The organism is Pseudomonas sp. CIP-10 (assembly GCF_020911845.1).
In the GTDB taxonomy this organism is placed as follows: Bacteria; Pseudomonadota; Gammaproteobacteria; order Pseudomonadales; family Pseudomonadaceae; genus Aquipseudomonas; species Aquipseudomonas alloputida.
In genome coordinates, this window is the sequence record NZ_CP087160.1 from 5,732,066 (window position 1) to 5,844,732 (window position 112,667).

The 112,667-nt window shown below is 62.7% G+C and carries 102 protein-coding genes, 1 other RNA gene and 1 pseudogene (2 of these 104 running past the window's edge); 37 read left to right on the forward strand and 67 right to left on the reverse strand.

Annotation, left to right across the window (positions count from 1 at the left end; all coding sequences use genetic code 11):
- Window positions 1-50 carry the 5' portion of a prolipoprotein diacylglyceryl transferase gene (gene lgt, locus LMH93_RS25785; protein WP_003249027.1) on the reverse strand. 757 nt of this gene lie to the left of the window's left edge, so only the first 50 of its 807 coding nucleotides appear in the window; its start codon is at window positions 48-50; its stop codon lies off the left edge, out of view.
- Between the two features lie 16 nt (window positions 51-66).
- Entirely contained in the window at window positions 67-849 is a 783-nt protein-coding gene (locus LMH93_RS25790; protein ID WP_003249024.1) for a sulfite exporter TauE/SafE family protein, read from the reverse strand.
- A gap of 130 nt (window positions 850-979) precedes the next feature.
- On the opposite strand from LMH93_RS25790, the gene LMH93_RS25795 reads away from it, so the two are divergent.
- Window positions 980-1,726: an NRDE family protein gene (locus LMH93_RS25795; RefSeq protein WP_003249022.1), complete on the forward strand. Its 747-nt coding sequence runs from the start codon at window positions 980-982 to the stop codon at window positions 1,724-1,726.
- Between the two features lie 281 nt (window positions 1,727-2,007).
- On the opposite strand, the gene ptsP is transcribed toward LMH93_RS25795, so the two are convergent.
- Window positions 2,008-4,287: a phosphoenolpyruvate--protein phosphotransferase gene (gene ptsP, locus LMH93_RS25800; RefSeq protein ID WP_003249020.1), complete on the reverse strand. Its 2,280-nt coding sequence runs from the start codon at window positions 4,285-4,287 to the stop codon at window positions 2,008-2,010.
- Window positions 4,288-4,309: 22 nt separating this feature from the next.
- Complete coding sequence (locus LMH93_RS25805; protein ID WP_003249017.1) at window positions 4,310-4,789, reverse strand: RNA pyrophosphohydrolase; 480 nt, start codon at window positions 4,787-4,789, stop codon at window positions 4,310-4,312.
- Between the two features lie 141 nt (window positions 4,790-4,930).
- Here LMH93_RS25805 and LMH93_RS25810 point away from each other — a divergent pair, with 141 nt between their 5' ends.
- Window positions 4,931-5,587 (forward strand): HAD family hydrolase, encoded by a 657-nt coding sequence (locus LMH93_RS25810; RefSeq protein WP_003249010.1) that lies wholly within the window; start codon window positions 4,931-4,933, stop codon window positions 5,585-5,587.
- A 129-nt stretch (window positions 5,588-5,716) separates the two neighbouring features.
- Here the strand turns inward: LMH93_RS25810 and LMH93_RS25815 are convergent, their stop codons facing one another.
- Window positions 5,717-6,142, reverse strand: coding sequence for a DUF2269 domain-containing protein (locus LMH93_RS25815; RefSeq protein ID WP_003249008.1), 426 nt, complete (start codon window positions 6,140-6,142; stop codon window positions 5,717-5,719).
- A gap of 69 nt (window positions 6,143-6,211) precedes the next feature.
- A complete protein-coding gene (gene ilvA, locus LMH93_RS25820; protein ID WP_003249006.1) occupies window positions 6,212-7,726 on the reverse strand; it encodes a threonine ammonia-lyase, biosynthetic in 1,515 nt (504 codons plus the stop codon).
- Between the two features lie 133 nt (window positions 7,727-7,859).
- On the opposite strand from ilvA, the gene rpiA reads away from it, so the two are divergent.
- Window positions 7,860-8,534 carry a ribose-5-phosphate isomerase RpiA gene (rpiA, locus tag LMH93_RS25825; RefSeq protein WP_003249004.1) on the forward strand — a complete coding sequence of 225 codons (675 nt, stop codon included), beginning with the start codon at window positions 7,860-7,862 and terminating at the stop codon, window positions 8,532-8,534.
- 104 nt (window positions 8,535-8,638) lie between these two features.
- On the opposite strand, the gene LMH93_RS25830 is transcribed toward rpiA, so the two are convergent.
- From LMH93_RS25830 to LMH93_RS25845, 4 genes are all read right to left on the reverse strand, one after another.
- The gene (locus tag LMH93_RS25830; RefSeq protein ID WP_003249003.1) at window positions 8,639-9,541 is read right to left on the reverse strand and encodes an SdiA-regulated domain-containing protein; all 903 of its coding nucleotides are present in this window, start codon (window positions 9,539-9,541) and stop codon (window positions 8,639-8,641) included.
- A gap of 90 nt (window positions 9,542-9,631) precedes the next feature.
- Entirely contained in the window at window positions 9,632-10,552 is a 921-nt protein-coding gene (locus LMH93_RS25835; protein WP_004575852.1) for an SdiA-regulated domain-containing protein, read from the reverse strand.
- A 181-nt stretch (window positions 10,553-10,733) separates the two neighbouring features.
- Complete coding sequence (locus LMH93_RS25840) at window positions 10,734-11,399, reverse strand: fumarylacetoacetate hydrolase family protein (RefSeq protein ID WP_014861374.1); 666 nt, start codon at window positions 11,397-11,399, stop codon at window positions 10,734-10,736.
- A gap of 26 nt (window positions 11,400-11,425) precedes the next feature.
- Window positions 11,426-12,823 carry an FAD-binding oxidoreductase gene (locus tag LMH93_RS25845; RefSeq protein WP_060546526.1) on the reverse strand — a complete coding sequence of 466 codons (1,398 nt, stop codon included), beginning with the start codon at window positions 12,821-12,823 and terminating at the stop codon, window positions 11,426-11,428.
- Window positions 12,824-12,994: 171 nt separating this feature from the next.
- Between LMH93_RS25845 and serA the strand changes: the two genes are divergently transcribed.
- On the forward strand, window positions 12,995-14,224 hold the full coding sequence (gene serA, locus LMH93_RS25850; protein ID WP_003248995.1) for a phosphoglycerate dehydrogenase: 1,230 nt from the start codon (window positions 12,995-12,997) through the stop codon (window positions 14,222-14,224).
- A 47-nt stretch (window positions 14,225-14,271) separates the two neighbouring features.
- On the opposite strand, the gene LMH93_RS25855 is transcribed toward serA, so the two are convergent.
- Window positions 14,272-14,748: a DUF4399 domain-containing protein gene (locus LMH93_RS25855; RefSeq protein WP_230064730.1), complete on the reverse strand. Its 477-nt coding sequence runs from the start codon at window positions 14,746-14,748 to the stop codon at window positions 14,272-14,274.
- Window positions 14,749-14,971: 223 nt separating this feature from the next.
- Here LMH93_RS25855 and LMH93_RS25860 point away from each other — a divergent pair, with 223 nt between their 5' ends.
- Entirely contained in the window at window positions 14,972-15,460 is a 489-nt protein-coding gene (locus LMH93_RS25860) for a substrate-binding periplasmic protein (RefSeq protein ID WP_003248991.1), read from the forward strand.
- 190 nt (window positions 15,461-15,650) lie between these two features.
- Here the strand turns inward: LMH93_RS25860 and LMH93_RS25865 are convergent, their stop codons facing one another.
- Window positions 15,651-16,154 (reverse strand): DUF523 domain-containing protein, encoded by a 504-nt coding sequence (locus LMH93_RS25865; protein ID WP_012054026.1) that lies wholly within the window; start codon window positions 16,152-16,154, stop codon window positions 15,651-15,653.
- Window positions 16,141-16,773 carry a 2OG-Fe(II) oxygenase gene (locus LMH93_RS25870; protein ID WP_014861370.1) on the reverse strand — a complete coding sequence of 211 codons (633 nt, stop codon included), beginning with the start codon at window positions 16,771-16,773 and terminating at the stop codon, window positions 16,141-16,143. The genes LMH93_RS25865 and LMH93_RS25870 overlap by 14 nt, the downstream gene beginning before the upstream one ends.
- 113 nt (window positions 16,774-16,886) lie before the next feature.
- On the opposite strand from LMH93_RS25870, the gene LMH93_RS25875 reads away from it, so the two are divergent.
- On the forward strand, window positions 16,887-17,639 hold the full coding sequence (locus tag LMH93_RS25875) for a DUF2059 domain-containing protein (protein ID WP_047603666.1): 753 nt from the start codon (window positions 16,887-16,889) through the stop codon (window positions 17,637-17,639).
- On the opposite strand, the gene LMH93_RS25880 is transcribed toward LMH93_RS25875, so the two are convergent.
- Window positions 17,640-18,566 (reverse strand): alpha/beta hydrolase, encoded by a 927-nt coding sequence (locus tag LMH93_RS25880; protein ID WP_003248982.1) that lies wholly within the window; start codon window positions 18,564-18,566, stop codon window positions 17,640-17,642.
- 280 nt (window positions 18,567-18,846) lie between these two features.
- Between LMH93_RS25880 and LMH93_RS25885 the strand changes: the two genes are divergently transcribed.
- Window positions 18,847-19,416 (forward strand): DUF6436 domain-containing protein, encoded by a 570-nt coding sequence (locus LMH93_RS25885; RefSeq protein WP_102886172.1) that lies wholly within the window; start codon window positions 18,847-18,849, stop codon window positions 19,414-19,416.
- On the opposite strand, the gene LMH93_RS25890 is transcribed toward LMH93_RS25885, so the two are convergent.
- Window positions 19,395-19,961, reverse strand: coding sequence for a sugar O-acetyltransferase (locus LMH93_RS25890; RefSeq protein ID WP_230064731.1), 567 nt, complete (start codon window positions 19,959-19,961; stop codon window positions 19,395-19,397). The two genes, LMH93_RS25885 and LMH93_RS25890, sit on opposite strands and share 22 nt — an antisense overlap.
- Window positions 19,962-20,047: 86 nt before the next feature.
- Here LMH93_RS25890 and LMH93_RS25895 point away from each other — a divergent pair, with 86 nt between their 5' ends.
- Complete coding sequence (locus tag LMH93_RS25895) at window positions 20,048-22,414, forward strand: penicillin acylase family protein (RefSeq protein WP_230064732.1); 2,367 nt, start codon at window positions 20,048-20,050, stop codon at window positions 22,412-22,414.
- 133 nt (window positions 22,415-22,547) lie between these two features.
- Here the strand turns inward: LMH93_RS25895 and LMH93_RS25900 are convergent, their stop codons facing one another.
- From LMH93_RS25900 to LMH93_RS25950, 11 genes are all read right to left on the reverse strand, one after another.
- Window positions 22,548-23,333, reverse strand: a complete 786-nt coding sequence (locus LMH93_RS25900; protein ID WP_003248974.1) for a MetQ/NlpA family ABC transporter substrate-binding protein — start codon at window positions 23,331-23,333, stop codon at window positions 22,548-22,550.
- Window positions 23,334-23,508: 175 nt separating this feature from the next.
- Entirely contained in the window at window positions 23,509-24,339 is an 831-nt protein-coding gene (locus LMH93_RS25905; protein ID WP_004575844.1) for a sigma 54-interacting transcriptional regulator, read from the reverse strand.
- A gap of 64 nt (window positions 24,340-24,403) precedes the next feature.
- Window positions 24,404-24,985, reverse strand: a complete 582-nt coding sequence (locus LMH93_RS25910) for an alpha/beta hydrolase (RefSeq protein WP_185279818.1) — start codon at window positions 24,983-24,985, stop codon at window positions 24,404-24,406.
- Between the two features lie 210 nt (window positions 24,986-25,195).
- The gene (locus LMH93_RS25915) at window positions 25,196-26,185 is read right to left on the reverse strand and encodes a sulfate/molybdate ABC transporter ATP-binding protein (protein ID WP_003248965.1); all 990 of its coding nucleotides are present in this window, start codon (window positions 26,183-26,185) and stop codon (window positions 25,196-25,198) included.
- Between the two features lie 3 nt (window positions 26,186-26,188).
- Window positions 26,189-27,061: a sulfate ABC transporter permease subunit CysW gene (cysW, locus tag LMH93_RS25920; RefSeq protein WP_004575843.1), complete on the reverse strand. Its 873-nt coding sequence runs from the start codon at window positions 27,059-27,061 to the stop codon at window positions 26,189-26,191.
- Window positions 27,062-27,072: 11 nt separating this feature from the next.
- Window positions 27,073-27,891 carry a sulfate ABC transporter permease subunit CysT gene (cysT, locus tag LMH93_RS25925; RefSeq protein WP_003248961.1) on the reverse strand — a complete coding sequence of 273 codons (819 nt, stop codon included), beginning with the start codon at window positions 27,889-27,891 and terminating at the stop codon, window positions 27,073-27,075.
- 185 nt (window positions 27,892-28,076) lie between these two features.
- Window positions 28,077-29,084 (reverse strand): sulfate ABC transporter substrate-binding protein, encoded by a 1,008-nt coding sequence (locus LMH93_RS25930; protein WP_003248959.1) that lies wholly within the window; start codon window positions 29,082-29,084, stop codon window positions 28,077-28,079.
- Between the two features lie 50 nt (window positions 29,085-29,134).
- Entirely contained in the window at window positions 29,135-29,317 is a 183-nt protein-coding gene (gene oscA, locus LMH93_RS25935; RefSeq protein ID WP_003248957.1) for a sulfur starvation response protein OscA, read from the reverse strand.
- Between the two features lie 233 nt (window positions 29,318-29,550).
- Entirely contained in the window at window positions 29,551-32,604 is a 3,054-nt protein-coding gene (locus LMH93_RS25940) for an efflux RND transporter permease subunit (protein WP_003248945.1), read from the reverse strand.
- On the reverse strand, window positions 32,601-33,668 hold the full coding sequence (locus LMH93_RS25945) for an efflux RND transporter periplasmic adaptor subunit (protein WP_230064733.1): 1,068 nt from the start codon (window positions 33,666-33,668) through the stop codon (window positions 32,601-32,603). The genes LMH93_RS25940 and LMH93_RS25945 overlap by 4 nt, the downstream gene beginning before the upstream one ends.
- Window positions 33,665-34,753 (reverse strand): efflux RND transporter periplasmic adaptor subunit, encoded by a 1,089-nt coding sequence (locus LMH93_RS25950; RefSeq protein ID WP_004575841.1) that lies wholly within the window; start codon window positions 34,751-34,753, stop codon window positions 33,665-33,667. The genes LMH93_RS25945 and LMH93_RS25950 overlap by 4 nt, the downstream gene beginning before the upstream one ends.
- A gap of 344 nt (window positions 34,754-35,097) precedes the next feature.
- On the opposite strand from LMH93_RS25950, the gene LMH93_RS25955 reads away from it, so the two are divergent.
- Window positions 35,098-36,045 carry an RHS repeat-associated core domain-containing protein gene (locus LMH93_RS25955; RefSeq protein WP_230064734.1) on the forward strand — a complete coding sequence of 316 codons (948 nt, stop codon included), beginning with the start codon at window positions 35,098-35,100 and terminating at the stop codon, window positions 36,043-36,045.
- Between the two features lie 102 nt (window positions 36,046-36,147).
- Here the strand turns inward: LMH93_RS25955 and LMH93_RS25960 are convergent, their stop codons facing one another.
- From LMH93_RS25960 to LMH93_RS25990, 7 genes are all read right to left on the reverse strand, one after another.
- Window positions 36,148-37,041: an ABC transporter permease subunit gene (locus LMH93_RS25960; protein ID WP_003253739.1), complete on the reverse strand. Its 894-nt coding sequence runs from the start codon at window positions 37,039-37,041 to the stop codon at window positions 36,148-36,150.
- Entirely contained in the window at window positions 37,038-37,958 is a 921-nt protein-coding gene (locus LMH93_RS25965) for an ABC transporter permease subunit (protein ID WP_003253736.1), read from the reverse strand. The genes LMH93_RS25960 and LMH93_RS25965 overlap by 4 nt, the downstream gene beginning before the upstream one ends.
- Window positions 37,955-39,097, reverse strand: a complete 1,143-nt coding sequence (potA, locus tag LMH93_RS25970) for a polyamine ABC transporter ATP-binding protein (RefSeq protein ID WP_003253733.1) — start codon at window positions 39,095-39,097, stop codon at window positions 37,955-37,957. Before potA ends, LMH93_RS25965 begins: the two co-directional genes overlap by 4 nt.
- 70 nt (window positions 39,098-39,167) lie before the next feature.
- Window positions 39,168-40,262, reverse strand: a complete 1,095-nt coding sequence (locus LMH93_RS25975; RefSeq protein WP_185279820.1) for a polyamine ABC transporter substrate-binding protein — start codon at window positions 40,260-40,262, stop codon at window positions 39,168-39,170.
- A gap of 156 nt (window positions 40,263-40,418) precedes the next feature.
- Complete coding sequence (locus LMH93_RS25980) at window positions 40,419-41,516, reverse strand: polyamine ABC transporter substrate-binding protein (RefSeq protein ID WP_003253730.1); 1,098 nt, start codon at window positions 41,514-41,516, stop codon at window positions 40,419-40,421.
- Window positions 41,517-41,684: 168 nt separating this feature from the next.
- Window positions 41,685-43,046: an aspartate aminotransferase family protein gene (locus tag LMH93_RS25985; protein WP_014861359.1), complete on the reverse strand. Its 1,362-nt coding sequence runs from the start codon at window positions 43,044-43,046 to the stop codon at window positions 41,685-41,687.
- A gap of 48 nt (window positions 43,047-43,094) precedes the next feature.
- Window positions 43,095-44,453, reverse strand: a complete 1,359-nt coding sequence (locus tag LMH93_RS25990) for a glutamine synthetase family protein (protein ID WP_003253727.1) — start codon at window positions 44,451-44,453, stop codon at window positions 43,095-43,097.
- 574 nt (window positions 44,454-45,027) lie between these two features.
- Here LMH93_RS25990 and LMH93_RS25995 point away from each other — a divergent pair.
- A complete protein-coding gene (locus LMH93_RS25995; RefSeq protein ID WP_003253725.1) occupies window positions 45,028-46,404 on the forward strand; it encodes a glutamine synthetase family protein in 1,377 nt (458 codons plus the stop codon).
- Window positions 46,405-46,550: 146 nt separating this feature from the next.
- Here LMH93_RS25995 and argA read toward each other — a convergent pair whose 3' ends face one another.
- Together argA and argE are read right to left on the reverse strand one after the other, a co-directional pair.
- Window positions 46,551-47,849 (reverse strand): amino-acid N-acetyltransferase, encoded by a 1,299-nt coding sequence (gene argA, locus LMH93_RS26000; RefSeq protein ID WP_003253723.1) that lies wholly within the window; start codon window positions 47,847-47,849, stop codon window positions 46,551-46,553.
- 123 nt (window positions 47,850-47,972) lie between these two features.
- Window positions 47,973-49,115, reverse strand: coding sequence for an acetylornithine deacetylase (gene argE, locus LMH93_RS26005; protein ID WP_230064735.1), 1,143 nt, complete (start codon window positions 49,113-49,115; stop codon window positions 47,973-47,975).
- A 116-nt stretch (window positions 49,116-49,231) separates the two neighbouring features.
- Here argE and LMH93_RS26010 point away from each other — a divergent pair, with 116 nt between their 5' ends.
- Window positions 49,232-50,599: a CYTH domain-containing protein gene (locus LMH93_RS26010; RefSeq protein ID WP_003253720.1), complete on the forward strand. Its 1,368-nt coding sequence runs from the start codon at window positions 49,232-49,234 to the stop codon at window positions 50,597-50,599.
- A 95-nt stretch (window positions 50,600-50,694) separates the two neighbouring features.
- Here LMH93_RS26010 and LMH93_RS26015 read toward each other — a convergent pair whose 3' ends face one another.
- Entirely contained in the window at window positions 50,695-51,165 is a 471-nt protein-coding gene (locus LMH93_RS26015; protein ID WP_003253717.1) for an Lrp/AsnC family transcriptional regulator, read from the reverse strand.
- Window positions 51,166-51,291: 126 nt separating this feature from the next.
- Between LMH93_RS26015 and LMH93_RS26020 the strand changes: the two genes are divergently transcribed.
- The 3 genes from LMH93_RS26020 (at window position 51,292) to LMH93_RS26030 (ending at window position 53,859) form a co-directional block, all read left to right on the forward strand.
- Window positions 51,292-51,597 (forward strand): hypothetical protein, encoded by a 306-nt coding sequence (locus LMH93_RS26020; protein WP_003253715.1) that lies wholly within the window; start codon window positions 51,292-51,294, stop codon window positions 51,595-51,597.
- 185 nt (window positions 51,598-51,782) lie between these two features.
- The gene (locus tag LMH93_RS26025) at window positions 51,783-53,456 is read left to right on the forward strand and encodes a GspE/PulE family protein (protein ID WP_004575835.1); all 1,674 of its coding nucleotides are present in this window, start codon (window positions 51,783-51,785) and stop codon (window positions 53,454-53,456) included.
- 88 nt (window positions 53,457-53,544) lie between these two features.
- A complete protein-coding gene (locus LMH93_RS26030) occupies window positions 53,545-53,859 on the forward strand; it encodes a DUF2388 domain-containing protein (protein ID WP_004575834.1) in 315 nt (104 codons plus the stop codon).
- Window positions 53,860-53,924: 65 nt separating this feature from the next.
- Here the strand turns inward: LMH93_RS26030 and gcvP are convergent, their stop codons facing one another.
- From gcvP to LMH93_RS26080, 10 genes are all read right to left on the reverse strand, one after another.
- Window positions 53,925-56,798: an aminomethyl-transferring glycine dehydrogenase gene (gene gcvP, locus LMH93_RS26035; RefSeq protein WP_087535564.1), complete on the reverse strand. Its 2,874-nt coding sequence runs from the start codon at window positions 56,796-56,798 to the stop codon at window positions 53,925-53,927.
- Window positions 56,799-56,994: 196 nt separating this feature from the next.
- A complete protein-coding gene (gcvH, locus tag LMH93_RS26040) occupies window positions 56,995-57,378 on the reverse strand; it encodes a glycine cleavage system protein GcvH (RefSeq protein WP_003253706.1) in 384 nt (127 codons plus the stop codon).
- A 51-nt stretch (window positions 57,379-57,429) separates the two neighbouring features.
- Window positions 57,430-58,512, reverse strand: a complete 1,083-nt coding sequence (gene gcvT, locus LMH93_RS26045) for a glycine cleavage system aminomethyltransferase GcvT (protein WP_003253703.1) — start codon at window positions 58,510-58,512, stop codon at window positions 57,430-57,432.
- Window positions 58,513-58,639: 127 nt separating this feature from the next.
- Window positions 58,640-60,262 carry an ABC transporter permease gene (locus LMH93_RS26050; RefSeq protein ID WP_019752724.1) on the reverse strand — a complete coding sequence of 541 codons (1,623 nt, stop codon included), beginning with the start codon at window positions 60,260-60,262 and terminating at the stop codon, window positions 58,640-58,642.
- Window positions 60,263-60,414: 152 nt separating this feature from the next.
- Window positions 60,415-61,416 carry an extracellular solute-binding protein gene (locus LMH93_RS26055; RefSeq protein ID WP_012054051.1) on the reverse strand — a complete coding sequence of 334 codons (1,002 nt, stop codon included), beginning with the start codon at window positions 61,414-61,416 and terminating at the stop codon, window positions 60,415-60,417.
- A gap of 168 nt (window positions 61,417-61,584) precedes the next feature.
- The gene (locus tag LMH93_RS26060) at window positions 61,585-62,802 is read right to left on the reverse strand and encodes a 2-octaprenyl-3-methyl-6-methoxy-1,4-benzoquinol hydroxylase (protein WP_230064736.1); all 1,218 of its coding nucleotides are present in this window, start codon (window positions 62,800-62,802) and stop codon (window positions 61,585-61,587) included.
- Between the two features lie 9 nt (window positions 62,803-62,811).
- Window positions 62,812-63,294, reverse strand: coding sequence for a DUF4442 domain-containing protein (locus tag LMH93_RS26065; RefSeq protein WP_003253696.1), 483 nt, complete (start codon window positions 63,292-63,294; stop codon window positions 62,812-62,814).
- A complete protein-coding gene (gene ubiH, locus LMH93_RS26070) occupies window positions 63,291-64,490 on the reverse strand; it encodes a 2-octaprenyl-6-methoxyphenyl hydroxylase (RefSeq protein ID WP_003253694.1) in 1,200 nt (399 codons plus the stop codon). Before ubiH ends, LMH93_RS26065 begins: the two co-directional genes overlap by 4 nt.
- On the reverse strand, window positions 64,487-65,821 hold the full coding sequence (gene pepP, locus LMH93_RS26075) for a Xaa-Pro aminopeptidase (RefSeq protein WP_003253692.1): 1,335 nt from the start codon (window positions 65,819-65,821) through the stop codon (window positions 64,487-64,489). Before pepP ends, ubiH begins: the two co-directional genes overlap by 4 nt.
- 21 nt (window positions 65,822-65,842) lie before the next feature.
- Complete coding sequence (locus LMH93_RS26080; protein WP_003253690.1) at window positions 65,843-66,397, reverse strand: YecA/YgfB family protein; 555 nt, start codon at window positions 66,395-66,397, stop codon at window positions 65,843-65,845.
- Window positions 66,398-66,578: 181 nt separating this feature from the next.
- On the opposite strand from LMH93_RS26080, the gene LMH93_RS26085 reads away from it, so the two are divergent.
- The 4 genes from LMH93_RS26085 (at window position 66,579) to LMH93_RS26100 (ending at window position 68,009) form a co-directional block, all read left to right on the forward strand.
- A complete protein-coding gene (locus LMH93_RS26085; protein WP_029886233.1) occupies window positions 66,579-66,761 on the forward strand; it encodes a TIGR02449 family protein in 183 nt (60 codons plus the stop codon).
- Window positions 66,758-67,078, forward strand: coding sequence for a cell division protein ZapA (locus tag LMH93_RS26090; protein ID WP_003253687.1), 321 nt, complete (start codon window positions 66,758-66,760; stop codon window positions 67,076-67,078). The genes LMH93_RS26085 and LMH93_RS26090 overlap by 4 nt, the downstream gene beginning before the upstream one ends.
- Before the next feature lie 17 nt (window positions 67,079-67,095).
- Window positions 67,096-67,275: non-coding RNA, 6S RNA (gene ssrS / locus LMH93_RS26095), on the forward strand.
- Window positions 67,276-67,400: 125 nt separating this feature from the next.
- A complete protein-coding gene (locus LMH93_RS26100) occupies window positions 67,401-68,009 on the forward strand; it encodes a 5-formyltetrahydrofolate cyclo-ligase (protein WP_003253685.1) in 609 nt (202 codons plus the stop codon).
- Window positions 68,010-68,028: 19 nt separating this feature from the next.
- Here the strand turns inward: LMH93_RS26100 and LMH93_RS26105 are convergent, their stop codons facing one another.
- Window positions 68,029-68,181, reverse strand: coding sequence for a hypothetical protein (locus tag LMH93_RS26105; RefSeq protein ID WP_003253683.1), 153 nt, complete (start codon window positions 68,179-68,181; stop codon window positions 68,029-68,031).
- 178 nt (window positions 68,182-68,359) lie between these two features.
- On the opposite strand from LMH93_RS26105, the gene LMH93_RS26110 reads away from it, so the two are divergent.
- The 4 genes from LMH93_RS26110 to LMH93_RS26125 all read left to right on the forward strand — a co-directional run bounded on the left by LMH93_RS26110 (window position 68,360) and on the right by LMH93_RS26125 (window position 73,695).
- A complete protein-coding gene (locus LMH93_RS26110) occupies window positions 68,360-68,809 on the forward strand; it encodes an EVE domain-containing protein (RefSeq protein ID WP_003253680.1) in 450 nt (149 codons plus the stop codon).
- A 95-nt stretch (window positions 68,810-68,904) separates the two neighbouring features.
- The gene (locus LMH93_RS26115; protein WP_003253678.1) at window positions 68,905-69,864 is read left to right on the forward strand and encodes an HlyD family secretion protein; all 960 of its coding nucleotides are present in this window, start codon (window positions 68,905-68,907) and stop codon (window positions 69,862-69,864) included.
- Window positions 69,861-72,581: a ribosome-associated ATPase/putative transporter RbbA gene (gene rbbA, locus LMH93_RS26120; protein WP_014754796.1), complete on the forward strand. Its 2,721-nt coding sequence runs from the start codon at window positions 69,861-69,863 to the stop codon at window positions 72,579-72,581. The genes LMH93_RS26115 and rbbA overlap by 4 nt, the downstream gene beginning before the upstream one ends.
- A 1-nt stretch (window position 72,582) precedes the next feature.
- Window positions 72,583-73,695 carry an ABC transporter permease gene (locus tag LMH93_RS26125; protein ID WP_014754797.1) on the forward strand — a complete coding sequence of 371 codons (1,113 nt, stop codon included), beginning with the start codon at window positions 72,583-72,585 and terminating at the stop codon, window positions 73,693-73,695.
- A gap of 55 nt (window positions 73,696-73,750) precedes the next feature.
- Here LMH93_RS26125 and LMH93_RS26130 read toward each other — a convergent pair whose 3' ends face one another.
- A complete protein-coding gene (locus LMH93_RS26130) occupies window positions 73,751-74,155 on the reverse strand; it encodes a flagellar basal body-associated protein FliL (protein WP_003253671.1) in 405 nt (134 codons plus the stop codon).
- 157 nt (window positions 74,156-74,312) lie between these two features.
- Here LMH93_RS26130 and LMH93_RS26135 point away from each other — a divergent pair, with 157 nt between their 5' ends.
- A complete protein-coding gene (locus LMH93_RS26135; RefSeq protein ID WP_230064737.1) occupies window positions 74,313-75,290 on the forward strand; it encodes an NADPH:quinone oxidoreductase family protein in 978 nt (325 codons plus the stop codon).
- Between the two features lie 165 nt (window positions 75,291-75,455).
- On the opposite strand, the gene LMH93_RS26140 is transcribed toward LMH93_RS26135, so the two are convergent.
- The 5 genes from LMH93_RS26140 to trxA form a co-directional block, all read right to left on the reverse strand.
- Window positions 75,456-76,106 (reverse strand): gamma-glutamylcyclotransferase, encoded by a 651-nt coding sequence (locus LMH93_RS26140; RefSeq protein WP_012054059.1) that lies wholly within the window; start codon window positions 76,104-76,106, stop codon window positions 75,456-75,458.
- A gap of 246 nt (window positions 76,107-76,352) precedes the next feature.
- Window positions 76,353-77,321, reverse strand: coding sequence for a CDP-6-deoxy-delta-3,4-glucoseen reductase (locus LMH93_RS26145; protein WP_230064738.1), 969 nt, complete (start codon window positions 77,319-77,321; stop codon window positions 76,353-76,355).
- Window positions 77,321-78,787, reverse strand: a complete 1,467-nt coding sequence (ubiD, locus tag LMH93_RS26150; protein WP_020192776.1) for a 4-hydroxy-3-polyprenylbenzoate decarboxylase — start codon at window positions 78,785-78,787, stop codon at window positions 77,321-77,323. Before ubiD ends, LMH93_RS26145 begins: the two co-directional genes overlap by 1 nt.
- Before the next feature lie 207 nt (window positions 78,788-78,994).
- On the reverse strand, window positions 78,995-80,254 hold the full coding sequence (rho, locus tag LMH93_RS26155; RefSeq protein ID WP_003253661.1) for a transcription termination factor Rho: 1,260 nt from the start codon (window positions 80,252-80,254) through the stop codon (window positions 78,995-78,997).
- Window positions 80,255-80,481: 227 nt separating this feature from the next.
- Complete coding sequence (gene trxA / locus LMH93_RS26160) at window positions 80,482-80,811, reverse strand: thioredoxin TrxA (protein WP_003253660.1); 330 nt, start codon at window positions 80,809-80,811, stop codon at window positions 80,482-80,484.
- A gap of 253 nt (window positions 80,812-81,064) precedes the next feature.
- Here trxA and ppx point away from each other — a divergent pair, with 253 nt between their 5' ends.
- Window positions 81,065-82,567: an exopolyphosphatase gene (gene ppx / locus LMH93_RS26165; RefSeq protein ID WP_003253659.1), complete on the forward strand. Its 1,503-nt coding sequence runs from the start codon at window positions 81,065-81,067 to the stop codon at window positions 82,565-82,567.
- Here the strand turns inward: ppx and ppk1 are convergent.
- The gene (gene ppk1 / locus LMH93_RS26170) at window positions 82,554-84,797 is read right to left on the reverse strand and encodes a polyphosphate kinase 1 (protein ID WP_003253658.1); all 2,244 of its coding nucleotides are present in this window, start codon (window positions 84,795-84,797) and stop codon (window positions 82,554-82,556) included. The two genes, ppx and ppk1, sit on opposite strands and share 14 nt — an antisense overlap.
- Before the next feature lie 213 nt (window positions 84,798-85,010).
- Between ppk1 and LMH93_RS26175 the strand changes: the two genes are divergently transcribed.
- On the forward strand, window positions 85,011-85,655 hold the full coding sequence (locus tag LMH93_RS26175) for a DedA family protein (RefSeq protein WP_017148020.1): 645 nt from the start codon (window positions 85,011-85,013) through the stop codon (window positions 85,653-85,655).
- A gap of 501 nt (window positions 85,656-86,156) precedes the next feature.
- Here the strand turns inward: LMH93_RS26175 and LMH93_RS26180 are convergent.
- Window positions 86,157-86,783 (reverse strand): annotated as a pseudogene (locus LMH93_RS26180) (sterol desaturase family protein); the annotation flags it as partial.
- Between the two features lie 112 nt (window positions 86,784-86,895).
- On the opposite strand from LMH93_RS26180, the gene elbB reads away from it, so the two are divergent.
- Window positions 86,896-87,555, forward strand: a complete 660-nt coding sequence (gene elbB / locus LMH93_RS26185) for an isoprenoid biosynthesis glyoxalase ElbB (RefSeq protein WP_003253655.1) — start codon at window positions 86,896-86,898, stop codon at window positions 87,553-87,555.
- Between the two features lie 201 nt (window positions 87,556-87,756).
- On the opposite strand, the gene LMH93_RS26190 is transcribed toward elbB, so the two are convergent.
- Entirely contained in the window at window positions 87,757-88,209 is a 453-nt protein-coding gene (locus tag LMH93_RS26190) for a YaiI/YqxD family protein (protein ID WP_003253654.1), read from the reverse strand.
- Window positions 88,210-88,375: 166 nt separating this feature from the next.
- On the opposite strand from LMH93_RS26190, the gene LMH93_RS26195 reads away from it, so the two are divergent.
- Window positions 88,376-91,231 (forward strand): class I adenylate cyclase, encoded by a 2,856-nt coding sequence (locus LMH93_RS26195; protein WP_070096551.1) that lies wholly within the window; start codon window positions 88,376-88,378, stop codon window positions 91,229-91,231.
- Between the two features lie 90 nt (window positions 91,232-91,321).
- Here the strand turns inward: LMH93_RS26195 and rnk are convergent, their stop codons facing one another.
- The 3 genes from rnk to cyaY all read right to left on the reverse strand — a co-directional run bounded on the left by rnk (window position 91,322) and on the right by cyaY (window position 92,437).
- Entirely contained in the window at window positions 91,322-91,732 is a 411-nt protein-coding gene (gene rnk / locus LMH93_RS26200) for a nucleoside diphosphate kinase regulator (RefSeq protein WP_003253652.1), read from the reverse strand.
- Between the two features lie 146 nt (window positions 91,733-91,878).
- On the reverse strand, window positions 91,879-92,103 hold the full coding sequence (locus LMH93_RS26205) for a DUF1289 domain-containing protein (protein ID WP_230064739.1): 225 nt from the start codon (window positions 92,101-92,103) through the stop codon (window positions 91,879-91,881).
- A gap of 1 nt (window position 92,104) precedes the next feature.
- Complete coding sequence (cyaY, locus tag LMH93_RS26210; RefSeq protein ID WP_004575827.1) at window positions 92,105-92,437, reverse strand: iron donor protein CyaY; 333 nt, start codon at window positions 92,435-92,437, stop codon at window positions 92,105-92,107.
- A gap of 239 nt (window positions 92,438-92,676) precedes the next feature.
- Between cyaY and lptM the strand changes: the two genes are divergently transcribed.
- Genes lptM through LMH93_RS26240 form a run of 6 tightly spaced genes read left to right on the forward strand, consistent with a single transcriptional unit; the run spans window position 92,677 to window position 97,302 of the window.
- The gene (gene lptM / locus LMH93_RS26215; protein ID WP_003253649.1) at window positions 92,677-92,895 is read left to right on the forward strand and encodes an LPS translocon maturation chaperone LptM; all 219 of its coding nucleotides are present in this window, start codon (window positions 92,677-92,679) and stop codon (window positions 92,893-92,895) included.
- A 9-nt stretch (window positions 92,896-92,904) separates the two neighbouring features.
- Complete coding sequence (gene lysA, locus LMH93_RS26220) at window positions 92,905-94,152, forward strand: diaminopimelate decarboxylase (RefSeq protein WP_003253648.1); 1,248 nt, start codon at window positions 92,905-92,907, stop codon at window positions 94,150-94,152.
- Window positions 94,153-94,156: 4 nt separating this feature from the next.
- Window positions 94,157-94,987: a diaminopimelate epimerase gene (gene dapF / locus LMH93_RS26225; RefSeq protein WP_003253647.1), complete on the forward strand. Its 831-nt coding sequence runs from the start codon at window positions 94,157-94,159 to the stop codon at window positions 94,985-94,987.
- Window positions 94,988-95,000: 13 nt separating this feature from the next.
- Window positions 95,001-95,711, forward strand: a complete 711-nt coding sequence (locus LMH93_RS26230; RefSeq protein WP_003253646.1) for a DUF484 family protein — start codon at window positions 95,001-95,003, stop codon at window positions 95,709-95,711.
- The gene (xerC, locus tag LMH93_RS26235; RefSeq protein ID WP_003253645.1) at window positions 95,711-96,610 is read left to right on the forward strand and encodes a tyrosine recombinase XerC; all 900 of its coding nucleotides are present in this window, start codon (window positions 95,711-95,713) and stop codon (window positions 96,608-96,610) included. Before LMH93_RS26230 ends, xerC begins: the two co-directional genes overlap by 1 nt.
- Complete coding sequence (locus tag LMH93_RS26240) at window positions 96,607-97,302, forward strand: HAD family hydrolase (protein ID WP_230064740.1); 696 nt, start codon at window positions 96,607-96,609, stop codon at window positions 97,300-97,302. Before xerC ends, LMH93_RS26240 begins: the two co-directional genes overlap by 4 nt.
- A 180-nt stretch (window positions 97,303-97,482) precedes the next feature.
- Here LMH93_RS26240 and sutA read toward each other — a convergent pair whose 3' ends face one another.
- The 3 genes from sutA to glnK all read right to left on the reverse strand — a co-directional run bounded on the left by sutA (window position 97,483) and on the right by glnK (window position 99,958).
- The gene (gene sutA / locus LMH93_RS26245) at window positions 97,483-97,812 is read right to left on the reverse strand and encodes a transcriptional regulator SutA (protein WP_003253643.1); all 330 of its coding nucleotides are present in this window, start codon (window positions 97,810-97,812) and stop codon (window positions 97,483-97,485) included.
- Between the two features lie 429 nt (window positions 97,813-98,241).
- Window positions 98,242-99,573, reverse strand: a complete 1,332-nt coding sequence (locus LMH93_RS26250) for an ammonium transporter (RefSeq protein ID WP_003253642.1) — start codon at window positions 99,571-99,573, stop codon at window positions 98,242-98,244.
- Between the two features lie 46 nt (window positions 99,574-99,619).
- The gene (gene glnK / locus LMH93_RS26255) at window positions 99,620-99,958 is read right to left on the reverse strand and encodes a P-II family nitrogen regulator (RefSeq protein WP_002555808.1); all 339 of its coding nucleotides are present in this window, start codon (window positions 99,956-99,958) and stop codon (window positions 99,620-99,622) included.
- 519 nt (window positions 99,959-100,477) lie between these two features.
- On the opposite strand from glnK, the gene LMH93_RS26260 reads away from it, so the two are divergent.
- The gene (locus tag LMH93_RS26260) at window positions 100,478-100,744 is read left to right on the forward strand and encodes an accessory factor UbiK family protein (RefSeq protein ID WP_003253640.1); all 267 of its coding nucleotides are present in this window, start codon (window positions 100,478-100,480) and stop codon (window positions 100,742-100,744) included.
- Window positions 100,745-101,098, forward strand: coding sequence for a gamma-glutamylcyclotransferase family protein (locus tag LMH93_RS26265; RefSeq protein ID WP_004575824.1), 354 nt, complete (start codon window positions 100,745-100,747; stop codon window positions 101,096-101,098).
- Here the strand turns inward: LMH93_RS26265 and LMH93_RS26270 are convergent.
- Window positions 101,052-103,121, reverse strand: coding sequence for a DUF4034 domain-containing protein (locus tag LMH93_RS26270; RefSeq protein WP_230065386.1), 2,070 nt, complete (start codon window positions 103,119-103,121; stop codon window positions 101,052-101,054). The genes LMH93_RS26265 and LMH93_RS26270 overlap by 47 nt on opposite strands.
- A gap of 262 nt (window positions 103,122-103,383) precedes the next feature.
- Here LMH93_RS26270 and LMH93_RS26275 point away from each other — a divergent pair, with 262 nt between their 5' ends.
- Entirely contained in the window at window positions 103,384-104,874 is a 1,491-nt protein-coding gene (locus LMH93_RS26275; protein ID WP_108079038.1) for a YifB family Mg chelatase-like AAA ATPase, read from the forward strand.
- A gap of 68 nt (window positions 104,875-104,942) precedes the next feature.
- On the opposite strand, the gene LMH93_RS26280 is transcribed toward LMH93_RS26275, so the two are convergent.
- Both LMH93_RS26280 and LMH93_RS26285 read right to left on the reverse strand, forming a co-directional pair.
- On the reverse strand, window positions 104,943-105,311 hold the full coding sequence (locus LMH93_RS26280; RefSeq protein ID WP_230064741.1) for a response regulator transcription factor: 369 nt from the start codon (window positions 105,309-105,311) through the stop codon (window positions 104,943-104,945).
- Complete coding sequence (locus LMH93_RS26285; RefSeq protein ID WP_230064742.1) at window positions 105,308-106,300, reverse strand: response regulator; 993 nt, start codon at window positions 106,298-106,300, stop codon at window positions 105,308-105,310. Before LMH93_RS26285 ends, LMH93_RS26280 begins: the two co-directional genes overlap by 4 nt.
- A gap of 239 nt (window positions 106,301-106,539) precedes the next feature.
- On the opposite strand from LMH93_RS26285, the gene LMH93_RS26290 reads away from it, so the two are divergent.
- Entirely contained in the window at window positions 106,540-111,588 is a 5,049-nt protein-coding gene (locus tag LMH93_RS26290) for a trifunctional serine/threonine-protein kinase/ATP-binding protein/sensor histidine kinase (RefSeq protein ID WP_230064743.1), read from the forward strand.
- Between the two features lie 96 nt (window positions 111,589-111,684).
- Here the strand turns inward: LMH93_RS26290 and ycaC are convergent, their stop codons facing one another.
- Both ycaC and LMH93_RS26300 read right to left on the reverse strand, forming a co-directional pair.
- The gene (ycaC, locus tag LMH93_RS26295; RefSeq protein WP_003253573.1) at window positions 111,685-112,311 is read right to left on the reverse strand and encodes an isochorismate family cysteine hydrolase YcaC; all 627 of its coding nucleotides are present in this window, start codon (window positions 112,309-112,311) and stop codon (window positions 111,685-111,687) included.
- 73 nt (window positions 112,312-112,384) lie between these two features.
- Window positions 112,385-112,667, reverse strand: partial view of a helix-turn-helix domain-containing protein gene (locus tag LMH93_RS26300; RefSeq protein WP_033726508.1) — the 3' portion only. Its footprint extends 80 nt past the window's final position; only the last 283 of its 363 coding nucleotides appear in the window; its start codon lies beyond the right edge, outside the window — the gene reads right to left on this strand; its stop codon occupies window positions 112,385-112,387.

Below are 112,667 nucleotides of genomic sequence, written 5' to 3' on the forward strand. Positions count from 1 at the left end.
AGCGGCCCGATGGCCAAGGCCACGGGGTCTATCTGCGGGTAAGGCAGCATGGAACTTCCTCTCGATTCAAATCAAAAAGCTGAGGCCAACACAGAACAGCAGGGCTGCGAACAGGCGTTTCAACAAACGGGGCGACAGCTTGTGCGCCAGACGCGCGCCGAAGCGGGCGAAGAACATGCTGGTCACGGCAATGCCGACCAGCGCCGGCAGGTACACGTAACCCAGGCTGTGGGGCGGCAGGTGCTCCTCGTGCCAACCCAGCAGCATGAAGCTCAGGGCACTGGCCACAGCAATCGGCAGGCCACAGGCCGATGACGTGGCCACTGCCTGCTGCATGGGCAGGCTACGCCAGGTGAGGAACGGCACCGTCAGCGAACCACCGCCAATGCCGAAAATGGCCGAAGCCCAGCCAATCACCCCACCTGCACCGATCAGCCCAGGTTTGCCGGGAACGCCACGGCTGGCCTTGGGTTTGAGGTCAAGGGCCATCTGCGCGGCGATGACCAAGGCGAACACACCGATGATCTTTTGCAGCAGTGGGCCCTGGATCAGCGAAGCGGTCTTGGCACCGACACCGGCCCCCAGGAGGATGCCGATGGTCATCCAGATGAAGATCGGCCATTGCACCGCGCGCTTGCGGTGGTGCTCCCGCACAGCGTTGATCGAAGTGAAGACGATGGTGGCCAATGACGTGCCGACGGCCAGGTGGGTCAGCACCGAAGCGTCGAAACCCTGCAGGGTAAAGCTGAACACCAGCACCGGCACGATGATGATGCCGCCGCCCACGCCGAACAGCCCGGCCAGCACACCGGCACAGGCGCCCAACAACAGATAGAGCACGAATTCCATTCGGCGTCCCCTAGAAATCAATCCGGCATGGTAACGGAAGCCGGGCTCGGGGCTCTAGTGAACTCTGTGTCAGGATGGATCCGCATCGTTCCTGTGGGTACAGTGACAAAAAAACACAGAGGCCCAACCTATGTGCCTGATCGTATTTGCCTGGCGGCCGGGGCACGCCCTGCCGCTGATCGTGGCGGCCAACCGCGACGAATTCTATGCCCGCCCCACTCAGCCCCTGGCGGCCTGGGAGGATGCACCTGGGGTGCATGCCGGGCGCGACCTGGAGGCAGGCGGTACCTGGCTGGGCGTAGGCCCACAGGGGCGCTTTGCCGCGCTGACCAACATCCGCGACCCGGGCCAGGCGCAGGGGCCCCGCTCGCGGGGTGAGCTGGTGGCGGCGTTTCTGCAGGGCGAGCTAGGGGTCGAGGCTTACCTGGACCAGGTGGCCAGCCGTAGCGGGCAGTACTCGGGGTTCAACCTGCTGGTGGGTGATGGGCAGCAACTGGGCTATCTGCATGCCCGTGAGGCCACGCCGCGCCTGCTGAAGGCTGGGGTTTATGGGCTTTCGAACGCCGGGCTGGATACACCGTGGCCGAAGCTGGTGAAGGCACGTGACGGGCTGGAAAACCTGCTGGACACGCCGGAGCCGCACAGGCTGCTGGCTTTACTCGCGGATAACGAGCCCGCGGCTGATGGCGACCTACCCGAGACAGGCGTGGGGTTGGCAACCGAGAAGTTGCTGTCGAGCGTCTTCATCGCCAGCCAGAATTACGGGACCCGGGCGAGCACAGTGCTCATTGTGGATGATCAGGGGCAAAGACGGCTGGTTGAGCGCAGTTTCGGGCCTTTTGGCGGGCATTTGGGGGAAATTGAGTTGTTGGCCTGAACATTTGATGTTGTCTGTTCGGGCCTCTTCGCGGGTAAACCCGCTCCTACCACGTACACACATCTGGGGTTGGACCCAGGCCGTTGTAGGAGCGGGTTTACCCGCGAAGAGGCCGGACCTGCTGGCCAATCTCCACCACCCGTTCACCGTTGCCGCCGCCATCGTATTCGCGGGTAAACCCGCTCCTACAATAATCGGGTGACACACATCGGGGGTTTAGGCGCAGGCCGGTTGTAGGAGCGGGTTCACCCGCGAAGAGGCCGGGACAGACCACATCACCCTCACAAGGTTTTGTTAGCCCCAGGCCCAATCATCCGCGCCAACCCAAGGTTCTTCAGGGCCAGCTGCAACGAGCTGTGGATAACCTGCGGGTTGTCATGGCTCAAGGCCTCGGCCAGCAGTTCCTTGGCCTTGCCCATATTGATCTGGCGCAGCATCCACTTGACCTTCGGCAGGTTGGTGGCGTTCATCGACAGGCTGTCGAAACCCATGGCCATCAACAGGACCGCTGCCGCCGGGTCACCGGCCATCTCGCCGCAGATGCTCACCGGCTTGCCTTCGCCATGGGCGTCGCGCACCACCGTGTTCAGCGCCTGCAGTACCGCCGGGTGCAGGTAATCGTACAGGTCGGCGACCCGCGGGTTGTTGCGGTCCACCGCCAACAGGTACTGGGTCAGGTCGTTGGAGCCTACCGACAGGAAGTCCACCTGCCGCGCCAGCTCCTTGGTCTGGTACACCGCCGCCGGAATTTCCACCATCACACCCACGGGCGGCATCGGTACATCGGTACCTTCGTCACGCACTTCACCCCAGGCACGGTGGATCAGGTGCAGCGCCTCTTCCAGCTCGTGAATGCCGGAAATCATCGGCAGCAGGATGCGCAGGTTGTTCAGGCCCTCGCTGGCCTTGAGCATGGCGCGGGTCTGTACCAGGAAGATTTCCGGGTGGTCGAGGGTGACGCGAATGCCGCGCCAGCCGAGGAACGGGTTTTCTTCCTTGATGGGGAAGTACGACAGAGCCTTGTCGCCACCGATGTCGAGGGTACGCATGGTCACCGGCAGCGGGTGGAAGGCCGCCAGCTGCTCACGGTAGATGGCCAGCTGCTCTTTCTCACTGGGGAAACGCTGGTTGATCATGAACGGCACTTCGGTGCGGTACAGGCCTACCCCTTCGGCGCCGCGCTGCTGGGCACGGGCCACGTCAGCGAGCAGGCCAGTGTTGACCCACAGGGGCATGCGGTGGCCGTCGGGGGTGACGCACGGAAGTTCGCGCAGTGCATCCAGCCCTTGGGCCAGCTGGCGTTCCTCCTCGACCACTTCGCTGTACTGCTTGCGCAGCACTTCGCTGGGGTTGGTGAACACCTCGCCCTTGTAGCCGTCGACGATCAGTTCAATACCGTCGACTTTGGAGTATGGCAGGTCGACCAGGCCCATCACCGTGGGGATGCCCATGGCCCGCGCGAGGATGGCGACGTGGGAGTTGCCCGAGCCGAGTACCGAGACCAGGCCGACCAGCTTGCCTTCCGGCACTTCACCGAGCATGGCCGGTGTCAGTTCCTCACTGACCAGGATGGTGTTGTCGGCATACACCAACGACTGCGAGCGCGCTTCCTGCAGGTAGGCCAAAAGGCGGCGCCCCAGGTCCTTGACGTCGGAGGCACGCTCACGCAGGTAGTCGTCGTCCATCAGCTCGAAGCGGTTGACGTGCTCACCAACCACCTGGCGCAGGGCGCCCTGGGCCCACTGGCCGGTCTTGATGACCTCGGTCACCTCACCGCCCAGGGCTGCGTCTTCTAGCATCATCAGATAGACGTCGAACAGCGCACGCTCTTCCGGGCGCAGCTGGGTGGCCAGTTTGGCCGACAGCTTGCGCATGTCGTCGCGCACACCTTCCAGGGCGTTCTGGAACAGCTTGAGTTCGGCGTCGATGTCATCGACGGTCTTGTCCGGGACCACTTCCAGGTCGGCCGGCGGCAACATCACCACCGCACGCCCCACCGCGGCACCAGGCGAACCCGGCACACCCACGAAGCGCGCTTCCTGAATACCTTTGCCCTGACGGCCCAGGCCACGGATCGAGCCGGTAGCCTCGGCGTGGGCGATAACCCCGGCAAGCTGGGCGCTCATGGTGACCAGGAAGGCTTCCTCGCCCTCGTCGAACTGGCGGCGCTCCTTTTGCTGGATGACCAGTACCCCGACCACACGGCGGTGGTGGATGATCGGCGCACCCAGGAAGGAGGCGAATTTCTCTTCGCCGGTTTCGGCAAAGTAGCGGTAACGCGGGTGGTCGGCGGCGTTTTCCAGGTTCAGCGGCTCTTCCCGGGTACCGACCAGGCCAACCAGGCCTTCGTTGGGGGCCATGCTGACCTTGCCGATGGAGCGCTTGTTCAGGCCTTCGGTCGCCATCAGCACGAAGCGGTTGGTTTCCGGGTCGAGCAGGTAGACCGAGCAGACCTGGCTGCCCATGGCTTCCTTGACGCGCAAGACAATGATCCCCAACGCCGACTTGAGATCTTTGGCGGAGTTTACTTCCTGGACGATCTTGCGCAGCGTATTGAGCATGGCTCGGGGTCGAACTCCGTCGTCAGTCGCGCGTCAACAGACGCGGTGCTAGCTCTTTCAGGGCGCGCCGGTACACCTCGCGCTTGAATGTCACAACCTGGCCCAGCGGATACCAATAGCTCACCCAGCGCCAGCCGTCGAATTCCGGCTTGCCGGTCAGGTCCATCCGCACCCGTTGTTCGTTGCTCACCAGGCGCAGCAGGAACCACTTCTGCTTCTGGCCGATGCACAGCGGCTGGCTGTGGGTACGTACCAATCGCTGGGGTAAACGATAACGCAACCAGCCACGGGTGCAGGCAAGAATTTCTACATCGTCGCGTTCAAGGCCAACTTCTTCGTTCAGCTCGCGGTACAGGGCGTCTTCCGGCGTCTCGTCAGGGTTGATACCACCCTGGGGAAATTGCCAGGCATCCTGGTTGATCCGTCGAGCCCATAGCACCTGCCCGGCATCATTCGTGAGAATGATCCCGACATTGGGGCGAAAACCATCCGGGTCGATCACGGCAGCAACCTCGCAAACGCATGTCAACGCATTGTTCCACAAAGCTTGCGAGCGCAGCAACGCGCCCGCCAAGCTTATGTGCAGCTGCGTGAAAACTCCGTATTCTGCGGGCCTACCCTGTGGCTGATGCGAGTGACCGCGATGCGCCTGGCTTTATTCGACCTGGACAATACCCTCCTCGGTGGCGACAGCGACCATGCCTGGGGTGACTATCTTTGCGAGCGCGGCATTCTCGACCCGGTCGCCTACAAGCAACGCAACGACAGCTTCTACCAGGATTACCTCAATGGCACCCTGGACCTGCAGGCCTACCTGGCCTTTTCAATGGAAATCCTGGCGGCAACACCCATGCCCCGGCTCGACGAATGGCACCGCGACTTCATGCGCGACTGCATCGAGCCCATCGTCCTGCCCAAGGCCCTGGCCTTGCTGCAGCAGCACCGCGAGGCGGGTGACCAGCTGGTGATCATCACCGCTACCAACCGCTTCGTCACCGCACCGATCGCCCGGCGCCTGGGGGTGCGGGTGTTGCTGGCAACCGAATGCGAGGTGCGCGACGGCCGCTACACCGGGCGTAGTACCGATATACCGTGTTTCCGTGAAGGCAAAGTGACGCGGCTGGAACGCTGGATGCTGGAGAACGGCTTTGATCTTGAGGACAGCTACTTCTATAGCGACTCGATGAATGACCTGCCGTTGTTGCAGCGGGTGACGCATGCAGTGGCAGTGGACCCGGCCCCGGACCTGCGGGCCGAGGCGGATAAGCGTGGGTGGCCGGTGATCTCGCTGCGGGATTGAGGTTTTCCGTGCCGGTCTTTTCGCGGGCACGCCCGCTCCCACAGGAATCACCACAGGCCTTGAGGGCTGCGCTGTACCTGTAGGAGCGGGTTCACCCGCGAATAGGCCGGCACAATCAGCACAAGGCTGTCAGACCGGCTTGGCCCCCATCAGCCCGGCAATGGACAGGAAGCAAACCCCACTGAATACCGCCAGCGCCAGGGTAAACCGCAACCCTACCACCTCGGCCTTGCGCAGCCGGTTCAGCCGCACCAGCAGCCACCACACGGCAAACGCGCCAAATGTATAGATGACACTGGATGCCAACACCCAGGTCTGCCCCAGTGGCCAGCCCACCAGGTGTACCAGCCACCAGCCGGTGAACGGCATGCTCACCAGGCTCAGGCCCATCACCAACCAGACGAACACCAATGGCCGGCGCAGCAGCTTGGCGTAGGCCTCGGCATCGCCCTGGCGGCGGGCACGCCAGGTCCAGATCGCCAGGCCCAGGGCGCCCAGAAGCAGCAGCGCGGTGGCGATGATGTGCAGGGTCTTGAGCGTGGTCAGGTGTTCCATGTCTCGGTCGTCCTTAAACGGGCATTTTGCGGTCGCTTCTTCGCGGGCCATCAGCCCTAGCTTAGCCGCTCAGCCCAGGAACAGTTTGTAGGCCGGGTTTTCGGTCTCGTCCCAGTACGGGTAACCAATCTTGGCCAACGCTGCCGGCACCAGGTGACGTTCGTCCTCCGGCACCTGCAGCCCCGCCACCACGCGCCCATCAGCCGCGCCATGGTTGCGGTAGTGGAACATCGAGATGTTCCAGCGCCCGCCCAGCTTGTTGAGGAAGTTGAACAGCGCCCCCGGCCGCTCAGGGAATTCGAAGCGCAGCACCATTTCGTCGCTGGCACCGGCGGAGTGGCCGCCGACCATATGACGAATATGCAGCTTGGCCAGTTCATTGTCGGTCAGATCGGTAACCGGGAAGCCCTGCTCGGTCAGTTGCTGCACCAGCGCTGCGCGGGGGTCGTTTTCCGGGTGGGTCTGCACCCCAACGAAGATATGCGCTTCGTCAGAGGTGTGCTTGCGGTAGTTGAACTCGGTGATCTGACGCTTGCCGATAGCCTCGCAGAAGGCCTTGAAGCTACCCGGGCGCTCAGGGATGGTCACGGCGATGATCGCCTCGCGCTTCTCACCCAGCTCGGCACGCTCGGCCACATGGCGCAGGCGATCGAAATTGACGTTGGCACCGGAGTCGATGGCCACCAGGGTCTGGCCGCTGACGCCGTATAGCTCGACGTACTTCTTGATGCCCGCCACACCCAACGCGCCAGCAGGCTCGGTGATCGAGCGGGTATCGTCGTAGATATCCTTGATTGCTGCACAGATCTCATCGGTACTGACAGTGACGACTTCGTCCACATGGTGGCGGCAGATATCGAACGTGTGCTGGCCAATCTGCGCCACCGCCACGCCATCGGCGAACAGCCCGACCTGCGGCAGCACCACGCGCTCACCGGCAGCCATGGCCGCCTGCAGGCAATTGGAATCGTCCGGCTCGACACCGATTACCTTGATTTCCGGGCGCAGGTACTTCACGTAGGCAGCAATGCCAGCGATCAGGCCGCCACCGCCCACCGGCACGAAGATCGCATCCAGCTGGCCAGGGTGTTGGCGCAGGATTTCCATGGCGACGGTGCCCTGCCCGGCGATGGTGTGCGGATCGTCGTAAGGGTGAACGTAGACGAAGCCCTTTTCATCGACCAGTTTCAGCGAGTAGGCCAGCGCTTCAGGGAACGAATCGCCATGCAGCACCACCTTGCCACCGCGCGAGCGCACGCCTTCAACCTTGATCTCCGGAGTAGTCTTGGGCATCACGATGGTGGCCTTGATGCCCATTTCGCGCGCGGCCAGGGCCAGGCCTTGGGCGTGGTTGCCGGCCGAGGCGGTGACCACGCCACGGGCCAGTTCTTCCGGGCTCAGCTGGGCCAGCTTGTTATACGCGCCGCGGATCTTGAACGAGAACACTGGCTGCAGGTCTTCGCGCTTGAGCAAAATCTGGTTGCCCAGGCGCTTGCTCAGCTGCCCGGCGCTCTGCAACGGGGTTTCGACGGCAACGTCATAGACGCGCGAGGTGAGGATCTTCTTGACGTACTGTTCGAGCATCGGGAAAGCATCACTGGGCCGCGGGACGAGGGCTGGGAGTCTACCCTAGCGCTACGTCGGGCGACCACAGCAAAGCCGTGCGAGCCGTTATACTAGGTGACTTTGAAACCGCCCTGCCCCTTCCGGAGCCCGCATGACCCAGGACCAACTCAAACAGGCCGTCGCCCAGGCCGCTGTCGACTTCATTCTGCCCAAGCTGGATGAAAAGAGCGTCGTAGGCGTCGGTACCGGTTCGACAGCCAACTTCTTCATCGATGCCCTGGCTCAGCACAAGACCGCGTTCGACGGTGCAGTCGCCAGCTCCGAAGCCACTGCCCAGCGCCTGAAGGGCCATGGCATCCCGGTCTACGAACTGAACAGCGTCAGCGAGCTTGAGTTTTACGTGGACGGTGCTGACGAGAGCGACGCACACCTGCACCTGATCAAGGGCGGCGGCGCAGCCCTGACCCGCGAAAAGATCGTCGCGGCCGTGGCCAAGACCTTCATCTGCATCGCCGACGGCAGCAAGCTGGTGCCGGTACTGGGGGCCTTCCCGCTGCCGGTCGAAGTGATCCCCATGGCCCGCAGCCACGTGGCACGTCAGCTGGTGAAGCTGGGTGGCGATCCGGTGTACCGTGAAGGCGTGGTCACCGACAACGGCAACGTGATCCTGGATGTGTACAACCTGCAGATCACCAACCCGGTGGAACTGGAAGCGCAGATCAACGCCATCGTCGGCGTGGTGACCAACGGCCTGTTCGCGGCGCGGCCGGCGGATCTACTGTTATTGGGCACTGCTGAGGGCGTTAAGAGCCTCAAAGCCGAGTAACAATCTTCGCGGGTAAACCCGCTCCTACAAGGTACCCCACCGGCCTGGAACCGTGGCGATCCCTGTAGGAGCGGGTTTACCCGCGAACAGGCCCTGACAGGCGATCAGTCAGTCGGCTGCTTGAACACATAGAACAGGTTCGGCTCACTGACCAGGTAAATGGTCCCCGCTTCATCCATCGCAATGCCCTCCGCCTGCGGCACCGTCGCCTGCAACCCTTGGAAGCCCTTGCGCAACGACAAGGTACTCAGCGGCAGGCCCTGTACATCCAGCTCCAGCACCAACCGCGACTCGTCCGACAATGCCAGCAAATGCCCGCTGCGTTCATCGAACTGCAAACTCGACAAATCCCGCACAAACAACCGTGAATCGCGCTTGCGGTCCTGCACCACATGCACGGCATAGGGCTTTTCCGGATTGTCATGCGGGAAGCCATGCACCTCATAGATCAGCATCGGGTCACGCTCTTTCGCCACGAACAGGCGCTTGCCCGCCGAATCGTAGGCCAGGCCCTCGAAGCCTTTGTTGCCATTGAGGCCAATACCCAATGTCAGCTGTTCGGCATCACCGGCATCGAGAAACATCGTGTCGTCTTCCAGCCGTACGCGAATCAGCCGTTGCTGACGCTCGTCGGTGATCACATAGCTGTTAGGCCCAACGTACTCCACAGCCTCCGGGTCGCCGAAGCCAGTCAGCGGCACACGCCGCAGGATACGGCCATCCAGCGACAGCTCGATCAGCTCCGAACGGGCGTTGGTGACCGTGAAGAGGGTTTTGCGGTCGGGGTCGTAGGTCAGCGCCGAAATGTCATCATCCAGCCCTTCGATCGGCTGCGCCTCCAGCACCACCCGGTAGCGATCCAGACCAATGCTGCGCTCCACAGGCTGCCACCAGGTCTTCAGATTGAACCAGCCACGCTCGAACAGGCGAAACTCCTGCCCTGCCCAGCCAAGCAGGAGCAGACCAAGGGCAGCCAGAACAAGAAACAGGCGAACAAAACGACGCATAGGGACAGACTCGACACAGGGGTGGCGAATCTAATCATGAATGGCTGAAGCAAAGCTTAATGCAAGCGTCAGGCAATTCTGATGATGTTGTCAGTTCTTTTTGAATCGATAGAAAAGCGCCGGCTCGCTGACCATGTACAAGGTGCCCTTGTCGTCCATGGCCACCCCTTCAGCCCGCGGAATGGTGCCTTCAAGCCCGTTGAAGCCGCCCAGCAGCGTCATGAAGCTGACTTGCTGGCCCTGCTCGTCCAGCTCCAGCAGCATGTTGGAGTCGGCCGAAAGCACCAGCAGGTGGCCAGTACGCGGGTCGACACCCAGCGCAGACAGGTTGCGCAAGTCGAGCTCATCGCTAGGCAACGGCTGCTTCTCACCCTTGAGCGGGCTGCGGCCATCGGTGTTCCAGGTGTACAGCTTGGGCGGGCGCTCCTCACCAATGATCAGGCGCTGGCGCAGCGGGTCCCAGGCGATGGCCTCGAAGCCCTTGTTGCTCTTGGCCGAAGGGCCCAGGTCATGGCTCGGGAAGTCATCGTGGTTCAGCGCGGTGGTCTGCGCGTTCACCTTGACCACGGTCAGGTCATGCAGGCGCTCGTCGGTGATGGCCAGGTTACCGTCTTCCAGCACCGCGATGCCTTCGGGGTTGTTCCAGCCGTTGAGCGGGATCTTGCGCAGTACATCGCCCTCCAGGCTCAGCTCGACCAGGATCGGGTTCTTGCCCATGACCGCGAACAGGGTGCGGGTTTGCGGGTTGAAGGCAACGTCCGAGGCTTCGTCATCCTCCATGCCTGGCAACGGCTTGGCGTCGATGTCCACCTGGTAATCCGGCAGCCACACGCTTTCGCTGCGCTCGGCGGTGCTTTCGAAGCTTTCTTTTACCCACAGTGCACCGCGGTCATCCCAGTGCATGGCCACGGCCACGCCATAGCCGATCACCGCCGCCACGGCCAGGCCGAAGGGCCAGCGCAGGTAGAAACGACGCTTGGGGGTTACCGGGGCGCTGGAGGAAGACGGCATGCGGTGATCCTGGGGAAATGGGCGTAGGTACGCGCATTATCCGGATTGGGTGTGAAAAATCGGTAAACAGTGCCTGCCTCTTCGCGGGCATGCCCGCTCTCCAGGGGTTGCGCAGTATTCAAGGCCTGTGCAATCCCTGTAGGAGCGGGTTTACCCGCGAAGAAGGCGACGCGGTTTCGAGTTAAAGCACCCGGCTTTCGAAGCGGCTCACACCCGGCAGTTCCAGCACCAGCTCGTCACCGACATTGAACGGCCCAACACCCGCCGGGGTACCGGTGAGGATTACATCCCCCGCTTGTAGCGAGAAATGCGCTGCCATGTACTGGATCATCGGCACGATCGGGTTCAGCATCATCGCGCTGCTACCCTCCTGGCGCACTTCGCCGTTCACGGTCAGGCGCACCGGGATGTCTGCCACGTCCTCAAAGCTGGCGGCCGAGACGAACGGTGGCAGCACGCAAGCGCCGTCAAAGCACTTGGCCAGCTCCCAAGGCAGGCCCTTTTCCTTCAGTTTGGCCTGCACGTCGCGCAGGGTCAGGTCCAGTGCCGGTGCGTAACCGGAAATGGCGTCCAGCACCTCTTCCTCGCTCGGGTGGGTCGACAGCGGCTTGCCCAGCAGCACGGCAATTTCAACTTCATAGTGCACCGACCCACGCTCGGCCGGGATCTTGAAGCCACCTTCGGCCGGCACCACGCAGCTGCCTGGCTTGATGAACAGCAGCGGCTCGGTGGGGATCGGGTTGTCCAGTTCCTTGGCGTGCTCGGCATAGTTACGGCCGATGCACACCACCTTGCCCAGCGGGAAGTGAATGCGCGTGCCGTCTACGTACTGGTGCTGGTAACTCATGGCCGACTCCTTCTGGATACTGCTTTTTATTCAGGTGCGAAGATCTTACCCGGATTCATGATGCCGTTAGGGTCGAACACGGCCTTTATTGCCTTCATGCAGGCGATTTCTTCGGGGGAGCGGCTGTAGCCCAGGTAGTCACGCTTGGTCATGCCCACGCCATGCTCGGCAGAAATCGACCCGTTGTAACGCTCGACGATCTCGAACACCCACTTGTTGACCTTGGCACACGAAGCGAAGAAGTCGTCCTTGCTCATATGCTCAGGCTTGAGGATGTTCAGGTGCAGGTTGCCGTCACCAATATGGCCGTACCACACCACTTCATAGTCCGGGTAATGCGCTGAGACGATGGCGTCGATATCGCGCAGGAACGCAGGCACTTTCGAGACGGTGACGGAAATGTCGTTCTTGTACGGTGTCCAGTGCGAGATGGTTTCCGACAGGTACTCGCGCAGCTTCCACAGGTTTCTCAGCTGGCTTTCGCTCTGGCTCATCACCCCATCCAGCACCCAACCCTGCTCGACGCAGTGCTCGAAGGTAGCCAATGCTTCATTGGCAACCTCTTCAGTGCTGGCCTCGAACTCCAGCAGCGCATAGAACGGGCAATCCGTCGCGAATGGCGCAGGCACATCGCCGCGGGCGAGGATCTTGGCCAACCCCTTGTCGGAGAAGAACTCGAAAGCGGTCAGGTCCAGCTTGCCCTGGAAGGCGTGCAGTACCGGCATGATAGCGTCGAAGTCCGGTGTGCCCAGCACCATGGCGGTGAGGTTGCGCGGTGCGCGGTCCAGGCGCATGGTGGCCTCGACCACAAAGCCCAGCGTACCCTCGGCACCAATGAACAGCTGGCGCAGGTCGTAGCCGGTGGCGTTCTTGATCAGGTCTTTGTTCAGCTCCAGCAACTCGCCCTTGCCGGTGACCACTTTCAGCCCGGCCACCCAGTTGCGAGTCATACCGTAACGAATCACCTTGATCCCGCCGGCATTGGTGCCGATATTGCCGCCAATCTGGCTGGAACCGCTGGAAGCGAAGTCCACCGGGTAATAGAGACCTTGCTCTTCGGCGTAGGTTTGCAACCGGCGGGTGACGACCCCTGGCTGGCAAACCACAGTACGGTCGAAAGCATTGAAGCCAAGGATCTGGTTCATGTAGTCGAAGGCGACGACAACCTCGCCATTGGCCGCCACGGCGCCGGCAGAAAGCCCGGTGCGCCCGCCAGAGGGCACCAGCGCCACCTTGTGCGCATTGGCCCAGTGCACAATGGCTTGCACCTGTTCTATCGTTTTGGGAAAGACGATGGCGCTGGGCGCTGGCGGGTAATGTTTGGTCCAGTCCTTGCCATACGCTTCGAGGGAAACCGGGTCAGTCAGGACCTTGCCAGGGTCGACAAGGGTCATCAGTTCTTCAATAACAGCGGGGTGGGTCATCGCTGGAACTCTCGACTTATTCATGGTCACCCTGAGCACTCTTCACCTGTCGGGATAAGCTCAGATTGTGTCGCGTATGCTAGCATAGCCCTCCCGCTGTTCATGCTAAGGCTGCCCTCGCGCCTGGCATCACCCCTCGCCAATTTATCTCCGGGATACAGGTTTACGCAGATGAGCAAGACTTCTCTCGACAAGAGCAAGATCCGGTTCCTTCTTCTTGAAGGTGTGCACCAGAACGCGGTCGATACTCTCAAGGCCGCCGGCTACACCAACATCGAATACCTCACTGGTTCGTTGCCGGAAGCCGAGCTGAAGGAAAAGATCGCTGATGCCCACTTCATCGGCATCCGTTCGCGTACCCAGCTCACTGAAGAGATCTTCGACTGCGCCAAGAAACTGGTCGCTGTTGGCTGCTTCTGCATCGGTACCAACCAGGTTGACCTGGAAGCTGCCCGCGCGCGCGGTATCGCCGTGTTCAACGCACCGTACTCCAACACCCGTTCGGTGGCCGAGCTGGTGCTGGCCGAAGCCATCCTGCTGCTGCGCGGCATCCCTGAGAAGAACGCCTCCTGCCACCGTGGTGGCTGGATCAAGAGCGCGGCCAACTCGTTCGAAATCCGCGGCAAGAAACTGGGCATCGTCGGCTACGGCTCGATTGGTACCCAGCTTTCGGTACTGGCTGAGAACATGGGCATGCAGGTGTACTTCTTCGACCCGCTGACCAAGCTGCCACTGGGCAACGCCGTGCAGGTCACCAGCCTGAACGAGCTGCTGGGCCTGGCTGACATCGTCTCGCTGCACGTGCCTGAGCTGCCCTCCACCCAGTGGATGATCGGCGAGAAGGAAATCCGCTCGATGAAGAAGGGCGCGATCCTGATCAACGCCGCCCGTGGCACCGTGGTCGAACTGGACCACCTGGCCGCTGCCATCAAGGACAAGCACCTGATCGGCGCCGCCATCGACGTGTTCCCGGTCGAGCCACGCTCCAACGACGAAGAGTTCGAAAGCCCGCTGCGCGGCCTCGACAACGTGATCCTGACGCCGCACATTGGTGGTTCCACCGCCGAAGCCCAGGCCAACATCGGCCTGGAAGTGGCCGAGAAACTGGTCAAGTACAGCGACAACGGTACTTCGGTGTCCTCGGTCAACTTCCCAGAAGTGGCCCTGCCAGCGCACCCAGGCAAACACCGTCTGCTGCACATCCACGAAAACATCCCGGGCGTGCTCAGCGAGATCAACAAGGTCTTCGCCGAGAACGGTATCAACATCTCCGGTCAGTTCCTGCAGACCAACGAGAAAGTCGGTTACGTGGTAATCGACGTTGACGCCGAGTACTCGGACCTGGCGCAGGAAAAACTGCAACAGGTCAAAGGCACCATCCGTTCGCGCGTCCTGTTCTAAGGTCGCTGGCGGTATGAAAAAGGGAGGCCCTGGTGGCCTCCCTTTTTTTATTTCACTTCAACCGTGATCTTCTTCGACTCGACGCTAGGCTTGAACGGCACATGATACTGGTCACCCAGAATCAGTTGCAGGGTGTGCTTGCCCGGGGTCAGGGTAATGCTGGTTTCGGTCTGTGCCTTGCCGAAGTGCAGCACTTGCGGCCCCTTCGGCAGTGCGACGCCGGCCTCTGGCATCAGGCTGGTTGGCAGCGGCATGTCAGCCACCGGCTCTTTGTCGACATCCACCAGCAGATGGTGGTGCCCGGTGTGCGGGGTTTGGTCACCCGCAGGCTTGAGGCCCATACCCTCGATACCGAACTTGACGGTGAAGGTCTTGTCGACCGTTGCACCATCGGCGGGGGAAACGATGAAGACCTTCGCCTCCTTGGGCGGCTCCTGGCTCTTCAGGGCGTCAGTGGCACTGGCGAACACCGACGCTCCCATCAGCAGACCGGCAACGGCAGCACGCGGAAATAGGCTGTTCATTCACTTCTCCTGTGATTCACTTATTGACCGCAGCCTGTAATCCAAAGGCGGCGGTAGTTCACCTTAGTTGAAATATCCGCCAAGGTGTTCACATTGCCTGGCAGAAATATTTCAGTCAGGGTTAAACAATGCCGAGGCTTGAAGGTCATAGGCTGCGCTCGATCACGGCGAGGAAGAAAGCCGTGACGATCGATTTCAAACTGCTAAATGAAAAGGGGCATACATGCGTTCGACCATAGGGGTACTGCTGGCAGTACTGATCAGTCCATTGGCTCAGGCAGAGCTGATCGACGAAATCGCCGACCGGGGCGAACTGCGCATTGCCGTACAGGCCGAGAACTCGCCATACGCCTTCAAACAAGACGACCACCTGACAGGTTTCGACATCGAATTTGGCCAGGCCCTGGCCAAGGAACTGGACTTGCGCGCCGAGTTCGTCGAAGCCCCGTCTGCCGAAGTGCTGGCGGGTGTCGAGAGTGGCAAGTACGACATCGCATTCGCCCCGTCGAGTGAATCGCTCACAGACGACGGCCCGCTCGATGTAAGCCTGCCGATTGGTGAGAAGAAGCTGGTAATCCCGTTCCAGAAGGACAACCCGGCGTTTGAAAGTGCCGTAAACAATGCGTTGCAGCGTTTGAAAGAGAGCGGCCGGACTGCCGAGCTTGAGCAGAAGTGGTTCAAGGGTGTGCAGGAGACTGCAGCCGGGCAGTGAGGTCTTCTTTGCAACCTGTAGCCGCGAATACGTTCGCGGCGGCAATGGTGAACGGCGGGTGGAGATTGGCCAGCAGGGCCGGCCTCTTCGCGGGTGAACCCGCTCCTACACGACGGCCTGTGTCCAACCCCCGATGGGTGTCCACCACCGTGGTAGGACCGGGTTCACCCGCGAAAGGGCCGGCACAGGTTCAAGCAGATCTATCAGCCAAAGCCCGCTGCGCCTGGTCCAGCTCCAGCTCGCTGAACACCTGCACGCCCGCCCGCCGCAGCAGCGCCGTGGTTACCCCTTCCCCCGCCACTTTCACACCCCTGAAGGTGCCATCATAGGTCAACCGGTTGCCACACGAAGGGCTGCCAGACTTCAGCACCGCTACGCGAATGCCATGCCGCCGTACTAGCTCCAGCGCCAACTGCGCCCCCGCCAGAAACGCGGCACTGACATCTTCACCCGTCACCGTCAGCACCTGCGTGTCGCCATCGAGCACTGCGCTGCCCTGCCCTCCCGGGATCTCCGCTGGTGGCCGCGGCGTCGGCAAGCCGCCGGCTACCTCCGGGCACAACGGCACCACGCGCCCTTCGGCCTGCCACTGCTGCAACAAATCAGGATGACCGCTTGCCCGGCCGTCATAGCGTACTGGCTGCCCCAACAGGCAGGCGCTCACCAGCACCTTGGGCCTCTCAGAACGGGTCATTGCCACGCCGCCTGAACCAGCCGGTCAACGACAACCGCTCACGCCCAGCCGGCAGGACTTCGTGAGGCACTTCGCCCGACAGGAATACCACCAGGCAACCGGCCACTGGCTCGACATCGTGCTCGACACCGTCGGCCAGGAACATACGCAACTGGCCACCGTCATGCGATTGCCAACCTTCATTGAGGTAAAGCACCGCCGAGACCATGCGACGGTCATCGTCGCGGAAGCGGTCCAGGTGCCGGCGATAGAACGCCCCCGGTGGGTACAGGGCAAAGTGGCACTCAAAGTCTTCCAGGCCCAGGAAAAGGCCTTGGTTGATTGCCAGGCGCAGCTGATCCATCGCCGCCAGGTACTGGTCGCAGGCCTCGGCCTGCCCCGGGTCGATCCACTGGATCTGGTCACCGCGAATGGCTTCGCGCACCTCCTGGGTAGCACCCCGCCCAACCCCTGCGGGGTTCAGTTCGCCTTCGGCATCACGCCGCCGGCACTCGGCTGCCAGCGCGCGCACCAAGTCGGCAGGCAGAAAGTGCGCCTGCTGGGACCAGCCATGGGTGGCCAGATCGTCGACGACGGCCGCAAGCATCGGGTGTTCAGGGGATATGTGCATGGCGCGCATCATATCCATTCGCCCTGTCGCCGCACAGCGCCACTTGGCCGAGAAACACGCGGGTATCTCGACAAACCGGCGCCGGGCCAAGGACAATAGCCACCTGCCGACAGGAGTCCTGAATGCGCCGTCTGTTTTCCCTGATTCTGCTGATGATCTGCACCATGCCTGTCTGGGCAGACAACCTGGATCAACTGTACAAGGCCGCCGGCTGGCCCGACCAGCGCGCCCACTTCAACGATGCCCTGACCGCTGCCCAGGAGCGCTACCGCAACAGTTTGCCACCCGCCGTCTACCAGGCGCTGGTCAACAACAGCAACCAGCGCTTCCAGGCCCAGGCGGTGGACCGTCGCGCCCAGGCAAAACTGCGCGCCACCCTGGCCAACCCGGCACCGGCCCTGGCCTTCTTCCAGTCACCGCTAGGGCGCAAAGTGGTGGCGGCCGAGCTCAAGGCCACCCGCAAGGACGAACTGGCCAAGAACGCCAAAGGCCTGCCCAAGATCCAGGCCAGCGACGATCGCCTGCTGGTCATCGGCCACCTGGCCCAAGCCCTGCCTGCGCGTGAAGCCGGCGCCGAAGTCAGCCTTGCCATCGCCGGTGTAGCCGCCGACAGCCTCAGTTCGATGATCCCCGGCCTGTTCGGCGGCGGCCAGGCCCAGAGCCTGCTGGATGGCCAGCGCCAGCGGTTGATGGGGCAGATTGGCGAAGACCTGAACAACACCCTGCTGTACGTCTACCGCGACCTGTCCGATGCCGAGCTGGAAGCGTTCGCCACCTTTGCCGAGTCGCCCGAGGGCAAGGCTTACTACCAGGCGGCCCTGGCCGCTGTACGCGCCGGCCTGGCGGTTGGCCAAAGCACCAACGACCTGAAGTGATCAGCCCAGGCGCTGGTCGATGAAGTCGAAGTAGCGCTGGCGGATACCCGGCAACTCGTTGGCCAGGTGGTGACGGGCCTCGGGCAGCATCAGGATCTGCGGCTCGGCAAACTTGGCCTTGAGCACTTCGAGGTTGTAGGGCCAGTCCACCGTGCCATCCGCCTCCCCCTGCACGATCAATGGCCGACGCGCACTGCGCGGCGCGGCCTCGATGCGTTTGACCCAGGCGATCAGTGCGCCCACCCAGGCCGTTGGCAGGCGACGCGGTTGCAGCGGGTCGGCCTCCAGGAACGGCAGGAAGGCCGGGTCGTTGGTGTTCTCACTGAAGCGCCGTTCGATGCCATTGACGAAGTGGCGCAGCACGCAATAACTGAACTTCGACCAGCGCCAGGAACATGGCCGCACCAGCGGGGCCAGCAGGATGACCTGGCCATCGACGGGGCTGCGTGCGCCGTGGTACAGCAGATGATCCACGGCAATCGCCCCCCCCGTGCTCTGCCCACAAAGGTGCCACGGGTGCGGCAGTTGCAGCGTGTGCGCCTGTTCGAACAAGGCCTCCAGCACCTGCTGGTACACCGCAAAATCATTGATGCTGGCCCGCTCACCGCTGGACAGGCCGTGGCCGGGCAGGTCACAGCTGATCACGGCGAAACCCTGCTTGAGTGCCCACTCGATCACATGTCGGTAGAGGCCCATGTGGTCGTAATAGCCGTGCAGCAGGAACAGCGTCGCGCTTGGCTGCTCGGGCAGCCATGCCTGCCCGACCAGGTCGAACCCCGCTGCCTGAAAGCTGCCCAGCCAGCTGTGTGCCGGCAGGTTCAGGCCATAGAAGCGCTGGTAGTCCTGCGCTTGTGCCGACAGTGGCTGGCGAGTGGTGAACGGCGCCAGGCTGGTGCGCAGGCGGTCGGGGTGAAAGGCAGGGGGCATCGGGTACATCCACATTGATGCAAGTATTGATCTGGAATCTTCAGCTCTGGCCGGCGCCATGGCAAGCTTGCTCACCTCGAACAACCAGCACCGAACTAATTGTGGGAGCGGCCTTGTGTCGCGAACGGGCCGCAAAGCGGCCCCAGCGATCTATGCATGATGCCGAGATCCTGGGGCCGCTGCGCGGCCCTTTCGCGACGCAAGGCCGCTCCCACAGGGATCGCGCCAGCTTTTAGAAATTGAGCAAGACAGTTGCTCCCACAAAGGCCACCGACTCTTCATGAATAGCCGAATCACCAAACCGCTGTGCACGGTCATCGCCTTGTTGGTCGGCGCCGTAATTCTCTGGCAGGCCTACAGCGCCTTTCAGGCTCGCTACCTGCGCCCGTTCGACAACCAGGCCACGCTGTTCGACGGCAGCCAGTTACAGTTACCTGCCGAGCTGGCCGGTGCTGGCCCGATCCGCGTCGTGCATTTCTGGGACCCGGCCTGCCCATGCAACGTTGGCAACCAACAGCACCTGGGCGACCTTATCAGCCAGTTCGCTGGCCACGACGTTACCTTCCATGTGCTGCAAAAGCCCGGCAGCCACGGCCAGCTACCGGCCAATATCGGTAGCTTGCAACCCATCACCCACCTGCCCGGCAGCGAGCACCTGCCTGCGTCCCCGGCCGTGGCCATCTGGGACCGGCAAGGCCGACTGGCTTATTTTGGCCCCTACAGCGAAGGCGCCGTGTGCAACGCCAGCAACAGCTTCATCGAGCCAATCCTCAAGGCTTTGCTCGACGGCCGCCAGGTCAACGCCTCCAATACCCTGGCGGTAGGCTGCTACTGCCCTTGGTCGGGCTGACGGACCCTCGCCGGGTTACCCACCACCGTCGCGCCTGCGGGCACATCCCGGGTCACCACACTGCCGGCGCCGACGATGGCGTTATCACCGATGGTCACCCCCGGCAGGATGATCGCCGCACCGCCGATCCACACGTTGTCGCCGATGGTCACCGACCGCCCACTCTCCAGCCCGCTGCGCCGCACTTCAGGATCGAGCGGATGGTCGGCGGTATAGATCTGCACGTTGGGGCCGATCTGGCAGTCCTCGCCGATACGCACCGGTACCACGTCGAGGATCACGCAGTTGAAGTTCATGAACGTATTACGGCCAACGCTGATGTTGTAGCCGTAGTCGCAATAGAACGGCGGGCGAATCACCGCGCCTTCGCCAACCTGGCCAAAGTGCTCCACAAGCAGCCCGTGGCGTGCGTCGTTGAGCAGTTCGACACTGTTGTTGTAGCGGTGCATCCAGTGCTTGTTGGCGATCTGCTCGGCCTGCAGTTCAGGGCAGCCAGCATGGTAGAGCTGGCCGGTGAGCATTTTGTGTTTTTCGCTGAGGGACATGGAAACTCCTTCCTGGGGCTATGCTCTGTTCGCGAATCCGCCGATGATCGGACCACATTTTTCGTTTGAATGCACAAGGAGTCTGAATGAAGCGCAGCCTGACCCTGCTGGCGGTGGTAGTCACCGTTTCCGCTGGCGCCGCCGGTTACTGGTACGTGCAGGGGAAGCTGCCGCAGCGCGAGGGCGAGGTCGCCATTACCGGCCTGCAAGCGCCGGTCAGCGTGCGCTACGACGCCCGCGGCGTGCCACACCTGCAGGCACAGAGCGAGCCGGACCTTTACCGTGCACTGGGCTACGTGCATGCCCAGGACCGGCTGTTCCAGATGGAGATTTTGCGCCGCCTGGCCCGTGGCGAACTGGCTGAGGTGCTCGGCGACAAGCTGCTGCCCACCGACACCCTGTTCCGCAGCCTGCGCATACGCGAGCAGGCCGCGCTGATGGCCAAGCGGCAGGATCCGCAGGCGCCGGCATGGCAGGCCCTGCAAGCCTACCTCGAGGGGGTCAACAGTTGGCAGGCCAGCCACCCCAAGCCCACGGAATTCGACCTGCTCGGCATCACCCCGCGCCCGTTCACCGCCGAGGACACGCTGAGCATCGCCGGCTACCTGGCCTACAGTTTTGCCGCCGCGTTCCGCACCGAGCCAGCGCTGACCTACATCCGCGACCAGCTGGGGCCTGACTACCTGAAAATATTCGACCTTGGCTGGCAACCCGAGGGCGCACTGGGCACGCCACTGGCCGCTGCCGACTGGAAAAGCCTGGAAGCACTTGCGCGCTTAAGCAATGAGGCACTGGGCGACGCCGGCATCCCGCAGTTCGAAGGCAGCAACGCCTGGACGGTCGCGGGTAGCCGCACCCGCAGTGGCAAGCCGTTGCTGGCTGGCGACCCGCACATCAGCTTCGCCGTACCTGCGGTGTGGTACGAGGCCGAACTGTCAGCGCCCGGTTTCAATCTCTACGGCTATTTCCAGGCACTCAACCCGTTCGCTCTGCTCGGCCACAACCGTGATTTTGGCTGGAGCCTGACCATGTTCCAGAACGATGACGTCGACCTGATCGCCGAAAAGACCAACCCTGCCAACGCCGATCAGGTGATGGTCGATGGCCAGTGGCGCACACTGGAAAAGACCGAGCAGACGATTGCCGTCAAAGGCGAGCAGCCGGTCACCATCAGCCTGCGCCGCTCGCCCCATGGCCCGATCGTCAACGACGTACTGGGCAGCACCACTGGCCCCACGCCAATCGCCATGTGGTGGGCATTCCTGGAAACCGAAAACCCGATCCTCGACGGCTTCTACCAGCTCAACCGCGCCGACACCCTGGGCAAGATGCGCGAGGCCGCCGCCAAGGTTCACGCGCCGGGGCTCAACCTTGTCTGGGCCAATGCCCGTGGCGACATCGGCTGGTGGGCGGCGGCAAAGCTGCCAATCCGCCCCGACGGGGTCGACCCAGCGTTCATCCTCGACGGCACCAGCGCCCAGGCCGACAAGCTCGGTTTCTACCCCTTCAGCGTCAACCCACAGCAGGAAAACCCGGCCCGCGGCTATATCGTCTCGGCCAACTACCAGCCACCGGCGGCGGTGCCGATACCGGGTTACTACAACCTGCCCGACCGTGGCCGCCAGCTCGATCGCCACCTGGCCAACCCAGAGGTGAAATGGGACACCCAAAACAGCCAGGCACTGCAGTTGGACACCGCCAGTGACTATGGCCCGCGCACGCTTGCCCCGCTTCTGGCAACCCTGCGGGCGGTGGCAGAAGGTGATGAAGAGCAAGAGCTGGTCGAGCAACTGGCGGCTTGGGCTGGGGACTACCCGCTCGACTCGACCAGCGCCACGCTGTTCAACCAATTCCTTTATGAACTGGCATTCGCGGCCCTGCATGACGAGCTGGGCGATACCTGGTTCCCGGTGCTGATCAGCACCCGCGCCATCGACGCCGCCCTGCCACGCCTGGCAGCGCAAGCCGATTCACCCTGGTGGAACACCCGTGGTGGCAGCCAGCGAACGGACCGTACCACCGTCGTGCGCACAGCGTGGCAAAGCAGCTTGAAGCACCTGCGCGACACCCTGGGCAGTGATCCGGCCAGCTGGCAATGGGGCAAGGCCCATACCCTGACCCACAACCATCCGCTTGGGGTGAAAAAGCCGCTGAACCTGCTGTTCAACGTTGGGCCATTCGCCGCACCTGGTACCCACGAAGTGCCGAACAACCTTTCGGCGAAGATCAGCGCTGCGCCATGGCCGGTAACCTATGGGCCGTCGACGCGGCGACTGATCGACTTTGCCGATGCCGGACAGGCCCTGACCATCAACCCGGTCGGGCAGAGTGGCGTGCCGTTTGACCGGCATTACGCGGACCAGGCTGAGGGGTATGTGCAGGGGCAGTATCAGCGGGCGCAGATGGGGGTAATCCCGGCGCAGACTACCTTACGGCTGGTACCCCCAAGGTAAGGGGCTGCTTTGCAGCCCGTTCGCAGCACAAGGCTGTCTCTACAGATGCTGCGTGTGCCTGCCCGTGCAGGGCAAAAAAAAACGCCGACACTAAAGGTGTCGGCGTTGGCGCATACCGGGGTTGCAAGCGAAATCAGAACGCCGGCAGTACGGCACCTTGGTACTTCTTGGCAATGAATGCCTTCACTTCAGGGCTGGTCAGGGCCTTGGCCAGTTTCTGGATGGCCTCACTGTCCTTGTTGTCCGGGCGGGCAACCAGGAAGTTCACGTACGGCGAGTCGGCACCTTCGATCACCAGCGCGTCCTTGGCCGGGTTCAGGCCGGCTTCCAGGGCGTAGTTGGTGTTAATCATGTCCAGGTCGACCTGGTCCAGCACACGCGGCAGCATGGCCGATTCAAGCTCGCGGAACTTCAGCTTCTTCGGGTTCTCGGCAATGTCCTTTGGCGTGGCCAGGGCGTTTTTCGGGTCTTTCAGGGTGATCAGGCCAGCCTTCTGCAGCAGGATCAGGGCGCGGCCGCTGTTGCTGCCTTCGTTAGGGATGGCAACGGTGGCGCCCTCCTTCAGCTCGGACAGGTTCTTGATCTTCTTCGAGTAACCACCGAACGGCTCGACGTGCACACCGATCACGGTTTCCAGGTGGGTGCCCTTGCCTTCGTTGAAGCTCTTCAAGTACGGCAGGGTCTGGAAGTAGTTGGCGTCCAGGCGCTTCTGGTCCACCTGCACGTTCGGCTGTACGTAATCGGTGAAGACCTTGATCTGAAGGTCCACGCCTTCTTTTGCCAGGGTCGGCTTGATCAGTTCGAGAATTTCGGCGTGCGGTACCGGGGTAGCGGCAACCACCAGTTTCTCGGCAGCAGCGGCCAGGCCGGAGAACGACAGGGCAGCAGCCAGGGCAGTGGTCAGCAGGGTCTTCTTCATGGTGGTCCTTGTTCTGAATCTGGGCCATCGACGATGGCAAATCGGGTGCCCAACCGGTTCACCAGTGGGCTTGAGGCGGACGATACCCAAATTTTTTATTCCGCAACAATATCTTTTACTTAGCTGCTTATTCCAAAAACACAATACCATCAGCCTCTTTACCCATGAGCGATGTCTAACGCGCGGGGTCAGGCAGTTCGAGATCCTCCGGCAGGATCTCTTCGCCGTCATTGACCAGCAAGGCAAAGTGGATGACGTTCTCCAGTTCGCGGGTATTGCCCGGCCAGAAATGCGCCTCCAGCACCCGCTGCGCCGCCTCGCTCACCAAGGGCACAGGCCGTTGCAGGCGCACGCTGTAGATGCCCACGAAGTACTCGGCCAGCGGCAGGATATCGCCCGGCCGCTCGCGCAGCGGCGGCAGTTCCAGCGCGCCCTCGCGCAGATACTGGTACAGGCGCTCGTTGAAGCGCCCTGCACGTACTACACGGGCCAGGTCGATGCTGGTGGCGGCTACCAGACGCACATCCACCGGCTGTGGCTGCTGCGCGCCCACCCGAGTGACCTCGCGGTTTTCCAGGGCCGCCAGCAGCTTGCCCTGGATGGCCAACGGCAAGTCGGCAATCTCGTCCAGGTACAAGGTGCCGCCGCTGGCCGAACCGAACCAGCCGGCGCGGCTGCTGGCCGTACCGCCATGGGTGCCCGCGCTATAGCCAAACAGCTCGGCATCGGCGTAGGTGGGGCTGATGGCCGCGCAGTTGACCGACACGAACAACCCTCCACGGTCGCTGGTACGGTGGATCTGCCGAGCCAGCAGCTCCTTGCCGGTGCCGGTCTCGCCTCGGATCAGCACCGGCAAAGGTTGTGGCGCCAGGCGCTCAAGGTCCTCGCGCAGCTGCTGCGAGCGCGGGTCGATGAACACCAGCGCCTTGGCACGAATGCTCAGCGGGCTCTTGTCCAGCTCGGGGAAGGTCAGCAGCGGCTGGCCGAACGGGTTTTGAAACGTCATGACGAACTCCCGCCCCAGGCCCGTAATGGCCAGGCGTCAGGCAAAGGGTGAACAGTAAGGGCGATCAGGCGCGGCGCAGTGCGCGCTGCTCGATCCGGCTCTGCAAGCGATACAGGTAGGCGAAGCCTTGTTCCCAGCGCTCATGACCGGACTTGACGTTGATGTGCCCGGCATTGCTCAGCAAACCCGCTTCGGCGCCCCATGCCTGGGCCAGGTACAGCGCCCGTGGCACGTTCACGGCAGGGTCGTTGTCCGAGCTGACGACCTGGCTAGGGAACGGCAGCACCTCGGTAGGGATCGGCGCAAAGTTGCGCAGCACGGGTGCACAAGTGGGCCGTTCGACATCTGCCGGCGCCACCAGCAGTGCACCACGCACCTGCCGCAGCAAGGCTGGGCTTGCCTGCGCTGCCCAATGGGCGACAGTGATGCAACCAAGGCTGTGGGCAATCAGGATCACCGGCGAGCGCTCGGCGGCAATCGCCTGCTCCAGCACGTGCACCCAGTCCTGCCGCTGCGGGGTGAGCCAGTCTTGCTGTTCAACCCGAGCACTGTTGGGCAGGGTGCGCTGCCAGTGACTCTGCCAATGGTTGTCTGGCGATCCTTGCCAACCCGGCACAATCAGGTAGCGAATCGACTCATTGCGCATGGGGACGCCTCCAGTAAGTTTGCGTGCTTGGAGACAAGTATAGGGAGGGCGAAATATTCGTAAAGGAATAAGAAGATATTTATTAATACCCATAGTGCATAACAAGTGCGCTACCGCCACTCGCTTGTAAAAGGCTGTAAAGCTGCCCTGTCAAACGTTCAGGCAAGAAAAACCCGGGACCATGCCCGGGCTCTCTTTTCCTTGTGCGACTCAGATATCCGCCACCTTCTGCCATACCTTCGGCCGGAAGAACAACGTCTCTCCCCGCGCCAGCCCGGTCAGGCTGTCATGGTCTTTCACCACCTCGGCCTCGATCAGCTCGCTCTGCCCTTCCACCTTCAAGGTCACCCGCGTGGTCGCGCCCAACGGCCGAATGTCGCGCACCTCGGCCGCATGGTGCCCTTCGGTCTCATGCCGCGACAGCGACACCTCGTGCGGGCGAAACAGCACGTGATGCCCTTCGCTCAAGGCCAGGCGGTTGGAGTCACCGAGGAAGTGGTAGACGAAATCGTTGGCCGGCTGATCGTACACCTCACCCGGCGAGCCGATCTGCTCGATCACGCCCTTGTTCATGACCACGATGCGGTCGGCTACTTCCATGGCTTCTTCCTGGTCGTGGGTAACGAACACCGACGTCAGGTTGATATCCTCGTGCAGCCGCGCCAGCCAGCGCCGCAGCTCTTTTCGCACCTTGGCATCCAGCGCACCGAATGGCTCGTCCAGCAGCAGCACCTTCGGCTCCACCGCCAGGGCACGGGCCAGGGCGATACGCTGACGCTGGCCACCGGAAAGCTGCTCGGGGTAGCGGTCGGACAGCCAGTCCAGTTGCACCATGTTCAGCAGCTCATGCACCTTCTCGGCAATCTTGCTCTCGCTTGGGCGCTCGCCCTTGGGCTTCATGCGCAGGCCGAAAGCAACGTTGTCGAACACGCTCATGTGGCGGAACAGCGCGTAGTGCTGGAACACGAACCCGACGTTACGGTCACGCACGTCATGGCCGGAAACGTCCTCGCCATGGAACACGATGTTGCCCTGGTCCGGGGTTTCCAGGCCGGCAATGATGCGCAGCAGGGTGGTCTTGCCACAGCCGGACGGGCCGAGCAGAGCCACCAGCTCGCCGCTGTTGATGTCCAGGTTGATTGCGTTCAGGGCCTGGAAGCTGTTGAAGCGCTTGCTGACGTTACGAACTTCGATCGACATGAATCATTCCTCCGCGGCGCTATGGCGCAGGCGGTTAATACGGTTCTCGCTCCACTGCTTGAGCAGCAGGATGAAGAGCGCCAGGATCAGCAACAGGCTGGCCACGCTGAAGGCTGCGACGTGGTTGTACTCGTTGTAGAGAATCTCCACATGCAGCGGCAAGGTGTTGGTCACGCCACGGATGTGGCCCGACACCACCGACACCGCACCGAACTCGCCCATGGCCCGCGCGGTACACAGCACCACGCCGTAGATCAGCCCCCATTTGATGTTCGGCAGGGTCACGTGCCAGAACATCTGCCAGCCGTTGGCACCGAGCAGCCGTGCAGCCTCCTCCTCCTGCGTGCCTTGCTCCTGCATCAGCGGGATCAGCTCACGGGCCACGAACGGTACGGTAACGAAAATGGTCGCCAGGACAATGCCCGGCAGGGCGAACACGATCTGGATATCGTGGTCCTGCAGCCACGGACCGAACAGGCCCTGCGCGCCGAACATCAGCACGTAGACCAGGCCGGCGATCACGGGTGACACCGAGAACGGCAGGTCGATCAGGGTGACCAGGATGCTCTTGCCACGGAAGGTGTACTTGCTCACGCACCAGGCAGCGCTTACGCCAAATACCAGGTTCAGCGGCACCGAGATAACCACGGCGAGCAGGGTCAGCTTCAGCGCCGACAACGCATCGGGTTCGAAGATCGCCTCGAAGAAGGTGCCAAAACCGTTCTTCAGCGCCTGCGATACCACGATCACCAGCGGCAGCAGCAGGAACAGGGCGAACACCAGCCAGCCAAGGCCGATCAGGATACGCCGTGACGTGGCGCTGCCACGGCGGGCGGCGTTGGCTGCGGCACTTGCACTCAGGGATGAACTGGACATGCCGGCCTCCTTCAAGGGGTTTCGATGCGGCGCTGCAGCAGGTTGATCAGCAGCAGCAGGATGAAGGAAACCACCAGCATCAACACGCCGATGGCGGTCGCGCCGGTGTAGTCGTACTGGTCGAGCTTGACCATGATCAGCAGCGGCAGGATCTCGGTCTTCATCGGCATGTTGCCAGCAATGAAGATCACAGAACCATACTCGCCCACGCCACGGGCGAAGGCCAGGGCAAAGCCGGTGAGCCATGCCGGCAGCAGGGCCGGCGCCAGGATGTGGCGGAACACCTGCAATGGCTTGGCCCCCAGGCAGGCTGCGGCCTCTTCCACTTCACGCGGGATGTCGGCCAGTACCGGCTGCACCGTGCGCACCACGAACGGCAGGGTCACGAAGGTCAGTGCCAGGGTGATGCCCAGCGGGGTGTAGGCGATCTTGAAGCCCAGGTCGGTGGCGAACTGGCCGACCCAGCCCTGCGGCGCGTACAGGGCAGTCAGGGCGATACCGGCAACCGCGGTCGGCAAGGCGAACGGCAGGTCGATCATCGCATCGATGATCTTGCGCCCAGGGAAGGTGTAACGCACCAGCACCCAAGCCAGCAGGGTACCGATCACACCGTTGATGATGGCGGCGAACAGGGCAGTGCCGAAGCTCAGCTTGAGCGCAGCGATCACCCGCGGCGCACTGATGATGGTCCAGAACTGCTCGAAGGTCAGCTGCGAGGCATGGATGAACATGGCCGCCAGCGGTATCAGCACGATCAGGCTGAGGTACACCAAGGTGTAGCCCAGCGTCAGCCCGAAGCCGGGTATGACGGGGGAGATGCGACGCGACATAAATATCCCTGGTTGAACGCACTAAGCCCGGAAACAATCCCGGGCCGGTGCAAGCTTTTGTATCCTGGGGCTGCTTGGCAGCCCATTCGCGACACAAGGCCGCTCCCACAGGGGACTATGGTTCCTTGTGGGAGCGGCCTTGTGCCGCGAATGGGCCGCAACGCGGCCCCGCGTTCCTTTGGCCCTTACTGTGCCTGATAGATCTGGTCGAACACACCGCCATCATTGAAGAATTTCGGTTGTGCAGTCTTCCACCCACCAAAGTCCTTGTCGATGGTCACCAGGTCCAGTTTCGGGAACTGCTTGCCGAACTCCGCAGCGACCTTCTCGTCACGCGGGCGGTAGAAGTTCTCGGCGGCAATCTTCTGCCCGGCCGGGCTGTACAGGTGCTTGAGGTATTCGGTGGCAATCTCGGTATTGCCCTTCTTCTCGGCGTTCTTGTCGACCACGGCCACTGGCGGCTCGGCCAGGATCGACAGCGACGGCACGACGATGTCGAACTTGTCGGCACCCCCGTCTTCCTTCAGGGCCAGGAAGGCCTCGTTTTCCCAGGCCAGCAACACGTCGCCCTGGCCATTGTTGACGAAGGTGATGGTCGAACCACGGGCGCCGGTATCCAGCACCGGTACATGCTTGAACAGCTCCTGCACATAGGCCTTGGCCTTCTCTTCGCTACCGCCGGCCTTCAGGCCGTACGCCCATGCTGCGAGGAAGTTCCAGCGCGCACCGCCGGAGGTTTTCGGGTTCGGGGTGATGACCGACACGTCCTTCTTGATCAGGTCGCCCCAGTCCTTGATGCCTTTCGGGTTGCCCTTGCGCACCAGGAACACGATGGTCGAGGTGTACGGGGTGCTGGCGTCAGGCAGGCGGGTCTGCCAGTTCTCGGGCAGTGTCTTGCCAAGCTTGGCCACTTCGTCGATGTCACCGGCCAGGGCCAGGGTCACCACGTCAGCGCGCAGGCCGTCGATCACCGCACGGGCCTGCTTGCCCGACCCCCCATGGGATTGCTGGATTTTCACCTTGTCACCCGGATGGGCCTGTTGCCAGTGTTTGATGAACTCAGCGTTGTACTGCTGGTACAGCTCACGGGTCGGGTCGTAGGACACGTTGAGCAGTTCGTAGTCCTTGGCGATGGCGGAACCGGCAAAAACAGCACTGGCCAGGGCGGCGAGCGCATAACGGCGGATGGACATGGTGAAGCTCCCGATTGGCATTTTTCTAGTTTTGGATGTTGTGGCGCCGATCAGCCGGGCTTGTTGCCGGGCTGTTGCAGGCGGAACTTCTCCTTGCGCTCGATCTGTACGACCTGAGCGTTGTGCACGGTGATCTCCACCGCACCGAAACGCAGGTCGCGCAAGGCGCTCTGGATTTCACGCAAGATGGTGGCTTCGTCCTGACCGTCGATGCTACGCAGAGATGCACTCATGCTCGTTCTCCTTGGAGTGAGGGCGCCGGGCAGAGGTTTGAAGGGGATTTGCGCCTGGCTTGAGGGCAATAGTAGTGAGGCGGGATTATTCTTAAAAATACTGTTTAAGAATTTTTATATAACCATTTAAAAGCACACGCCCCTTGTAGGAGCGGGTTTACCCGCGAATACGGTGGTCGATGCACCATCGCATTCGCGGGTAAACCCGCTCCTACAAGGGGCCATATGGGCCTTCAGGCGTGTTTCTGCGGCTCGCGGATCTTGTACCACGCCACGTACAGCGCCGGCAGGAACAGCAGCGTCAGCAAGGTCGCCACGATGATCCCGCCAATCATGGCGTAGGCCATGGGGCCCCAGAACACCTCGCGTGCAATCGGGATCATGCCCAGGCTCGCCGCCGCCGCGGTCAGCAGGATCGGCCGGCGCCGATGGTTGGTGGCCTCCACCACCGCATCCCACGGCGACAGGCCCTGGGCTTCGAACTCGTCGATCTGGGTCACCAGGATCACCGAGTTACGAATGATGATGCCCGCCAGCGCAAGGATGCCGAGGATCGCCACAAAGCCCATCGGCGTACCCGTAGGCACCAGCGCCAACACCACGCCAATCAGCCCCAGCGGCGCCACGCTGACCACCAGGAACAGCTTCTGCACGCTGTGCAACTGGATCATCAGGAAGGTCGCCATGAGGAACAGCATCAGTGGGATGACCTTGGCGATCGGCCCCTGGGCCTTGCTGCTTTCTTCAACCGTACCCCCCGTGGCCACTTCGTAACCGACCGGCAGCTTGCTGGCGAACTCGTCAATTTTTGGCTTCAGCTGGGCCACCAGGTCAGTGGGCTGGATCTCGCCATTGACTGATGCCTTGATGGTGATGGTCGGCTTGCGGTCGCGGCGCCACACCAGCGGCTGTTCCAGTTCGTAGCGCACGGTGGCGAACGACAGCAGCGGGATCGACGTGCCGTTAGGGGTGAGAATTTGCAGGTTCTGCAGGGTATCAGGCGAGCCACGCTCGCTGTCTTCGGCGCGCGCGACCACATCGACCAGGTAGATGTTGTCGTTGACCTGGGTGATCTGCACGCCACTGACGATGCTGTTCATCACATTGGCAACATCTTCGGACGACAGCCCCAGCTGGCGTGCCTTGTCCTGGGCAATTTCCACGCGCAGCACCTTACCCGGCTCGTTCCAGTCGTAGATCATCTCGCCGATGTGCTCGTTCTGGTCGAGCAAGGTGGCCAGCTCGATGGCGTGTTTGCGCACCTGGTCGATGTCGGCACCGCTGACCCGGTACTGGATCGGCCGGCCTACCGGCGGGCCCATCTCCAGCGATTGCACGTTGGTGCCGACGCCGACGAACTCTTCGTGCAGGATCTTCTGCAGGCGGTCCATCATGGCCTCACGCTCTTCGAAGCCCTTGCTGACAATCACCAGCTGCGCGTAGTAAGGGTTCTGCAACTGCTGATCGAGGGGCAGGTAGAAGCGGATCGCGCCCTGGCCGATGTAGGTACTCCAGTGCACCAGGTCCGGGTCGTCCTTGATCCGTGCCTCGAAGCGGTCGACCACCTTGCGCGTCTCCTCGATCGAGGCGTTCTGCGGCAGGTTGAGGTCGACGAGAATTTCCGGGCGGTCCGAGGACGGGAAAAACTGGTTCTGCACAAAACGCATGCAGAAGATCGCCAGGGCAAACAGCACCACGGTGCCGATGATGGTCAACCAGCGGTTGCGCATGCACCACAGCAACCCGCCTTCAAATGCCCGCCCGACCCGGCCAGGCTCAGCCTCGTGAGCCTTGAGCTTGTCGCCTTTGAGAATATGCACACCAAGCACCGGCGCGAAGAACACAGCCACCACCCACGACACGATCAGGGCCACGGCAATCACCGCGAACAGGGTGAAGGTGTATTCACCCGCAGAGCTGGCGTTGAGGCCGATAGGCACGAACCCGGCCACGGTCACCAAGGTGCCGGTAAGCATGGGGAAGGCTGTGGAGGTGTAGGCGAACGTCGCCGCCTGCTCCTTGCTTTCACCCATTTCCAGCCGCGTGACCATCACCTCCACGGTAATCATCGCATCGTCCACCAGCAGGCCAAGCGCAATGATCAGCGCCCCCAGCGAAATACGCTGCATGGTGATGCCGCTGTACTCCATGAACACGAACACCATGGCCAGCACCAGCGGGATCGAGCAGGCCACCACCAGCCCGGCGCGCACGCCAAGACTGACAAAGCTCACGGCCAGCACGATCACCACCGCCTCGAACAGCGCGCTGGTGAAACCGCCGACCGCCTGCTTGACCACCACGGCCTGGTCAGAAACGGTGTGTACACCGACACCCACCGGCAGGTCCTGGACCACCTGGTCCATGCGCTTTTTCAACGCCGCACCGAACACCTGGATGTTGCCGCCGGCCTTCATGCCGATGGCCAGGCCAAGGGCTGTCTGGCCGTTGTAACGGAACATTGGCGAGGGTGGGTCGACATAGCCGCGCTCGATGTCGGCGATATCAGCCAGGCGGAAGAAGCGGTCGTTGATCCTCAAGTTGACGGATTGCAGGTCTTTTTCCGAGGCAAACTGCCCGGACGTGCGCACCGAGATGCGCTCCGGGCCGGCCTCGATCATGCCGGCCGGCGTCACCGCATTCTGCGCTTGAAGTGCCTGCATTACCTGGCGCTGGTCAATGCCCAGGGCAGCCAGCTTGCGGGTGGAGAAGTTCAGGTACAGCACTTCGTCCTGGGTGCCGACCAGCTCGATCTTGCCGATGTTGGGTACATCGCGGACCTCGGCCCTTGCCTGTTCCACGTAGTCCCGCAGTTGGCGCAGGGTCAGGCCGTCGGCGGTAAAGGCATAGATCGAACCGAATACATCACCGAATTCGTCGTTGAAGCCCGGCCCCTGGATACCGGCGGGAAATTCGCCACGAATGTCCTGGATTTTCTTGCGCACCTGGTACCAGATTTCCGGGATGTCCTTGGCCTTGGTGGTGTCGCGAAGGTACACGTAGACCGTGGACTCGCCGGGGCGGGTGTAGCTTTTGGTGTAGTCGAGTGAATCGAGTTCCTCGAGCTTCTTCTCGATACGGTCGGTGACCTGGTAGAGGGTTTCGTCCTGGGTCGCACCGGGCCAGCGGGTCTGGATGACCATGGTTTTGATGGTGAACGACGGGTCTTCCTCACGGCCCAGGTTGAAGTAGGAGAAAATCCCCATCAAAAGGCCAACGAACATCAGGTACCAGACGAACGATTGATGCTTGAGCGCCCAGTCGGACAGGTTGAAGCTTCCTTTCATTGCGCATCCTCGTCGAAGGTGACCTTCTGGCCAGGCTTGAGGCTGTTGACGCCGGCAGTGACCACGCGCTCACCGGGCTGCACGCCGGCGCTCAGTACGATGCTGTCATCGGTGCGGTCGATCAGCGCCACGTCACGGGTGGCCACGGTCTTGTGCTGCGTATCGATCACCCACACCTGGGTCTTGCCGTCGCGCTCGAGCAAGGCACTCAAGGGCAGTTCGCTGCGCGGGGACACTTCCGAGCTAAGGGTCACACTGATGGCGGTGCCAAGGTGAAAGGCCGCCGGTGTGCTGGCCAGGGTCAGGCGAGCACGGCGGGTCCGGGTGGTGGCATCGGCCTGGGGCTCCAGTTCGCGCAGGCTGGCCGTGGTGTTGATGGTCGGGTCCAGTTGCGAAGCAACGGTGAAGGTCAGGCCTTTGCTCAACTGCTCGGCCAGATCGATCGGCAGGTCGATTACCGCTTCCTTCACGTCCGGCCGGGCCAGGGTCACCACGGCTTGCCCGGCGGTAACGGTTTGCCCGGCTTCGGCCTGCCACGCGGTAATCACGGCAGCGTGGTCGGTACGCAGGGTGCTGTAGTCGAGCTGGTCGCGGGCCTGGCTGACGGCGGAGCGCGCCTGCTCCAACGCCGCGCTGGTGGTTTTCAGGTTGGTCTGGGCAATATCCAGCTGTGCCTGGGCGCCTACCCCACGGTCATACAACTGCTGCTGGCGACGGGCATCGGCCTGGGCGTTGATCCACTGTGCCTGCACCTTGGCCAGATCGCCTTCGGCGGCGCGCAGCTGGTTCTGCTGGTCGGTGGGGTCCAGGGTGGCCAAGGTGTCACCCGGTTTCACCTGGGCGCCCACGTCCAGCCAGCGCCGGGCAATGCGCCCGGAAACCCGGAAGCCAAAGGTGCTTTCGAAGCGCGCCTGAATACTGCCGGCGAAGCGGCCCAGCTGCGACTGCACCTGGGGTTCGACCTTGACCGACAGCACTGGCCGGATCGCCTCTGGTGCCTCTTCTTCGCTACTGCAACCGACCAGCAGCACCCCGGCCGACAGCATCAGCAGCAGACGCTTCATAGCTCACCCCCTGGGCCCTTGGCGTCGACCTTCTGTACCTGCATGCCGGGGTGCAGCAACTGGCCGCCGTTGACCACTACGGTCTCGCCGCCTTTCAGGCCGCTGGCGACCACGATCTTGCCGGTGAGGTAACGGCGGATTTTGACTTTGCGCAGTTCCACCTTGTCGCCCTCGCCCACCACCCACACGGCAGGCTCATGCAAGGCCTTGGTCAGCGCAGACCACGGCAGCTCGATGCTGGGCCGGCCCTGGGCATTGGTGGTGGCAGTAACCGGTGCCCCCAATTGCATCCCGGGCGGCACGTCCTTGAGCCCCACCTTGACCTGCACGGTGCCGCTTTGCGCCGACACGGTGGGGGTTATTTCGCGCACGAAGCCACGGGCCTGGACCTTGGGATCGTCCAGCAGGCTCACGACTACCCCGGCATCGCTGGGCGGCGCCACCAGCAGCGACTCGTAGACGTTGAACACCGCATCGCGGTCGCCATCGACGGCCAGGCTGAAGATCGGCATGGTCGCCTGCACCACTTGGCCAACCTCGGCCTGACGCTCGGTGATGACCCCGGCGGCCTCGGAGACCAGTGCGGTGTAGCTGAGCTGCTCGTTGGCATTGGCCAGTTGCGCCTGGGCGGCCTTGAGTGCGCTCTGATTGCTGCGCAGCGCGGCCTCGGCAGCATCGTACTCGCTCTGGCTGGTGTAGCCCTTGGGCAGCAGTTTTTGCTGGCGCACGAAGGCCGCACTGGTCTGGGTGACCCGCGCCTGCGCGGCGAATACTTCGGCCTTGGCCGAGTCGACATTGTTCTGCAGGTCTTTCGGGTCAAGCCGGGCCAGCACCTGGTTGGCCTTGACGTGATCGCCCACGTCGACGCTACGCGAAATGATCTTGCCGCCGACGCGGAATGACAAATCGGTCTGCACCCTTGCCTGTACGTCGCCGGTCAGGGTGACCCTGGCAGCGAAATCGGTGGGTTGTACCTGCTGCACCCCCACCCGAGGCAGCGTCTTGGGGACCTCTTCCTTGCTACAGCCGGTGAGCATGTACAACAACCCCAGACAGATGACCGACAGCGGACGCATCAACGCCATGCTGGCTCCTTGCTTGCGCACAAATGATTTGTGGGATGCGACTGTGAGCGTAGTTCAGGGTTCGATAAACATCACTGGCGGGGGTCACGCTGGCATTTTCGTTACCTGTCCCGCCGTGCTCATGGCGAAAGGGCCGAACTTAGCCGAAGCAGCCGCCTTGAAAAGGTAAAAATCCGGGCATGCAAGAGGTCTCGGATTCAGCACGAATGCTTACTGATGACCTGACATTTCTACCAGTTGCCGGGCATTCAACCCCACCGCACACTGTGCTCAACCTGATGTTTCCACCTATGCGAGCAATAGCCAGGTAGCGCTATGCTCAACTTCGACGCCCTGGAGGTTTCGTGGCCGCTCTAACACAAACACTGCGCTTCTATCAGAACAGCCGTGTTTCTACCGAAGTCAAAGGCTCTCTGACACATTCGGTCTTCCGGCATGCGGGTGGTCTTTTAGCGCAACGCGCCTCAGTTGCTGACGAAGGTCACTTACTCATGGGCGTTAGCAATACTGACACCGTCATGACCGAGTTAGGGCATGCCGCGCTGAAGGCGTATCCCTACAGCCCTTATGGCCACTGCAACGCCCGTAGCGAATCGAATACCCTCTTGGCATTCAACGGCGAGCCGCTGGACTCAGCAACAGGCTGCTATGCGCTCGGTAATGGGTATCGTATGTATAATCCCACGCTCGAGAGGTTCTGCAGCCCAGATAATATTAGCCCATTCGGGAAAGGTGGATTGAACGCTTATATGTATTGTGCGGGTGACCCGGTAAATCGCGTTGATCCCACAGGGCACTTAAGTTTCGGTATCATTGGGGCGGGGCTTCATTATACTGCACTCGCCACCGGGCTTGTGGGAAGCGGGCTGGCGATCGCTGGAATGATTACAAAGTCCAAAAAACTAGAAATGGCTGGAGGATTTCTTTCCTTAGTAACCCTACTGATTATAGGTGCCGGGCAACTTGCCATGCTAAAAATGCGCACCATTAACGCTGCTCGGTCGGCCCCTCTCCCTGAAGATTTACCACCTTCTTACAGTCAAGCTATAAATCGCGCAAGGCCTAGTGCCCCTACAGAGCCCCCACCACCTTCTTACAGTGAAGCTTTAAATCGCCCAGAGACCCCACCACCAACTTTCAGTAAAGCTACAGGAAACTCAGCTAATCACGCAGCGGCCGCACAAGCCCTTAACTCTAATGCAGGTACGTCCAGCGTGCCTGTTAACAACAACGGCAGGACAAGCGCATTTGCCACCCAGATCAGCATGGACAATCTACGCCAACAATCATGATATGCCGACTGAGCTAAGAAAATCTGGTGAATATCAGCCAGGCAATTTCGGAGCTTGTTCGAGCCTGTTCGCGGCACTGGCTCGCCGCGAACAGGCTCTATATCAGGCTGAAGCCGTGAGCTGGCTCGGGCGCTTGACCTGCGGCTGCGAAGCGTTGGCCGCAGCACCCTCTTCGATCGCCTGTTGAATCGCCTTGCGACGACGCTCTTCGGCCTGGCGGCTGAAGTACCAGACGAAGAAGGTCACCAGCGATACCGACAGCAAGATGAGGCTGGCCACGGCGTTGATCTCCGGTTTCACACCCAGGCGCACCGCCGAGAACACTTCCATCGGCAAGGTGGTCGAGCCAGGCCCGGAGACGAAGCTGGCCAGTACCAGGTCGTCCAGCGACAGGGCGAACGACATCATGCCGCCCGCCGCCAGCGATGGCGCGATCATCGGGATGGTGATCAGGAAGAACACCTTCCACGGCTTGGCACCCAGGTCCATCGCCGCTTCCTCGATCGACAGGTCCAGCTCACGCAGGCGAGCCGACACCACCACCGCCACATACGCCGCACAGAACGTTGTATGGGCGATCCAGATGGTGACGATACCCCGCTCCTGCGGCCAGCCGATCATCTGCGCCATGGCCACGAACAGCAGCAACAGCGACAGACCGGTAATCACTTCGGGCATTACCAGCGGCGCAGTGACCAGGCCACCGAACAGCGTGCGGCCCTTGAAGCGGGTGACGCGGGTCAGCACGAAGGCCGCCAGGGTACCCAGCGCCACTGCCGCCACCGCCGTGTAGCAGGCGATTTCCAGCGAGCGCATCACCGAACCCATCAGCTGGGTGTTGTCGAGCAGGCCGACGTACCATTTGATCGACCAGCCGCCCCACACCGTCACCAGCTTGGAGGCGTTGAACGAGTAGATCACCAGGATCAGCATCGGCAGGTAGATGAACAGCAAGCCGAGCACCAGCATCAGCTTGGAGAAACTGAAGCGTTTCATGCGCGGCCCTCCATCTCTTTGGCCTGGCTACGGTTGAACAGCAGGATCGGCACGATCAGGATCGCCAGCATCACCACCGCCAGGGCGGATGCCACCGGCCAGTCACGGTTGTTGAAGAACTCCTGCCACAGCACTTTACCGATCATCAGGGTTTCCGGGCCGCCGAGCAGTTCCGGGATCACGAACTCGCCCACCACCGGGATGAACACCAGCATGCAGCCGGCGATGATGCCGTTTTTCGACAACGGTACCGTGATCTTCCAGAAGCTGTTGAAGGTGCTCGAACCCAGGTCGGAGGCAGCTTCGAGCAGGCTCGGATCATGCTTCACCAGGTTGGCGAACAGCGGCAGGATCATGAACGGCAGGTACGAATAGACCACGCCGATGTACACCGCCAGGTTGGTGTTGAGGATCTGCAACGGCTGGTCGATCAAGCCGGTCCACAGGAGGAAACCGTTGAGCAGGCCGTTGTTGCTGAGGATACCCATCCAGGCATAGACGCGGATCAGGATCGCGGTCCAGGTTGGCATCATGATCAGCAACAGCAGGACCGTCTGGGTCTCCTTCTTGGCGTTGGCAATGGCGTAGGCCATCGGGAAGCCGATCAGCAGGCACAGCAGGGTGCTGAAGAACGCCATCTTCAACGAACCCAGGTAGGCCGAGAGGTACAGCTCATCCTCGGTCAACAGCCCGTAGTTGGCCAGGTTGAGGACCAGCTGGATCTTGTCTTCGACGTAGGTGTAGATCTCGGTATACGGCGGGATTGCCACATCAGCTTCGGCAAAACTGATCTTCAGGACGATGAAGAACGGCAGCATGAAGAACAGGAACAGCCAGATGAACGGCACGCCGATCACCAAGTGCCGCCCCTCCGGGACCAGACGCTGGAAGGCTCGCTTGAGCTTGCGCAGTTTCATGACCGCAGTACCACGCCGCTGTCGTCTTCCCACCATACGTACACTTCATCGCCCCAGGTAGGACGGGTACCTTGGCGCTCGGCGTTGGCAACGAACGACTGCACGATCTTGCCGCTCGGCAGCTCCACATAGAACACCGAGTGGCCGCCCAGGTAGGCAATGTCGTGGATCTTGCCGCGCGACCAGTTGTGCTCGCAGGTTGGCTGCTGGGTGGTGACCAGCATCTTTTCCGGGCGCAGGGCGTAGGTGATGTGCTTGTCTTCCACCGAGGTGGTGATGCCGTGGCCCACGTAGATCTTGCGCTCCAGCTCCGGGCTGGCAATGATCGCGTAGCCTTCGGCGTCGTCGACCACGTCACCTTCGAACAGGTTGACGTTACCGATGAACTCGCACACCAGGCGGCTGGTAGGTGTCTCGTAGATGTCCACTGGCGAGCCGATCTGGGCGATCCAGCCCAGGTGCATGATCGCGATGCGCTGGGCCATGGTCATGGCCTCTTCCTGGTCGTGGGTCACCATCACGCAGGTTACACCCACGCGCTCGATGATCTCGACCAGCTCCAGCTGCATCTGCGAACGCAGTTTCTTGTCCAGTGCACCCATCGGCTCGTCGAGCAGCAGCAGTTTGGGGCGCTTGGCCAGCGAGCGGGCCAACGCCACACGCTGACGCTGGCCGCCCGACAACTGGTGCGGCTTGCGCTTGGCGTACTGGGTCATGTGCACCAGCTTGAGCATCTCGGCCACGCGGGCATCGATCTCGGCCTTGGGCATCTTGTCCTGCTGCAGGCCGAAGGCGATGTTCTGCGCCACGGTCATGTGCGGGAACAGCGCGTAGGACTGGAACATCATGTTGATCGGCCGCTCGTACGGCGGCATGTCGGTGATGTCGACGCCATCGAGGAAGATCCGCCCTTCGGACGGGCGCTCGAAGCCGGCCAGCATGCGCAGCAAGGTGGACTTGCCGGAGCCGGAGCCGCCCAGCAGGGCGAAGATCTCGCCCTTGCGGATTTCCAGGGACACATCGTCCACGGCTACCGTTTCGTCGAACTTTTTCGTGACCCGGTCGATCTTGACCAGCACCTGCTTGGGTTGCTGGCCACCCTCGAGGGCTTTTTTATAGGCACCGGAGGCAACTGCCATGAGTGAAACTCCCAACAAGATTTTTGTGCCCGCGTGGCCTGTTCTACGGTGCCGTCGCGGGTCTGGATTTTTACTTGCCCGACTTGACCTTGGTCCAGCTGCGGGTCATCAGCCGTTGCACCTTGGGGGGCAACTCTGAGTTCACGAACATCTTGTCCAGCACTTCCTGCGGTGGGTAAACCGCGGCGTCAGTCCTTACGGCCTGGTCCATCAGGGCGCCAGCCTTGGGGTTCGGGTTGGCGTAACCGACGTAATCACTGACCTGGGCGATAACCTCAGGTTTCAGCAAATAGTTGATGAAGGCATGCGCCTCTTTGACGTTCTTGGCGTCCTTGGGGATCGCCAGCACGTCGAACCAGAGGTTGCCGCCTTCCTTGGGAATGGCGTAGGCCAGGTTCACGCCCTTCTTCGCTTCTTCAGCACGGGCCTTGGCCTGGAACACATCACCCGAAAAACCTGCCGCGACGCAGATGTCGCCGTTGGCCAGGTCGGTGATGTACTTGGACGAGTGGAAGTAGGTCACGTACGGGCGCACCGCCAGCAGCTTCTGCTCGGCCTTGGCGTAATCCTTGGGGTCGGTGCTGTTGGGGTTGAGGCCCATGTAGTTGAGCACCGCTGGCAGCATTTCGTCTGCCGAGTCGAGGAAGGCCACACCGCACTTGGAGAGCTTCTTCATGTTTTCGGGCTCGAACAGCACGGCCCAGGAATCGATGGTATCCACGCCCAGCGCAGCCGTGACCTTGTCGACGTTGTAACCGATGCCGTTGGTACCCCACAGGTAAGGTACCGCGTACTGGTTGCCCGGGTCGTTCTTTTCCAGGCGCTTCATCAACGCCGGGTCGAGATTGGAATAGTTGGGCAGCAGGTTCTTGTCGAGCTTCTGGAAGGCGCCCGCCTTGATCTGCTTGCCCAGGAAATGGTTGGACGGCACCACCACGTCATAGCCGGTGTTACCGGCCAGCAGCTTGCCTTCCAGGGTTTCGTTGGAGTCGAACACGTCTTGCACAGGCTTGATGCCCGTCGCTTTCTCGAAGTCCGCGAGTGTAGTCGGGCCGATGTAGTCGGACCAGTTATAGAAGTGCACCGTCGGCGCCGCTTGGACGCTGCATGCCAGCGTCAGGCCCGCGCTGGCCATCAAGGCCTTGCGGAATACAGAAATAGACAAGTGGGGGTCCTCACAATCAGTGCCTGGGTAGCGACAATGCTGCCGCACACGCAAAACCGGCGCGCAACTTAACTTCGCAGCTTCGATGCCGCAATCATCAATTACCTTTCAATGGCTCTGGGCCGGCAAACCCGGCCCAGAGGTGTCGCATCAGGCTTACTTGCCCGACTTGATCTTCGTCCAGCTGCGGGTGATCACTCGCTGCACGGAAGCGTCAGGTGCAGCGATCGCGTACAGATGCTTCTTCACTTCAGCAGGCGGATAGATGCTTGGGTCGCTGCTGATGTCTTTGTCCACGAACGGGGTGGCAGCAGCGTTACCGTTCGGGAAGCGCACAGCATTGGTGATTTCAGCCATGATTTCCGGCTGCATCAGGAAGTTCATGAACTCGTAGGCCGCGTCTTTATGCTCGGCATCTTTCGGGATGGCGACCATGTCGTAGAAAGTACCGGCACCTTCCTTCGGAATGACGTAGTCCACTTTGACCTTGTCGCCCGCTTCATGGGCACGGGCCTTGGATTGCTCCAGGTCACCCGAGTAACCGACGGCTACACAGATGTTGCCGTTGGCCATGTCGCCGATGTACTTGGACGAGTGGAAATAGGTGATCGAAGGACGGATCTTGAGGAACAGGTCCTCGGCGGCCTTCAGGTCTTCTTTCTTGGTGCTGTCGGTCGGCTTGCCGAGGTAGTGCAGCGCAGCCGGGAGCATTTCGGTCGGGGCGTCGAGGAAGCTCACGCCGCAGCTCTTGAGCTTGGCGATGTTCTCAGGCTTGAACACCACGTCCCACGAATCGATCTTGTCCACGCCCAGCACAGCCTTGACCTTTTCCGGGTTGTAGCCAATGCCGATCGAGCCCCACATGTAAGGGAAGGCATGCTTGTTGTCCTTGTCGCTGGCATCGCCAACGGCCTTGAGCAGGTCGGGGTCGAGGTTCTTCCAGTTCGGCAGCTTGGACCGGTCCAGCTCCTCGTACACGCCCGCCTTGATCTGCTTGGCCAGGAAATTGTTCGAAGGCACGACGATGTCGTAGCCCGACTTGCCTGCCAGCAGCTTGGCTTCCAGGGTTTCGTTGCTGTCGAAGACGTCGTACTTGACCTTGATCCCCGTCTGCTTCTCGAACTTGGCGATGGTGTCCGGAGCGATGTAGTCCGACCAGTTATAGACGTTCAACACTTTGTCTTCAGCCTGAACAGCGGAGGCCATGGCACCCATCAGGGCGGCGGCCAGCAACGTCTTGCCCATTTTATTCATGCGTAATGCTCCAGAATTTTTATTTAGCAACTGTCCAGCAGCCAGAACCCACGGTGCAGAGCGCGCGGCGACTGAAACAGTCGCTAGTCTGGCAAGTTACAAGGCCCTGTATCAAGGAAAGCAGGGCCATGTAACGACTTAATGTCACAACGCTAGCCTAGCAAACGCTTATCGAATCGCCTCAAGGGTCAGGTCCAGGCACTTGCGCGCCTTTTCCACCAGTTCGTCGATCTCCGCATGGCTGATTACCAGCGGCGGCGCGATGATCATGGTGTCACCCACCGCACGCATGATGAGCCCGTTCTCAAAGCAGAAGGTGCGGCAGATCATGCCCACGCCCTTGCCCTCGTAACGGCTGCGGGTGGCCTTGTCCTTAACCAGCTCGATCGCACCCAGCATGCCCAGGCCGCGCACTTCACCCACCAGTGGATGGTCCTGCAGCTCACGCAAACGCTTTTGCAAATACGGTGCCGCTTCCATGCGCGCCTTCTCGACAATTTTCTCGTCACGCAGGATGCGCAGGTTTTCCAGGCCCACCGCGGCCGCCACCGGGTGACCGGAGTAGGTGAAACCGTGGTTGAAGTCGCCGCCTTCGCTGATCACCTTGGCCACGGTGTCACGCACAATCACACCGCCCATGGGGATGTAACCGGAGGTCAGGCCTTTCGCGATGGTCATCAGGTCGGGCTTGAGGTCGTAGTAATCAGAGCCAAACCACTCGCCGGTACGGCCGAAGCCGCAGATCACCTCGTCGGCGACGAACAGAATGTCGTACCTGGCGAGGATCTCCTTCACCTTCGGCCAGTAGGTTTGCGGCGGGATGATCACGCCACCTGCGCCCTGGATCGGCTCGGCGATGAAGGCAGCGACGTTGTCTTCGCCGACTTCGAGGATCTTCTTCTCCAACTGCTCGGCGGCCCAGATACCGAATTCGTCAGGAGTCATGTCGCCACCCTCGCCGAACCAGTACGGCTGAGGGATGTGTACGATGCCCGGAATCGGCAGGCCACCCTGCTCGTGCATGCCGCTCATACCGCCCAGGCAAGCACCGGCGAAGGTGGAGCCGTGGTAACCGTTGATGCGGCCGATGATGGTCTGCTTGTGCGGTTTGCCCTTCAGCGCCCAGTAGTGGCGCACCATGCGCAGCACTGTGTCGTTGCCTTCGGAGCCGGAGCCGGTGAAGAACACATGGGTCATACCCTTCGGCGCCACGTCGGTGATCGCCTTGGCCAGCTCGAGCGCAGGCGGGTGAGCGGTCTGGAAGAACAGGTTGTAGTACGGCAGCTCGCGCATCTGTTTTTCCGCCGCCTGCACCAGCTCTTCACGGCCGTAGCCGACCGCCACACACCACAGACCGGCCATGCCGTCGAGAATCTTGTGCCCCTCGCTATCCCACAAATGCACACCCTGGGCCTTGGTGATAATGCGCGGCCCCTTCTCCTTCAGTTGCTTGTAGTCACTGAAAGGTGCGAGGTGATGCTCCCCGCTCAGGGTTTGCCATTCACGGGTTTGCGGGTTGTTGACGCTCATGTGCTTCTCCGTTATTGGACCGCCGCGCTCCTGCGGCACCAGGGTTGATCAGACAGCGAACAGCAGGAACTCACGCTCCCACGAACTGATGACACGTTTGAAGTTTTCGTGCTCGGCGCGCTTGGTCGCGACATACCCGGTAATGAATTTCTTGCCCAGGTACTGCACCAGCGCACGGCTGTTTTCCATGCGTTCCAAGGCATCTTCGATGGTCAGGGGCAGGCGCAGGTTGCGGCGTTCGTAACCACGGCCCTGCACTGGCGCGCTGGCCTCGATGCCTTCGACCATGCCGATGTAGCCACACAGCAGGCTGGCGGCGATGGCCAGGTATGGGTTGGCGTCGGCGCCCGGCAGGCGGTTTTCGACGCGCCGGCTTTGCGGGCCGGCATCCGGTACACGCAGGCCGACGGTGCGGTTTTCTTCGCCCCACTCCACGTTTACCGGCGCCGAAGTGTCGGGCAGGAAGCGGCGGAACGAGTTGACGTTGGGCGCGAACAGCGGCAGCGCCTCGGGGATGAACTTCTGCAGGCCACCAATGTGGTTGAGGAACAGCTCGCTCATGCTGCCGTCTTCATTGCTGAAGATGTTCTTGCCGGTGGCCACGTCGACCACACTCTGGTGCAGGTGCATGGCACTGCCCGGCTCGCCGGTCATCGGTTTGGCCATGAAAGTGGCAGCCACGTTGTGCTTGAGCGCCGCCTCGCGCATGGTGCGCTTGAACACCAGGATCTGGTCGGCCAGGTGCAGAGCGTCGCCGTGACGGAAGTTGATTTCCATCTGCGCCGTGCCGTCTTCGTGGATCAGCGTGTCGAGGTCCAGTTGCTGCAGCTCGCACCAGTCGTAGACGTCTTCGAACAGCGGGTCGAATTCGTTGGCAGCTTCGATCGAGAACGACTGACGGCCGGTTTCCGGGCGACCGGAACGGCCTACCGGGGGCTGCAGCGGGAAGTCCGGGTCTTCGCTGCGCTTGGTCAGGTAGAACTCCATCTCCGGTGCGACGATCGGCTGCCAGCCCTTGTCAGCGTATAGCTTGAGCACTTTCTTCAGCACGTTGCGCGGCGACAGTTCGACCGGGTTGCCCTTCTTGTCGTAGGTGTCGTGGATGACCTGTGCGGTTGGCTCGATGGCCCACGGCACGAGGAACACGGCGTTCTCGTCAGGGCGGCAGATCATGTCGATGTCTGCAGGGTCGAGCAGTTCGTAATAGATGTCGTCGTCGACGTAGTCGCCGGTCACGGTCTGCAGCAGCACGCTCTCGGGCAGCCGCATGCCTTTTTCAGCGATGAATTTGTTGGTTGGCGAAATCTTGCCGCGCGTGATGCCGGTCAGGTCGCTGATCATGCATTCGACTTCGGTGATCTTGTGCTCTTTCAACCAATCGGTGAGCTGGTCGAGGTTGTTACTCATAAATACCTCAGGAGGTAAGGTGGTCCGCGACTTGATTCTGGATGGAGTCGATTGCTAAAGCAAAAACCCACGCGCAGAGCCACAGTGGATACACTGAAATCAGCTGTGTCCGTAATGAGTTCAAAAGGCAGGAAGACGAAGCGAAGGGCGGCAAGCCGCTACGAGGACGGGTCCGGGAACGCCAAACGTCAATTATTGCGGCCAGGGCGACCACGCCATTGACGAAGCTTGCAAAAACGACGGAAGTACCCGATTGCACTGCGCAGGCAGTACTTTCAGGTCGCGGCAAGCGGACCATGTGACCCTCGTATTATTGTGTTCTGGGTTGTGACCGAGCTTAGCCTTGTTCATTTTTTTACACAACACTTCCGTAAAAAATAAAACACGGCACGTTTGAGATCACCCTTTCAGGCAGAAATAGCGGATAATGGCCTGCCCCGATATGCAGCAAATCTGCCGTAGATGTGCCATTTCAGGGCGTCATGGGGTTGGCTTGACATCAGTATGGCTTTTCGGTTGACTGGTCCTGCAAGCCCCCCTTGATTGATATTTTTAACAACAAAGGTGTTGCATCATGTCGGTACCCCCGCGTGCCGTTCAGCTTAACGAAGCGAACGCGTTCCTTAAGGAACATCCTGAGGTTCTCTACGTTGACCTTCTGATTGCAGATATGAATGGTGTGGTGCGTGGCAAGCGCATAGAGCGCACCAGCCTCCACAAGGTTTACGAGAAAGGCATCAATCTGCCGGCCTCCCTCTTTGCCCTGGACATCAACGGTTCCACCGTCGAAAGCACCGGGCTGGGCCTGGACATCGGCGATGCTGACCGCATCTGCTATCCAATCCCCGACACGCTCTGTAATGAGCCGTGGCAAAAACGCCCTACCGCCCAGCTGCTGATGACCATGCACGAGCTGGAAGGCGAGCCGTTCTTCGCCGACCCGCGTGAAGTGCTGCGCCAGGTGGTGAGCAAGTTCACCGATATGGGCCTGACCATCTGCGCCGCATTCGAGCTGGAGTTCTACCTGATCGACCAGGAGAACGTGAATGGCCGCCCGCAGCCGCCGCGCTCGCCAATCTCGGGCAAGCGCCCGCAGTCGACCCAGGTGTACCTGATCGACGACCTCGACGAGTATGCCGACTGCCTGCAGGACATCCTCGAAGGCGCGAAGGAGCAAGGCATCCCGGCCGACGCCATCGTCAAGGAAAGCGCCCCGGCGCAGTTCGAAGTCAACCTGCACCACGTGCCCGACCCGCTCAAGGCCTGCGATTACGCGGTACTGCTCAAGCGGTTGATCAAGAACATCGCCTACGACCATGAAATGGACACCACTTTCATGGCCAAGCCCTACCCGGGCCAGGCTGGTAACGGCCTGCATGTACACATTTCCGTGCTGGACAAAGATGGCAACAACATCTTCACCAGCGAGGATCCCGAGCAGAACGCCGCGCTACGTCACGCTGTCGGCGGTGTGCTCGAGACCCTGCCCGCGTCCATGGCGTTCCTCTGCCCGAACGTCAACTCGTACCGCCGCTTCGGCGCGCAGTTCTACGTACCGAACGCGCCAAGCTGGGGCCTGGACAACCGCACCGTGGCCCTGCGCGTACCGACCGGCTCGCCGGACGCCGTGCGCATCGAGCACCGCGTGGCCGGTGCCGACGCCAACCCGTACCTGATGATGGCTGCGGTGCTGGCGGGCGTGCACCACGGCCTGACCAACAAGATCGAGCCGGGCGAGCCGATCGAAGGCAACTCGTACGAGCAGCTGGAGCAGAGCCTGCCGAACAACCTGCGCGATGCCCTGCGCGAGCTGGACGACAGCGAAATCCTGAACAAGTACATCGATCCGAAGTACATCGACATCTTTGTCGCGTGCAAGGAAAGCGAGCTGGAAGAGTTCGAGCACTCGATCTCCGACCTCGAGTACAACTGGTACCTGCATACCGTGTAAACGAAAACGCCGCCCCCATTGTGGGAGCGGCGTCGCGATAGGGGCGAAAGTGCCTCCAATATTTGCGCATCAAGCTGATAATGTCGGGGCCGCTTTGCGGCCCTTTCGCGACGCAAGGCCGCTCCCACATGAGCTGCGGTACAGGCTTACAAGGGCTTCTCGAAAATCTTCGAATTGCGCTGGTAGTTGTACAGCGAAGCCCGCGCCGCCGGCAGCCGCTCCACGCCACTGGGCGCAAAGCCGCGCTCGCGAAACCAGTGCGCAGTGCGCGTAGTCAGCACGAACAAAGTACTCAAACCCATCTGCCGTGCCCGGCTCTCGATGCGTTCCAGCAGCTCATCGCCACGTCCGCCATGGCGGTACTCTGGGTTCACCGCCAGGCAAGCCAGCTCCCCGGCCTCGGAATCGGCAATCGGGTACAGCGCCGCACAGGCGATGATCATGCCCTCGCGCTCGACCACGCTGAACTGCTCGATCTCTCGCTCCAGCACTTCGCGCGAACGGCGCACCAGGATGCCCTGCTCTTCCAGCGGGCTGATCAACTCCAGCAGGCCACCGACGTCCTCGATGGTCGCCTCGCGCACCACTTCGAACTGCTCCTGCGACACCAGCGTACCGCCACCGCCCCGGGTGAACAGCTCGGTGAGCAGCGCGCCGTCCTCGGCATAGCTGACGATATGGCTGCGCGCCACACCGCCTTTGCAAGCCTCGGCCGCAGCATCCAGCAGTTCGCCCTGGTAGTCGCTGCCTAGACGCTGCAGATGCGGAGCAACCTGCTGCGGGCGCAGTTCACGCACCAGCCTTCCGTCAGCGTCCAACAGGCCCGGCTCGGCGCCGAACAGCAACAATTTGTCGGCACCCAGTTCGATGGCCGCGCGGGTAGCCACGTCTTCGCAGGCCAGGTTGAAGATTTCACCGGTAGGCGAGTAGCCCAAGGGCGACAACAGCACGATAGAGCGCTCGTCGAGCAGGCGGCTGATGCCCTTGCGGTCGACGCGGCGCACTTCGCCAGTGTGGTGGTAGTCCACGCCTTCGAGCACGCCGATCGGCCGCGCAGTGACCAGGTTGCCGGAGGCCACGCGCAGGCGCGAGCCCTGCATGGGCGAAGCGGCGATGTCCATCGACAGCCGCGCTTCAATGGCCAGGCGCAGGGCGCCGACGGCATCGATCACGCAGTCCAGGGTGGCCGCATCAGTAATACGCATGCCCCGGTGATAGTGCGGCGTCAGGCCGCGATCGGCCAGCCGGCTTTCGATCTGCGGGCGCGAGCCATGCACCAGCACCAGGCGCACGCCCAGGCTGTGCAGCAGCACCAGGTCGTGGACGATATTGCCGAAATTAGGGTGTTCCACCCCATCGCCAGGGAGCATGACCACAAAGGTGCAGTCGCGATGGGCATTGATATAGGGGGATGCATGACGCAGCCAGTTGACGTAATCGGGCATGACAGGGCCTGTGGATAAGTGGACGGAGAACGGCGATGCAGGGGCGTTCAGGATCATCGTCGGAACAGGCTTGCGGTCACGCGCGGTCTCCTCTAGGCAGGAACGAATCAGTTCGATTGACGTTTAGTGCAGGCAATAGTGCCGGATCAGGTCACGCAATAGACGCACGGTAGGCTCGATTCGTGACATTTCAAGGTATTCGCCGGGCTGGTGGGCGCAGGCAATGTCGCCAGGGCCCAGCACGATGGTCTGGCAGCCCAGTTGCTGAAGATAAGGTGCTTCGGTGCCGAACGCCACCGCTTCAGCGCGATGGCCAGTCAGGCGCTCCGCGACCTGAACCAGTTCGACATCGGCAGCCTGCTCGAACGGCGGCACCTCCGGGAACAGCGGCGCATAGTCGATGCGCACCTCATGGCGCTCGGCCACGGGTACCAGCTTTTCGCGAATGGCCGCGCGCAGTTGCTCCACATCCATGCCCGGCAGCGGCCGCAGGTCGAATTCCAGGGCACACTGGCCGCAGATGCGGTTGGGGTTGTCACCGCCGTGGATGCAGCCGAAGTTCATGGTCGGGGTCGGCACGGTGAATTGCGGGTTGCTATAGGTGTTTTGCCAGTGCTGGCGCAGGCCCATCAGCTCGCCCATGACTGCGTGCATGGCCTCCATGGCGCTGCGGCCCAGGCTTGGATCCGACGAATGGCCACTGCGGCCGAGGATGTCGATGCGGTCCATGAGGATGCCCTTGTGCATGCGAATTGGCCGCAGCCCGGTAGGCTCACCGATGACCGCTGCACGCCCCAGTGGCTGGCCGGCCTCGGCCAGGGCACGGGCGCCGGACATGGAGCTTTCTTCGTCGCAGGTGGCAAGGATCAGCAGTGGCTTCTTGAAGTCGTGCTCCAGCAGCGGGATGACCGCTTCGATGACCAGGGCGAAGAAGCCCTTCATGTCGCAGCTGCCCAGGCCGACCCAACGGCCATCGGCTTCGGTCAGCTTCAGCGGGTCGCTGGCCCACAGCTGTTCGTCATAGGGCACGGTATCGCTGTGCCCGGCCAGCACCAGCCCTCCTGGGCCGGTGCCACGGCTGGCCAGCAGGTTGAACTTGCCGGGGCTGACCTGCTGGATATCGCACTTGAAACCCAGGTCGCCGAGCCAACCGGCCAACAGGTCGATAACCTGGCGGTTGGACTGGTCCAGCGCAGGTTGGGTACAGCTAACCGAAGGCGCGGCGATCAAGGCGGCAAACTGGTCTTTCAGCGTCGGCAACGGCATGCGCGTACTCCTCGGAAACGTTGCCCATCATAGGACTATCCGCTGTCTGGAATAAACCGTTGAGGGCTGACTGCTGTAGACTCTCTGCCAACCACGCCCCCTCTTTCGAGTCTGTGATGCACAAAGAAACCGAACTGAAGCTCCGCGCCAGCCGCGAGACCCTTGCCGCACTTCGCGAGCACCCTCTGCTGAAAAAGCGCAACAAGTCCGGCTGGCAGACCCGTGAACTGCTCAACCAGTACTTCGACACCCCCGAGCGTGAGCTGTCCGCCGCCCGTGTCGCCCTGCGCCTGCGCCGCGATGGCGACGCTGTCATCCAAACCCTCAAGTGCCGCGGCCAGAGCGTGGCTGGCCTGTCCGAGCGCAACGAGTACGAATGGAACCTGGACAAGGTCAAGCTCGACCTGAAGAAGCTGGACGCCACCTGCTGGCCCGAGCAACTGGCCAACCTGGACAAGAAAACCATCAAGCCGCTGTTCACCACCGACTTCAGCCGTGAATACGCCGAAATCGCCTGGGGCCGTGGCAAGAGCAAGGTGGTGATCGAGGCCGCGCTGGACCAAGGCTTCGTGATCGCCGGCAAGCGCAAGGAAGAGATCTGCGAGCTGGAGCTGGAGCTGCGTGAAGGTGAACCGCAAGCACTGCTGGAACTGGCTGCAGAACTGGCCGCCAGCCTGCCACTGATGCCGTGCGACATCAGCAAGGCTGAGCGCGGTTACCGCCTGCTGGAACCGGACAGCTACGAGCTGGACCTGCCGCACACCGCGCTGGAAGCCGAAATGGCCTTGGACGACGCCTATGCCGCCCTCGCCTGGCAACTGCTGGGCAGCAGCCAGCGCCTGGCCGAGCAGTACCGCCACAACGGCCACTGGCGCCTGCTCCAGGACTGGGTCGAGTGCCTGAGCGAGCTGCGCGCACTCACCGCCAGCCTGGGCCAGGCAGCACCGCGCGCCACCACCCGCGACCTGCGCGCCAGCCTTGATGCCTTGCTTGAAGACTGGCGCCCGCTGGTTCAGGCCGGCAACGATGACGAAGACATCCGTCGCGCCGCGCCCGAGCAGTTCGCCGAAGAGCTGGAAGACGTACGCTGGGGCCAGTTCTCGCTGGAAACCTCACGCTGGCTGATGGCCCGGACCTGGACCGCTGAGCGCAAGGGCCGCGGCGAACGCCAGGGCAAGGCGCAGTTGGCCAGCTGGCTGGGTCACCTGCTGGGTGAGGAAGGCCGCGCGCTGAAGCTGCCGCTGTACACCCAGCGCCCGGAAGACCTGGCTGAGCAGCTGCCACGTATCGAGCAACTTCTGGCTTGGCTGCACCACGCCCGCCAGGTGCTGGAAGCGCCGCAAATGGACCGCTTGTACGGCGATCTGAAAAAGCTGCACGAGCTGGCCGAGCAGCCTATCAGCGATGAAGTGCTGGAAGCGCGTATCGAACAGGCTCGGGCGGTGGACCAGAGCCGCGGCTGGAAGCACCTGCTCAAGGCGTGATACCGCGTCGCCTGCTTCGCGGGTAAACCCGCTCCTACGTAGGATCCGCGCCAGGCGTGGGGCCAGTGTAGGAGCGGGTTTACCCGCGAATGGCCTCAACGCGATAGCGGCAGGCTAGTGGTGGACTTGATCTCGGAAAGCGCCACAATCGAATTCACCTCCTGAATCCCCGGCACGTTCGACAGTTTTTCGAAGAAGAACCGCTCGTAGGCCTCGATGTCCGACGTGACGATGCGCAGCAGAAAGTCCACAGCCCCCATCAGTACATAACACTCCAGCACCTCAGGGAACCCGCGGATCGCCTCGGTGAACTCGGTGAAGTTGGAGCGCCCGTGGGCGTTCAATTTCACTTCGGCGAAAATCTGCGTGTTCAGGCCGACCTTCTTGCGGTCCAGCAAGGTCACCTGCCCACGAATCACCCCCTCTTCCTTCAAGCGCTGAATGCGCCGCCAGCACGGCGATTGCGACAGCCCGACGCGCTCGGCGATCTGTGCACTGGACAGCGAAGCGTCCTCCTGCAGCAGTTCGAGGATGCGACGGTCGTAGGCGTCCAGCTCGCTGTGCATTATCTATTCTCCACATCAGATTTTTTTGAATAAAAGAATTCACCAATAAGGTGAAATCACCCAATCATAGCGAAAAAATACCGCCAACAACGTGCAAGAATTTCTCCCTCATTTGCGGAGACCAGCATGAACGCACAGCCCCGTACCGACGCCTGGGCCGCCACCAACGCCCACAGCACCGTGCACTATCGCCTGCAGGCCGAGGCCGAGCCCGATAGCCTGTGCCGGGTGCTCAACCTGTTCGCCTTGCAGTTCCTGACCCCGCATAGCGTGCAGGTCAGCCAGCAGGATGACTGGCTGGATATCGAAATCGGCATTGGCGGGTTGAGCTGGCACCGGGCCGAGGTCATTGCACAGAAACTGCGTAACCTGGTGTGTGTGGGTGAGGTGAGCCTGACCAACTTGCAGCGAGTGGCGTTGGCAGTGGTCTGAACCATCCTCTCTGCCGGGCCGGTACCGCATAGCACTCAAGGCCCGTGCGATCCCTGTAGGAGCGGGTTCACCCGCGAAGCGTCCGGTACAGGCGCAGCAAAATCCCGAAACCTTTCACCTCCGATAGCCTCCCGCCGCCCGGCTAGCCTTGATCAGCACTACCCGATCAGGCACGGACGCCAACCATGCACACCCCCGACAACCCCGCGCTCGACCTCAAGCGCGTGCTCCAGGCCCTGCTCGCTGACCAGCACCTGCACGCCAGCGATACCCTGCAAGTACTCGAACACGCCGCTGCCCACCCCACTAGCCACCCGCTGGAACACATCGCCGCCTGCAGCCTGGAAAACCGCCAGCACCCTGGTCAGCCTCTGGACCTGGAGTACCTTTGCCAATGGCTGGCCGACAAGGTCGGCCAGCCCTACCTGCGCATCGACCCCATGCAACTCGACCTGCCCCAGGTCACCGGCCTGATCTCCCCAGCCTTCGCCCAGCGCCACGGCATCCTCATCGTCGCGGCCGATGCCTCCAGCGTCACCGTCGCCAGCGCCCAGCCTTTCCAGGATGACTGGCAGGCCGACCTGGCCCGTAGCCTCGGCCGATCGATCCGTCGCGTACTGGCCAGCCCGCAGCAGATCCGTGAGTCAGCGCAGTCGTTCCACCGCCTGGCCCAGTCGGTAAAAGGCGCGCAATACCAGCAGTCGGCCAGCCTGGGGGAACTTGAGCAATTGCTGGAGCTGGGCAAACGCCAGGCCGAGGCCAGCGCAGACGACGCACACATTGTGCATATCGTCGACTGGCTGCTGCAGTACGCCATTGAGCAACGCGCCAGCGATATCCACTTGGAACCGCGCCGCGAACAGGGCCAACTGCGCTACCGCATCGATGGCCTGCTGCACACCGTCTATGCCTTCCCCGCCGGGGTCACCCTGGCCCTCGTCAGCCGCCTGAAACACCTGGGCCGCATGGACGTTGCCGAGAAACGCCGGCCGCAGGACGGCCGGTTGCAAAGCCGCCTGCCCGGTGGTGGCGAAGTGGAGCTGCGGCTTTCGACCCTGCCCACCCCGTTTGGCGAGAAACTGGTGCTGCGCCTGTTCGACCCGCACCAGTTGCAAGAGGGCTTCGACCGCCTTGGCCTGCACGGCCAGCAACTGGCCCAATGGCAGCGCCTGCTACGTCAGCGCCAAGGCATCATCCTGGTCACCGGCCCCACCGGCTCCGGCAAAACCAGCACGCTGTACACCAGCCTCAAACTGTTGGCCACCCCACAGGTCAACCTGTGCACCATCGAAGACCCGATCGAGCGCCTGGAGCCAGCCTTCAACCAGCTGCAGGTGCAGCCCGCGCTGGACCTGGGGTTTGCCAACGCGGTCAGGGCCATGCTGCGCCAAGATCCCGATATCATCATGATCGGCGAAATTCGCGACCGCGAAACCGCCCTGGTGGCAGTTCAGGCAGCGCTGACCGGGCACCTGGTACTGTCCACCCTGCATACCAACGACGCTTGTGCAGCGATTACCCGCTTGCAAGAGCTGGGTGTGGCCGACTACCTCATCAAGGCGACGCTTATCGGGGTGATGGCCCAGCGCCTGGTGCGAACCGTCTGCACCGACTGCCAGGCAGGTTCATCAGCCACCTGCCGAGCCTGCCGCGGCACCGGTTTTCAGGGGCGAACAGGATTATTCGAACTGCTCGAGCCCAGCGACACCTTGCGCGCATTGATCGGCCCTGATGCCGACCTGACCCGATTGCGGCGCCAGGCGCTGGCCGATGGCCTGATTGACCTGCGCCATTGCGGCGAGGCCAAAGTGGCCGCTGGGCAGACCCGTGCCGAGGAAGTGCTGCGCGTCTGCAACTGACGAAAAGTCCTTTGTATTCAAGGAACTTGCCTCGCCCGAAAAGATCCAAGCGCGCATCTTCAACCATCACCCTTCGAGGTGTTTCAACATGCGTCTCAAAACCGCCATTGCCGCCGCTACCTTGCTTTCGCTGCCTATTGGCTCGGCCATGGCCGATACCTTCTGGCGTAACGTGATGACTTCCGGTGCTACCACGGCATCGAGCTACCTGACCTCGCGGGATCACAAGCTGGTAGTGGCCGCGCAGGATGACGCCAGCAGCTTCGTCGCCAGCGAAGGCGCGATCCGCGGGCCGTTCCTGGAAGCGGCCATGCGCGAGGCACGGGCAGAGAACCCAGGGATGCAGGCTTCCGACATGGAGTTGGCCAATGCCATCCTGGCCAAAAATGCAGTAGCCGAGTAACTGCGTCGCCTGCTTCGCGGGTAAACCCGCTCCTACAGGCACCCGCGAAGCATCCAACACCTACCTCAGCGATAAGCCTCCACCGGCACACACGCACAGAACAGATTCCTGTCCCCATACACGTTGTCTACTCGGTTCACCGCCGGCCAGTATTTGTGCTGGCGCACGTGAGCACTGGGGGCCACCGCCTGCTCCAGGCTATACGGCCTGTCCCACCCCCCCAGCACATCAGCCAAGGTATGCGGTGCATGCTTCAGCGGGTTGTTCTCCGCTGGCCAGTTGCCCTGCTGTACTTCGTCAATTTCCGCCCGAATCGCCAGCATCGCCTCGACGAACCGGTCCAGCTCGGCCTTCGATTCACTCTCGGTCGGCTCCACCATCAACGTGCCCGGCACCGGGAACGACATGGTCGGTGCGTGGAAGCCATAGTCCATCAGGCGCTTGGCCACGTCCTCTTCGCTGATGCCTGTCAGCGCTTTCAACGGCCGCAGGTCGAGGATGCATTCATGCGCCACGCGCTGGTTGCGGCCGCGGTAGAGCACCGGGAACGCCGCGCCCAACTGGCTGGCCAGGTAGTTGGCCGAAAGGATGGCCACCTCGCTGGCGTCGGCCAGCTGCGGGCCCATCATGGCGATATACATCCAGCTGATCGGCAAGATGCTTGCGCTGCCCCAGGGCGCGGCGCTGACCGCGCTGTTGTTCGGGTCCAGCCCAGGCACCGGCACCACCGGGTGGCTGGCGACGAACGGCTTGAGGTGCGCGCGGATACCGATCGGCCCCATACCCGGGCCGCCACCGCCGTGGGGAATGCAGAACGTCTTGTGCAGGTTCATGTGTGAAACATCGGCCCCAATGTCTGCGGGGCGCGCCAGGCCCACCTGGGCATTGAGGTTGGCACCGTCCATGTAAACCTGGCCGCCGTGCTGGTGCACCACATCGCAGATTTCGCGTATCCCTTCCTCGTACACACCGTGGGTCGAAGGGTAGGTGATCATCAGGCACGACAGACGCTCCCCGGCCGCGTGCGCCTTGGCTTTGAGGTCAGCCAGGTCGACGTTGCCATCGTTGTCGCAATCGACGATCACCACGTCCATGCCGGCCATCTGTGCCGACGCCGGGTTGGTGCCGTGGGCCGACGAAGGGATCAGGCACAACGTGCGCATCGGCTGATGGCGGCTGCGGTGATAGCGCGTAATGGCCATCAGGCCGGCGTATTCACCCTGAGCACCGGAGTTGGGCTGCATGCAGATCGCATCGAAGCCGGTGATCGCGCACAGCCAGCTTTCCAGTTCGTCGATCATCGCCTTGTAGCCTGCCGCCTGGGCCGCCGGAGCGAACGGGTGCAGCTGGGCAAAACCGGGCCAGGTGATGGGGATCATCTCACTGGTGGCGTTGAGCTTCATGGTGCACGAGCCCAGCGGAATCATCGACTGGTTCAGCGCCAGGTCCTTGTTCTCTAGCTGCTTGAGGTAGCGCAGCATCTCTGTTTCGCTGTGATGCAGGTTGAACACGGGGTGGGCGAGGAATGGCGTGCGTCGCACCAGGCTGGCGGGGATGCCTTCAGGCAGGGCCAGCTGGTCGAGGGCGGTAATTTCCAGGCCATGATCCACCCCCAGGAAGATGTCGAGCAGGCGCAGCACCGTCTGTTCGTTGCAGGTTTCGTCCAGGCTCACGCCCAGGTGCCCGCGACCGAGAATGCGCAAATTGATGTGCGCGGCCTCGGCGCTTTCAATGATGGCAGCCTGGGCACCACCAACATTCAGGGTAAGGGTGTCGAAGAAGTGCTGATTGAGGCGTTTGATGCCTTTGGCCTCAAGGCCGGCAGCCAGGATGAAGGTCAGCCGGTGCACACGCTGCGCGATGCGTTGCAGGCCTTCCGGGCCGTGGTACACCGCGTAGAAGCCGGCAATGTTGGCCAACAGCACCTGGGCCGTGCAGATGTTGGAGTTGGCCTTTTCGCGGCGAATATGCTGCTCGCGGGTTTGCAGGGCCATCCGTAATGCAGTGTTGCCACGGGCATCGCGCGATACGCCGATGATGCGACCCGGCATGGCCCGCTTGTAGTCGTCGCGACAGGCGAAATAGGCCGCGTGAGGCCCGCCGTAGCCCATCGGCACACCAAAGCGCTGGGTCGAGCCCAGCACCACATCGGCGCCCAGCTCTCCGGGCGGTGCCAGCACCACCAGGCTCAGCAGGTCAGCGGCTACGCAGGCCAAGGCCTGTTGGCCGTGCAAATGGTCGATCAGCGGGCGCAAATCGCGCACTTCGCCGTGGGTGTCGGGGTACTGCAGCAAAGCGCCGAACACCGAGTGTTTGGCAAGGTTATCCACAGAATCGACGATCAGCTCGAAGCCGAACCCCTCGGCGCGGGTCTTGAGTACCGAAAGGGTCTGCGGGTGGCAGTGCTCGTCGGCGAAGAAGGCGTTGCTCTTGTTGCGTGCCACCCGCTTGGCCAGGGCCATGGCTTCGGCGGCAGCGGTGGCTTCATCAAGCAGCGAGGCATTGGCCAGAGGCAGGCCGGTGAGGTCGATGACCATTTGCTGGAAGTTCAGCAGCGCCTCCAGCCGGCCTTGGGCAATTTCGGGTTGGTAGGGCGTGTAGGCGGTGTACCAACCGGGGTTTTCCAGCACGTTGCGCAGGATGACCGTGGGGGTGATGGTACCGTGGTAGCCCATGCCGATGAGGCTGGTCCAGACCTGGTTCTGTTCGGCATAACCGGCCAGCTTGGCCAGGGCGGCTTGCTCGTCCAGTGCCGCAGGGAGGTCGAGGGGGCGATTGAGGCGGATGTCTGGGGGAACGGTCTGCTCGATCAGCTCGTTGCGGCTGGCGATACCCAGCGCGTTGAGCATGGCCTGCTGCTCTGTGGCATCGGGGCCCAGGTGGCGGCGCAGAAATGGGTTGAGCTCTTGCAGTTGATGCAGGGATGGCGACTGGGACATGACGACGCTCTCTTCCTAGACCAGGCCTCATGGAGACTTACAAGTCTAGGAAGGGATTGCCGATTGTGCGGGGAAACTTGTCTGCAGGCCCGGCCTCTTCGCGGCTAAAGCCGCTGCTACAGGGGCTGCACCCGTCTCGAATGCAGCGCTGTACCTGTGTAGGAGCGGCTTTAGCCGCGAAGCAAGCGACGCGGTCTTACTCGCCAATCAGCGCCTGGTAGCCAGCCGCATCCAGCAACTTGTCCAGCTCGGCCGGGTTGCTTGGCTTCAATTTGAAGATCCACGAACCGTAAGGCTCTTCGTTGAGCAGTTCCGGGCTATCGGCCAGCTCTTCGTTGACCGCAATCACTTCGCCACCGACCGGGGCATAGATGTCCGAAGCGGCCTTGACCGACTCCACCACACCCGCAGCGTCGCCAGCGCCAAACACTTTGCCGACTTCAGCCAGCTCGACGAACACCACATCACCCAAGGCTTGCTGGGCGTGATCGCTGATACCCACGGTCACACTGCCGTCGGCTTCCAGGCGAGCCCACTCATGGCTTTCGGCAAAACGCAGGTCGGCGGGGATATTGCTCATGTCTTGAATTCCTCGATTGGCTCAGCGGTACGCCCGCCGGTTATAAATTGTTCAGATCAGGATCTTGCCGTGGCGCACGAAGGTCGGTTTGACCACCCGCACCGGGTACCACTTGCCGCGAATTTCCACCTCGGCCCGATCACCGGTAGCCATAGGCACGCGCGCCAACGCAATGGACTTGCTCAGCGTAGGCGAGAAACTACCACTGGTGATCTCCCCTTCGCCAATGCCGGCTACACGCACGACCTGATGGGCGCGCAGTACACCGCGCTCTTCCAGCACCAGACCCACCAGTTTTTCCTGCACGCCGTGCTCGATTTCAGCAAGCAGGCCGACACGGCCGATGAAGTCGCGCTCGGCCGGTTCCCAGGCGATGCTCCAGCCCAGGTTGGAGGTGAGCGGGGTGTGGTTTTCGTCGATGTCCTGGCCGTACAGGTTCATGCCGGCTTCCAGGCGCAGGGTATCGCGGGCGCCCAGGCCGCTTGGGGCGATACCGGCGCCGACCAGGTCGTTGAAGAAGGCCACCGCCTGATCGCCCGGGAAGATGATCTCCAAGCCGTCCTCACCGGTATAGCCGGTGCGGGCAATGAACCAGTCGCCGTCAGCAACGCCCTCGAACGGGCGCAGTTCGCGGATGAGTGCAGCGCGCGCGGGGCTGAGCAGGGCCGCGACCTTTTCGCGGGCCCGCGGCCCCTGGATGGCAAGGATGGCCAGATCAGGGCGGACCTGGAAGTCCACGGAAAACCCGGCACGCTGCGATTGCAGCCAATCGAGCACCTTGGCACGGGTGGCGGCGTTGTTGACCAGGCGATAGCCGGTTTCCGTGCGGTAGACGATCAGATCATCGATTACACCGCCCTGTTCGTTCAGCAGTGGGCTATACAGCGCCTTGCCGGTGTCGTCGAGGCGGGCCACATCGTTGGCCAGCAAGCGCTGCAGCCAAACAGTGGCATCAGTGCCGTCGACATCGATCACGGTCATATGGGAGACATCGAAGACGCCGCAATCGCTGCGCACCTGGTGGTGCTCCTCGACCTGCGAGCCATAGTGCAGGGGCATGTCCCAGCCACCGAAATCGACCGTCTTGGCGCCTAGCGCCAGGTGCAGGTCATACAAAAGCGTGCGCTGTCCCATGGGTTTCTCCTTCCGGGCGTGGCGAAGCGGCGGCGGTCGATGACGTTGGGTCGTCAGCTTTTCTTGTTACTCACACCCGCCGCGCGAATGCCGCGCATTGTAGCCGCAAGGTCGCAAACTGACATCCTCAGTGACTGTGACCGGGTCGACGTGCCGAACGGCGAATCAGGCCGATGACCGGCAGCAGCCCCACCAATACCAAGGTCAGTGCCGGCAGCGAGGCGCGCGCCCACTCGCCTTCGCTGGTCATCTCGAACACCCGCACGGCGAGGGTGTCCCAGCCGAACGGCCGCATCAGCAAGGTGGCGGGCATTTCCTTGAGCACATCGACGAACACCAGCAGCGCGGCGCTAAGTGCCCCCGGCACCAGCAGCGGCAGATACACCTTGAAAAACAATCTTGCGCCGCCAACACCCAGGCTGCGCGAGGCTTCAGGGAGTGACGGGCGGATGCGCTCCAGGCTGCTCTCCAGCGGCCCGTAGGCCACCGCGATGAAGCGCACCAGGTAGGCCAGCAGCAACGCCGAGAGGCTGCCTAGCAGCAGCGGCTTGCCGGCGCCGCCCATCCAGCTGGACAGCGGGATGACCAGGTGGTTGTCGAGGTAACTGAAGGCCAGCATGATCGATACCGCCAACACCGAACCGGGCAGGGCATACCCCAGATTGGCCAGGCCAACCCCGGCGCGGATTCCGCCCGTCGGTGCCTGGCGCCGGGCGAAGGCCAGCAGCAGCGCCACGCATACCGTGACCAGCGCCGCCATGCTGCCCAGGTACAGGGTGTGCAGCACCAGGCCGACGTAACGCTCATCCAGGTCATGCCGACCGCGTTGCCAGAACCACACCAGCAACTGCAGCAGCGGGATGACGAAAGCGCAGGCAAACACCAGCAGGCACCAGCCACTGGCCAGCAGCGCCTTGAGGCCGCGCAGGTGATACAGCGCCTGCGCGCGCGGCCGTTCGTTGCCGCTTCGGCTGGCACCGCGGGCGCGGCGCTCACCGTACAGCACCAGCATCACCGCCAGCAGCAGCAGGCTGGCCAGCTGGGCCGCACTGGACAAGCTGAAGAAGCCGTACCAGGTCTTGTAGATGGCCGTGGTGAAAGTGTCGAAGTTGAACACGGCCACTGCACCGAAGTCGGCCAGGGTTTCCATCAGCGCCAGGGCGATACCGGCACCGATCGCCGGCCGAGCCATGGGTAAGGCCACCCGCCAGAAAGCCTGCAGGGGCGATAACCCAAGTACCCGCGCCGCTTCCATCAGGCCCTTGCCCTGAGCCAGGAAAGCCGTGCGCGCCAACAAGTAGACATAGGGATAGAAGACCAGTACCAGGACGGTGATTACCCCACCAGTGGAACGCACCCGAGGCAGGCGCATTGGCCCGAACACCTCGCGCAGGGCGCTTTGCACCGGGCCGGCAAAGTCCAGCAGGCCGACGAAGACGAATGCCAGCACGTAGGCCGGGATGGCGAACGGTAGCATCAGCGCCCAGTCCAGCCAGCGTCGACCGGGGAAGTCGCAGAGGCTGGTGAGCCAGGCCAGGCTGACGCCCAGCACGGTGACACCCACACCCACACCCACCACCAGGGTCAGGGTATTGCCGAGCAGGCGCCCCATCTGGGTGTCGAGCAGGTGGGACCAGATCTGCAGGTCGATGGATTGCCAGGATAACAGCAGCACGCTCAGGGGCAGCAGCACCAAGGCGGCGATCAGGGAGACCGGGAGGTACCAGCGGCGTTGAGGGGTGTGGGGCAAGGCTGAAATCTCGAGTGCGATTGCGACCGCTGCGCGGTCGTTCGCGGGTAAACCCGCTCCTACGGGGACCGCGCAAGGCAGTGCAGGTCCCGTAGGAGCGGGTTTACCCGCGAAAGGGCCCTAACGGGCCCAAAGAGGATAAGGCCTGGCGCTTAGTTGTAGCCAGCCCGATCCATCAGGCGAATGGCTTCAGCCTGGCGCTTGCCGGCAATTTCCACCGGAATGCTGTCGGCCTTGAAGCTGCCCCACGCCGCCACTTCCTCCGATGGCTTCACCTTCGGGTTGGCCGGGAACTCCTGGTTGATATCAGCAAACAGCTTTTGCGCTTCTTCGCCGGTCATCCATTCCACCAGTTTCTTCGCGGCCTCCGGGTGTGGCGCATGCTTGGTCAGGCCAATGCCCGACAGGTTCACGTGCACACCACGGTCACCCTGGTTGGGCCAGAAGATCTTCACCGGCAGGTTCGGGTTCTGCTTGTGCAGACGGCCGTAGTAGTAGGTGTTGACCACGCCCACATCACACTGCCCGGCCTCGATGGCCTGGATCACCGCGTTGTCGTCGGAGAACACATCGGTGGACAGGTTGTTGACCCACCCTTTGACGATTTGCTCGGTCTTGGCCTCACCGTGGGTTTCGATCAGGGTGGCGGTCAGCGACTGGTTGTACACCTTCTTGGCCGTACGCAGGCACAGACGGCCTTCCCACTGTTTGTCAGCCAGGGCTTCGTAGGTGCTCAACTCCTCGGGTTTGACCCGCTCGGTGGAGTAGATGATGGTGCGGGCACGCAGGCTCAGGCCGGTCCAGTCATGGGACGAGGCGCGGTACTGCGACGGGATGTTCTGGTCGATGACGTCGGACTCGATCGGCTGCAGGATGCCCATCTGCTCGGCCTGCCACAGGTTGCCTGCATCGACGGTCAGCAGCAGGTCGGCCACGCCGTTGTCGCCCTCGGCCTTGATGCGCTGCATCAGCGGGGCTTCCTTGTCGGTGATGAACTTGATCTTGACCCCGGTCTTGGCGGTATAGGCATCGAACACCGGCTTGATCAGCTCGTCGATGCGCGAGGAGTACACCACCACTTCGTCCGCTGCCTGGGCAGTGCCGCCGAACAAGGTCAGGGCCAAGGCGGCCAGTAGGGGCTTGCGTGGCAACATGAAATGCACTCCTCGATCGTATGAGAGGTGCGAATGGTAGTGAATCCCATTTTCTGGCTCACCTACCTAGCCGTTACCGGATGTTGCAAAGGGCTGCCACAGGTGATTGCGCCACACTGTGGGAGCGGCCTAGTGTCGCGAAAGGGCCGCAGAGCGGCCCCGCCACTCTCAAGCCTTGGCCAGATCCGGCAGGTCACCACTCAAACCCAACGCCTGGCGCACAAACAGCGCCTTGGCCTCCGGCATCTGCTCCACCAGTTTCAACCCGCTATTGCGCAACCAGCGCAACGGCAGCGGATCGGCCTGGAACAACCTCTCGAAGCCCTCCATCGCCGCCATCAACGCCAGGTTGTGTGGCATGCGCCGGCGCTCGTAACGGCTCAGCACCTTCACATCGGCCAGTCTCTCGCCGCGCTCGTAAGCATTGACCAGCACCTCGGCCAGCACCGCCGCGTCGAGGAAGCCGAGGTTCACACCCTGCCCGGCCAGCGGGTGGATGGTGTGCGCGGCATCGCCAATCAATGCCAGGCCTTCACCCACATAGCGCTTGGCGTGGCGCTGACGCAGCGGCACGCATACCCTTGGGTCGGCCTGCAACACGTCGCCCAGGCGGCCCTCGAAGGCACGCCCGAGGGCTTGCAGGAAGGCCGCTTCATCCATCGCCATCAGTTGCTCGGCATGCTCCGGAGTGGTCGACCATACGATTGAGCACCAGTCTTGCTGGCCATCGCGGCTCAAGGGCAAAAAGGCCAATGGCCCTTCGTCAGTGAAGCGCTGCCAGGCCGTGGCCTGGTGCCCGGCGCTGCAACGCACGCTGGTGACAATGGCATGGTGCAGGTAGTCCCATTCGCGGGTTTCGCAGCCGGCCAGACGCCGCACCGCCGAATTGGCACCGTCGGCGGCGATCACCAACGGTGCACGCAGTTGCCGGCCATCGGCCAACGTCAGCAGCCACTCATCGCCAGAGCGGCGTAATTGCTCCAGCCGCGCATTGGCCAGCAGGCCGATGTCGCTGTCGTGCAGGCGCTCCAGCAGGCCGTCCTGCACCACCCGGTTCTCGACGATATGGCCGAGCACCTGGGCATGCACACTGGCCGCCGAGAAGTGAATCTGACCGGTGCCGCTGCCATCCCACACATGCATGTCGGAATACGGCGTGGCGCGCCTCTGGGCAATGCCGTCCCAAGCGCCAAGGCGCTCGAGGATGCGCTGGCTGGCCGCCGATAGCGCGCTGACACGCGGCTCGAACGGGGCCTGGGCATCGAAAGGTACGACCGTCAGCGGGCCACCGTCGAGCAACAAAATTTGCAGGCCACTGTGGCGCAACGCCAAGGCCAGGGCGCTGCCGACCATACCGGCACCCACAATCAACAGATCTGCGCGCATGTCCATGCCTTACGCCAGCCTCGCTTGCGGCTTGAGCCGCACGTATAGGGTTTTATCGACCCGCGCCACCAACTCGCCGGCGCCATCGCGGATATCGACCTGCAAACGCGGCAGGCATTTCTTGCCGGTGGCGGCCTGCTGGCGGATTTCCTGCAGCAGCGCATCATCGACGTGGAATTCGGCATACACCGGGCCTTTGCCCGGCGAGATGAAATCGATGCTGGCGGCCTTGTCCCAGACGATGTAGTCACGCCCCAGCTGCTCGATCAACAGCAGCATGTAGAACGGATCGACCATGGCATACAGGCTGCCACCGAACTGGGTACCGACGTAATTGCGGTTCCAGCGAGTCAGTTTCATCGCCACCTTGACGCTACGCAGGTCCGGGCTGATGTGCTGCACACGGATACCGGCACCCAGGTATGGTGGGTAGAGGTTCAGCATCCAGCGCAGCATGCGCGCCCGACGCGCCAGTTTACGCGGGTTGCTCATGCCTGGCCCCGCGGATCAGGGCGGGTGCCCAGGCCCATGGCCTGGCGGGCGAACCAGCTTTTTGCCGGTGGCAGCAGGTCGAGCCCAAGCAGGCCAAGGTTGCGCCCGGCAGCCAGCAACGGCTGATTGCTGCCAAACAGGCGGGTGACCTGGTCAGAGAAGCCGATGGTCATCGCCTGGTCCAGGCGCTGTCGCTGGTGATAGGCCTGCAGCGTGGTCAGGTCGCCAGGCTGCTGTGGCCCCGCCAGCAGCGCCTCGGCCAGGGACTGCACGTCACGCAACGACAGATTGAAACCCTGGCCCGCGATGGGGTGCAGGCTGTGTGCTGCGTTGCCCAGCACCACCAGGTGCGGCCGCACCTGCTCCTGGGCCTCGATCAAGGACAGCGGGTAGAGGTGCCGTGCGCCTACCTGGCGCAGCGCGCCCAAGCGGTAGCCGAACACCCCCTGCAGTTCGCGCAGGAAGCTGCGCTCGTCGATGTCGGCCAAGCGCCGCGCATCCATGCCCTGGCGGGTCCACACCAGTGCGCAGCGGTTTTCCGGCAACGGCAGCAAGGCCATGGGGCCCTCTTCGGTGAAGCGCTCGAAAGCCTGGCCGCCGTGGGCCTCACCCGGGGTAATGTTGGCGATCAACGCGCTCTGCTGGTAAGGCGTGTGGCGTACATGGATACCCAACTGCTCGCGCAGGCCAGAGCGGCCACCATCGGCCAGTACCGCCAGGTCACATTCCAGCTGGGTGTCGTCGTTCAGCCGCAGGCGGTAACCGCGTTCGATGGCCTGCATCGAGGTCACTTCGGCCGGGCAGCGCCAGCTCACCACCTCGCTGTCCAGCCCTTGCCACAGGCACTGGCCGAGCCAGGCGTTTTCCACCACGTAACCCAGCGCCGGTACGCCCTCTTCCAGGGCATCCAGGCGGGTGGCGCCAAAGCGACCACGGTCGGACACGTGAATCTGGCGAATAGGCTCGGCGCGGCGGCCGATGACCTGCCACAGGCCCAGTTGCTGATAAATCTGCTGGGTGCCGAAGGACAATGCCGACGAGCGCGCATCGTAGCTGGGCTGGTAGCTGTCGCCGGGGGCGAACGGCTCGATCAGCAGGATCTTCCAGCCGCGCGCCTTGGCGCCGGCCTGCAGGGCCAACGCCAGGCTTGCGCCAACCAGGCCACCGCCGATGATCGCCAGGTTTACCCGGCTCATGCCACGGCCTTGCGGGCAGCCTGCATCAGCGCCTCGATCTCGGCGACGGTACGCGGCACGCCCGAAGTCAGGATTTCACAACCTTGCCTGGTCACTACCACGTCGTCCTCGATCCTTACCCCAATGCCGCGCCACTTTTTGGCCACGGCCTGATTGTCGGCGCCAATGTAGATACCCGGCTCCACGGTCAGCGCCATGCCGGGTTCCAGCACCCGCCACTCGCCGCCCACCTTGTACTCGCCCACGTCATGCACATCCATGCCCAGCCAGTGCCCGGCGCGGTGCATGTAGAAGGCGCGATAGGCTTCGCTGTCGATCAGCGCCTGCACATCACCTTCGAGCAAGCCCAGCTCCACCAGGCCCGCGGTGATGACCCGCACGGTCGCCTCATGGGCGTGGTTCCAGTGCTTGCCGGGGGCTATTTCGGCAAACGCCGCCGCCTGAGCCTTGAGCACCAGCTCGTAGATGGCCTTCTGCTCGGGCGAAAACCGCCCACTGACCGGGAAGGTGCGGGTGATGTCGCTGGCATAGCAGTCGATTTCGCAGCCGGCGTCGATCAGCACCAGGTCGCCATCCTTGAGCGGCGCATCGTTCTGTTGATAGTGCAGGATGCAGCCATTGCGCCCGGCCGCAACGATCGAGCCGTAGGCCGGCATCTTCGCCCCGCCCTTGCGGAATTCGTAGTCCAGCTCGGCTTCCAGGCTGTACTCGTGCAGCCCGGCGCGGCAGGCCTGCATGGCCCGCACATGGGCCCGCGCAGAAATGTCTGCAGCAGCACGCATCACCTTCACTTCCGCCGCCGATTTATACAGGCGCATATCATGCAGCAGATGATCCAGCGCAACGAACTCGTTCGGTGGCTGGGCGCCCAGGCGTGCCTTGGAGCGGATCACGTTGATCCAGTCCATCAGCCGGCGGTCGAACTCCGGGTTGCTGCCCATGGCGCTGTAGACCCGCTCGCGGCCTTCGATCAGGCCAGGCAGGATCTCGTCGATATCCGTGATGGGGAAGGCATCGTCAGCGCCGAAATCGCGCACCGCCCCTTCCTGGCCGGCCCGCAGGCCGTCCCACAGCTCGCGCTCGGGGTTGCGTTCACGGCAGAACAGCACGTATTCGCCATGCTCGCGCCCTGGAATCAAAGCAATCACCGCCTCGGGCTCCGGGAAGCCGCTGAGGTACTGGAAGTCGCTGTCCTGGCGGTACACGTGCTCGACGTCGCGGTTGCGGATGGCAACCGCGGCGGCGGGCAGAATGGCGATGCTGTTGGGGACCATCTGCGCCATCAGCGCCTTGCGCCGACGGGCATACTCGGCCTTGGGAATGTGGCTCATGGGCAGACTACCCCTGGTTGATCAGTGCAGCGAGGGCTTGGGTGCGGGTGCGGCCGGCTTGGCCAGTTCGGAGAACAGCAGCAGGGGCGCCACACGCAGGTATTCCATGACTTCCATGTAGTCGCTCTCGCCGTCTTCGGACTCTTCGAGCGCTTCCTGGACCTGCGAAATGGCCACCAGGTCCTGCAGCACTTCCTTGGCCTCATCGGACAAGTCCTTACCGCCAGCGTTCAGGCCGAAACCGGTCACGAAGCCTTGGCACCACTGGCCCAGCGCGGTGGCGCGGTCGCTCAGTGGAGCATCATCGGAAGGCAGCAGCAGGACGATCGCCATGTCGTCGCTGGTCAGCTCGCCCTTGACCATTTCCTGCAAGCCGACCAAGGCGTTGCGGACACTGTCACCAGGCTCGATTTCCAGCAGTTGGGCCGCATCGGCCAACCAGGCATCGGCATCGAAGCCGGCGCCGGCGCAGCTGCGGCCAATCAGCAGGCCGTGCAGTTCGGCCGGGGTGACAGGATGGCCATTGCTCGAGAGCAGTATGGCGAAAGCGTTGTAGGGCGATTGAGTATTGGGCATGGGCAGCTAGGCGCCAGACGGCGCAATGTCTAGAATGAAGACCTTGTATCCTAGCACCGGCAGGCGCGCCAAGACCATCGGCACTGGCCGTTGCCGCCCAGGGAGAGGCATCATCGCCAGGTGACTCAACGACGGAGCGAATCGAGTGCAACCCACGCAAGAGAACGACCTGCAGGCACTGATGAGCCGATTCGAGTTGCTGATCGAACGCGTCGAGCAACTAAAACGGCAAAATGCACTCCTAGTAGCTCAGGAAAAATCCTGGCGCGAAGAGCGCGCCCACCTCATCGAAAAGAACGAGATCGCCAAGCGCAAAGTCGAGTCGATGATTTTACGCCTCAAGGCTCTGGAGCAAGACTCATGAGTTCAAGCAATAGCGTCACCGTGCAGATCCTCGACAAGGAATACTCGATCATCTGCCCGCCGGAAGAGCGCAACAACCTGGTCAGCGCTGCGCGCTACCTGGACGGCAAGATGCGCGAGATCCGCAGCAGCGGCAAGGTGATCGGTGCCGACCGCATCGCGGTGATGGCGGCGTTGAACATTACCCACGAAATGCTGCACCGCCAGGAAGACCGCAACGATGCGCCGGTCAGCGGCACAAACCGCGAACAGGTGCGCGACCTGCTGGATCGGGTAGATAAGGCTTTGTCCGACGACACGGATACCAAAATCGGCTGAGATTGGTATACTGGCGCCACTCCCTGGGGGATGCGCCAGTCGGTTATGTCCCTGAGCCGATACGCACAACCACGGGGGTTGCACGCTGGGGCCGGTGTGCATGTCCGCCCGACGGAAAGCCTTAACGCCCCCTGCAATCTCCACCTTGAACTTTCGGGTTCAAGGGCTACACCGATAGCGGTCTTATCGGGGAGCCTGAATTTTCTTGCCCGCCCCCCAAGGCGGGCAATTCGTTTTGGCCGACTTTATTCAAGCTTTGTACGACGATTCACCGCGCAGGCACTGTTCGTACCAAGCCAGCACATCTGGGATTGCCCGTGCCATGACCGAAAACGTGCCGCTCACCCGTCCCCAGCTTCGTCGCCTGCTTCGCAATGCCCGCCGCGCCCTTACCCCTGCCCAGCAACGCCAGGCCACCCTCGGCCTGTACCGCCAACTGGCGCAACACCCCTTGTTCCGCCGCGCCCGCCACATCGCCCTGTACCTGCCCAACGACGGTGAAATCGACCCTCGCCTGCTGATGCGCGAAGCCCAGCGTCGCGGCAAGTGCACCTACCTGCCGGTGCTGCACGCCTGGCCGCGCACGCGCATGGTGTTCCAGCGTTTTGAGCAGGGTGAGAAGCTCAAGCCCAACCGCTTCCGTATTCCAGAGCCGATCATCGATCGCAAACGCCAGCGGCCGATCTGGGCGCTGGATCTGATTCTGCTACCGCTGGTCGGTTTTGACGAAGTGGGCGGCCGCTTGGGTATGGGCGGTGGCTTCTATGATCGCAGCCTGGCCTACCAGGCGCGTCGGCAAACCTGGAAAAAACCGTTGCTGCTGGGGCTGGCGCATGAATGCCAGAAGGTCGAGCGGCTGGCGCAGGCCAGTTGGGATGTACCGCTGAAGGGCACGGTCTCGGACCGTGGCTGGTACCTGGCGCCACGTTGAGCGGCGCCAGCGGGGGGTATCAACGTTGTGGCTGGCTGGCGTCGACCGGCATCTGATAGGCGTTGTCCAGCTTGCGCTCCCAGAACCCTTGCGCATAACCGGTAGTGACCACACCCAGGCCAAAAATGAACACCAGGATCCACAGCAGATCCGGCTTTTTACGTTGATTCATCGAAGATTGCCCCCCAGGCAAACTGTTCAGTACTCCGCGATATTCTGGGTACCGCCGGCGCACGCGCTTTAAACGGGGCGCATTTTCCGACAACATGCGTCCGCACGCAAACCTTGACGCCAACCGGCTGTCGGTTTCGTGCAACAGGTTATTTCAAACCTTTTCAGGAGCAGCATCCATGGCTTACTGGCTGATGAAATCCGAGCCCGACGAGCTCTCCATCGAAGCCCTCGCACGCTTGGGCGAAGCGCGCTGGGACGGCGTGCGTAACTATCAGGCGCGTAATTTTCTGCGGGCCATGAGCGTGGGTGACGAGTTCTTCTTCTACCACTCCAGTTGCCCGCAACCCGGCATCGCCGGCATTGCCAAAATCACCCGCGCGGCCTACCCGGACCCGACCGCGCTGGACCCGGAAAGCCATTATCACGATGCCAAGGCCACGATCGACAAGAACCCGTGGAGCGCGGTGGATGTGGCCCACGTACAAACCTTTCCAAGGGTGCTGGAACTGGGGTGGCTGAAACAGCAGGCCGGTCTGGTCGAGTTGCCCCTGGTGCAAAAAGGCAGCCGCCTGTCGGTCATGCCGGTAACGCCCGAGCAATGGGCGGTGATTGTCGCGTTGCGCTGAATACGCAGCTAAGGTCAAGGGCTTGACCGATATCAACACGCCACACATGGCCGCCAGGCATGATGTACTGTGCATGACCGCAAGGATGCAGAACGATGAACCGATACGCCCCTAGAATCTTCGCCACTGCACTGATCGCACTGCTCGCTGCAGCAGGCGGGCTGGGGTACTGGAAGTCGCTTCACGACCAGTTGCCCGAAGGCCTGAGCATGGGCAACGGCCGCCTTGAAGCCACCGAAGTGCAGATCGCCAGCAAGATCCCCGGTCGCCTGGCCGAAGTACTGGTCGATGAAGGCGACAACGTGACCCGTGGCCAGCTACTGGCACGCATCGACACACGCACCATGGAAGCCCAGCGCAGCCAGGCCGAAGCCGAAGTGCTGCGCGCCCGAGAAAACTACGCCGCCGCCCAGGCCACCGTGCAACTGCGCCAGAGCGAACTGCTGTTGGCCAGCCAGGAGCTCAAGCGCGTACGCGAAATCTTCCAGCGCAAGTTCGCCAGCCAGCAGTTGCTCGACCAACAGCAGGCGCGCTTTGACACGGCCAACGCAGCAGTAGTCGCTGCCCGCGCCCAACTGGCAGCGATCAAGGCCGCCATTGGCGCCGCCGAAGCCCAAGTGGCGCAGCTCACCAGCGAAATCGACGACAGCAGCCTGCGTGCGCCCATCAACGGCATCATCCAGCTGCGCCTGGCCGAACCCGGTGAAGTGCTGGGTGCCGGCGGCCGTGTGCTGATGCTGATCGACCCCAGCGACCAGTACATGAACCTGTACCTCCCGGCCTCTACCAGCGGCCGGCTGACCGTAGGCGATCAGGCGCGCATCGTGCTCGACGCCCTGCCCGAGCGCGCACTGCCGGCCAAGGTGGCCTTTGTCGCAGCCAAGGCCCAGTTCACCCCCAAACAGGTGGAAACCCGCGACGAACGGCAAAAGCTGGTGTTCCGGGTCAAACTGCGCCTGAGCGACCCAGGCGCCGTGCCGCAAGCCAAACCAGGCATGCCAGGCGCCGGCTATGTACGCACGGCTGAGGTGGACTGGCCGGCCAACCTGCAATGAACGCCCCGGCACTGCTGGCCGAAGGCATCAGCCACCGTTACGGCGACGTGATAGCCCTCCACCCACTAGGCTTCAGCCTCCCTGTGGGTACCCGCTGCGCGCTGATAGGCCCTGACGGGGCTGGCAAGTCGACCCTGCTGGGGCTGATCGCCGGCGTGAAACGCCTACAGCAGGGAGAGCTGCAGGTGCTGGGTGGCTCGATCCGCCAACGCCGCCATCGCACGGCGCTCTACCCCAAAGTGGCGTTCATGCCGCAAGGGCTGGGCAACAACCTGTACCCGGAACTGTCGATCAGCGAGAACATCCGTTTTTTTGCCACCCTGTTCGGGCTGGGCCGCCGTGAGTGTGAACAGCGCATGGCCAATCTGTTGCAGGCCACCGACCTGCAGCGCTTTGCCCAGCGCCCGGCCGGCAAGCTGTCGGGGGGCATGAAGCAGAAGCTGGGCCTTTGCTGCGCGCTGATCCACGAGCCAGACCTGCTTATCCTGGACGAGCCGACCACCGGCGTCGACCCACTGTCGCGGCGGCGCTTCTGGGAGCTGGTTGAACAGGTTCGCGCACAACGCCCGCAACTGACCCTGCTGGTGGCTACCGCCTACATGGAAGAAGCCGAACAGTTCGAGCATTGCCTGATGCTCGATGGCGGCCGGCTGCTGGCCGCCGGCCCTAGCCACGAACTGGCTGCAGTCACCCCGAGCGGCAAACTGGATGATGCCTTTACCCACTACCAGGGCGCGGGCAAGGCGCAGCATCAACCACTGGCAATCCCGCCGCGCCAAGCCACGGACGGCCCGGTCGCCATCGAGGCACACGACCTGACCCTGCGCTTTGGCGACTTCACAGCGGTGAACAAGGTCAGTTTCGCCATTGGCCGCGGGGAGATCTTCGGCTTCCTGGGTTCCAACGGTTGCGGCAAGACCACCACCATGAAAGTGCTCACCGGCCTGATGCCGGCCAGCGAGGGCAGCGCCAGCCTGCTGGGGCGCCCGGTGGACGCCAGCGACCTGGCCACACGCAAGCGGGTCGGCTTCATGTCGCAGAGTTTCTCTCTGTATGGCGAGCTCAGCACCCGGCAGAACCTGGCCCTGCATGCCCGCCTGTTCGACTTGCCCAAAGCCGAGAGCGCCCAGCGCATCGATGAGCTGATCGAGCGCTTCGACCTCGCCGCTATCGCCGACCAACCGTCTGGCGCCCTGCCCCTTGGTTTGCGCCAGCGCCTGTCGCTGGCAGTGGCGGTTCTGCATCGCCCGGAAGTCTTGATCCTCGACGAACCGACCTCCGGCGTCGACCCCGCCGCCCGCGACGACTTCTGGCGCCTGCTGGTAGAGCTGTCCCGCGAGCAGGGCGTGACCATTTTCCTCTCCACCCACTTCATGAACGAAGCCCAGCGCTGCGATCGTATTTCGCTGATGCACGCCGGGCGGGTGCTGGCCTGCGACACGCCCGATGCCCTGCAGCACCAGTACCAGGGCGACACGCTGGAAGACGCGTTCGTCCGCTGCCTGGAACAGGCCCAGGAACTGGCGCCAGCCGCCACCGACAGCAGCGTGCTGGAACAGGCGTCCACCCCCACCCTACCGCTGCGCCAGGGTTTCAGCCTGCGTCGCCTGCTCGCAGTGGCCGGCCGTGAGGGCAAGGAGCTGCTGCGCGACAAGGTGCGCCTGGCCTTCGCCTTACTGGGTGCACTGTTCATGATGGTGATCTTCGGCTACGGCATTTCACTGGATGTGGAAAACCTCGCCTTCGCCGTGCACGATCAGGACCAGAGCCCGCAAAGTCGTGCCTACCTCGAAGCCTTCCGTGGCTCACGCTACTTCGCCGAACAGGCGCCGATCCGCGACAGCAGCGAGCTGCACCAGCGCCTGCAACGCTCGGAAATCAAACTGGCACTGGAAATTCCGCCCGGCTTTGGTCGCGACCTGTACGCCGGACGCCAGCCGGTGGTGGCTGCCTGGCTCGACGGTGGCATGCCGTTCCGCGCCGAAACCAGCCGCAACTACGTGGAAGCCGTGCACCAGGCCAACCTGGAGCAACTGGCAAAGGCCAGCCCACAACCGCAGCCACGCCAGGACCCGGTGCGCCTGGAAACGCGTTTCCGCTACAACCAGGATGTGGTCAGCGTGAACGCCATCGGCCCGGGCGTGATGGCACTGATACTGGCCTTCATTCCGGCCATGCTCACGGCACTGGGCATCGTGCGCGAGAAGGAGCTCGGCTCCATCACCAACTTCTACGCCACACCCCTCACCCGCCTGGAATTCCTGCTTGGCAAGCAGATGCCCTACCTGGCTGTGAGCCTGGTCAACCTGGCGCTGCTGGTGGCGATGAACCGCTGGCTGTTCGCCGTACCGCTCAAGGGCAGCGTACTGGCTTTGGCATGTGGCGGCGTGGCCTACCTGCTGGCAACCACCAGCCTGGGCCTGCTGATTTCGGCATTCACCCGCACCCAGATCGCCGCCATTCTCGGCACCATGATCATTACCAGCCTGCCGACCATCCAGTTTTCCGGGCTGATCGTGCCACGCTCGTCGCTGGACGGCGCGGCAGCGGTGATGGGCCAGTTGTTCCCGGCGGGCTACTTCCTCGACATCGCAGTCGGCACCTTCACCAAGGCGTTAGGCCTGCGCGAGTTGTGGCCGCAGTGCCTGATCCTGCTGAGCTTCTTTGCCGCGTTCACCGGCCTGAGCCTGGCAATGCTGAAAAAGCAGGAGGCCTGACATGTCGCGCCTGAACCACACCCTGCGCCTGGGCCTGAAAGAACTGACCAGCCTGCGCCATGACAGCGTCCTGCTGCTGTTCCTGTTATATGCCTTCAGCGTGGCGATCTACATGCCGGCAGCCGGCTCGGTGATCGGTGTACACAACGCCAGCGTGGCGGTGGTGGATGAAGACCATAGCCTGCTCTCGCGCAAGCTCAGCGAAGCCCTGCAACCGCCCGAGTTCCAGCCAGCCGTGCCGCTGCCTCCGCAGCGCCTGGACCAGGCCATGGACAGCGGCCAGTACACCTTCGTCATCAACATACCGGTGAACTTCCAGAGCGACCTGCTGGCCGGGCGCTCGCCGGAGCTGCAGATCAACGTCGATGCTACAGCCATGAGCCAAGCGTTCATGGGCGCCGGCTACATCGGCCGCATCTTCGAGCGCGAGCTGCTCGACTACAGCCAGCGTGGTAACGAGCAAAGCCCGGTGCTGATCAACCCCAAGGCGCTGTTCAACCCCAACCTGGAGGGGGGCTGGTTTCTGGCCGTGATCCAGATCGTCAACAACATCACCATCCTGGCGATCATCCTCACCGGGACCGCGCTGCTGCGCGAGCGTGAGCATGGCACCCTCGACCACCTGCTGGTGCTGCCGTTGACCGCGCTGGAGATCATGCTGGCCAAGATCGGCAGCAACGCGCTGGTGGTGGTGATCTGCACCTGGATTTCGTTGGTGGTAGTCGTCAAAGGTGCACTGGGCGTGCCGCTGTCTGGCTCGATGGGGCTGTTCCTGGCCGTGACCGCGCTGTACCTGTTCGCCAGTACATCGCTGGGCATTTTCCTCGCCACCCTGGCGCGCTCGACGCCGCAGTTCGGCCTGCTGGCGATCCCGGTGATCATCCCGATGCTGTTGCTGTCCGGCGGCAGCACACCTCTGGACAGCATGCCGCAGTGGCTGCAGTGGGTGATGCAAGGGTCACCCTCAACGCACTTTGTCAGCCTGAGTGCCGCAATCCTGTTCAGGGATGCCGGGTGGGCGGTGGTATGGCCGGATATCCTGGCGCTGGGCCTGATCGGCCTGGTGTTCTTCAGCGTGGCCCTCGCGCGGTTCCGCCGTACCCTGACGTCCTGAGCAAGGACGAGGGCCTGCGCAATCCCCACGGGGCCGGACTGGCAACTATCAGCGGTTATTGCACGATCAGGTTGTTGAACAGCAAGTCTTCAACGATCGGCTTACCCTCTTCCGCCTCCAGCACCTGCTGCACCTGTTTCAGCGCCTCTTGGCGAAGGTGCTCCTTGGCCTCGACGTTGCTCATGCTGTCCACCGTCTGCTGGGTGAACAGTGCCACCAGCTGGTTACGGATCAGCGGTTCGTGGTGCTTTACCGTCTTGGCCGCTTCGTCGCCCGTCACGCGCAGGGCCACGTCAGCCTTGTACACGCGCAGCCGCGGGCTGCCGTCGAGCGCATAGTTGCCAACGAAGGGCGGGCTCAGACTGATGTAGGCGACCTTGGGCACCCCTTCCTTGGCTTCCTCGGCCATGGCCGCAGCCGGCAACAGCAGCGCCAGCACCATCAAGATCCACGCTTTCACGAATTCGCTCCTCAATACAGTTGGCGCCAGCTTACCCAGCACACCGCTCAAACCCAAGCCCGGGCTTATGCCGGCCCATCAGGGCGGGCCATGCTCGTTGACCTGCCAAGCGGCCCTCCTACACTTATCGGCCACTACCCGCAAAGGAATAGCCCCGATGAAAGCTGTGTTGTGCAAAATCCTGGGTCCGGCGCGCAACCTGGTGCTGGAAGAGGTGGCCAGCCCACTGCCGAAGAAGAACGAGATCCTGCTGGACGTGCAGGCTGCCGGGGTCAACTTCCCCGACACCTTGATCATCGAAGGCAAGTACCAGTTCCAGCCACCGCTGCCGTTCTCTCCAGGTGGCGAGGCAGCAGGCGTGGTGGCCGCCGTCGGCGAAAAGGCCGGCGCGTTCAAGGTCGGCGACCGGGTCATGGCGCTCACCGGCTGGGGTGCGTTCGCCGAGCAAGTGGCGGTGCCGTTCTATAACGTTCTGCCGATCCCGGCGAGCATGGACTTCACCACCGCTGCGGCCTTCGGCATGACCTACGGCACCTCGATGCACGCCCTGCGCCAGCGTGGCCAGTTGCAAGCCGGCGAGACCCTGCTGGTAATGGGCGCTTCCGGCGGGGTGGGCCTGGCGGCGGTGGAGATCGGCAAGGCCATGGGCGCGCGGGTGATCGCGGCGGCCAGCAGTGCCGAGAAACTGGCCGTGGCCAAGGCTGCCGGGGCGGATGAGCTGATCGACTACAGCCAGGCCAACCTGCGCGAAGAAATCAAACGCCTGACCGGTGGCCAGGGCGTGGACGTGATCTATGACCCGGTCGGTGGAGAGCTGTTCGAACAAGCGGTGCGCGGGTTGGCCTGGAATGGCAGGCTGCTGGTGGTGGGTTTTGCCAGTGGCAGCATTCCACAGCTGGCGGCCAACCTGGTGCTGCTCAAGGGCGCGGCGGTACTGGGCGTGTTCTGGGGGGCATTTGCCCAGCGCCAGCCGGAGGACAACGCGGCCAACTTTCACCAGCTGTTTGCCTGGCATGCCGAGGGCAAGTTGAAGCCGCTGGTGTCGCAGACTTATCCACTGGAAGAAGCCGGGGCTGCTATCGAGAAGCTGGGGCAACGGCAGGCGGTGGGTAAGTTGGTGGTGCTGGCCAGGTAAGGCAGTACCGGCCTCTGCGCGGTCGCCTGTAGGCGCGGGTTTACCCGCGAAAGGGCCGGGCCTGCCGGCCAATTCCACCCGCCGTTCACCGTTGTCGGCACCACCGTATTCGCGGGTAAACCCGCGCCTACAGGGATTACCCGCGAAGAGGCCGGAACAGGTTGCTCACACTTCGCGCAGATTGTGGCAACGCCTGAATCGCGCTTCCAGGTTGCGATCGGGCATCTGGTGACTGCGCAGTGCATTCAAGGTCTGCTCGACATAGTCACGCGTGGTGCCATAACGCCCCTTGGCACTGGCCAGGATCTGGCTGAGCAAGGTATCCGGCAAGTTACCGGCATAGCACGGCAGATGCCGCTCCAGTACAAAGCCCAAGGCCTGCACCTTGCTACCATCGCCCAGGCGGCAGTTGAGCCAGTGCGGCCGGTATGCCGGATAGGGCATCTCGCGTTGCCACAGGGCCATCAGTGAGTCGTCCAGGTTGCGTTCATCCAGCCGGTAGGCAAAGCCGCTGCAGGAGCCACCGCGGTCCAGGCCAAACACCAGCCCGGGCGTTTCCGGGGTACCGCGATGTTCATGCGACCACAGGTACAAGCCACGGTGATAACCATGTACCCGCGCGCGCTGGCGCTCCACCGAATTGCACTCCGGGCGCCAGATCAACGAACCATAGGCAAACAGCCACACCGGCCCACCCTGATGCCTGGACATGGTTGTTTTCATGGAGCTGAACAACTGTTCGCGAGTATGTTGCTGACCGAAATCAAGTGCCGGAGGGTATGAAACTTCCCAAGACATACTTTCAAGTGCCGACATAAGCTGCCGCCATTATTCCTGTGAACTACGGATGTAGCGAGCTTCGATTACGCTGCGGCCCCAGGCCGCTTTACCAAGGGCGCTTGCAGTAACCATAGGCCAGAATTGCAGGAATACTCAAGCCCTTGAGCTCGTGTTTCATACACGGCTCCGACGACTGGGAAGTACTGTTTCAGCAGCGGTGAAAGTTATTGGCCAAGGCGGTAACAATTACCGCCTTATACCGACACTTTCAAACTTCGGTTATTAACCGCGCGGCGCGTAGGCGAACACATCGGCACGCATGCGGTGCGCATCCATACCGGCTTGGACCAGGGCGTCGAGCGTGGCGTAGATCATGTTCGGTGAGCCGCTGGCATACACATGCACGCTATTGAGGTCGGCAATGTCGTCGCAGACCGCTTCATGCAGCAAGCCGCAGCGGCCTTCCCAGCCACACAGGTCGCTGACCACTTGATGCAGGAACAGGTTAGGCAGACGCTGCCATTCGTCCCAGTGCTCGATCTGATAGAAATCCTCGGGCCGGCGCACCCCCCAGTACAGGTGTACCGGGTGCTTGAAGCCCTGAGCCCGGCAGTGCTCGACCAGGCTGTGCATCTGGCCCATGCCAGTGCCGGCGGCAATCAGCACCAGCGGCCCGTCGGGCAGCTCGGCCAGGTGGGTGTCGCCAAACGGCATTTCAATGCGCGCCAGGCCATCTCGCCTCAGCTGGTCGATCAGTTGCACCGCACTGGGCTCACGCGCCAGCACATGCAGCTCCAGTTCACGCCCGGCATGTGGCGCGGACGCCAGCGAGAAAGCTGCCTGCTTGCCGCCCTCACGTTCGATCATCAGGTATTGCCCCGCGTGATAACGCAGAGGTTTACCGGCAGGCGCACGCAGGCGCACCCGCCAGACGTCGCCGCCGACGTCGACGCACTCACTGACGCTGCACGCCAGCTTGCGCACTGGCAGCTCGCCCAAGGCAAGCACACCGTCCCAGAGCAACACGCAGTCCTCCAGCGGTTCGGCAATGCAGGTGAACAACTCACCATGGTCGCGGACTTCGCCATCCTGGCGAACCCGTCCTTCAACCAACAACGCGGCGCAAACATGGCAATTGCCATTGCGGCAGCTGTTTGGGCAGTCATAGCCCAGCCGCCGTGCTCCATCCAGGATCCGTTCCCCGGGTTCAAGCGCCAGCACCGCCCCGGACGGCTGCAACGTTACCTGCATCAATCTATTCCCAACTGATCCCACAGCTCATCGATACGGCGGGTGACGGCCTCATCCTTGACGATGACCCGGCCCCATTCGCGTGTAGTCTCGCCCGGCCACTTGTGCGTAGCGTCCAGGCCCATCTTCGAACCCAGCCCCGACACCGGTGACGCAAAGTCCAGGTAGTCGATCGGGGTATTGTCAATCATTACCGTATCACGCTTGGGGTCCATGCGCGTGGTAATAGCCCAGATCACATCGTTCCAGTCACGAGCGTTGATATCGTCATCGGTGACAATAACGAACTTGGTGTACATGAACTGTCGCAGGAACGACCACACACCCAGCATTACGCGCTTGGCGTGGCCTGGGTACTGTTTCTTCATGGTCACCACCGCCATCCGGTACGAGCAGCCTTCCGGCGGCAGGTAGAAGTCGGTGATTTCCGGGAACTGCTTCTGCAGGATCGGCACGAACACTTCGTTCAGCGCCACGCCGAGAATGGCCGGCTCATCTGGCGGCCGGCCGGTGTAGGTGCTGTGGTAGATCGGTTTTTGCCGGTGGGTGATGCGCTCAACGGTGAACACCGGGAAACTGTCCACTTCGTTGTAGTAGCCCGTGTGATCGCCGTAAGGGCCTTCCGGGGCCATTTCGCCTGGGTGGATCACCCCTTCCAGAATGATCTCGGCGGTTGCCGGTACCTGCAGGTTGCTGCCACGGCACTTGACCAGCTCGGTGCGATTGCCTCGCAGCAGGCCGGCGAAGGCGTACTCAGAAAGAGTGTCCGGTACCGGGGTCACGGCGCCGAGAATGGTCGCCGGGTCAGCGCCCAGCGCCACGGCGACCGGAAACGGCTGGCCGGGGTTCTTCTCGCACCACTCTCGGTAGTCGAGGGCGCCGCCACGGTGGCTGAGCCAGCGCATGATCACCTTGTTGCGGCCGATCACCTGCTGGCGGTAGATGCCCAGGTTCTGGCGGTCCTTGTTCGGGCCACGGGTCACGGTGAGGCCCCAGGTAATCAGCGGCGCCACGTCGCCAGGCCAGCAGTGCTGAATCGGCAATGCGCCGAGGTCGACATCATCCCCCTCGACCACCACTTCCTGGCACACCGCGTCCTTGACCACTTTTGGCGCCATCGACACGACCTTCTTGAAGATCGGCAACTTCGACCAGGCGTCCTTCAGGCCCTTGGGCGGCTCGGGCTCCTTGAGGAAGGCCAGCAGCTTGCCGATTTCCCGCAGTTCGCTGACCGACTCGGCGCCCATGCCCATGGCCACCCGCTCCGGGGTACCGAACAGGTTGCCCAGCACGGGGATGTCGAAGCCGGTGGGCTTTTCGAACAACAATGCCGGGCCCTTGGCGCGCAGGGTGCGGTCGCAGACCTCGGTCATTTCCAGGACGGGGGAGATCGGTACCTGGATGCGCTTGAGCTCGCCGCGCTGTTCCAGGCCACGGATGAAGTCGCGCAAGTCGCGATACTGCATGCAGGAGCCTCGTGTTGGCCGTATCGGTCGGGGTGCAGAGTGTAGCGCCGTTCGGACCTTGTTTGGGGGTGAAAATGCATTGGGGCCGCTTTGCACCCCTTCGCGGGCAAGCCCGCTCCTACAAGGGCCGCAATGACCTGTGTAGGAGCGGGCTTGCCCGCGAAGGGCCGCAAGGCGGCCCCAATCAATCCAGCCTGAAACGCTCGCTTACTTGCGCTTCATCGACAGGAAGAACTCATCGTTGGTCTTGGTCTGCTTGAGCTTGTCGACCAGGAACTCGATGGCAGCGATTTCGTCCATCGGGTGCAGCAGCTTGCGCAGAATCCACATACGCTGCAGTTCGTCGTCAGCGGTCAGCAACTCTTCGCGGCGGGTACCGGAGCGGTTGATGTTGATGGCCGGGAACACACGCTTCTCGGCGATGCGGCGGTCCAGCGGCAGCTCCATGTTGCCGGTGCCCTTGAACTCTTCGTAGATCACTTCGTCCATCTTCGAGCCGGTTTCAACCAGCGCAGTGGCGATAATGGTCAGCGAACCGCCTTCCTCGATGTTACGCGCAGCACCGAAGAAGCGCTTGGGCTTCTCGAGGGCGTGGGCGTCGACACCACCGGTCAGCACCTTGCCGGAGCTCGGGATCACGGTGTTGTAGGCACGCGCCAGTCGAGTGATCGAGTCCAGCAGGATAACCACATCTTTCTTGTGCTCGACCAGGCGCTTGGCCTTCTCGATCACCATCTCGGCAACCTGCACGTGGCGGGTTGGCGGCTCGTCGAAGGTGGAAGCAACCACTTCGCCACGCACGGTGCGCTGCATTTCGGTCACTTCTTCCGGGCGCTCGTCGATCAGCAGGACGATCAGGTGGCACTCGGGGTTGTTACGGGTGATGTTGGCCGCAATGTTCTGCAGCATGATCGTCTTACCGGCTTTCGGCGGGGCAACGATCAGGCCGCGCTGGCCTTTGCCGATCGGGGCGCACAGGTCGATGACGCGACCGGTCAAGTCCTCGGTGGAGCCGTTACCGGCCTCCATCTTCAGGCGCTTGTTCGGGAACAGCGGCGTCAGGTTTTCGAACAGGATCTTGTTCTTCGCGTTTTCCGGGCGGTCGAAGTTGATGGTATCGACCTTCAGCAGGGCGAAGTAACGCTCCCCTTCCTTCGGTGGGCGGATCTTGCCGACGATGGTGTCGCCGGTACGCAGGTTGAAACGGCGGATCTGGCTGGGCGAGACATAGATGTCGTCTGGGCCGGCCAGGTAGGACGCATCAGCCGAACGCAGGAAACCGAAACCATCCTGGAGAATCTCCAGCACGCCGTCACCCGAGATCTCTTCGCCGCTTTTCGCATGCTTCTTCAGCAGGGCGAAAATCACGTCCTGTTTGCGCGAACGGGCCATGTTTTCGATGCCCATCTGTTCGGCCATTTCCAAAAGATCGGTAATCGGCTTTTGCTTGAGTTCAGTCAGGTTCATAAGGGGAATGACGTAATCATGTAAGAAGGGAGAATTAAGCTTCTGGCTTAATGAGGCCGCGCCGCTGGATGGCGACAGGATCGCGTACTGATTCGAATTAGGGATGCTTCGGCGACGGCATGTAGAGGGCACTGGAAAAGCAGTGCGAGGCCGAATGTAACACTTGCTTTTTTCTGCGTCTAGTGCTCTGAAAAAGAAAAGCCCCGCATTTGCGGGGCCTTTTCACATCACAGGTGGGCGTCGAGGAATGCGGCCAGCTGCGATTTGGACAGTGCACCAACCTTGGTGGCTTCGACGTTGCCGTTCTTGAACAGCATCAGCGTCGGGATACCACGCACACCGTGCTTGGCCGGGGTTTCCTGGTTCTCGTCGATGTTCAGCTTGGCGACGGTCAGTTTGCCCTCGTAGGTGGAAGCGATGTCGTCCAGAACCGGAGCGATCATCTTGCATGGACCGCACCATTCAGCCCAGTAGTCGACCAGTACCGCGCCTTCGGCCTTCAGGACATCGGCTTCGAAGGAGGCGTCGGTGACATGTTTGATCAGATCGCTGCTCATGGATATCTCCAGGGTCGTAAGCAAAAAACGTGGCCCATGATAGCCGCACCTACGCCGGACAGGAAGCCACGGACGATTGAGTGTAACTATAGTTGCGCAAGACGGCGCGAATCGAAACTGTCATATGGCCGTCATAGAATCGAATGGCACATTGCCTTGCATCAAGGCCAGTACAACGGCTGAGTGTCACGCGTTGGCGATAGCCTGCTATCGTGGCACGATTGCCAGGTTAACGACCGAGAACAACCAGATCATGCCGCATACCATCGCGAAGAACCTGTCCCTGATCGCCGCCATCGACCTTGGCTCCAACAGTTTTCACATGGTCGTGGCCAAGGCCCACCATACCGAAATCCGTATCCTTGAGCGGCTCGGCGAGAAGGTTCAACTGGCCGCCGGCATCGACGAAGAGCGCATGCTCAGTGAAGAGGCAATGGAAAGGGGCCTGGATTGCCTCAAGCGCTTTTCCCAGCTGATCAACGGCATGCCGGCAGGCGCCGTGCGTATCGTCGGTACCAACGCCTTGCGCGAAGCGCGCAACCGTAACGAATTCATCCAGCGCGCCGAAGCCATCCTCGGCCACCCGGTGGAGGTCATCTCTGGCCGTGAAGAGGCGCGCCTGATCTACCTGGGCGTGTCGCACACCCTGGCCGACACCCCCGGCAAGCGCCTGGTGGCCGACATCGGCGGCGGCAGTACCGAGTTCATCATCGGCCAGCGCTTCGAGCCGCTGCTGCGTGAAAGCCTGCAGATGGGTTGCGTGAGCTTTACCCAGCGTTACTTCCGCGACGGCAAGATCACCCCGGCCCGCTATGCCCAGGCCTACACGGCCGCGCGCCTGGAACTGATGAGCATCGAAAATGCCCTGCACCGCCTGACCTGGGATGAGGCCATCGGCTCATCCGGCACCATTCGCGCCATCGGCGCTGCCATCAAGGCCGGTGGCCTGGGCAATGGCGAGGTCAACGCCGAAGGCCTGGCCTGGGTCAAACGCAAGCTGTTCAAGCTGGGCGAGGTCGACAAGATCGACTTCGACGGCGTCAAGCCAGACCGCCGCACTATCTTCCCGGCGGGCTTGGCGATTCTCGAAGCGATCTTCGATGCCCTTGAACTGAACCGCATGGACCACTGCGACGGCGCCCTGCGCGAAGGTGTGCTGTTCGATCTGCTTGGCCGCCACCACCACGAAGACGTGCGCGAACGCACCCTGAACTCGCTGATGGAGCGCTATCACGTGGACCAGGGCCAGGCTGCGCGCGTCGAGCGCAAGGCGTTGCACGCATTCGACCAGGTGGCCGACGCTTGGAACCTGAAAGACGGAAACTGGCGCGATCTACTGGGCTGGGCCGCGAAAGTGCACGAAATCGGGCTGGACATTGCCCATTATCACTACCACAAGCACGGCGCCTATCTGATCGAGCACTCGGACCTGGCAGGCTTTTCCCGGGAAGATCAGCAGATGATGGCCCTGCTGGTACGCGGCCACCGCCGCAACATCCCCAAGGACCGTTACGCCGAACTGGGTGATGAAGGGGTCAAACTGCTGCGCCTGTGCGTGCTGCTGCGCTTTGCCATCCTGTTCCACCACATCCGCGGCACTCAGCAAATGCCAAAGGTAGAACTGCACGGCGGAGACAACAGCCTGGATGTAGCCTTCCCTGACGGTTGGCTGGAGCAGAACCAGCTGACCCAGGCCGACTTCGCCAACGAGGCGGAGTGGCTGGCCCGGGTCGGCTTCGTCCTCAGCGTACGTTGAGGACCGGGTTGCTCAGGCGCTCCAGCAAGGTCGCCTGAACGCTGCGCGGGTTCTGGTTGCCGGTCGGGGTGCTGCGCACGTAGCGCCCGTCCGGCTGCAAGGTCCAGGCGTGGGTATTGTCGGTCAGGTAGCCTTCCAGCTCCTTCTTCACCCGCAGCAACAGTTTCTTGCCTTCCACCGGGAAGCAGGTCTCGACACGCTTGTCGAGGTTGCGCTCCATCCAGTCGGCGCTGGACAGGTAGATCTGCTCTTCGCCGCCATTGAGGAAGTAGAACACCCGCGTGTGCTCGAGGAAGCGGCCAATGATCGAGCGCACCTGGATGTTGTGCGAAACCCCCGGAATGCCCGGGCGCAGGCAGCACATGCCACGCACCACCAAGTCGATTTTCACGCCCGACTGACTGGCCTTGTACAGCGCCTTGATGACTTTGGCGTCAGTCAGCGAGTTGAACTTGGCGATGATGTGCGCCGGCTTGCCTTCAAGGGCAAACTGGGTTTCCCGCGCGATCATGTCGAGCATGCCCTTTTTCAGGGTGAACGGCGCATGCAGCAGCTTCTTCATGCGCAAGGTCTTGCCCATGCCGATCAACTGGCTGAACAGCTTGCCGACGTCTTCGGTGAGCGCATCGTCAGAGGTCAGCAGGCTGTAGTCGGTGTACAGGCGGGCGTTGCCGGCGTGGTAGTTACCGGTACCCAGGTGCGCATAACGCACGATCTCGCCCTGCTCGCGGCGCAGAATCAGCATCATCTTGGCGTGGGTCTTGAACCCGACCACACCGTAGATCACTACCGCACCGGCCGCTTGCAGGCGGCTGGCCATCTGCAGGTTGGACTCTTCGTCAAAGCGCGCACGCAACTCGATCACCGCAGTGACCTCCTTGCCGTTACGCGCTGCGTCCACCAGGGCGTCGACGATTTCCGAGTTAGCCCCCGAGCGGTACAGGGTCTGGCGCACGGCGAGCACGTGCGGGTCCTTGGCGGCCTGGCGCAGCAGGTCGACCACTGGCGTGAAGGACTCGAACGGGTGCATCAGCAGGATGTCCTGCTTACTGATCACACTGAAAATGTTGTCAGCGTTCGCCAGCAGCTTGGGGATCGCCGGGGTGAACGGTGTGTATTGCAGCTCCGGGTGGCTGTCCAGGCCGGTGATGCTGAACAGGCGGGTGAGGTTGACCGGGCCATTGACCTGGTACAGCTCACTTTCGCTGAGGCTGAACTGCTTCAACAGGTAGTCCGACAGGTGTTTCGGGCAGGTGTCGGCCACTTCCAGGCGCACGGCATCACCGTAGCGGCGCGAGAACAGCTCGCCGCGCAGCGCGCGGGCCAGGTCGTCGACCTCTTCAGAGTCAAGCGCCAGGTCGGCGTTGCGCGTCAGACGGAACTGATAGCAGCCCTTCACCTTCATGCCCTGGAACAGGTCGTCGGCGTGCGCGTGGATCATCGACGACAGGAACACATAGTTTGCGCCCGGGCCGCCCACCTCTTCCGGCACGCGAATAACCCGCGGCAGCAGGCGTGGCGCCGGAATGATCGCCAGGCCCGAGTCGCGACCGAAGGCGTCCACCCCCTCGAGCTCGACGATGAAGTTGAGGCTCTTGTTCACCAGCAGCGGGAACGGGTGAGTCGGGTCGAGGCCAATCGGGGTAATGATCGGGGCAATTTCGTCGCGGAAGTAGCGGCGTACCCAGGTCTTGAGCTTGGGTGTCCAGTAGCGGCGGCGGATGAAGCGGATCTGGTGCTTTTCCAGCTCTGGCAGCAGCACGTCGTTAAGGATCGCGTACTGGCGCTCTACCTCGATGTGCACCAGTTCGCTGATACGCGCCAGCGCCTGGTGCGGTTGCAGGCCATCGGCGCCGGCCTGTTCACGGGCGAAGTTGATCTGCTTCTTCAGGCCTGCGACACGAATCTCAAAGAACTCGTCGAGGTTGCTGGAGAAGATCAACAGGAACTTGAGGCGTTCCAGCAGCGGGTAGCTCTCATCCAGTGCCTGCTCCAGCACCCGGATATTGAACTGCAGTTGCGAGAGTTCGCGATGAATGTACAGGCTGCTGTCGTCCAGGCCAGGGACGGCGATGGCCGGGGACGGCGCGGGCACCGGAGCTGCAGGCTCGGCCACCGGCTCCGCTACAGGCTCAGCCGCCGGAGGCAGGTCTGGCGGGGTCTGCAGCATCTCTTCTGGGAGCTCCTGAGCATCCTTGATCGCGACAGGGCTTAGCACTTCATTATTCATCTGGCGTTCCTGAGGACGTTAACGCCCTATCATCTATTGAGCGGCAAGATAAGCGCCCATTATGACGCCCGTGTTACACATATGGGCAAGCCGTGGCAAGGGGCCTCTGGCATTGTCTGCGCTGGAATTGTTCACGTCGAGACACATTTGGACACTTTCACGAACGCGCGCGAAGGGGTAGGCTGCGCGTTCATTTCGCCAGCACCTCAGAAAATGCTTCAACAATTCCTGCAGGATTTCGGCTACTTCGCCCTTTTTCTAGGCACCTTCTTTGAAGGCGAGACCATTCTGGTGCTTGCGGGGTTCCTTGCGTTCCGCGGTTACATGGATATCAATCTGGTGTGCCTGGTGGCCTTCTTCGGCAGCTACGCGGGCGACCAGTTGTGGTACTTCATGGGCCGACGCCACGGGCGCAGGATCCTGGCGCGCAAGCCGCGCTGGCAGGCAATGGGCGACCGGGCGCTGGACCATATCCGCCGCCACCCCGATATCTGGGTGCTGAGCTTCCGCTTTGTCTATGGTTTGCGCACGGTCATGCCGGTGGCCATCGGCCTGTCGGGTTACCCGCCACGTCGCTACCTGCTGCTGAACGGGATTGGCGCGGGCATCTGGGCAGTGGCCTTGGGCGCCGCCGCCTACCACTTCGGCGCCATCCTCGAAGGCTTGCTGGGCAACGTCAAACGTTACGAGCTATGGGTGCTTGGCGGCCTGGTGGCGCTGGGCGGCCTGCTGTGGCTGCGCCGGCGCTTCCGTACTCTGCGCGCGGAGCGCAGGGCGGCGAGCCAGGCCCAGCCCCCAGAGGCTGAGCAGGCTGTAAGCCACGAGCAGAAACCAGGCCAGCGGGGCGACCACCGCTAAGCCCAAGGCGCCGGCCAGGTACAATGCCGGCGCATTCAGACACAACCGCGCCAGCTCCAGGCGTGCAGACCAGGGCCGGTTCTCCAGCAACGCGCCCAGCACGAACAAACCAAACGCCATCAGTGACCAGCCGAGCACCAGCGCGGCGGCCGGCACGCGGTCGGCCACGTCCATCAGGTAGCTGCCCAAGGCCACATAAACCACGAACTGCGCCGCCACATAGGCTTGCTGCCCGCGCCCCAGGGCAATCTCGAACTTGCGAAACAGCGCCAAGTCCTGTTTGGCCTGTGGGTAGCGTGCGGCCACATCGGCCGGGCGCCAGCCGGTAGGCATGAACCAGATACGCAGCTTGTCCCACAGGCTGGTGGTGCGCCGGGCGTCGTGCCAGAGCTGGGCATAGAACTGCAGGTTGGCCCATAGCGGGTTCCAGCTGGCCAGCGGCGTGGTCACCCCGAACACCACCGGCTCGGCCGGGTCCTCCTCCTTGAACGTGCCGAACAGACGGTCCCAGAGAATGAACACACCACCGTAATTGCGATCCAAGTAAGCAGGGTTTTGCGCATGGTGGACGCGATGATTGGACGGCGTGATCAACACCCACTCCAGCCAGCCAAGTTTAGGGATATGCCGGGTATGCACCCAGAACTGATACAGCAGGTTGAGCGAGGCGACGGTGATGAACACCAGTGGCGGCACACCCAGCAGCGCCAGCGGCAGGTAGAGCAACCACGAGAAGAGGAACCCGCTACTGGTCTGGCGCAGCGCCGTGGTGAGGTTGTACTCCTCGCTCTGGTGATGCACCGAGTGCGCAGCCCACAGTACGTTGCGCTCATGCCCCAGGCGGTGCAGCCAGTAGTAGCAGAAGTCGTACAGGACAAAGGCCAGCAACCAGACCCACCCTGCCTGCGCCGGCAATTGCAACAGCGCCAGGTGCTCGAAGACCAGAGCATAGGTGACCAGCCCTACGCCTTTGGTCAGCAGGCCGGTACTGGTCGACAGTGCGCCGGTACTCAGGCTGTTGATCGAGTCGGCCAGGGTGAAGTTGTGCTGGCCGCGCACGCGGTCGGCGACCAGCTCGACGGCTATCAGCACAAAAAAGAACGGCACGGCCAGCAGTATCAGGTCCATGGGCGCGACCTCAGGCGTTATCCACCAAGATTAGGCCGCCCCCGCAGGAATCCCTATGGCGACATCTGCCAAACTAGAGGACATTTAGCGCCTCGACACTGGAGTAATGAGCATGACAAAAAAAGTAGCGGTGATTCTTTCCGGCTGTGGCGTGTATGACGGCGCCGAAATCCACGAAAGCGTGATCACGCTGCTGCGCCTCGACCAGCGCGGTGCGCAGGTGCAGTGCTTCGCGCCGAACATCGCACAGATGCATGTAATCAACCATCTGACCGGCGAAGAAATGCCCGAATCGCGCAATGTGCTGGTGGAGTCGGCGCGCATTGCCCGCGGCGAGGTCAAGGATATCCGTGAAGCCAAGGCCGAAGACTTCGACGCACTGATCGTGCCGGGCGGTTTCGGGGTGGCTAAAAACCTGTCCAACTTTGCCGTGGAAGGCGCCAACTGCAGCGTGAACCCAGACGTGCTGGCCTTGGCCGAAGCCTTTGCCGACGCCTGCAAACCCGTTGGCCTGATCTGCATCTCGCCGGCGCTTGCGGCGAAGATCTACGGGCCGGGCGTGGTCTGCACCATCGGCAGCGATGCCGGCACTGCGGCGGCTGTCGAGAAGATGGGCGGCACCCATGAAGCGTGCGATGTACACGACATTGTCGAAGACACCCAGCGCAAGCTCGTGACGACCCCGGCGTACATGGAGGCCAAGTCGATCAGCGAGGCGGCGGGCGGGATCTACAAGCTGGTAGACCGAGTGCTGGAGCTGACGCACGAGTAAGTTATTGCGTTGGCTTCTTCGCGGGCATGCCCGCTCCCACAGGTCCAGCACAGGCTTCAAGGTCACGCGGTACCTGTGGGGGAAACTCATGAAAAGCCTGCGCGATCACCTGTAGGAGCGGGTTTACCCGCGAACACCGGCAAAGCCGGTGCCATCCACCGCGCCACGCTGGGCTGTCGCCGACAGGAACCGTGTCAGCGCTCAGCTTTTCGAGAGGCGGGCAATGATCCGGTCCAGTGCATTGGCAAACGCCTGTTTCTCACGTTCGCCATAGGCCGCCTGCCCGCCCCCCACCTGCCCCTGCTCACGCAGCTCGGTGAACAGGTTGCGCGCCGCCAGGCGGTCGCCCATGTTGCGCTCGTCGAACTCACGCCCACGCGGGTCCAGTGCGGCCACGCCCTTTTTCACCAGGCGGTCGGCCAGCGGCACGTCACTGCAGATCACCAGCTCGCCAGGCACGGCGTGCTCCACTATGTAATCGTCGGCCGCATCCATGCCGCTGGGCACCACGATCAGACGCACGATCGCGAACGCCGGCTTGGCCACCGCCTGCCCCGCCACCATCACCACCTCGAACTTGCGCTTGAGGGCGAACTTGACGATCAGATCCTTGGCCGCCTTGGGGCAGGCGTCGGCATCGATCCATACACGCATTGGACACTCTCTACATGAACTCAATGCGCCCATCATGCCTGAAGCGCAGCGAAAGCTGGAGCAGGCCAGCGCTGGAAAAATGGCGCCAGAATTTCAATTACCGCTTATCCGACCCCGCCACTCAGGCTAAACTCGCCACAGCTTCAATGGCCTGCCCGAGCGCGCAATGAACCACCCTCACGAAATCCGCCCTGACCTGGACGAAGGCATCGACCGCAAGGTCCTGGCGACATTGCGTGCGCGCTTCCTGCATCTGAACCAGGGCCGACTGCAGCGGGCAAAGGAAGGCCTGTCAACGCGCCAGCAACAGGTACTGTCGTTGCTGCCGCTGCTGTTTCACGTGAACCACCCGCTATTGCCGGGTTACGTCTCCGGCAGCACCCCTGCGGGCGTATCGGCTTACGAGCCAAGCGCCGAGTTGGTGGCCGATGCCCAACGCCTGGCCCGCTCGTTCACTTACAAGGCCCAGCATGGCAACCCGCCACGCCCGATCCACGGCCTGTTCCTGATGGGCAGCCTGGGCTCGCTGGCGCAGGCCGAGCACAGCGACATGGACCTGTGGGTGTGCCATGCACCCGGCTTGCCCGAACAGCTGCTGGGTGAGCTGCGCCGCAAGTGCCAGCTGCTGGAGGCCTGGGCGGCAAGCCTGGGCGCCGAAGCACACTTTTTCCTGATCGACACACAGGGCTTCGCCCAGGGTCAGCGCGATGGCCAGCTCGGCTCCGACGACTGCGGCACCACCCAGCACTACCTGCTGCTGGACGAGTTCTACCGCACCACCCTGTGGCTGGCCGGGCGTACGCCGCTGTGGTGGCTGGTACCGGTGTACGAGGAACACAACTACTACAGCTACACCCAGACGTTGCTGTCCAAGCGCTTTATCCGCAGCCAGGAAGCCCTTGACCTCGGCAACCTGGCGCACATTCCGCCCGGTGAGTTCGTCGGCGCTGGCCTGTGGCAATTGTTCAAAGGCATCGACTCGCCCTACAAATCGCTGCTCAAACTGCTGCTGACCGAAGCCTACGCCGGCGAACACCCTGCGGTGCGCTGCCTGAGCCTGGACTACAAGCAGGCAGTATTTGCCAACCAGCTCGACCTCGACGAGCTGGACCCCTACGTGATGGTCTACCGGCGCATCGAACGTTACCTGCTGCAACGCGGCGAACCCGCGCGCCTGGAGCTGGTACGGCGCAGCCTGTACCTGAAGGTGAACAAAAAGCTCAGCGACCAGGGCCGCAGCCATGGCTGGCAACGCCGGCTGCTGCAGCGCCTGACCGACGAGTGGGGCTGGGACCAGCGCCAGTTGGCCCTGCTGGACAGCCGCAGCCAATGGAAAGTGCAGCAGGTTGCCGTCGAGCGGCGTGAGCTGGTGGCCGAGCTTAACCTCAGTTATCGCTTCCTCAGCCAGTTCGCTCGCACCCAGAACGCCAGCAGCCGCGCCGACCAGCGCGACCTCAATGTGCTGGGCCGGCGCCTGTACGCAGCCTTCGAGCGCCGCGCCGGCAAGGTCGAAGTGATTAACCCCGGCATCGCCCCTGACCTCGCCGAAGGCACCCTGACGCTGGTCCAGGCACCCAACCGCAAGGAGCCGGGCAGCTACCACTGGGAGCTGTACAGCGGCAACCTGAGCACCCATGAGGTGCAGCACTTCAGCCCGATCAAACGCTGCCGCGAGCTACTCGAACTGCTGACCTGGGCCCATCGCAACGGAGTGATCGACAGCAGCACCCGCATGGCGCTGCATCCAGGGGCCAGCGACCTTGGGGAATTTGAGCTGTTCAACCTGCTGGGCTGTCTGCGGCAAAGTGTCCCCCTGCCCTTGCCGACCGTCAGCGAAGTGCGCCTTTTGCAGCCCAGCGTTGCCGATGAGGTGTTGTTGCTGGTCAACGTCGGCGTCGACCCGCTGCGCCACCACCGCGAGCTGAACGTTTTGATGACCACAGAGCGCACCGACGCGTTGAGCTACGCTGGCGTGCGCGAAAACCTGGTGCTGACCCTGGACCAGGTCACCGTCAACAGCTGGAACGAGGTGCTGGTCCAGCGCTATGACGGTGAACACGCGCTGGTGCGCTGCCTGCGCGACTTCCTCAACAGCCCGGCGCAGCGCGGCCACCGGCCAAGGGTGCGAGTACGCTGCTTCTGCCAAAGCCGCGCCCAGCCGATCGGCCAGCGCGTAGAGGAAATTTTCGACACCGCCCAGCTGCTGCGGGATCAAGGGCTCCACCACCGCTACCTGCTGCAAGTGGCCCACCACACCCATGTGCTGGAGCTGTTGCCCGAGCATGTCAGCCTGACAACCCTGGCCGAGCATGAGGCGCTACTGGCCTACCTGGGCGAAGAGCGAGGCACCTACAGCCCGCTGTACCTGGATGCCAATGCGCTGCAGGACCACGACCTGCGCCTGGTGCTGGAGCAAGGCCGACCAGCCTGCATTCAGGTGTTCTACCGCCTGCAGGGCGGCTGGGCCGATGTGTATGTGCTGGATGAATACAACGCATTGTGGCAACAACGCCTGCCGCTGCATGACGAAGCGCATCTGCTGTTGCCACTGCAACGTTTTCTGCGCTCGGTGGTGATGCGCCGCGATGCCCGCCTGCCCCTCGATAGCCTGCGACCCGCCTCGCTGGATATCCACTACGCGCAGCTGCTGCCCACCGGCCCAGGCAAGGCACGCAACATCGAGCCGCGCCTGGCCCCGGCCGAGGGCAGCGACCAGCCTTACTATGAGGTACAGGCGATTATCCAGGCGGGTGTAGCGGGCGTGGCGCATGTGACGCTGTACTGCGACCAGCAGGAGTTTTCCGAGCTGGAACATGGTGAGCAGCTGTATGCGGTGGTGGCCAGGCAGATCATCGGTCAGCGCCGTGGCACAGCGCAGTACCGGTGCTATATCACCGACCTGGATTTGTCCGAGTTGCTGGATGACCGGCTGGGGGCAACGCAGGCCTACCTGAGCTACAAGCGGGTGCTGGAGCAGGCTTTGAATGAGGGGTTGGAGCAGGTTTTGGCGGAGGGCGCCTGAACTCGCAGCACAAGGCGGCGACAAAAGAGTGCATCTCTCTGTAGCAACAGCCTTGCGCTGCAAACGGGCCGCGAAACGGCCCCCTGGCCCTTACAGGTCGTAATCGCCCGCCGCCTCCGGCTGGTACTCCACTTCCAGCAGCTTCAGCTTGAGGGTCTTGCCCCCCGGTGCCGGCCAGTCGATCTGCTCGCCCACCGACAGCCCCAGCAAAGCGCAGCCAATCGGCGCCAGGATCGAGACCTTGCCTTCCGGCCCGGCATCCTTGGGGTACACCAGTGTCAGGTGGTAGTCCTTGCCGCTGGCTTCCTCACGGCAGTGCACCCGCGAGTTCATGGTCACCACGCCCGCCGGCACTTCCTCGTGACCGACCACCTGCTCGGCGCGGTCAAGCTCGTCCTGCAGGGCGAGCACACCCGGCGTACTCTCGTCGAGGCTGTCGATCAGACGCTCCAGACGTTGTACGTCCAATCGGGTGAGGATGAGGGAAGGCTTGGTGCTCATGATCCAGTCAGACTCCTTTGAACAGGCAGTTTTCAATGTGCAAATAAAGCAAAACCCCGCCCAAGGGCGGGGTTTGAGAAGGCTTTGGCGTCACCGACGCAGAACCCGACACTACCACAGCCGGGCAAATACTCAAGCCCCTGCGCTCAGTGTGCCTTAACCTGCTCGCGCAAGACCTGGGCCTCGCGGCAGATCTGACGGCGCCGTTCGTCATCGGCCGAGCGCCATTCGCGAATGTGCTCGACATGTCGATGGCAACCGGTGCACACCCGCTGTTCGTCCAGCCGGCATACGCTGATGCACGGTGACGGCACTGCAGGGCTGACGTTGCTGTAAAGCGGCTTGGGCGGCCGGGCCTGGGCGCTACTCATGTCAGATTTCGTCGAAGTCCAGCTTCTCGCCGGCCCGCTCCCAGACGATACGCTCGAGCATTTCACCCAGCAACTCTTCGCTCTTTTCGCACACCCACTTGCCGCTGTCTTCGTCGTAATCGAAGTGGAAACCACCGGAGCGGTCGGCAAGCCACAGCTGGCGCAATGGCTCCTGACGGCTGAAGATCAGCTGGGCGCCGCCCTCGAACTTGACGGTCAGGACACCGGCGGAGTTCTCCATGTCCAGGTCCAGACCGCTCTCGTCGAACAGATCTTCCAGGGCCTGTTGGGTCGCGTCGACCAGATCATGGAAACGCGCTTCACTCAAACTCATTGCAGGAACCTCGAAATTGGCTGCGTTACAGGCAAGCCGGGCAAGATACGGGCGCTTGCCGCCGAATGCAAAGGTTTAGCCGTTGCGTTCACCGGCCTCTTCGCGGGCAAGCCCGCTCCTACGGGGGGCTGCGCAGAGGCTAAGCATAGCCCGCCCGGCGGACCGGTCCTTGCATAGGCAAGCCGCCGGTCGCTCGGTATACTCGGGCGCAATACTGCATTTTTCTAAGGATTTCACCCATGAAGCGCCTGATTTCCTCCTTCGCGGCGCTGGTCGCTGTTGCCTGCCTCGTTTCGGCCTGTGGCCAGAAAGGCCCGCTGTATCTGCCTGAAGATGGCGATAACGGCAAAGCGCACACGTCGCACCAGCACCAGCCAAAAGCCAAGCCGGCCCCGGCACAAGAACAGCAGCCCGAGCTGCAGTCCGAGTCCGAGTCCGAGCAGTCGCCAGCGCAGTAAGGAAACCAGATGAACGCTTTCAACTACCGCGACGGTGAGCTGTTCGCGGAAGGCGTGGCCCTGTCGGCCATTGCAGAACGTTACGGCACCCCCACCTATGTGTACTCGCGCGCCCACATCGAGGCCCAGTACCGTAGCTACGCAGACGCCCTGCAAGGCACCGAGCACCTGGTGTGCTTCGCGGTCAAGGCCAACTCCAACCTTGGCGTGCTGAACGTGCTGGCGCGCCTGGGCGCAGGCTTTGACATTGTCTCCGGTGGTGAACTGGAGCGTGTATTGGCCGCTGGCGGGCGTGCCGACCGCGTGGTGTTCTCCGGCGTTGGCAAAACCCGTGAAGACATGCGCCGTGCCCTGGAAGTTGGCGTGCACTGCTTCAACGTCGAATCCACCGACGAGCTGGAGCGCCTGCAAGTAGTCGCCGCCGAAATGGGCAAGGTTGCCCCGGTGTCGCTGCGGGTCAACCCGGACGTCGATGCCGGTACTCACCCGTACATCTCCACCGGCCTTAAAGAAAACAAGTTCGGCATCGCCATTGCCGATGCCGAGGCCATCTACGTACGCGCCGCACAGCTACCGAACCTGGAAGTGGTCGGTGTCGACTGTCACATCGGCTCGCAACTGACCACCGTCGAGCCATTCCTCGACGCCCTCGACCGCCTGCTGGTGCTGGTCGACCGCCTGGCCGAGTGCGGCATACACCTGCGCCACCTGGACCTGGGTGGCGGTGTCGGCGTGCGCTACCGCGACGAACAGCCACCACAGGTGGCCGACTACATCAAGGCCATCCGCGAACGCGTGGGCGAGCGCGACCTGGCCCTGGTGTTCGAGCCTGGCCGCTACATCGTCGCCAACGCTGGCGTGCTGCTGACCCGCGTGGAATACCTCAAGCACACCGAACACAAGGACTTCGCGATCATCGATGCAGCGATGAACGACCTGATCCGCCCGGCCCTGTACCAGGCCTGGATGGGTGTCAGCGCGGTCAAGCCACGTGCAGGCGAAGGCCGTGCCTATGACCTGGTCGGCCCTATCTGCGAGACTGGCGACTTCCTCGGCAAGGACCGCGTACTCAACCTGGCCGAAGGTGACCTGCTGGCCGTAGAGTCCGCGGGCGCCTATGGTTTTGTCATGAGCTCCAACTACAACACCCGCGGCCGTTGCGCTGAAATCCTGGTCGACGGCGACCAGGCGTTCGAAGTACGCCGCCGCGAGACCGTCGCCGAACTGTATGCTGGCGAAAGCCTGCTGCCGGAGTAAGCCCATGCTGCTGCGTTTTACCAAGATGCATGGGCTGGGCAACGACTTCATGGTCCTGGACCTGGTCAGCCAGCACGCGCACATTCAGCCCAAGCACGCCAAGCAATGGGGTGACCGTCACACCGGCATCGGCTTTGACCAGTTGCTGATCGTCGAGGCGCCGAACAACCCGGAAGTGGACTTCCGCTACCGCATCTTCAACGCCGACGGCTCCGAGGTCGAGCAATGCGGCAACGGTGCGCGCTGCTTTGCCCGCTTTGTGCTGGACAAGCGCCTGACCGCCAAAAAGCGCATCCGCGTGGAAACCAAGAGCGGCATCATCGTGCTGGACGTGCAGAACGACGGCCAGGTGAGTGTCAACATGGGCCCGCCGCGCTTCATCCCTGCCGAAATTCCCTTTGTCGCCGACGCACAGGCGCCAAGCTACCCGCTGGAAGTTGACGGCCAGTTGTACTCGATAGCCGCCGTGTCCATGGGTAACCCGCACGCCGTGCTGCGTGTCGACGACGTGTTTACTGCGCCTGTGCATGAGCTGGGCCCGAAGATCGAAAACCACCCACGCTTCCCACAGCGGGTGAATGCCGGCTTCATTCAAGTCATCGACCGCCACCGCGCCAACCTGCGCGTGTGGGAACGCGGCGCCGGCGAAACCCAGGCTTGCGGCACCGGCGCCTGCGCCGCAGCCGTGGCGGCGATCAGCCAGGGCTGGATGGATTCCCCGGTGTCCCTCGACCTGCCCGGTGGTCGCCTGCACATCGAATGGGCCGGCCCCGGCAAGCCCGTGATGATGACCGGCCCGGCCGTACGCGTCTACGAAGGACAGGTTCGTCTCTAAACGAGTAACCGCCATGACCGATCAGCCCAAGGTTGTACCCAAGCAGTCCGCCGAGCTCGATGCCGAAGCGGTGGTCGCCTACCTGCGCGCCCACCCCACCTTCTTCGCCGAGCACGACGAGCTGCTGATCGAACAGCACATCCCGCACCAGCGAGGAGACAGCGTGTCGCTGGTGGAACGCCAGCTCAAGCTGCTGCGTGACCGCAACATCGAAATGCGCCATCGCCTGTCGCAACTGATGGACGTGGCCCGCGACAACGACCGGCTGTTCGACAAGACCCGCCGGCTGATCCTTGACCTGCTCGATGCCGGCAGCCTGGAAGAAGTGGTAATGGCGGTCGAAGACAGCCTGCGCCAGGAATTCCAGGTGCCCTTCGTCAGCCTGATCCTGTTCGGCGACAACGTCGCGCCGGTGGGGCGCTGGGTCAGCAATGCCGAGGCGCAGCAAGCCATCGGTGCCCTGCTGGGCGGTGGCAAGACCGTCAGTGGCAACCTGCGCGAGCACGAGCTGGCTTTCCTGTTCGGTGAAGAACAGCGCCGGGAAGTAGGCTCCAGCGCCGTGGCAGCTCTTGAGTACCAAGGGCTGCATGGGGTTCTGGCCATCGGCAGCCGCGACCCGCAACACTACAAGAGCAGCGTCGGCACCCTTTTCCTCGGCTATATCGCCGAAGTGCTCGGCCGCGTTGTGCCACGCGTTACCCAGACACTGCGCTCGGTACGCTGATGAAACGCCAGCTGGAGGCTTATTGCGCACACCTGCGCAACGAGCGCCAGGTGTCGGAGCACACCTTGCTGGGCTACCGTCGCGACCTGGAAAAAGTCATCGCCTACTGCAAAGAACACGGCATTGCCGAGTGGCAGGCGCTGCAAATCCAGCAACTGCGCCAGCTGATCGCCCGCTTGCACCACCATGGCCAGTCCCCGCGCAGCCTGGCACGCCTGCTGTCGGCAGTACGCGGCCTGTACCGTTACCTCAACCGCGAAGGCCTGTGCCAGCACGACCCGGCCACCGGCCTGAGCGCACCCAAAGGTGAGCGTCGGCTGCCCAAGGTACTGGATACCGATCGCGCACTGCAGCTGCTCGATGGTGGCGTCGACGACGACTTCATTGCCCGGCGTGACCAGGCGATCCTCGAGCTGTTCTATTCCTCAGGCCTACGCCTATCGGAACTGACCAACCTCGATCTTGATCACCTCGACCTCGCCGCCGGCCTGGTGCAGGTACTGGGCAAGGGTGGAAAAGCCCGCGTACTGCCGGTGGGTCGCAAGGCTCGCGAGGCGTTGCAGGCCTGGTACCGCTTGCGCGGCATCGGCAACCCACGCGACCGTGCAGTGTTCATCACCCGCCAGGGCAATCGCATCAGCCCCCAGGCAGTTCGGCTGCGGGTAAAGGCCGCCGGTGAGCGTGAGCTGGGCCAACACCTGCACCCGCACATGCTTCGCCATTCCTTCGCCAGCCATGTGCTGGAATCATCCCAGGACCTGCGCGCGGTGCAGGAGATGCTCGGCCACGCCGACATCAGCACGACGCAAATCTACACCCACCTGGACTTCCAGCACCTGGCCGCGGTGTACGACAGCGCCCACCCTCGGGCCAAACGCAGCAAAGGCACAGACTCATGAGCATCAAGCTGATCACCTTCGACCTCGACGATACCCTGTGGGACACCGCGCCGGTGATTGCTACCGCGGAAGTCGTGCTGCGCGACTGGCTCGAGGCCAACGCACCCACCCTCGGCAGTGTGCCGGTGGAACACCTGTTCGCCATCCGCGAGCGCCTGGTGCAAGCAGAGCCCGGCCTCAAGCACCGCATCAGTGCCCTGCGCAGGCGCGTGCTGTTTCATGCTCTGGAAGAGGTCGGCTACAGCGAGCAGCACGCACAGGCGCTGGCCAACGAAGGCTTCGAAGTGTTCCTGCATGCCCGCCACCAGGTGGAGATCTTCCCAGAGGTGCAGCCGGTGCTCGAAATCTTGCGCCATCAATACATCCTGGGCGTGGTCACCAACGGCAATGCCGACGTCAGCCGGCTAGGGCTGGCGGATTACTTCCGCTTTGCCCTGTGCGCCGAGGACCTGGGCATCGGCAAACCAGACCCTGCACCATTCCTTGAAGCGTTGCGCCGCGGCGAGGTGGACGCGGGTGCGGCAGTGCACATCGGCGATCACCCTGGCGATGACATTGCCGGTGCCAAGCGCGCCGGGTTGCGGGCGGTGTGGTTCAACCCGCAAGGCAAGGCCTGGGCTGGCGATCAGGCGCCGGACGCCGAGATCCAGCGCCTGTCGCAACTACCTGACGTGCTTGCACGCTGGCGCTGACGGGGCCGCTTTGCGGCCCATTCGCGGGCACGCCCCCTCCCACAGGGACCGCGCAGGTCCTGAACCCTGTGGTGAACCTGTGGGAGCGGGCATGCCCGCGAAGAGGCCGGCACGGGCAACACAAAACCCACAGGCGTAAAAAAGCCCGCAGCGACGGCGGGCTTTTTTGCGATCAGCCACTCAGATAGGGCGGCTGCCGTACTTGTTGTCCGGCTTCTTGGGCGGGTCAGCGACCACGTTGGCCTCGACTTCCTGCACCTTGCCACCACGAGAAAGAAATTCTTCCATCGCCTTGGCCAGTGCATCACGCTCTTTCTGCTTGGCTTCCATGCTCGGCATCTCGTCTACCGAGACTGCGGCCTTGGATTTGCCCTTGGCAACGGGTGCCGGGCTGCTGTCGTCATCGCCAGCGTCTTCAACGCCGTCATCAGCCGCCCCTTCAAGGACCTCATCACCCTCGTCTTCGTCGCCTACTTCGAGGTCATCATTTTCCAGATCGTCGTCGCTCATGTTCTACCTCATGACTTGCGAAAAGCAGGTTGGTTATAGACCAGTGCAGCCGTAGACCGGCAGCCACCAGTGAAAATTCAACTGGCCGTGGGTTAGGCCACTGCCCTTGGGTCGGCACTCCTGATGGGAGGCGGCACCCAGCAGGCCCTGCTCCTGGCAGGACCTGACAAATCCATTAGCCCCTGCTGGCCACACGCTATTGGCAAGCCTAGCAAAGGCTGGCGAAGTGTGTGGACTACTCGTCAAACACCCTTCGGCGCGCATTCTAGCGCGCCCGTGGAAAAAGCAAAGCACCATAAACGCCCTGTGGCTTGTAAGTTTTTTACCTACGTCACGAACGTGTCGAATAAACCGTTTGCCGTGCGGGAAATGCTGAAAAACTGGCAAAAAAATGCCCGGCAAGCCGGGCAAGTTTTTACCGCGTCGCAGTTACAGGTTGTAGCCGCGCTCGTTGTGCTGAGCCAGGTCAAGGCCGACCGACTCTTCTTCTTCGTTGACCCGCAGGCCCATCACCACATCCAGCACCTTGAGAATCACGTAGGTGACGATGGCGGTGTAGACCACGGTGAAAATCACACCTTTGGCCTGGATCCAGACTTGCATGCCGATGTCGGTGACGGTACCGAAGCCGCCCAGCGCCGGGGCCGCGAACACACCCGTGAGGATGGCACCGATGATGCCGCCAACACCGTGCACGCCGAAGGCATCCAGGGAATCGTCATAGCCGAGTTTGCGCTTGAGCGTGGTGGCGCAGAAGTAGCAGAGCACACCCGATACCAGGCCGATAATCAGCGCGCCAATCGGCCCGACGGTGCCCGCAGCCGGGGTGATGGCAACCAGGCCAGCAACCACGCCCGAAGCGATGCCCAGAGCACTTGGCTTACCGTGACCGACCCACTCGGCGAACATCCAGCCCAGGGCGGCGGCGGCGGTAGCGATCTGAGTGACCAGCATGGCCATGCCGGCAGTACCGTTGGCGGCAGCAGCAGAGCCTGCGTTGAAACCGAACCAGCCGATCCACAGCATCGCTGCGCCCATCAGGGTATAGCCGAGGTTGTGCGGGGCCATCGGCGTGGTCGGGTAGCCCTTGCGCTTGCCCAGTACCAGGCAGCAGACCAGGCCTGCGATACCGGCGTTGATGTGCACCACGGTGCCGCCAGCGAAGTCCAGTACGCCCCAGTCCCACATCAGGGCACCGTCACCGCTCCACACCATGTGTGCGATCGGCGCATACACCAGGGTGAACCAGATGCCCATGAAGACCAGCATCGCCGAGAACTTCATGCGCTCGGCAAAGGCGCCGACGATCAAGGCCGGGGTGATGATGGCGAACGTCATCTGGAAGGTGATGAACACCGCTTCAGGGAACAGCGCGGTGGCCGAGGTCAGGCTGTTGGGCGTGACGCCGCTGAGGAAGGCCTTGGAGAAGCCGCCAACGAAAGAGTTGAAGTTGAGCACGCCCTTTTCCATACCGGCGGTATCGAAGGCCATGCTGTAGCCGTAGACGACCCAGAGAATGCTCATCAGGCCGGTAATTGCAAAGCACTGCATCATCACCGACAGCACGTTCTTGGAACGCACCATGCCGCCATAGAACAGGGCCAGGCCTGGAATGGTCATGAACAGCACCAGCGCCGTTGCGGTCAGCATCCAGGCGGTGTCGCCGGAGTTCAGCGCTGGGGCAGCTTCCTCTGCCAGGGCAAGCCCGGGCATTACGAGGGACAATAGGGCTCCTAGCCCTGCGATCTTACGCAGAGTCATGTTGTTTTCTCCTGGGGCGTTGGGTTTGGTGAGGCTTTGTTGCTGCTTAAATCGCGTCGGTATCGGTTTCGCCGGTACGGATGCGGATTGCCTGCTCCAGATTCACCACGAAAATCTTGCCGTCACCAATCTTGCCGGTGTTGGCTGCCTTGGTGATGGCTTCGATTACCCGATCAAGGTCCTTGTCATCGATGGCGACATCGATCTTCACCTTGGGCAGGAAATCGACCACATATTCAGCACCGCGATACAGCTCGGTGTGGCCCTTCTGCCGACCGAAACCTTTGACTTCGGTGACGGTGATGCCCTGCACGCCGATTTCCGACAACGACTCGCGCACGTCGTCCAGCTTGAACGGCTTGATGATGGCTGTGACTAGCTTCATGAAACTCTCTCCCGATTTGGTGGACTTGCCCCAGGAAAACAAACCCGTCTCAAGTCTAAGCGCAGCGGTTGGCTTTGTAACGCGTCGTCGGCATCCGGCTCCGCGTGCGCACTGCCTGGTCACAAGGAACTGCTTCAGTGCATGGCTCGTACAGGTCTTTGCAGAAACCTTGCCAGTTCGGACAAAGCGCCGAAAAACAGAGCGTTATGTGATTTGGTCGGGATTGGCCAGTCGCCAGCATTGGAAACATGCACAGTTTCGGTGCGCCGAGGCGGGGCAAGCTGCGCGAAAAATGTGCAACTGATTGAAAACCGCACGCGCTCTTTGTGGGGGCGGCCTTGCGTCGCGATGGGGCTGCGAAGCGCCCCTACGATTTGTGCCTTGGTGCCGATATTGCCGGGGCCGCTGTGCAGCCCAATCGCCACGCAAGGCCATTCCCACAAAGGCCAATGTGCACTCAGGCGCCAGGTTTGTGCGTGCTACACTGGCGGCCATTTCTCCGTTTCAGTGGACAGCCCCATGCTCGCGCCCAAAGCCCTTCTCGATGCCCTGAGCGACCAGGCCTCGCGCCTGTTCAGCAGCGATGCCGCCCAGCCCCGTGCGGAACTGGAAAGCCAGTTCAAAGTGTTGATGCAAGGTGCCTTCAGCAAGCTGGACCTGGTCAGCCGCGATGAGTTCGACAGCCAGATGGTCGTACTGGCGCGCACCCGCGCACGCCTCGAGGCCTTGGAAAAACAGGTAGCCGAGCTGGAAGCGCGGCTGAACCCAACTTCACAGGATGAGTGAATGCAGCCCTCCAGCGCATACCCGGTACTGTTGTTTTCCTACGGCACCTTGCAGGATAAAGCCGTGCAACTGGCCAACTTTGGCCGTGAGCTGAACGGCCAGGCCGACCGTATGCCGGGCTACCGCCTGGACTGGGTCGAGATCACTGACCCGGACGTACTGGCGACCAGCGGCAAGTCCCATCATCCCATCGTTTCCCCCAGCAGCCAGGCCAACGACAGCGTGGCCGGTATGGTCTTCCAGATCAGCGAAGACGAACTGGCAGCGGCGGACCGCTATGAAGTTGCCGACTACAAGCGTGTCGCCGTCACCCTCGCATCGGGCCTGACAGCCTGGGTTTATGTGCGCGCCTGAGCCCCTCCGATGCAGGTTGAACCCGTAACGACTCGGCGTGGGTAAAGGCCTGTTTCGGTGGTAGCTCGCTTGCATGCAAGGTGCCGCGGAACAACGCCGCCCCGCACTGAGTAAACAATGTCTTCACCCGGTTGTGCGAATTGAGGATCTGGGCCTGGATATCACCAATGGCCGTATCCCTTGGTTGCAAGCTGGCCGCTCGGTTGACCCATTCGATGGCGGCAAAGCGGCTTTGCTTGCGGGTGCCACGCCCCTGCATCCAGGCCAGCCCCAGTTCGGCGCTGGCACGCCCTGCAAGCCACGGGTCCGGGTGCTCGACCAGGCTCAGCAGGTAAGCAACCGCCTCGGTCCGCTCCTGCGCCTCACCAAACCGGCGCAACAAAATCCCCAGATGCAAACGCGCACGCGCGTTGATCTGCGGGTTGCCCAGCGCGTCGACAAGCAGGCGCCTGACCGCCAGCATGGCACTGCGCTCGTTCAAATCCTCATCGCCGTCCATGCGCAGGCAGGCCAGGTTGTATTTGGCCTGCCTGCTGCCCGCCTCCACCGCACGCTGCAGCCAGTACCCGGCGGCCTCGTCATCCAGGTAATGCGCCGGGGTGTTGGCCAGGCCGCCATGGTGCAGCTCGTACAAGGCCAGGGCAGCACCCGGCAGGTTCAGTTCGGCGAAGCGTTCGTACAGGTAGCAGGCCACTTCATGCCGGTTGGCTGCCCACAGCACCCGTGCCACTTCAAGCACTTCGAACCCCGGTGCCTGGCCCGCGCACTGGCGATTCACCGCCCGTTGCAACCATAGCCTTGCCTGCTCGGCCGAGCGTGGCAGCGCCCACAGCCCAAAACGGTGCCCGGCCGCGCGTAATGCACAGGCAGCAGCATGTGAACGGCCGTCACACAGGCGCTCAATAGCGCCGTGTAGCAGTTGCCTCTCATCTACCATGCCATCGCGCAGTATCAGCTCGACCAAACAGCGAAACGGCACGCCCATGGCGCGGATGGCGCCAAGATCGGCATTGCACGCCACGCTCGCGGCAAAGTCGCGCATAGCGCCAGCATGGTCGCCCGATGCCCTGCTGTGCAGCGCCCCCCGCCATGCCAGAACGACAGCACGTTCCCTGGGCCTCAACGGGCGTTGTGACCAGTCTTCGAACACGTGCTGCCAGTCGGCGACGGCCTGCACCTTGTCAGCCTGTGGCAGCTTCAGCCGGCCTTCGACAGCCATCCAGCGCAGCGCATTACGCAAACGCTCGTCCCAGGTTGCGCACAGCGGGCCATTGACCAACAGCTCCAACGCACCGAGGCTGCCGCCCCAGCGGGGCAGCAAGTACACAGCAAGGGCCTGGATCGCTTCGAAGCAACCGGGGCGGGCGATCAGCGCATGGCGCAGCCAGTAATAGCGAGGGTCCTCGTTTTCATGGTCGACCCGCTTGCCCAGGTAGTGCGGTAGCGCCTGTGGCAGCTCGGCCAAGGGCAACAACCCATGCCTCACCAGCAACGGCGCTGCAGTTTCCTGTACCTCTACATCGGCATGGGCACTGGGCCTGAAGCGTGCAGGCTCCCCCTGGAACAGTTGGAGCAACCAACCAGGCTCATGGAGCTGCGCACTGATGCGCAGCATGCCAATGGCCGCTGCCACGGGGTGCGCAGAGCGGTCCATTGCACGCAACAGGTGCGCGGTGGCGGATTCACAAATTTGCGCGACCGCCAGCAAGCGTGCAGCGTTGCGTGGGCCATCAACCTGCACCTGGCAGGCCCGGTGGAAGCAGTGCATACCCATTACCACTTGTGGGTGGTAAGCCCTGGGGCACGCGTCAATCCAGGCTCTGAGCACTTGGCTCAGGGCCCTGTCGCCCTGGTTTTCCTGGTCGAGCAGCATGTGCCCTTCAATGGCCGCCAGGTAGGCCGGGAACTCGCCGGGCGGGGCTTGGCGCCATTGAGCCTCAAGCTTGTCGAAAAAGCGGTTGAGTTCAACGAATGCACTGGCCTGCACCAGTTCGCGAATTGCCTGGTGCGTGCGGGTGAGCATTTGCACGGTGCAATACCTCAAGTCCATTTGAAAGAAGACGCAGTGCCATCCCATGGCAACTGCGGTTGCCCAACAACACTAAGTCATACCTGACGACTGCGCAAAGCCTATTGGATCCATTTTTGCCGAAGCGCATGAAAGCGCAGGGAAAACCCCTGCCCTGAAAAACCACGACGCACACTTGTTGCGCCTGCCATGGCAGCACTGGCTATTCTTTGCCCAGCCGCAGGAAGCGGCATTTTCCAGCAACAACGGAGTGTTCATGTCTCTAGCCCTCGTCCACAGCCGCGCCCAGGTAGGCGTGCAGGCACCGGCGGTCAGCGTCGAAACCCACCTGGCCAACGGCCTGCCTCATCTCACCCTGGTCGGCCTGCCGGAAACCACGGTCAAGGAAAGCAAGGACCGGGTGCGCAGCGCCATCGTCAACTCCGGGCTGAAGTACCCGCAGCGGCGCATTACCCAGAACCTCGCCCCCGCCGACCTGCCCAAGGATGGCGGCCGATATGACCTGGCCATCGCCCTGGGCATCCTCGCCGCCGACGGCCAGGTGCCGATTGCCACCCTGGTCGATATGGAATGCCTGGGCGAACTGGCGCTGTCGGGGAAATTGCGCCCGGTGCAGGGCGTGCTGCCTGCGGCACTGGCGGCACGCGAAGCAGGCCGGGCGCTGGTGGTACCACGGGAAAATGCCGAGGAAGCCAGCCTGGCCGGCGGGTTGGTGGTGTATGCGGTGGGCCACCTGCTGGAGTTGGTCGCCCACCTGAACGGCCAGGTGCCGCTGCCGCCCTACGCAGCCAACGGCCTGATCCTGCAGCAACGCCCCTACCCGGACCTGAGCGAAGTGCAGGGCCAACTGGCAGCCAAGCGTGCCTTGCTGCTGGCTGCGGCCGGGGCGCACAACCTGTTGTTCACCGGGCCGCCCGGCACCGGCAAGACCTTGCTCGCCAGCCGCCTGCCCGGGCTGCTGCCACCGCTGGACGAGCACGAAGCGCTGGAAGTGGCGGCAATCCAGTCGGTCAGCGGGAAAGCGCCGCTGAACAGCTGGCCACAGCGCCCCTTTCGCCATCCCCATCACTCTGCGTCCGGCCCGGCGCTGGTCGGTGGCGGTAGCCGACCGCAACCAGGTGAAATCACGCTCGCCCATCACGGCGTGTTGTTTCTCGACGAACTTCCGGAGTTTGAGCGGCGCGTACTGGAAGTGCTTCGCGAGCCACTGGAGTCAGGTGAAATCGTGATTGCCCGTGCCCGCGACAAAGTGCGTTTCCCCGCGCGCTTCCAGCTGGTGGCGGCGATGAACCCCTGCCCTTGCGGCTACCTGGGCGACCCCACTGGCCGCTGCCGTTGCAGCACCGAGCAGATCGCGCGCTATCGCAACAAGCTGTCCGGGCCACTGCTGGACCGCATCGACCTGCACCTGACCGTGGCTCGCGAGAGCACTACATTGAACAACCAGCCTTGCGGTGAAACCAGTGCCGATGTCGCCGTCAGGGTGGCTGAAGCGCGGGAGCTGCAGCACAGGCGACAAGGATGTGCGAATGCATTTCTCGACCTTGAAGGTTTGAGGCATCACTGTGGGTTGGTAGCGGCGGACCAAGTCTGGCTGGAAGGGGCCTGCGAGCGGCTGACCTTGTCGCTACGCGCGGCGCACCGGTTGTTGAAGGTGGCGCGGACGTTGGCGGACCTGGAGGGATGCGAGACGATTGGCCGGACGCACCTGGCCGAGGCCCTGCAGTACCGGCCGGGGAGCAGTTAGATTGCCAGGGCTGTGATGCCCCCTGCAGGCGCGGGTTTACCCGCGAAGAGGCCGGCACAGCCAATACCTCACTGACCGCCGGCCAAAGCCTCTTCAACCACCTTCAGCAGCACCTCTTCAGAAAACGGCTTGCCCAGGCAGGCCAGTGCCCCAAGGCCCATCGCTGCCCGTACCGAGCCATCATCCCAATGTGCCGACATGCAGATCACCGGCAAGCGCATCCCCCGCTGTGCCAGCTCACGCTGTACCTCCAGCCCGCTCATTCCCGGCATCTTCAGGTCCAGCAATACACAACCCACCTCGCCCGCCAGTGGCGAGGCCAGGAAGGCGTGCCCGGCGGAAAACGACAAGGTCTCGAACCCCGCCGAGCGCAGCAGGTTAGCCAGGCTTTTGCGCACCGAGGCATCGTCGTCGACGATGCACACCCCTCTGCTCATGCGCCGCCCAGGCTCGCAGACCGCGCTCCGAGGAGGTTGTGCATGGCCGCAAGCTCCAGCAGCGAGCGGGACTGCATTTTGTTCATGATGTTCTTCTTATGCACCTTGGTCGTCACCTCGCTGGTGCCGATCTGCCTGGCGATCTGCTTGTGCGACAAGCCGCCGACCACCAGCGAGAAGACCTGGCGCTCACGCTGAGTCAGGCGCTGGTACTTTTCCTCGACCTGCCGCGCCTGCAGCCACTTGCGGCCTTCGGCCACGGCCCGGGCGCGCACTGCCTGCAACAGGGTCAGCAACTGGTCTTCATCGAACGGCTTGGTCAGAAACTCCACCGCCCCGGCGCGCATGGCCTGGACGGTCATCGGGATGGTGCCGAAGCCAGTCATGAACACGATCGGCCAGGGCAGCGCCAGCCGGCACAGCGCATCCTGTACCTCCAGGCCGCTTGTGCCAGGCAAGTGCATGTCCAGCAGCAGGCAGGCACAGGGGGTTTCCAGGCGGGCCTCGAACAGCGCCTCGGCACTGGCAAACAAGTGGTGCGGGATGTCCTGCGAGCGCAACAGCCGGCCCAACGCGGTGCGCACCGACGGGTCGTCATCCACCACCAGCACCGGCACATTCACGCGCTCATCGAGCGGCTCGACAGTCTCGGCCAGGCTGCGCAGCAATGACCTGCCCATTGCCTGACCAGGCACCTCGAGGCTGATCTGCGCGGCCAGGCGATAGCCCCGGCGCGGCACGGTCTGGATCAGGCTACGGTCGCCAAAGGCCTTGCGCAGCAAGGACACCTGCACCTGCAAGTTATTGTCCTCGACCACCGTGCCGGACCACACCTGGCTGAACAACTCGTCCTTGCCGACCACGCGGCCCTTGGCCCTGATCAGCGTGGCCAGCACGTCGAAAGCACGCCCACCCAACAGGATCGGCTTGCCGTCGACAAAGACTTCGCGCCGCTCCAGCGACACCTGGGCATTGCCTATTCGGATCATGGCTTCCTCGCGCGGGCACAGGCGTTTTCGCTGCCCTGGGCAGCCTAGGCCAGCGTACGCGTTCAGACAATTATCCCGAGGGATAGGTTGGCCAAAGGACTATACAAAAGCCCGCCAGCCCTCAGGGGACGATAACGGACAACAGCGTGCCCGTTCCTGCCAAGCAGGCTGTAACCCGCATCCACGCTGGGCCCGCTGCGTATACTCGCGCCTCAGGATGTCGCTAGCGGGGGTGCTTTATGCTCGATGAACGCCTTGCCCACAGGCCCATCGATTACGACCAGTCAATCGACGAGGGCTGGCTGAACCGGTGCGAGATCAGCGCGCTGGGCCAGGAAGGTGAGCTCAGCTATTTCCGCCTGCGCGACCCCGCTTCACATCAAGCCTGGATCGCCGTGCGCGCGCCGCTCGAGGCACCTTCCGCCTGTCAGCGCCTGGAGCGTGACTACCGCCTGCAACTGGACCCGCAGTGGGCGGTGATCCCCTCGGCGTTCGTGCGCTCGGCCGAAGGCCCGTTACTGGTGTACCCGGCCGGACGCTCAGTCGCCGACCTGATTGCTGAAGGCCCTGCGGCGCTGGAGCCGTTTCTCGACATTGCGGTGAACGCTGCCCATGCGTTGGCGCAAGCGCACGAACGCAATGTGCTGCACGGTACACTGCAGCCCGAGCATGTGTGCCTGCGTGCCCACCAGCGGGTGCGCCTGGGCTTCTTTCGCGCCGACCCAGCAGAACGGATCAGCGAACAGGGCACCCCGCTCGGCAACTGGGCCTACCTGGCGCCGGAGCAGGTTTGCCCGCACGGAAGCAGCAGCGACCGACGCAGTGATATCTATGCCCTGGGGGCAATCCTCTACCAGTTACTGGTAGGCGAACTGCCGCTGGCCGGGCGCGACACCCAGCACTGGCGACAGCTGCATGCTGGTGTGCAGCCGCGGGCGGCCGGCGAAGTGGACAGCAAGGTGCCGCCCCCCCTCAGCCTGGTCCTGGCAAAGGCCTTGGCCAAAGAGCCGGACGCCCGCTACCAGAGCGCGCGCGCCTTTGCAGTGGACTTGGCTCACTGCCAACGGCAGTGGGCCGCCCACAAAACCATGGCACCCTTCACCCCAGGCTGCGCCGACCCGGTAGCGCCCGACCACGCACGCCTGTATGGCCGCAGCGCCGAGCAAAAGGCTATCGCCCTGCTGCTCAAGGCCTTGCATCGCGACAGCAAACCACAAGCCCTGGTCATCTACGGCGCTGCTGGCATGGGCAAGTCGAGCCTGGTCAAAGCAGCTCTCAAGGCCAACGCCGAAGGTTACTGGGCCGTCGGCACGTGCAACAGCCACGCCCAAGCAGTGCCCTACACGCCCTGGATCGAAGTACTCGGTGCCCTGACTACCCAGTTGCTGGCCAAGAACAGTCAGGACCTCGTCACCCTGCGTCGCGAAATCCAGCGCCGCATCAAAAGTCATGGCCGTCTGCTTGGCAAGCTGGCCCCGGACCTGCAACTGATTCTCGGCCCCTTGCCCCAATTACCCGCCAAGCCCACGCGCCTTGCGTTGCAGAAGGAACTGCACGCGATCATTGAATTCCTGCAGGTTTTCAGCCGGCCTGGCCAACCGCTGGTGCTGTTCTTCGACGACCTGCAATGGGCCGACGACGCCACCCGGCAACTGCTGGCCCAACTGCTGGCTAACGTGCCGGCTAACCTGCTGCTGATTGTCACCCAGTGCAACGATACGCCCACCACCAGCGCACCGTTGGCCATACCCGCAACAGTGCGAAGCACCACGCTGAACCTGCGGCCGCTGGCCGTTGGAGCGGTGGCCGAGCTGATTGGCGAGCGCTTCCATGTTGCCCCCGAGGCCGCATTTCAACTGGCCGAGCGGGTGCACGGCAAGACGGCGGGCAACCCGTTTTTCATCAACCAGATTCTCAGGGCCATGGTCGAAGACCAGCTGTTCATCTTCGACACCCAGGCCATGCGCTGGTCATGGTGCCTGCAGGCCGTGGCCCGGCACTGCTACTCCGACAATGTCGCCGACCTGATGGTCCACCGCCTGGAGCGCCTGCCGGCACCGCAACGCGACCTGTTGCGGGTCGTCAGCGCGGCGGGCAGCCACTGCGATGAACACCTGCTTCGGCAAGTGCTCGCCCAACCGCCAGGCGAACCCTTGAAAGCCTTGATTGGCGCCGGCTTCCTGCAACCGGGCCAGAACGGCTTAGGCTGCACTCATGACCGGGTGATGGAGGCCGCTTATGCACTCACGCCCGTGCACGAGCGCGCCTCGCTGCATGCACGCATCGCCCTGGCCATGCGCCAGGCTTGGCCAGGGCGAACGCACGAGGTGTTGTTCGAGCTCGCCAGCCAGCTGCAACGCGCCAGCCCATGCGGGTTTGCAGCGGATGACTGCGAAGCGTTCCTGCAGCTTTTACGCGAAGCCGCATCCCGCGCACGCGACACCGGCGCCTTCGAACAGGCCGCTGGCTACCTGCACACCGCCGAGCAGTTGCTGCACCACAGCGCCACGCTGGAAAGCCGCGCCACGCATGGCTTTGCCGTCGCCTGCATGGCGACGGAGTGCGACATGCAACTGTCGCGAACGATCGCAGCGCAGGCCCGCCTCACTGAATGCCGCCAGCGTGCCCGCTCGGTGTTGGACCAGGCGCGGGCGTGCCGGCTGCAGGCACTGCTGTACACCTTGCACGGTGACTATCAGGCGGCTATCGACAGCGCCCTGGACGGCCTGAACTTGCTGGGCATAAGCCCGGTGCGGGGCGTCGACTGGCAAGAGGTCGAGGCCAGTCATGCCCATGTGCAGGCGTTGATTGAACAGAAGGACCGGCATTGCCTGGAGTCACTGCCGCGCACCGATTCGGAGGAAGTGACGGTTGCCATCAGCCTGCTGGCCACTCTGTCATCATCCTTCTTCGTGAAGGACGACATCTGCTTCCTGCACCTGGCCAAGCTCATGGAGATGTCGCTACTGCACGGCGTTGCCCCTGGCAGCACCTACGGCATGGCCTGGTACGGCGTGATGATTGCCGAGCGTTTTGGCGCTTACCATGATGGCCATGCCTGTTGCCTGGCCGCGCTCAAGCTGATCGAGCGGCACGGTTTCGACGCTGATTTGACCAGCGCGTTGCTGGCCCTGGACCAGGTCAGCGCCTGGACCTCGCCCATGGAATTCGCCCGACGTACCGCGCAGGACGCGGTCGACTCGGCGCGCCTGAGCGGTGACCTGGCGATGAGCTGCTATGCCTGCAACCACCTGGTTTCAGATTCGCTGTTCATGGGCCGCTACCTGCCGGACGTGGTCGAGGAAGTGGCGCAAGGCCTGGCCACTGTGCGTCGCCACGGCTACGGCGATATCGAGCAGATCCTGCTGGCCCAGCAAGCGTTCGTCGCCAACCTGAGCGGCACGCCCTGCCCCGCCCCGGCCACCGCCTCGAGGTCTCCCACCACGCGGTTCTTCCAGCACCTGTTCGCCGCCATGTGCGCCTTCTACATGGGCAATATCCCGAAGGCCATGCGCGACCTGGCATTGGCCGGTGACAACAGCTGGGCGGCACCGGCGCACATCAACCTGGCTGACTATCATCTGTTCCGCGGCCTGGCCCTGGGCAGCCCCGAGGCCCCGGGCAGTCTTGCCGACAAGCTGCGCCAGTTGCAGGCCCTGCGCGAGCGCTTCAGCCGCTGGGCCGGCTTCAACCCGGCCACCTTCCGCAGCAAGCAGTTGCTGATCGAGGGCGTCATCGCCAAGCTCGAAGGCGACGGCCTGGCCGCGATCCGCTGCTTCGACCAGGCGCAAATCGCCGCCACCGCTGCCGGTTTCATCCACGAGCAGGCACTGGCCCACGAACAGCTGGCCGAGGTGTGCATCCCCAGCGGCCTGATCTCCGGCGCCAACCTGCACCTGCGTATCGCCCGCGACTGCTTCCATATCTGGGGCGCGACCGGCAAGGTGCACCAGCTTGAGACGTTGCATCCGTTTCTGCGCACCCAGCCGATTCAGGAGACCCACCGTGCCACCCACCAGGCCAGGCTGGACCTCGAAGCCGGCATCGAAGCCGCGCGGGCGCTGTCCGAGGAAGTGCTGCTCGAAGGCCTGATCGAAACCCTGATGGGCCACCTGACCCAGCACTCCGGCGCCGACCATGGCGCGCTGCTGATTGTAAGCGGCGCCGAATTCCAGATGGCCGCCCTGGCCTACATCGACGATGCCGGGCTGCACGTGAGCATGGACAACTGCCAGAAGTTCATGACCCAGGCACCGCTGTCAGTCATCAACACCACCATGCGCACCCGCAAACCGCTGGTTCTCAACGATGCCCTCAGTGAGTGCCCGGAGGCCTTCCGCCAACAGCTGCAGGCGCGCAACGCCCGCTCGGTACTGTGCCTGCCGCTGGTGATCCAAGGCGTGCTGATCGGCCTGGTGTACCTGGAAAACCGCCTTGTGCCCCACCTGTTCGGCGGTCAGCGCCTGGCCATGCTGGAAATCCTCGCCTCACAGGCAGCGGTGTCGCTACAAACGGCCAAGTTCTACACACGCCTGGCCGAAGAAAACCAGATCCGCGCACAGATGGAGGCTGAGTTGCGCCGCTCGCGTGCGGAACTGGCGCGCAGTGCGCACTTGCAGGCGATGAATGAGCTGTCAGCGTCCATCGCCCACGAGATCAGCCAACCGCTACTGGGCATCGCCTCCAATGCCGCGGCCAGCCTGCGCTGGTTGAAACGCCCCAATCCCGACCTGGAAGAAGCAATTGCCGGCCTGGAAGACATCCGCAACGACAGCGAACGGGCCGGCAACATCGTGCGAGCGCTGCGGTCCCTGGCCAAGCAGTCACCGATGCAACTCAAGGCGGTGAAGCTGGACGAATTGATCCGCGAGGTGGTGCGCCTGACCTCGGCCGACGCCGCCAAGGGCAAGGTGGATGTGCAGACGCAGCTGAAGGCCGGGGTGTGCGTGACAGCCGACCCGGTGCAGTTGCAGCAGTTGGTGTTCAACCTGATTACCAATGCCCTGGAAGCGTTGTCGGGGTATCGCAGTGACGGGGTGCTGAAGATTGCGTCGGCGGTGGTCGAGGATGGGGTGGAGGTCTGCGTGGACGACAACGGGCCGGGTATCGCGGCGGACGAGCGGGAGCGTGTATTCGATGCCTTTCACTCCACCAAGACCGGTGGCATGGGGATGGGCTTGGCAATCTGCAGTTCGGTGGCTCAGGCCCACGGCGGGCAGTTGCAGGCGCTGGTTTCGCAGTTGGGTGGATGCCGGATTCGTTTCAGTCTGCCTGTGCGTCACGCATAGCCTGTGCCGGCCTCTTCGCGGGTAAACCCGCGCCTACAGTCGGCGCGGCCATTGTAGGGGCGGGTTTATCCGCGAAGAGGTCAATACAGGATTACATCAGCGCGAGGCCAGCGCCGCGTAGCTGTTCATCAGGTTGCGGTAGTTGGGAATACGCTGCGACAGCAGGTTACCCAGCCCTTCGATGTCGTTGCGCCAGTCGCGGTGCAGTTCGCAGGCCACCGAGAACCAGTTCATCATCTGCGCACCCGCCTGGGTCATGCGCACCCAAGCCGCTTGCTGCACGGTTTCGTTGAAGGTGCCCGAGGCATCGGTCACCACGAACACTTCAAAGCCTTCCGCCAGCGCCGACAGGGTCGGGAAGGCGACGCACACATCGGTCACCACACCGGCGATGATCAGTTGCTTGCGGCCCGTGGCCTTGATTGCCTTGACGAAGTCTTCGTTGTCCCAGGCGTTGATCTGGCCCGGACGGGCAATGTACGGCGCATCCGGGAACATCTCTTTCAGCTCAGGCACCAGCGGGCCATTCGGGCCTTGCTCGAAGCTGGTGGTGAGGATGGTCGGCAGGCCAAAGAACTTGGCCAGGTCGCCCAAGGCCAGCACGTTGTTCTTGAATTCGTTGGGCGAAAAATCCTGCACCAGCGAGATCAGACCGGTCTGGTGGTCGACCAGCAGCACCACGGCGTCGTCTTTGTTCAGGCGCTTGTAATCGGGTTGGCTCATGGGGGTGACTCCTTGGGTTGGGATAACGGGCCGGCACTGTCCGCAGGGGGTTATACCGGTGGATAGCTTCGGCTTAAGAAAGTACCTGCGCCTGCCGCCAGGCCTTGGGTGGCTGGCCGACCAGGCGGCTGAAAGCGCGGGTGAAATGGGCCTGGTCGCAAAAACCGCATTCCAGGCTCACATGAGTGATAGGCGCCTCGGTGGCGAGCAAGCGCTTGGCCTTTTCCATGCGCGCCAGCAGGCGCCAGGCCTGCGGCGAAAGGCCGGTGTTGACTTTGAAGGCGCGGGAAAAGTGGCTGCGTGTGAGGTTGCATACCGCAGCGATCTCAATGATCGACAACGGGCTGTGCAACATT

Bases quoted from the DNA above. Each gene is read 5' to 3' on its own strand.
- LMH93_RS25905 (WP_004575844.1), bottom strand. From the start codon at position 24,339: ATGACGTTTCAAAACCCGTTCGGCCAGCCGCTGCTGACCTTCCCCGAG.
- LMH93_RS25865 (WP_012054026.1), bottom strand. From the start codon at position 16,154: ATGACCCGTTCTGAGAGGCCCAAGGTGCTGGTGAGCGCCTGCCTGTTG.
- rbbA (WP_014754796.1), top strand. From the start codon at position 69,861: ATGAACGCCCCGGCACTGCTGGCCGAAGGCATCAGCCACCGTTACGGC.
- LMH93_RS26195 (WP_070096551.1), top strand. From the start codon at position 88,376: ATGAACCACCCTCACGAAATCCGCCCTGACCTGGACGAAGGCATCGAC.
- LMH93_RS25815 (WP_003249008.1), bottom strand. From the start codon at position 6,142: ATGGAACACCTGACCACGCTCAAGACCCTGCACATCATCGCCACCGCG.
- LMH93_RS26240 (WP_230064740.1), top strand. From the start codon at position 96,607: ATGAGCATCAAGCTGATCACCTTCGACCTCGACGATACCCTGTGGGAC.
- LMH93_RS26020 (WP_003253715.1), top strand. From the start codon at position 51,292: ATGAACGCACAGCCCCGTACCGACGCCTGGGCCGCCACCAACGCCCAC.
- trxA (WP_003253660.1), bottom strand. From the start codon at position 80,811: ATGAGCAGCGATCTGATCAAACATGTCACCGACGCCTCCTTCGAAGCC.
- LMH93_RS26090 (WP_003253687.1), top strand. From the start codon at position 66,758: ATGAGTTCAAGCAATAGCGTCACCGTGCAGATCCTCGACAAGGAATAC.
- LMH93_RS26010 (WP_003253720.1), top strand. From the start codon at position 49,232: ATGCACAAAGAAACCGAACTGAAGCTCCGCGCCAGCCGCGAGACCCTT.
- ycaC (WP_003253573.1), bottom strand. From the start codon at position 112,311: ATGAGCCAACCCGATTACAAGCGCCTGAACAAAGACGACGCCGTGGTG.
- LMH93_RS25995 (WP_003253725.1), top strand. From the start codon at position 45,028: ATGTCGGTACCCCCGCGTGCCGTTCAGCTTAACGAAGCGAACGCGTTC.
- LMH93_RS25795 (WP_003249022.1), top strand. From the start codon at position 980: ATGTGCCTGATCGTATTTGCCTGGCGGCCGGGGCACGCCCTGCCGCTG.
- ptsP (WP_003249020.1), bottom strand. From the start codon at position 4,287: ATGCTCAATACGCTGCGCAAGATCGTCCAGGAAGTAAACTCCGCCAAA.
- LMH93_RS26055 (WP_012054051.1), bottom strand. From the start codon at position 61,416: ATGTTGCCACGCAAGCCCCTACTGGCCGCCTTGGCCCTGACCTTGTTC.
- argA (WP_003253723.1), bottom strand. From the start codon at position 47,849: ATGCCCGATTACGTCAACTGGCTGCGTCATGCATCCCCCTATATCAAT.
- LMH93_RS25875 (WP_047603666.1), top strand. From the start codon at position 16,887: ATGCGCCGTCTGTTTTCCCTGATTCTGCTGATGATCTGCACCATGCCT.
- LMH93_RS26110 (WP_003253680.1), top strand. From the start codon at position 68,360: ATGGCTTACTGGCTGATGAAATCCGAGCCCGACGAGCTCTCCATCGAA.
- LMH93_RS26015 (WP_003253717.1), bottom strand. From the start codon at position 51,165: ATGCACAGCGAGCTGGACGCCTACGACCGTCGCATCCTCGAACTGCTG.
- LMH93_RS26080 (WP_003253690.1), bottom strand. From the start codon at position 66,397: ATGCCCAATACTCAATCGCCCTACAACGCTTTCGCCATACTGCTCTCG.
- rpiA (WP_003249004.1), top strand. From the start codon at position 7,860: ATGACCCAGGACCAACTCAAACAGGCCGTCGCCCAGGCCGCTGTCGAC.
- LMH93_RS25910 (WP_185279818.1), bottom strand. From the start codon at position 24,985: ATGCGCAATGAGTCGATTCGCTACCTGATTGTGCCGGGTTGGCAAGGA.
- LMH93_RS26280 (WP_230064741.1), bottom strand. From the start codon at position 105,311: ATGAGCAGAGGGGTGTGCATCGTCGACGACGATGCCTCGGTGCGCAAA.
- lysA (WP_003253648.1), top strand. From the start codon at position 92,905: ATGAACGCTTTCAACTACCGCGACGGTGAGCTGTTCGCGGAAGGCGTG.
- LMH93_RS25840 (WP_014861374.1), bottom strand. From the start codon at position 11,399: ATGAGTTACCAGCACCAGTACGTAGACGGCACGCGCATTCACTTCCCG.
- LMH93_RS25830 (WP_003249003.1), bottom strand. From the start codon at position 9,541: ATGCGTCGTTTTGTTCGCCTGTTTCTTGTTCTGGCTGCCCTTGGTCTG.
- LMH93_RS25810 (WP_003249010.1), top strand. From the start codon at position 4,931: ATGCGCCTGGCTTTATTCGACCTGGACAATACCCTCCTCGGTGGCGAC.
- LMH93_RS26115 (WP_003253678.1), top strand. From the start codon at position 68,905: ATGAACCGATACGCCCCTAGAATCTTCGCCACTGCACTGATCGCACTG.
- LMH93_RS25980 (WP_003253730.1), bottom strand. From the start codon at position 41,516: ATGAATAAAATGGGCAAGACGTTGCTGGCCGCCGCCCTGATGGGTGCC.
- LMH93_RS25845 (WP_060546526.1), bottom strand. From the start codon at position 12,823: ATGACCCACCCCGCTGTTATTGAAGAACTGATGACCCTTGTCGACCCT.
- LMH93_RS25940 (WP_003248945.1), bottom strand. From the start codon at position 32,604: ATGAAAGGAAGCTTCAACCTGTCCGACTGGGCGCTCAAGCATCAATCG.
- gcvT (WP_003253703.1), bottom strand. From the start codon at position 58,512: ATGGGACAGCGCACGCTTTTGTATGACCTGCACCTGGCGCTAGGCGCC.
- LMH93_RS26205 (WP_230064739.1), bottom strand. From the start codon at position 92,103: ATGAGTAGCGCCCAGGCCCGGCCGCCCAAGCCGCTTTACAGCAACGTC.
- LMH93_RS25945 (WP_230064733.1), bottom strand. From the start codon at position 33,668: ATGAAGCGTCTGCTGCTGATGCTGTCGGCCGGGGTGCTGCTGGTCGGT.
- LMH93_RS26100 (WP_003253685.1), top strand. From the start codon at position 67,401: ATGACCGAAAACGTGCCGCTCACCCGTCCCCAGCTTCGTCGCCTGCTT.
- LMH93_RS26025 (WP_004575835.1), top strand. From the start codon at position 51,783: ATGCACACCCCCGACAACCCCGCGCTCGACCTCAAGCGCGTGCTCCAG.
- oscA (WP_003248957.1), bottom strand. From the start codon at position 29,317: ATGAGTGCATCTCTGCGTAGCATCGACGGTCAGGACGAAGCCACCATC.
- LMH93_RS26125 (WP_014754797.1), top strand. From the start codon at position 72,583: ATGTCGCGCCTGAACCACACCCTGCGCCTGGGCCTGAAAGAACTGACC.
- LMH93_RS25900 (WP_003248974.1), bottom strand. From the start codon at position 23,333: ATGAAGAAGACCCTGCTGACCACTGCCCTGGCTGCTGCCCTGTCGTTC.
- ppk1 (WP_003253658.1), bottom strand. From the start codon at position 84,797: ATGAATAATGAAGTGCTAAGCCCTGTCGCGATCAAGGATGCTCAGGAG.
- ilvA (WP_003249006.1), bottom strand. From the start codon at position 7,726: ATGCTCGAACAGTACGTCAAGAAGATCCTCACCTCGCGCGTCTATGAC.
- LMH93_RS26105 (WP_003253683.1), bottom strand. From the start codon at position 68,181: ATGAATCAACGTAAAAAGCCGGATCTGCTGTGGATCCTGGTGTTCATT.
- LMH93_RS26145 (WP_230064738.1), bottom strand. From the start codon at position 77,321: ATGCAGGTAACGTTGCAGCCGTCCGGGGCGGTGCTGGCGCTTGAACCC.
- LMH93_RS25890 (WP_230064731.1), bottom strand. From the start codon at position 19,961: ATGTCCCTCAGCGAAAAACACAAAATGCTCACCGGCCAGCTCTACCAT.
- LMH93_RS25885 (WP_102886172.1), top strand. From the start codon at position 18,847: ATGAATAGCCGAATCACCAAACCGCTGTGCACGGTCATCGCCTTGTTG.
- sutA (WP_003253643.1), bottom strand. From the start codon at position 97,812: ATGAGCGACGACGATCTGGAAAATGATGACCTCGAAGTAGGCGACGAA.
- LMH93_RS26230 (WP_003253646.1), top strand. From the start codon at position 95,001: ATGACCGATCAGCCCAAGGTTGTACCCAAGCAGTCCGCCGAGCTCGAT.
- glnK (WP_002555808.1), bottom strand. From the start codon at position 99,958: ATGAAGCTAGTCACAGCCATCATCAAGCCGTTCAAGCTGGACGACGTG.
- pepP (WP_003253692.1), bottom strand. From the start codon at position 65,821: ATGAGCCACATTCCCAAGGCCGAGTATGCCCGTCGGCGCAAGGCGCTG.
- potA (WP_003253733.1), bottom strand. From the start codon at position 39,097: ATGGCAGTTGCCTCCGGTGCCTATAAAAAAGCCCTCGAGGGTGGCCAG.
- LMH93_RS26190 (WP_003253654.1), bottom strand. From the start codon at position 88,209: ATGCGTGTATGGATCGATGCCGACGCCTGCCCCAAGGCGGCCAAGGAT.
- lptM (WP_003253649.1), top strand. From the start codon at position 92,677: ATGAAGCGCCTGATTTCCTCCTTCGCGGCGCTGGTCGCTGTTGCCTGC.
- LMH93_RS25870 (WP_014861370.1), bottom strand. From the start codon at position 16,773: ATGCGCGCCATGCACATATCCCCTGAACACCCGATGCTTGCGGCCGTC.
- gcvP (WP_087535564.1), bottom strand. From the start codon at position 56,798: ATGTCCCAGTCGCCATCCCTGCATCAACTGCAAGAGCTCAACCCATTT.
- LMH93_RS26290 (WP_230064743.1), top strand. From the start codon at position 106,540: ATGCTCGATGAACGCCTTGCCCACAGGCCCATCGATTACGACCAGTCA.
- LMH93_RS26260 (WP_003253640.1), top strand. From the start codon at position 100,478: ATGCTCGCGCCCAAAGCCCTTCTCGATGCCCTGAGCGACCAGGCCTCG.
- serA (WP_003248995.1), top strand. From the start codon at position 12,995: ATGAGCAAGACTTCTCTCGACAAGAGCAAGATCCGGTTCCTTCTTCTT.
- LMH93_RS26175 (WP_017148020.1), top strand. From the start codon at position 85,011: ATGCTTCAACAATTCCTGCAGGATTTCGGCTACTTCGCCCTTTTTCTA.
- LMH93_RS26135 (WP_230064737.1), top strand. From the start codon at position 74,313: ATGAAAGCTGTGTTGTGCAAAATCCTGGGTCCGGCGCGCAACCTGGTG.
- cyaY (WP_004575827.1), bottom strand. From the start codon at position 92,437: ATGAGTTTGAGTGAAGCGCGTTTCCATGATCTGGTCGACGCGACCCAA.
- LMH93_RS26060 (WP_230064736.1), bottom strand. From the start codon at position 62,802: ATGCGCGCAGATCTGTTGATTGTGGGTGCCGGTATGGTCGGCAGCGCC.
- cysT (WP_003248961.1), bottom strand. From the start codon at position 27,891: ATGTCGCGTCGCATCTCCCCCGTCATACCCGGCTTCGGGCTGACGCTG.
- LMH93_RS26065 (WP_003253696.1), bottom strand. From the start codon at position 63,294: ATGAGCAACCCGCGTAAACTGGCGCGTCGGGCGCGCATGCTGCGCTGG.
- argE (WP_230064735.1), bottom strand. From the start codon at position 49,115: ATGCCGTTGCCGACGCTGAAAGACCAGTTTGCCGCCTTGATCGCCGCG.
- LMH93_RS25915 (WP_003248965.1), bottom strand. From the start codon at position 26,185: ATGTCGATCGAAGTTCGTAACGTCAGCAAGCGCTTCAACAGCTTCCAG.
- LMH93_RS25960 (WP_003253739.1), bottom strand. From the start codon at position 37,041: ATGAAACGCTTCAGTTTCTCCAAGCTGATGCTGGTGCTCGGCTTGCTG.
- LMH93_RS26085 (WP_029886233.1), top strand. From the start codon at position 66,579: ATGAGCCGATTCGAGTTGCTGATCGAACGCGTCGAGCAACTAAAACGG.
- LMH93_RS26275 (WP_108079038.1), top strand. From the start codon at position 103,384: ATGTCTCTAGCCCTCGTCCACAGCCGCGCCCAGGTAGGCGTGCAGGCA.
- LMH93_RS26265 (WP_004575824.1), top strand. From the start codon at position 100,745: ATGCAGCCCTCCAGCGCATACCCGGTACTGTTGTTTTCCTACGGCACC.
- cysW (WP_004575843.1), bottom strand. From the start codon at position 27,061: ATGTCCAGTTCATCCCTGAGTGCAAGTGCCGCAGCCAACGCCGCCCGC.
- LMH93_RS25855 (WP_230064730.1), bottom strand. From the start codon at position 14,748: ATGAACAGCCTATTTCCGCGTGCTGCCGTTGCCGGTCTGCTGATGGGA.
- xerC (WP_003253645.1), top strand. From the start codon at position 95,711: ATGAAACGCCAGCTGGAGGCTTATTGCGCACACCTGCGCAACGAGCGC.
- LMH93_RS25895 (WP_230064732.1), top strand. From the start codon at position 20,048: ATGAAGCGCAGCCTGACCCTGCTGGCGGTGGTAGTCACCGTTTCCGCT.
- elbB (WP_003253655.1), top strand. From the start codon at position 86,896: ATGACAAAAAAAGTAGCGGTGATTCTTTCCGGCTGTGGCGTGTATGAC.
- rnk (WP_003253652.1), bottom strand. From the start codon at position 91,732: ATGAGCACCAAGCCTTCCCTCATCCTCACCCGATTGGACGTACAACGT.
- ubiH (WP_003253694.1), bottom strand. From the start codon at position 64,490: ATGAGCCGGGTAAACCTGGCGATCATCGGCGGTGGCCTGGTTGGCGCA.
- dapF (WP_003253647.1), top strand. From the start codon at position 94,157: ATGCTGCTGCGTTTTACCAAGATGCATGGGCTGGGCAACGACTTCATG.
- gcvH (WP_003253706.1), bottom strand. From the start codon at position 57,378: ATGAGCAATATCCCCGCCGACCTGCGTTTTGCCGAAAGCCATGAGTGG.
- rho (WP_003253661.1), bottom strand. From the start codon at position 80,254: ATGAACCTGACTGAACTCAAGCAAAAGCCGATTACCGATCTTTTGGAA.
- LMH93_RS25990 (WP_003253727.1), bottom strand. From the start codon at position 44,453: ATGAGTAACAACCTCGACCAGCTCACCGATTGGTTGAAAGAGCACAAG.
- ppx (WP_003253659.1), top strand. From the start codon at position 81,065: ATGCCGCATACCATCGCGAAGAACCTGTCCCTGATCGCCGCCATCGAC.
- LMH93_RS26285 (WP_230064742.1), bottom strand. From the start codon at position 106,300: ATGATCCGAATAGGCAATGCCCAGGTGTCGCTGGAGCGGCGCGAAGTC.
- LMH93_RS25835 (WP_004575852.1), bottom strand. From the start codon at position 10,552: ATGCCGTCTTCCTCCAGCGCCCCGGTAACCCCCAAGCGTCGTTTCTAC.
- ubiD (WP_020192776.1), bottom strand. From the start codon at position 78,787: ATGCAGTATCGCGACTTGCGCGACTTCATCCGTGGCCTGGAACAGCGC.
- LMH93_RS25860 (WP_003248991.1), top strand. From the start codon at position 14,972: ATGCGTTCGACCATAGGGGTACTGCTGGCAGTACTGATCAGTCCATTG.
- LMH93_RS26270 (WP_230065386.1), bottom strand. From the start codon at position 103,121: ATGCTCACCCGCACGCACCAGGCAATTCGCGAACTGGTGCAGGCCAGT.
- LMH93_RS25985 (WP_014861359.1), bottom strand. From the start codon at position 43,046: ATGAGCGTCAACAACCCGCAAACCCGTGAATGGCAAACCCTGAGCGGG.
- LMH93_RS25790 (WP_003249024.1), bottom strand. From the start codon at position 849: ATGGAATTCGTGCTCTATCTGTTGTTGGGCGCCTGTGCCGGTGTGCTG.
- LMH93_RS25950 (WP_004575841.1), bottom strand. From the start codon at position 34,753: ATGGCGTTGATGCGTCCGCTGTCGGTCATCTGTCTGGGGTTGTTGTAC.
- LMH93_RS26030 (WP_004575834.1), top strand. From the start codon at position 53,545: ATGCGTCTCAAAACCGCCATTGCCGCCGCTACCTTGCTTTCGCTGCCT.
- LMH93_RS25880 (WP_003248982.1), bottom strand. From the start codon at position 18,566: ATGCCCCCTGCCTTTCACCCCGACCGCCTGCGCACCAGCCTGGCGCCG.
- LMH93_RS25930 (WP_003248959.1), bottom strand. From the start codon at position 29,084: ATGTCCATCCGCCGTTATGCGCTCGCCGCCCTGGCCAGTGCTGTTTTT.
- LMH93_RS26140 (WP_012054059.1), bottom strand. From the start codon at position 76,106: ATGTCGGCACTTGAAAGTATGTCTTGGGAAGTTTCATACCCTCCGGCA.
- LMH93_RS26250 (WP_003253642.1), bottom strand. From the start codon at position 99,573: ATGACTCTGCGTAAGATCGCAGGGCTAGGAGCCCTATTGTCCCTCGTA.
- LMH93_RS25965 (WP_003253736.1), bottom strand. From the start codon at position 37,958: ATGAAACTGCGCAAGCTCAAGCGAGCCTTCCAGCGTCTGGTCCCGGAG.